At 41.2% G+C, this 115343-nt stretch carries 121 protein-coding genes, 1 pseudogene and 2 CRISPR repeat arrays (2 of these 124 only partly in view); of the genes and pseudogenes, 64 read left to right on the top strand and 58 right to left on the bottom strand.

From position 1 onward, the window contains the following. Positions 1-1688, top strand: partial view of a hypothetical protein gene (locus NG792_RS08435; RefSeq protein ID WP_261235171.1) — the 3' portion only. The gene continues 139 nt to the left of window position 1, outside the view; only the last 1688 of its 1827 coding nucleotides appear in the window; its start codon lies off the left edge, out of view; it ends in the stop codon at positions 1686-1688. Between the two features lie 225 nt (positions 1689-1913). Here the strand turns inward: NG792_RS08435 and NG792_RS08430 are convergent, their stop codons facing one another. The 3 genes from NG792_RS08430 to NG792_RS08420 are packed head-to-tail and all read right to left on the bottom strand — an operon-like array spanning position 1914 to position 3253. Continuing rightward, positions 1914-2105, bottom strand: coding sequence for a hypothetical protein (locus NG792_RS08430; RefSeq protein ID WP_261235170.1), 192 nt, complete (start codon positions 2103-2105; stop codon positions 1914-1916). After that, the gene (locus NG792_RS08425) at positions 2092-2733 is read right to left on the bottom strand and encodes a hypothetical protein (RefSeq protein WP_261235169.1); all 642 of its coding nucleotides are present in this window, start codon (positions 2731-2733) and stop codon (positions 2092-2094) included. Before NG792_RS08425 ends, NG792_RS08430 begins: the two co-directional genes overlap by 14 nt. Further along, entirely contained in the window at positions 2714-3253 is a 540-nt protein-coding gene (locus tag NG792_RS08420) for a hypothetical protein (RefSeq protein WP_261235168.1), read from the bottom strand. Before NG792_RS08420 ends, NG792_RS08425 begins: the two co-directional genes overlap by 20 nt. A gap of 564 nt (positions 3254-3817) precedes the next feature. On the opposite strand from NG792_RS08420, the gene NG792_RS08415 reads away from it, so the two are divergent. The 14 genes from NG792_RS08415 (at position 3818) to NG792_RS08350 (ending at position 13656) form a co-directional block, all read left to right on the top strand. Further along, entirely contained in the window at positions 3818-4396 is a 579-nt protein-coding gene (locus tag NG792_RS08415) for a hypothetical protein (protein WP_261235166.1), read from the top strand. A 400-nt stretch (positions 4397-4796) separates the two neighbouring features. Continuing rightward, on the top strand, positions 4797-5399 hold the full coding sequence (locus NG792_RS08410; protein ID WP_261235165.1) for a hypothetical protein: 603 nt from the start codon (positions 4797-4799) through the stop codon (positions 5397-5399). A gap of 6 nt (positions 5400-5405) precedes the next feature. After that, positions 5406-6167 (top strand): hypothetical protein, encoded by a 762-nt coding sequence (locus NG792_RS08405; protein WP_261235164.1) that lies wholly within the window; start codon positions 5406-5408, stop codon positions 6165-6167. A gap of 8 nt (positions 6168-6175) precedes the next feature. Next, positions 6176-6451 carry a hypothetical protein gene (locus NG792_RS08400; RefSeq protein ID WP_261235163.1) on the top strand — a complete coding sequence of 92 codons (276 nt, stop codon included), beginning with the start codon at positions 6176-6178 and terminating at the stop codon, positions 6449-6451. Then, positions 6448-6699 (top strand): hypothetical protein, encoded by a 252-nt coding sequence (locus NG792_RS08395; RefSeq protein ID WP_261235162.1) that lies wholly within the window; start codon positions 6448-6450, stop codon positions 6697-6699. The genes NG792_RS08400 and NG792_RS08395 overlap by 4 nt, the downstream gene beginning before the upstream one ends. Before the next feature lie 26 nt (positions 6700-6725). Further along, entirely contained in the window at positions 6726-7685 is a 960-nt protein-coding gene (locus NG792_RS08390) for a hypothetical protein (RefSeq protein ID WP_261235161.1), read from the top strand. Further along, positions 7682-9352, top strand: coding sequence for a type IV secretory system conjugative DNA transfer family protein (locus NG792_RS08385; RefSeq protein ID WP_261235160.1), 1671 nt, complete (start codon positions 7682-7684; stop codon positions 9350-9352). The genes NG792_RS08390 and NG792_RS08385 overlap by 4 nt, the downstream gene beginning before the upstream one ends. Positions 9353-9474: 122 nt before the next feature. Further along, entirely contained in the window at positions 9475-10050 is a 576-nt protein-coding gene (locus tag NG792_RS08380; RefSeq protein ID WP_261235159.1) for a hypothetical protein, read from the top strand. 68 nt (positions 10051-10118) lie between these two features. Continuing rightward, the gene (locus NG792_RS08375) at positions 10119-10577 is read left to right on the top strand and encodes a hypothetical protein (protein WP_261235158.1); all 459 of its coding nucleotides are present in this window, start codon (positions 10119-10121) and stop codon (positions 10575-10577) included. Continuing rightward, a complete protein-coding gene (locus NG792_RS08370; RefSeq protein WP_261235157.1) occupies positions 10574-10876 on the top strand; it encodes a hypothetical protein in 303 nt (100 codons plus the stop codon). The genes NG792_RS08375 and NG792_RS08370 overlap by 4 nt, the downstream gene beginning before the upstream one ends. Further along, positions 10873-11757 (top strand): M23 family metallopeptidase, encoded by an 885-nt coding sequence (locus tag NG792_RS08365; RefSeq protein WP_261235156.1) that lies wholly within the window; start codon positions 10873-10875, stop codon positions 11755-11757. The genes NG792_RS08370 and NG792_RS08365 overlap by 4 nt, the downstream gene beginning before the upstream one ends. Then, positions 11754-12893: a hypothetical protein gene (locus NG792_RS08360; RefSeq protein ID WP_261235155.1), complete on the top strand. Its 1140-nt coding sequence runs from the start codon at positions 11754-11756 to the stop codon at positions 12891-12893. The genes NG792_RS08365 and NG792_RS08360 overlap by 4 nt, the downstream gene beginning before the upstream one ends. Continuing rightward, on the top strand, positions 12890-13198 hold the full coding sequence (locus NG792_RS08355; RefSeq protein ID WP_261235154.1) for a M48 family metalloprotease: 309 nt from the start codon (positions 12890-12892) through the stop codon (positions 13196-13198). Before NG792_RS08360 ends, NG792_RS08355 begins: the two co-directional genes overlap by 4 nt. Then, a complete protein-coding gene (locus NG792_RS08350) occupies positions 13195-13656 on the top strand; it encodes a RuvC family protein (protein WP_261235153.1) in 462 nt (153 codons plus the stop codon). Before NG792_RS08355 ends, NG792_RS08350 begins: the two co-directional genes overlap by 4 nt. Before the next feature lie 15 nt (positions 13657-13671). On the opposite strand, the gene NG792_RS08345 is transcribed toward NG792_RS08350, so the two are convergent. Genes NG792_RS08345 through NG792_RS08335 form a run of 3 tightly spaced genes read right to left on the bottom strand, consistent with a single transcriptional unit; the run spans position 13672 to position 18414 of the window. Next, on the bottom strand, positions 13672-15195 hold the full coding sequence (locus NG792_RS08345) for a hypothetical protein (protein ID WP_261235152.1): 1524 nt from the start codon (positions 15193-15195) through the stop codon (positions 13672-13674). A gap of 33 nt (positions 15196-15228) precedes the next feature. Further along, positions 15229-16542, bottom strand: a complete 1314-nt coding sequence (locus tag NG792_RS08340) for a hypothetical protein (protein WP_261235151.1) — start codon at positions 16540-16542, stop codon at positions 15229-15231. A 51-nt stretch (positions 16543-16593) separates the two neighbouring features. Further along, a complete protein-coding gene (locus NG792_RS08335; protein WP_261235150.1) occupies positions 16594-18414 on the bottom strand; it encodes a CHAT domain-containing protein in 1821 nt (606 codons plus the stop codon). Between NG792_RS08335 and NG792_RS08330 the strand changes: the two genes are divergently transcribed. After that, positions 18392-19615, top strand: coding sequence for a tetratricopeptide repeat protein (locus NG792_RS08330; RefSeq protein ID WP_261235149.1), 1224 nt, complete (start codon positions 18392-18394; stop codon positions 19613-19615). The genes NG792_RS08335 and NG792_RS08330 overlap by 23 nt on opposite strands. Next, positions 19587-20378: a hypothetical protein gene (locus tag NG792_RS08325; RefSeq protein ID WP_261235148.1), complete on the top strand. Its 792-nt coding sequence runs from the start codon at positions 19587-19589 to the stop codon at positions 20376-20378. The genes NG792_RS08330 and NG792_RS08325 overlap by 29 nt, the downstream gene beginning before the upstream one ends. A 624-nt stretch (positions 20379-21002) precedes the next feature. Here the strand turns inward: NG792_RS08325 and NG792_RS08320 are convergent. The 15 genes from NG792_RS08320 to NG792_RS08250 all read right to left on the bottom strand — a co-directional run bounded on the left by NG792_RS08320 (position 21003) and on the right by NG792_RS08250 (position 32759). Next, the gene (locus tag NG792_RS08320; protein ID WP_261235147.1) at positions 21003-23189 is read right to left on the bottom strand and encodes a two-partner secretion domain-containing protein; all 2187 of its coding nucleotides are present in this window, start codon (positions 23187-23189) and stop codon (positions 21003-21005) included. Continuing rightward, positions 23186-23692, bottom strand: coding sequence for a thermonuclease family protein (locus NG792_RS08315; protein ID WP_261235146.1), 507 nt, complete (start codon positions 23690-23692; stop codon positions 23186-23188). The genes NG792_RS08320 and NG792_RS08315 overlap by 4 nt, the downstream gene beginning before the upstream one ends. Positions 23693-23743: 51 nt before the next feature. Continuing rightward, a complete protein-coding gene (locus NG792_RS08310; protein ID WP_261235145.1) occupies positions 23744-24697 on the bottom strand; it encodes a phage Gp37/Gp68 family protein in 954 nt (317 codons plus the stop codon). 440 nt (positions 24698-25137) lie between these two features. Beyond that, complete coding sequence (locus NG792_RS08305; protein ID WP_261235144.1) at positions 25138-25407, bottom strand: hypothetical protein; 270 nt, start codon at positions 25405-25407, stop codon at positions 25138-25140. Between the two features lie 369 nt (positions 25408-25776). Continuing rightward, positions 25777-26517: a hypothetical protein gene (locus tag NG792_RS08300; RefSeq protein ID WP_261235143.1), complete on the bottom strand. Its 741-nt coding sequence runs from the start codon at positions 26515-26517 to the stop codon at positions 25777-25779. 116 nt (positions 26518-26633) lie between these two features. Further along, the gene (locus NG792_RS08295) at positions 26634-27131 is read right to left on the bottom strand and encodes a hypothetical protein (RefSeq protein ID WP_261235142.1); all 498 of its coding nucleotides are present in this window, start codon (positions 27129-27131) and stop codon (positions 26634-26636) included. A gap of 79 nt (positions 27132-27210) precedes the next feature. Next, on the bottom strand, positions 27211-27516 hold the full coding sequence (locus NG792_RS08290; RefSeq protein ID WP_261235141.1) for a hypothetical protein: 306 nt from the start codon (positions 27514-27516) through the stop codon (positions 27211-27213). A gap of 167 nt (positions 27517-27683) precedes the next feature. Further along, on the bottom strand, positions 27684-28067 hold the full coding sequence (locus tag NG792_RS08285) for a hypothetical protein (RefSeq protein WP_261235140.1): 384 nt from the start codon (positions 28065-28067) through the stop codon (positions 27684-27686). 58 nt (positions 28068-28125) lie between these two features. Continuing rightward, on the bottom strand, positions 28126-28611 hold the full coding sequence (locus NG792_RS08280) for an SLOG family protein (protein ID WP_261235139.1): 486 nt from the start codon (positions 28609-28611) through the stop codon (positions 28126-28128). Between the two features lie 9 nt (positions 28612-28620). Then, complete coding sequence (locus NG792_RS08275; protein WP_261235138.1) at positions 28621-28821, bottom strand: hypothetical protein; 201 nt, start codon at positions 28819-28821, stop codon at positions 28621-28623. A gap of 216 nt (positions 28822-29037) precedes the next feature. Next, positions 29038-29343 carry a hypothetical protein gene (locus NG792_RS08270; RefSeq protein ID WP_261235137.1) on the bottom strand — a complete coding sequence of 102 codons (306 nt, stop codon included), beginning with the start codon at positions 29341-29343 and terminating at the stop codon, positions 29038-29040. A 387-nt stretch (positions 29344-29730) separates the two neighbouring features. Beyond that, complete coding sequence (locus NG792_RS08265) at positions 29731-31107, bottom strand: phospholipase D-like domain-containing protein (protein WP_261235136.1); 1377 nt, start codon at positions 31105-31107, stop codon at positions 29731-29733. A gap of 71 nt (positions 31108-31178) precedes the next feature. Beyond that, the gene (locus tag NG792_RS08260) at positions 31179-31892 is read right to left on the bottom strand and encodes a ComF family protein (protein WP_261235135.1); all 714 of its coding nucleotides are present in this window, start codon (positions 31890-31892) and stop codon (positions 31179-31181) included. 87 nt (positions 31893-31979) lie between these two features. Further along, a complete protein-coding gene (locus NG792_RS08255) occupies positions 31980-32564 on the bottom strand; it encodes a pilus assembly FimT family protein (RefSeq protein ID WP_261235134.1) in 585 nt (194 codons plus the stop codon). A 51-nt stretch (positions 32565-32615) separates the two neighbouring features. Further along, a complete protein-coding gene (locus tag NG792_RS08250) occupies positions 32616-32759 on the bottom strand; it encodes a hypothetical protein (protein WP_261235133.1) in 144 nt (47 codons plus the stop codon). Between the two features lie 288 nt (positions 32760-33047). Between NG792_RS08250 and NG792_RS08245 the strand changes: the two genes are divergently transcribed. Further along, the gene (locus tag NG792_RS08245) at positions 33048-33353 is read left to right on the top strand and encodes a hypothetical protein (RefSeq protein WP_261235132.1); all 306 of its coding nucleotides are present in this window, start codon (positions 33048-33050) and stop codon (positions 33351-33353) included. Positions 33354-33604: 251 nt separating this feature from the next. Here the strand turns inward: NG792_RS08245 and NG792_RS08240 are convergent, their stop codons facing one another. The 11 genes from NG792_RS08240 to NG792_RS08190 all read right to left on the bottom strand — a co-directional run bounded on the left by NG792_RS08240 (position 33605) and on the right by NG792_RS08190 (position 42054). Beyond that, the gene (locus NG792_RS08240; RefSeq protein ID WP_261235131.1) at positions 33605-33976 is read right to left on the bottom strand and encodes a hypothetical protein; all 372 of its coding nucleotides are present in this window, start codon (positions 33974-33976) and stop codon (positions 33605-33607) included. 732 nt (positions 33977-34708) lie between these two features. Then, positions 34709-35383, bottom strand: a complete 675-nt coding sequence (locus NG792_RS08235) for a Rha family transcriptional regulator (protein ID WP_261235130.1) — start codon at positions 35381-35383, stop codon at positions 34709-34711. Positions 35384-36036: 653 nt separating this feature from the next. Continuing rightward, positions 36037-36333, bottom strand: coding sequence for a hypothetical protein (locus NG792_RS08230; protein ID WP_261235129.1), 297 nt, complete (start codon positions 36331-36333; stop codon positions 36037-36039). A 406-nt stretch (positions 36334-36739) separates the two neighbouring features. Then, positions 36740-37204 (bottom strand): RNase H family protein, encoded by a 465-nt coding sequence (locus tag NG792_RS08225; protein WP_261235128.1) that lies wholly within the window; start codon positions 37202-37204, stop codon positions 36740-36742. Positions 37205-37306: 102 nt separating this feature from the next. After that, positions 37307-37714 carry a hypothetical protein gene (locus NG792_RS08220; protein ID WP_261235127.1) on the bottom strand — a complete coding sequence of 136 codons (408 nt, stop codon included), beginning with the start codon at positions 37712-37714 and terminating at the stop codon, positions 37307-37309. 98 nt (positions 37715-37812) lie between these two features. Then, positions 37813-38181, bottom strand: coding sequence for a hypothetical protein (locus NG792_RS08215; protein ID WP_261235126.1), 369 nt, complete (start codon positions 38179-38181; stop codon positions 37813-37815). Positions 38182-38262: 81 nt separating this feature from the next. After that, positions 38263-38508 carry a hypothetical protein gene (locus NG792_RS08210; RefSeq protein WP_261235125.1) on the bottom strand — a complete coding sequence of 82 codons (246 nt, stop codon included), beginning with the start codon at positions 38506-38508 and terminating at the stop codon, positions 38263-38265. A gap of 422 nt (positions 38509-38930) precedes the next feature. Beyond that, complete coding sequence (locus NG792_RS08205; RefSeq protein WP_261235124.1) at positions 38931-39488, bottom strand: hypothetical protein; 558 nt, start codon at positions 39486-39488, stop codon at positions 38931-38933. Then, complete coding sequence (locus tag NG792_RS08200; RefSeq protein WP_261235123.1) at positions 39489-40031, bottom strand: hypothetical protein; 543 nt, start codon at positions 40029-40031, stop codon at positions 39489-39491. It lies immediately after the preceding gene. A 504-nt stretch (positions 40032-40535) separates the two neighbouring features. Continuing rightward, positions 40536-41339: a BRO-N domain-containing protein gene (locus NG792_RS08195; protein ID WP_261235122.1), complete on the bottom strand. Its 804-nt coding sequence runs from the start codon at positions 41337-41339 to the stop codon at positions 40536-40538. A 64-nt stretch (positions 41340-41403) separates the two neighbouring features. Beyond that, on the bottom strand, positions 41404-42054 hold the full coding sequence (locus tag NG792_RS08190) for a BRO family protein (protein ID WP_261235121.1): 651 nt from the start codon (positions 42052-42054) through the stop codon (positions 41404-41406). Between the two features lie 339 nt (positions 42055-42393). Here NG792_RS08190 and NG792_RS08185 point away from each other — a divergent pair, with 339 nt between their 5' ends. Both NG792_RS08185 and NG792_RS08180 read left to right on the top strand, forming a co-directional pair. Further along, positions 42394-43251, top strand: coding sequence for a caspase family protein (locus tag NG792_RS08185; protein WP_261235120.1), 858 nt, complete (start codon positions 42394-42396; stop codon positions 43249-43251). Further along, positions 43248-43571 carry a hypothetical protein gene (locus NG792_RS08180; protein ID WP_261235119.1) on the top strand — a complete coding sequence of 108 codons (324 nt, stop codon included), beginning with the start codon at positions 43248-43250 and terminating at the stop codon, positions 43569-43571. Before NG792_RS08185 ends, NG792_RS08180 begins: the two co-directional genes overlap by 4 nt. 101 nt (positions 43572-43672) lie before the next feature. Here NG792_RS08180 and NG792_RS08175 read toward each other — a convergent pair whose 3' ends face one another. The 4 genes from NG792_RS08175 to NG792_RS08160 are packed head-to-tail and all read right to left on the bottom strand — an operon-like array spanning position 43673 to position 51423. Further along, the gene (locus NG792_RS08175; RefSeq protein ID WP_261235118.1) at positions 43673-43804 is read right to left on the bottom strand and encodes a hypothetical protein; all 132 of its coding nucleotides are present in this window, start codon (positions 43802-43804) and stop codon (positions 43673-43675) included. A gap of 44 nt (positions 43805-43848) precedes the next feature. Further along, positions 43849-47397, bottom strand: coding sequence for an RNA dependent RNA polymerase (locus NG792_RS08170; RefSeq protein WP_261235117.1), 3549 nt, complete (start codon positions 47395-47397; stop codon positions 43849-43851). Positions 47398-47449: 52 nt separating this feature from the next. Beyond that, entirely contained in the window at positions 47450-50017 is a 2568-nt protein-coding gene (locus tag NG792_RS08165) for an alpha-ketoglutarate-dependent dioxygenase AlkB (protein ID WP_261235116.1), read from the bottom strand. A gap of 35 nt (positions 50018-50052) precedes the next feature. Then, a complete protein-coding gene (locus NG792_RS08160) occupies positions 50053-51423 on the bottom strand; it encodes a hypothetical protein (protein WP_261235115.1) in 1371 nt (456 codons plus the stop codon). 221 nt (positions 51424-51644) lie between these two features. On the opposite strand from NG792_RS08160, the gene NG792_RS08155 reads away from it, so the two are divergent. From NG792_RS08155 to NG792_RS08085, 15 genes and pseudogenes are all read left to right on the top strand, one after another. Then, the gene (locus tag NG792_RS08155; RefSeq protein ID WP_261235114.1) at positions 51645-51929 is read left to right on the top strand and encodes a hypothetical protein; all 285 of its coding nucleotides are present in this window, start codon (positions 51645-51647) and stop codon (positions 51927-51929) included. A gap of 103 nt (positions 51930-52032) precedes the next feature. Next, entirely contained in the window at positions 52033-52719 is a 687-nt protein-coding gene (locus NG792_RS08150) for a phosphoadenosine phosphosulfate reductase domain-containing protein (RefSeq protein ID WP_261235113.1), read from the top strand. A 15-nt stretch (positions 52720-52734) separates the two neighbouring features. Then, on the top strand, positions 52735-52965 hold the full coding sequence (locus tag NG792_RS08145) for a hypothetical protein (RefSeq protein ID WP_261235112.1): 231 nt from the start codon (positions 52735-52737) through the stop codon (positions 52963-52965). Positions 52966-53527: 562 nt separating this feature from the next. Then, positions 53528-53875 carry an ASCH domain-containing protein gene (locus tag NG792_RS08140; RefSeq protein ID WP_261235111.1) on the top strand — a complete coding sequence of 116 codons (348 nt, stop codon included), beginning with the start codon at positions 53528-53530 and terminating at the stop codon, positions 53873-53875. 1 nt (position 53876) lies between these two features. Next, positions 53877-54353: a hypothetical protein gene (locus NG792_RS08135; RefSeq protein ID WP_261235110.1), complete on the top strand. Its 477-nt coding sequence runs from the start codon at positions 53877-53879 to the stop codon at positions 54351-54353. A gap of 1339 nt (positions 54354-55692) precedes the next feature. Next, positions 55693-56415 (top strand): hypothetical protein, encoded by a 723-nt coding sequence (locus tag NG792_RS08130; protein ID WP_261235109.1) that lies wholly within the window; start codon positions 55693-55695, stop codon positions 56413-56415. Positions 56416-56514: 99 nt separating this feature from the next. Next, entirely contained in the window at positions 56515-57441 is a 927-nt protein-coding gene (locus tag NG792_RS08125; RefSeq protein ID WP_261235108.1) for a macro domain-containing protein, read from the top strand. A gap of 306 nt (positions 57442-57747) precedes the next feature. Next, positions 57748-59229, top strand: a complete 1482-nt coding sequence (gene iscB, locus NG792_RS08120; protein ID WP_261235107.1) for an RNA-guided endonuclease IscB — start codon at positions 57748-57750, stop codon at positions 59227-59229. Between the two features lie 92 nt (positions 59230-59321). Continuing rightward, positions 59322-59507 carry a hypothetical protein gene (locus NG792_RS08115; RefSeq protein WP_261235106.1) on the top strand — a complete coding sequence of 62 codons (186 nt, stop codon included), beginning with the start codon at positions 59322-59324 and terminating at the stop codon, positions 59505-59507. A 736-nt stretch (positions 59508-60243) separates the two neighbouring features. After that, the gene (locus NG792_RS08110; RefSeq protein WP_261235105.1) at positions 60244-60702 is read left to right on the top strand and encodes a hypothetical protein; all 459 of its coding nucleotides are present in this window, start codon (positions 60244-60246) and stop codon (positions 60700-60702) included. Between the two features lie 81 nt (positions 60703-60783). Continuing rightward, on the top strand, positions 60784-61458 hold the full coding sequence (locus NG792_RS08105; protein ID WP_261235104.1) for a hypothetical protein: 675 nt from the start codon (positions 60784-60786) through the stop codon (positions 61456-61458). Positions 61459-61527: 69 nt separating this feature from the next. Continuing rightward, the gene (locus tag NG792_RS08100) at positions 61528-62046 is read left to right on the top strand and encodes a phage N-6-adenine-methyltransferase (protein WP_261235103.1); all 519 of its coding nucleotides are present in this window, start codon (positions 61528-61530) and stop codon (positions 62044-62046) included. After that, the gene (locus tag NG792_RS08095) at positions 62046-62375 is read left to right on the top strand and encodes a hypothetical protein (protein ID WP_261235102.1); all 330 of its coding nucleotides are present in this window, start codon (positions 62046-62048) and stop codon (positions 62373-62375) included. The genes NG792_RS08100 and NG792_RS08095 overlap by 1 nt, the downstream gene beginning before the upstream one ends. 74 nt (positions 62376-62449) lie before the next feature. Continuing rightward, positions 62450-62629: pseudogene (locus NG792_RS08090) on the top strand (hypothetical protein); the annotation flags it as partial. After that, positions 62614-63507: a DNA cytosine methyltransferase gene (locus tag NG792_RS08085; protein WP_261235101.1), complete on the top strand. Its 894-nt coding sequence runs from the start codon at positions 62614-62616 to the stop codon at positions 63505-63507. The pseudogene NG792_RS08090 and the gene NG792_RS08085, both read left to right, overlap by 16 nt. Here the strand turns inward: NG792_RS08085 and NG792_RS08080 are convergent. Continuing rightward, positions 63479-63988 (bottom strand): HNH endonuclease signature motif containing protein, encoded by a 510-nt coding sequence (locus NG792_RS08080; RefSeq protein WP_261235100.1) that lies wholly within the window; start codon positions 63986-63988, stop codon positions 63479-63481. The genes NG792_RS08085 and NG792_RS08080 overlap by 29 nt on opposite strands. Before the next feature lie 541 nt (positions 63989-64529). On the opposite strand from NG792_RS08080, the gene NG792_RS08075 reads away from it, so the two are divergent. After that, positions 64530-64685 carry a hypothetical protein gene (locus NG792_RS08075; RefSeq protein ID WP_261235099.1) on the top strand — a complete coding sequence of 52 codons (156 nt, stop codon included), beginning with the start codon at positions 64530-64532 and terminating at the stop codon, positions 64683-64685. Between the two features lie 3 nt (positions 64686-64688). Continuing rightward, the gene (locus NG792_RS08070) at positions 64689-65039 is read left to right on the top strand and encodes a hypothetical protein (protein ID WP_261235098.1); all 351 of its coding nucleotides are present in this window, start codon (positions 64689-64691) and stop codon (positions 65037-65039) included. Between the two features lie 69 nt (positions 65040-65108). Here NG792_RS08070 and NG792_RS08065 read toward each other — a convergent pair whose 3' ends face one another. After that, complete coding sequence (locus NG792_RS08065; RefSeq protein WP_261235097.1) at positions 65109-65423, bottom strand: hypothetical protein; 315 nt, start codon at positions 65421-65423, stop codon at positions 65109-65111. A 66-nt stretch (positions 65424-65489) separates the two neighbouring features. On the opposite strand from NG792_RS08065, the gene NG792_RS08060 reads away from it, so the two are divergent. From NG792_RS08060 to nrdJ, 6 genes are all read left to right on the top strand, one after another. Then, entirely contained in the window at positions 65490-66257 is a 768-nt protein-coding gene (locus tag NG792_RS08060) for a C39 family peptidase (protein ID WP_261235096.1), read from the top strand. 97 nt (positions 66258-66354) lie between these two features. After that, on the top strand, positions 66355-66903 hold the full coding sequence (locus NG792_RS08055) for an HU family DNA-binding protein (RefSeq protein ID WP_261235095.1): 549 nt from the start codon (positions 66355-66357) through the stop codon (positions 66901-66903). An 84-nt stretch (positions 66904-66987) separates the two neighbouring features. Further along, entirely contained in the window at positions 66988-68613 is a 1626-nt protein-coding gene (locus tag NG792_RS08050; RefSeq protein WP_261235094.1) for a hypothetical protein, read from the top strand. A gap of 110 nt (positions 68614-68723) precedes the next feature. Then, positions 68724-68981, top strand: a complete 258-nt coding sequence (locus NG792_RS08045) for a hypothetical protein (RefSeq protein ID WP_261235093.1) — start codon at positions 68724-68726, stop codon at positions 68979-68981. An 11-nt stretch (positions 68982-68992) separates the two neighbouring features. Then, complete coding sequence (locus NG792_RS08040) at positions 68993-70240, top strand: glycyl radical enzyme family protein (protein WP_261235092.1); 1248 nt, start codon at positions 68993-68995, stop codon at positions 70238-70240. A gap of 235 nt (positions 70241-70475) precedes the next feature. Then, positions 70476-71588 carry a ribonucleoside-triphosphate reductase, adenosylcobalamin-dependent gene (nrdJ, locus tag NG792_RS08035; RefSeq protein ID WP_261235091.1) on the top strand — a complete coding sequence of 371 codons (1113 nt, stop codon included), beginning with the start codon at positions 70476-70478 and terminating at the stop codon, positions 71586-71588. Between the two features lie 79 nt (positions 71589-71667). On the opposite strand, the gene NG792_RS08030 is transcribed toward nrdJ, so the two are convergent. The 8 genes from NG792_RS08030 to NG792_RS07995 all read right to left on the bottom strand — a co-directional run bounded on the left by NG792_RS08030 (position 71668) and on the right by NG792_RS07995 (position 75868). Continuing rightward, on the bottom strand, positions 71668-71883 hold the full coding sequence (locus NG792_RS08030; RefSeq protein ID WP_261235090.1) for a hypothetical protein: 216 nt from the start codon (positions 71881-71883) through the stop codon (positions 71668-71670). A gap of 280 nt (positions 71884-72163) precedes the next feature. After that, positions 72164-72724 (bottom strand): hypothetical protein, encoded by a 561-nt coding sequence (locus tag NG792_RS08025; RefSeq protein WP_261235089.1) that lies wholly within the window; start codon positions 72722-72724, stop codon positions 72164-72166. Positions 72725-72843: 119 nt separating this feature from the next. Then, on the bottom strand, positions 72844-73431 hold the full coding sequence (locus tag NG792_RS08020) for a hypothetical protein (protein ID WP_261235088.1): 588 nt from the start codon (positions 73429-73431) through the stop codon (positions 72844-72846). Positions 73432-73439: 8 nt separating this feature from the next. After that, positions 73440-73637 carry a hypothetical protein gene (locus NG792_RS08015; RefSeq protein ID WP_261235086.1) on the bottom strand — a complete coding sequence of 66 codons (198 nt, stop codon included), beginning with the start codon at positions 73635-73637 and terminating at the stop codon, positions 73440-73442. A 66-nt stretch (positions 73638-73703) separates the two neighbouring features. Next, the gene (locus NG792_RS08010) at positions 73704-73889 is read right to left on the bottom strand and encodes a hypothetical protein (protein WP_261235085.1); all 186 of its coding nucleotides are present in this window, start codon (positions 73887-73889) and stop codon (positions 73704-73706) included. A gap of 30 nt (positions 73890-73919) precedes the next feature. Continuing rightward, positions 73920-74261 carry a hypothetical protein gene (locus NG792_RS08005; protein WP_261235084.1) on the bottom strand — a complete coding sequence of 114 codons (342 nt, stop codon included), beginning with the start codon at positions 74259-74261 and terminating at the stop codon, positions 73920-73922. Positions 74262-74743: 482 nt separating this feature from the next. Beyond that, on the bottom strand, positions 74744-75205 hold the full coding sequence (locus NG792_RS08000) for a hypothetical protein (RefSeq protein ID WP_261235083.1): 462 nt from the start codon (positions 75203-75205) through the stop codon (positions 74744-74746). A gap of 159 nt (positions 75206-75364) precedes the next feature. Next, positions 75365-75868, bottom strand: coding sequence for a hypothetical protein (locus NG792_RS07995; RefSeq protein ID WP_261235082.1), 504 nt, complete (start codon positions 75866-75868; stop codon positions 75365-75367). A gap of 430 nt (positions 75869-76298) precedes the next feature. Between NG792_RS07995 and NG792_RS07990 the strand changes: the two genes are divergently transcribed. Next, positions 76299-76475 carry a hypothetical protein gene (locus NG792_RS07990; RefSeq protein ID WP_261235081.1) on the top strand — a complete coding sequence of 59 codons (177 nt, stop codon included), beginning with the start codon at positions 76299-76301 and terminating at the stop codon, positions 76473-76475. 190 nt (positions 76476-76665) lie between these two features. Here the strand turns inward: NG792_RS07990 and NG792_RS07985 are convergent, their stop codons facing one another. Then, positions 76666-77949 (bottom strand): transposase, encoded by a 1284-nt coding sequence (locus tag NG792_RS07985; RefSeq protein ID WP_435387569.1) that lies wholly within the window; start codon positions 77947-77949, stop codon positions 76666-76668. A 23-nt stretch (positions 77950-77972) separates the two neighbouring features. Between NG792_RS07985 and NG792_RS07980 the strand changes: the two genes are divergently transcribed. Next, the gene (locus tag NG792_RS07980; RefSeq protein ID WP_261235080.1) at positions 77973-78110 is read left to right on the top strand and encodes a hypothetical protein; all 138 of its coding nucleotides are present in this window, start codon (positions 77973-77975) and stop codon (positions 78108-78110) included. Positions 78111-78122: 12 nt separating this feature from the next. Here the strand turns inward: NG792_RS07980 and NG792_RS07975 are convergent, their stop codons facing one another. Then, positions 78123-80516: a CHAT domain-containing protein gene (locus NG792_RS07975; RefSeq protein WP_261235079.1), complete on the bottom strand. Its 2394-nt coding sequence runs from the start codon at positions 80514-80516 to the stop codon at positions 78123-78125. A gap of 1808 nt (positions 80517-82324) precedes the next feature. On the opposite strand from NG792_RS07975, the gene NG792_RS07970 reads away from it, so the two are divergent. Continuing rightward, positions 82325-83608, top strand: coding sequence for a hypothetical protein (locus NG792_RS07970; RefSeq protein WP_261235078.1), 1284 nt, complete (start codon positions 82325-82327; stop codon positions 83606-83608). A gap of 242 nt (positions 83609-83850) precedes the next feature. Here NG792_RS07970 and NG792_RS07965 read toward each other — a convergent pair whose 3' ends face one another. After that, positions 83851-84534, bottom strand: a complete 684-nt coding sequence (locus NG792_RS07965) for a glutathione S-transferase family protein (protein ID WP_261235077.1) — start codon at positions 84532-84534, stop codon at positions 83851-83853. A 465-nt stretch (positions 84535-84999) separates the two neighbouring features. Between NG792_RS07965 and NG792_RS07960 the strand changes: the two genes are divergently transcribed. The 8 genes from NG792_RS07960 to NG792_RS07925 all read left to right on the top strand — a co-directional run bounded on the left by NG792_RS07960 (position 85000) and on the right by NG792_RS07925 (position 90885). Then, positions 85000-86055, top strand: coding sequence for a hypothetical protein (locus NG792_RS07960; RefSeq protein WP_261235076.1), 1056 nt, complete (start codon positions 85000-85002; stop codon positions 86053-86055). 259 nt (positions 86056-86314) lie between these two features. Further along, positions 86315-86545 carry a helix-turn-helix domain-containing protein gene (locus NG792_RS07955; protein WP_261235075.1) on the top strand — a complete coding sequence of 77 codons (231 nt, stop codon included), beginning with the start codon at positions 86315-86317 and terminating at the stop codon, positions 86543-86545. A 136-nt stretch (positions 86546-86681) separates the two neighbouring features. Beyond that, complete coding sequence (locus NG792_RS07950) at positions 86682-87983, top strand: YopA family protein (protein WP_261235074.1); 1302 nt, start codon at positions 86682-86684, stop codon at positions 87981-87983. Positions 87984-88100: 117 nt separating this feature from the next. Beyond that, positions 88101-88745, top strand: a complete 645-nt coding sequence (locus NG792_RS07945) for a hypothetical protein (protein ID WP_261235073.1) — start codon at positions 88101-88103, stop codon at positions 88743-88745. Between the two features lie 14 nt (positions 88746-88759). Further along, the gene (locus NG792_RS07940; RefSeq protein WP_261235072.1) at positions 88760-89218 is read left to right on the top strand and encodes a hypothetical protein; all 459 of its coding nucleotides are present in this window, start codon (positions 88760-88762) and stop codon (positions 89216-89218) included. Positions 89219-89376: 158 nt separating this feature from the next. After that, a complete protein-coding gene (locus NG792_RS07935) occupies positions 89377-90009 on the top strand; it encodes a pentapeptide repeat-containing protein (protein WP_261235071.1) in 633 nt (210 codons plus the stop codon). A gap of 150 nt (positions 90010-90159) precedes the next feature. Next, positions 90160-90315 carry a hypothetical protein gene (locus NG792_RS07930; RefSeq protein WP_261235070.1) on the top strand — a complete coding sequence of 52 codons (156 nt, stop codon included), beginning with the start codon at positions 90160-90162 and terminating at the stop codon, positions 90313-90315. 120 nt (positions 90316-90435) lie between these two features. Beyond that, entirely contained in the window at positions 90436-90885 is a 450-nt protein-coding gene (locus NG792_RS07925) for a GNAT family N-acetyltransferase (RefSeq protein WP_261235069.1), read from the top strand. Between the two features lie 103 nt (positions 90886-90988). On the opposite strand, the gene NG792_RS07920 is transcribed toward NG792_RS07925, so the two are convergent. After that, the gene (locus tag NG792_RS07920; protein WP_261235068.1) at positions 90989-91354 is read right to left on the bottom strand and encodes a hypothetical protein; all 366 of its coding nucleotides are present in this window, start codon (positions 91352-91354) and stop codon (positions 90989-90991) included. 45 nt (positions 91355-91399) lie between these two features. Between NG792_RS07920 and NG792_RS07915 the strand changes: the two genes are divergently transcribed. After that, positions 91400-91789: a hypothetical protein gene (locus NG792_RS07915; RefSeq protein ID WP_261235067.1), complete on the top strand. Its 390-nt coding sequence runs from the start codon at positions 91400-91402 to the stop codon at positions 91787-91789. Positions 91790-92258: 469 nt separating this feature from the next. After that, on the top strand, positions 92259-92732 hold the full coding sequence (locus tag NG792_RS07910) for a hypothetical protein (RefSeq protein WP_261235066.1): 474 nt from the start codon (positions 92259-92261) through the stop codon (positions 92730-92732). Between the two features lie 446 nt (positions 92733-93178). Here the strand turns inward: NG792_RS07910 and NG792_RS07905 are convergent, their stop codons facing one another. After that, a complete protein-coding gene (locus tag NG792_RS07905) occupies positions 93179-94525 on the bottom strand; it encodes a serine/threonine-protein kinase (RefSeq protein ID WP_261235065.1) in 1347 nt (448 codons plus the stop codon). Positions 94526-94829: 304 nt separating this feature from the next. Here NG792_RS07905 and NG792_RS07900 point away from each other — a divergent pair, with 304 nt between their 5' ends. From NG792_RS07900 to NG792_RS07870, 7 genes are all read left to right on the top strand, one after another. Further along, a complete protein-coding gene (locus NG792_RS07900) occupies positions 94830-95123 on the top strand; it encodes a hypothetical protein (RefSeq protein WP_261235064.1) in 294 nt (97 codons plus the stop codon). 412 nt (positions 95124-95535) lie between these two features. Continuing rightward, positions 95536-98118, top strand: a complete 2583-nt coding sequence (locus NG792_RS07895; RefSeq protein WP_261235063.1) for an AAA family ATPase — start codon at positions 95536-95538, stop codon at positions 98116-98118. 72 nt (positions 98119-98190) lie between these two features. Further along, a complete protein-coding gene (locus NG792_RS07890) occupies positions 98191-99729 on the top strand; it encodes a hypothetical protein (RefSeq protein WP_261235062.1) in 1539 nt (512 codons plus the stop codon). Further along, complete coding sequence (locus NG792_RS07885) at positions 99730-101994, top strand: Cas10/Cmr2 second palm domain-containing protein (RefSeq protein WP_261235061.1); 2265 nt, start codon at positions 99730-99732, stop codon at positions 101992-101994. Next, positions 101991-102998, top strand: coding sequence for a hypothetical protein (locus tag NG792_RS07880; RefSeq protein ID WP_261235060.1), 1008 nt, complete (start codon positions 101991-101993; stop codon positions 102996-102998). Before NG792_RS07885 ends, NG792_RS07880 begins: the two co-directional genes overlap by 4 nt. Then, the gene (locus NG792_RS07875; RefSeq protein WP_261235059.1) at positions 102988-103770 is read left to right on the top strand and encodes an RAMP superfamily CRISPR-associated protein; all 783 of its coding nucleotides are present in this window, start codon (positions 102988-102990) and stop codon (positions 103768-103770) included. The genes NG792_RS07880 and NG792_RS07875 overlap by 11 nt, the downstream gene beginning before the upstream one ends. Before the next feature lie 9 nt (positions 103771-103779). After that, on the top strand, positions 103780-104214 hold the full coding sequence (locus NG792_RS07870) for a hypothetical protein (protein ID WP_261235058.1): 435 nt from the start codon (positions 103780-103782) through the stop codon (positions 104212-104214). A 313-nt stretch (positions 104215-104527) separates the two neighbouring features. Here NG792_RS07870 and NG792_RS07865 read toward each other — a convergent pair whose 3' ends face one another. The 7 genes from NG792_RS07865 to cas1 (NG792_RS07835) all read right to left on the bottom strand — a co-directional run bounded on the left by NG792_RS07865 (position 104528) and on the right by cas1 (NG792_RS07835) (position 114849). After that, entirely contained in the window at positions 104528-104863 is a 336-nt protein-coding gene (locus NG792_RS07865; RefSeq protein WP_261235057.1) for a HepT-like ribonuclease domain-containing protein, read from the bottom strand. Then, a complete protein-coding gene (locus NG792_RS07860) occupies positions 104863-105177 on the bottom strand; it encodes a nucleotidyltransferase family protein (protein ID WP_261235056.1) in 315 nt (104 codons plus the stop codon). The genes NG792_RS07865 and NG792_RS07860 overlap by 1 nt, the downstream gene beginning before the upstream one ends. Positions 105178-105248: 71 nt before the next feature. Next, a CRISPR array of direct repeats spans positions 105249-107354; the repeat unit is 36 nt; unit sequence GTTTCAGCACCTTTTCCTTCTAATGAAGGTCGCTAC. A 231-nt stretch (positions 107355-107585) separates the two neighbouring features. Further along, on the bottom strand, positions 107586-109103 hold the full coding sequence (locus NG792_RS07855; RefSeq protein ID WP_261235055.1) for an RAMP superfamily CRISPR-associated protein: 1518 nt from the start codon (positions 109101-109103) through the stop codon (positions 107586-107588). 191 nt (positions 109104-109294) lie between these two features. Then, entirely contained in the window at positions 109295-109573 is a 279-nt protein-coding gene (gene cas2, locus NG792_RS07850) for a CRISPR-associated endonuclease Cas2 (protein WP_261235054.1), read from the bottom strand. A gap of 115 nt (positions 109574-109688) precedes the next feature. Further along, positions 109689-110753 carry a CRISPR-associated endonuclease Cas1 gene (gene cas1 / locus NG792_RS07845; protein ID WP_261235053.1) on the bottom strand — a complete coding sequence of 355 codons (1065 nt, stop codon included), beginning with the start codon at positions 110751-110753 and terminating at the stop codon, positions 109689-109691. 200 nt (positions 110754-110953) lie between these two features. Next, a CRISPR array of direct repeats spans positions 110954-112214; the repeat unit is 35 nt; unit sequence GTTTCAGCACCTTTTCCCTTTAGTAAGGGTCGAAC. Positions 112215-112509: 295 nt separating this feature from the next. After that, positions 112510-112785 carry a hypothetical protein gene (locus NG792_RS07840; RefSeq protein WP_261235052.1) on the bottom strand — a complete coding sequence of 92 codons (276 nt, stop codon included), beginning with the start codon at positions 112783-112785 and terminating at the stop codon, positions 112510-112512. 63 nt (positions 112786-112848) lie between these two features. Beyond that, on the bottom strand, positions 112849-114849 hold the full coding sequence (gene cas1 / locus NG792_RS07835) for a CRISPR-associated endonuclease Cas1 (protein ID WP_261235051.1): 2001 nt from the start codon (positions 114847-114849) through the stop codon (positions 112849-112851). A gap of 260 nt (positions 114850-115109) precedes the next feature. Here cas1 (NG792_RS07835) and NG792_RS07830 point away from each other — a divergent pair, with 260 nt between their 5' ends. After that, a protein-coding gene (locus NG792_RS07830) for a hypothetical protein (RefSeq protein WP_261235050.1) crosses the window boundary here: on the top strand, positions 115110-115343 show its 5' portion. Its footprint extends 87 nt past the window's final position; only the first 234 of its 321 coding nucleotides appear in the window; its start codon is at positions 115110-115112; the stop codon falls past the right edge of the window.

The raw sequence follows: 115343 nt of genomic DNA, 5'->3' as shown, positions 1-115343 counted from the left end.
TTGTTCAACACACATTCGTTACCGGCCTTGAGATTGGGCGCAGTTTCCGTCAAATCCTCCAAGAACTTTGCGAAGAGAATGGTTCGACCGAAGGGGCTCAACTGTTTGACGAGTGGCTAGAATCCTCCGACTTCGGGGGTTCGACTTGGATGGCCCGGTCGCTCATCCAGATTTCAGAATGGTTTGACGGCCAACGTCAGCGCATCCAGAAGCTCATCCTCAACTCGGTCCAATCCTGGTCCATCAGCGCTGTCAAAGAACTCACCAAAATCAGCGATGAGCACCTGCTCGTAAAATTGCTCAAATCGGGCAAACAAACCGTCGCCAGCATCCGTCAGACCCGGAAAACGATTACTTTAGGGCAGCCCGCCACCCTTGCCGATTGGCGTTTAATCTCCTATGCCTCCTGCGAGATGGATGAGGAAAGTCTCGCGACCCTGCAAGCGGAGGCATTACGTCTAGCTCAAATGTCCCAACCGAATGCCGCCGAGCCGGTGGTCCTCACCGACCATTTGGTTGAAGCGGTCCAAACCCTGACCGACTGGAACATCTCCAAACTCATCAAATCCCAACACAAACGCAAAACTAACCCGGCGATTAGCGCCTTCCTTGCCAACTGCGCTTCCTCTGATGAAGTGGTTCCGGAAGCGCAACTCAAATGGATAGAGCGCGGGTTGGGACTCGACCCCACAGCTTCCCAAGAATTTCGCGCCTGTGTCCAGAATTTGGCCCAAGCTGAAGCAGGAAACTCTGGCAAGGCCGTAGCCAAGCATCATCATCTCCAACAAGCCTTAGCCCAACAAAAACTCGCTCCAGCCGTCCCCAAATCTCCAGACCGAGTGGCGCAACTGGAACGGCAAGTCCGGGACCTGTCGGCGCAACTTAAAGAAGCGGACAAAGCAACTGCCCTGATTCATGCACTCCAAGCCCAGCGCGATCGCCTCGAACAAGAAAACCAAGAACTCCAAGGACTTATCCAGGAAAATGCCCAGAAAGATTTAGAGATTCACCTACTCCAACAACAATTAGCTCAAGTCGAAGCCACCCGGTCTGATGCAGTCCTGGAGCAGTTAAGACAGCAGAATCAACAACTGCTAAGTCAACTTGACCAAACCCAGCAACGTTACGACGCCTTAGCTTCAGAGATGGCGGCATCCAAACAAAATATGAAGTACAGCGATAATTCAACTTTGGTCGCCAAAGTCATGGCCTTAGAAGCCGAATTAGCCGAACAAACACAAAACTCCCAACAACCAACCACCCCCGCACAAAATCCCCAGGTTGAAACTTATAAATCGCTCCTGGCGCAAATGGCTCACCCCATCCCCGCTTCTCCCGTCAACGAAGGCGATCGGGTCTTGGTCGTCAAACCGGAACATCCAGCCACCGGGGAATTTGTCACCGTAACAACTGAACCCGATTCCGTAAATTTTGTGAACATTCAAACCGATGCCGGTGCCACCTGGCATATCTGCGCGGAAGATTTGCGTTTGGAGGGTATGTTGGGCGATAGGGGCCTAGATTCTATTTCCGAAACTTTTGCCGCTGCTGCCTCGAAACAGTGCCTTCCCGGTTGGACAGAGAAGGGTTATCGCAGCCCTTATGGGTTGTTCTATCGCGGTTGGGCTGCGATCGCCCAGTTTGCTGAGTCGGTCTTGCAATCGGAGTCAGCGGTGTTCATGGGGTAGCTCACAATAGAGTTGGGCCGAATCAGGAACGAGTGGGGAGTTTACGCTCCAATCGGATGGCCTATTTTGGTCTAATCTTGATGAGTTCATTGGTTCTAGCAACGGGGTCCCTCTTCGCTTTTTCTTGAGTCTTTTCATGTGGGCAATCTGCAATCTTTTATTTATTAAGAATAAAGACAAGCAAAAAATTGTTAATATGAAATATATTATAGGCAGTATCTAAGATTAGTTTGGATTGTTAAAGCAATCCGAACCATAAAGTAATTGCCTAGAACCATCAGGTTTATATTGAACACAATAACCATCTCTGGCTCTCCACCAATCAATTGCTAAAGCAATCACGACTATTAAAACTAAAGTGATGGTTACAGTAATCATTAATAATTTTCTGACCTTCAACCAATTAACTTGTTGCATAAGGATGAGATTTAGTGACCGTATCAAGATTAGTAGCCAGTCGATAAAATTTATCACCAGCTTCTATTAATTCAAATTCAGTAGTCAACTCAGCCCAAACTGTAGGATTCAATCCCCCCTCATAATTATGAACAAATTGACTTTCTTGATGACAACGTTGTTTCAAAATATCCAAATCACCCGGTAACCAGAAATCTTTCATACAACGTTGTGTAGCTTCGGAAGCAGGAGTTTGGAGAAGTTGTTGCATCGGGTCATTAATCCAAAGTTGTCGGTCAGTCATCATCTCCACCAAAGCCATAGGTCTTTCAGATTCGACCATCCGATTAAGAATTTGAATCAATGTTTTGTTTAAACAAATTTCCCCATTAAATATCCAATTTTCATCTCGGGTAACTGGTTTAGATTCAGGTTGTTCTTCAGCTAAACTTACGGGAACTCGAAAAACACGAAAACCTTGGCTGACCGGGCATTTGATGAAGGCTTCTTTGGAACGAAGTCTTACAGCCCAAGTGGCGATCGCTGCTGGTTGTTTCAATAAATTCCTGGCTACTTCTACTGAATCACATAATAAAGTTAATCCTTGTTCGTTTAATATCACATCGCAATCATTTGGGAAGTTGTTCATAATCTTTAACTTGTTGATAACCGTTAAGCAATTTAGCTAAATCTTCATAATTCATATCCAAAGCCGAAGCAAGTTGAATAATCTCGCCTTGGGTAGGGGGACGGTCACCTTGAATTAATTGCTGTAAATCATCAAGAGGAATCAGAGAATTGTCGGATAATTCGGACAAATCCAGCCCACTGAGTAAATCTGGGAGTGTTGGTGAATCGTAGTCTAGCCGATTTTTAGCCAAATTCAGAGCTTTAGAGGCAATGAGGACTAGGACCTTGGGACTGAACTGGGGAAGACTACGGAGGATTTCACCATATTCTATTTTTTTTTGAGGGACTGTCGGCAATTGTAACTCTTGTCTGCCCAGGCGTTCGATTATTTCACTAATGGATAGACTCAGACGTTTACCCAAAGCTTTAAGGCCCTTATATCCTGTTGGAGTTAAGGATGCGTTCAGTCTGGCTGTTTTCGGTTCATCCCAAATACTGCCCTCATCCTTCATTGATTTTTTGCCTTTGCGCCTCGACATAATTGCCTCTGAATCCTTTCTACGTCTTTATCCTATCCTTTTTTCCTCCTTACTTCTTTTAGGTCTTATGTAAAGATTTTTTTCGGGAATAGACAAAAAAGAGGAGAGGTGCTAAGGTAATACACAAGACCAAGACGAAAAAGACCAGGCGTAATACATAAAAGCTGGAGAGGAAAGGTCAATAACCCGTCAGCAAGTCTTTGACTCTGCTGAGGGCTTGAAAAACAGCCCACGTTGACCAGCCTGAGTGTCTAGCACACTACGTTAGCGGCAAGCGTTAAAGTTCCTACCCTAGAATGCGTGCCAGTTCTAGGCTGTAGAAGTTGGTAGTTAAACCGGGAGCCTCGGGTGAGTAGCCGTGCTACCAGCAAAGTACCGACCGTTAACATTGGCGAGGCAAACGTTTACCCCAGAAATGGGAGTTGGGGACAACCTTATCCCCTCATGAGGGGCAACCATACCCCTCCACCAACATTATTCGAGGAAAATGGTTTATATGCTGTCTGTTTTCCTCTCACCGTTATAAATAACGGGAGTCCCCAACAGCTAATTAACTAATTGACGATGGAGCCACCAGAAAAAGCCAAAGCAATATCTGTATATGAGTTCTGCCGGAAATGGATGCCGGTACTATACAAAAAAAAGCTGTATCAACCTAGTTGTGGCCTAAAATACCCAGGGGATATAGGTTTTGTTCAACAAGCGGCTGTGTTTTTAGCTGAACTCCTACCAGAAACCGGGTCAGTATCTTCATATAAAAATTATTTGAGTGGAAGACAAGAAGATACACCGACCCAAAAAATGTTGGAAGTATTATTAGGACAATTGGACTATATGTGGTCCAGCACAAATAGAATCAACTTGATAAGCCCCTTGTCAGATTCATTAGAAATGTTCTGCAAAAAATGGAGTAAAATATGGTGGCTAAAACCAAGTTACTCTAAAAGTGATATGGCAAGATTCATTTCATGGATATTGGCAATGTCACCTAAAGATTGTTTGAATTTGATAGATAGCTATAATTTCCGAAACGCTACTAGAATCAGACTTTTGCTCTTTTATCTGGCTGCTCTTGAAGAATCTTGGCACTTGTATTTATATCATTTACATCTCTCCACAAACACTTTTCGTAAAAGAGCTTAAATTAAAGAGCTTAAATTTTCAACTCCTTTTATGGCTCCTCTCATGGAGCCATTTTTTTGTCCATTTTTTCTATCCCTTTTCTCCAATAAATTTTTGACCTATATAATTTCCTTTGTCATTTTTCTAATTTTTACCTTATCCTAGACTTGTTTTTTCCCTGCTACAGCATTTATTTCTTTAATTATCACTGATTTTTAACCAAACTTGTTTACCTTTTTATGACTTGTTCATAACATTGACACAGTTAGACATCATATTTACTCAACCTACTCCATCGCATGAGGTCACACCTATGACATAGTTTATCCTCAACTTAGTCTCATAACACCAGTAACAACAACAAAAATATCTTGATGTTTCTAAGAAACAAAAACAAAAATCTGATGATGTTATTAGCCAAATGTATGCAATCAAAGTAGCACCCACAGAAGCCTTGATTCTTAATCAAGACAAATCAGTAATCAATACTCAACCAATTTATCCCCAAACATCAACCTCGGAAACGACCTCAGAAACGACCTCGGGAACAACACAGGTAAAAAATGAGGAAGAAAAAGAGTGGATATTATGGGGAAAAAAGATAAATCCGCAAGCATATAACTCAAATATTTTATGGGGAGTACAGGCTTGCAAAAGTAGATACAGAGCCACCTACAATTCATTGGTGGATTTCAGACGAGCGATGGGTGTACCGGCATCAGGACGAGGGGCATTCACAGCTAACCAAATAATCAAAATGGACTGTGGATGGGTAGCTTCAAGAATGCAAAATCCCCGTATCACTAGGAGAGAATTCCTAAAACTTTGGGAGGATTATCTTTCTTTTCCACCAGAAGGCAGATTAATTGAATATTTTCAAGATGTCTACAGAGTCTCATTTCCTGAATATCTGGTCGAAACTCAAAATTCGGATTTCCTGGAATCTCTACCAGTTTCTGCTGTGCTCGTTTATTGCTCTGCTTATCTCAATCAAAAAACCTCAACTCAACAATCAGGAGATTAATCAATCATGGATAAAGTAATCTTGCTCTCAGAATTAGCCGAATCAGTTAAGGTGATTGAAGGTGACCTCATTGAATTTTTCACAATCTTAGGCTTCTCTCTTTCCAAAAATAAAGGCAAAACTACGGTGACCGGCAGTCTTCAAACTGAAGAAGGTGAACTAGATGCAGTTCAGACAGCTAGACAATTTGTGGATTTGGCTGGAAAACTTAGTCAGGAAACCAATACATTAGTCTCAATTATTGACTTAGCCAATCAAATTAAATCAAATCAAGAAGCTCAATCTACTCAATCCAATTCTTTGCCTCCAGCTAATTCTGAACCATTAAACAATTCTGATTCTGAAGCAATGGACGATGAATTAGGAAATTCTGTAGAAAATGATGATGTAGACGATAAAAAGGAGGATGTTTACAACCAATTACAATCCGCTTCAAAATTATCAGTCAAAAGTTCTCCTTCACAAGCCTTAGATACTTATGGGTCATTACTTGAACATTTGGCTCAACAAAATGAAGCAATGGCTCCAATCATAGCTCTGGTAGCTGCTCAGGATTTAATGCAAAAGACTCGAAAAATTAATCCATTTACTGACCCTCGAACTAAACAAGTCTTTGAAGAGTTAAAAAAAAGGGAAGCGGAGGACTTCATGAACGCATTACAAGCCAATCCAGATGGTCAAGAAGTCGAAGTCATGGAATTGTCGGCATTTATGAGGGGTCGGCTTTGTCAAAAATCAACGAATGCCTTACCAGAGAGTTCCAATTAAATTCTGAAGTGGCTGATTGGATTGAAACTTATATTCATCAATCCGCTATCCAATCAGAAGTCAAAACACAAACAAAATTAGAATTATCTGGTTGGTGTGCAATCGCCTCTATCGGAATTAATAGCTTGTCGGTGGCAACCACAACCACAATTGCTGTAGCTATTAAACCAACTCAATTACCTAATCAATTAATCCAAGGGGGAATCTTAGGTCTTTGTTTAGGGGCGATCGCCTCAATCAGTTTCATCAAATACTCAATTACACAAATCAGAAAAATTCGATGAAATCATTGCTGAAAACTCTCAAAAATCGTGCCAGACATCTAGCAATTGGAGTAACTTGGTCAAGTCTAGTTGGAGCTATTACAGGATGTATTGCTTATGGAACGATGGCAGTAGCATTTAGTCCAGCAATGGTAGTAGGAGGTTTAGTAGTTGGGGCTTTTGTTGTTCCTTTGATTGAATATTTGTTTCAGTCCGATACTTTGAATCCTCAATGGTACGAAGAAGCCTCCAATATTGTTCACTATTAATCCCACTCATTCAACCAGAGGTAATTATGACAGTCGCCGGAATTGAAACTTATTTTGATGATTCCCTAACTCCGGAATCTAATTGGAAAAATTGGATAGTTACTGACCTAAAACCCAGTTTCTTGAATATTTTGCTTAATAAATATGTCATGACAACATTGGCAATAGCACTATCTAGTTTGTTTTTGGGAGCAATTGCTGTTGTTCAATCTCAAGCTCAGTTAGTACCATCTCCTACTAATGTTGCTGAAATTGATGCAAGAAATTGTGATGCAACATCCATTGCTTGTCTCAATGCCATCCGTACCCAAGCTCAAAACCAACTACAAAATAAACAACTGACCGAAGCCTCGAAAATAACTCAATTCGACCTAAATCCAAACAATCCCACAGAAATGGGGTTGATGCAAATGGTTATGAATAACGAGGCAATAGCATTCAATGCAAGAGTCCAACAAGTTCGGGGCGATCGCAATGACCCAAACTATGGTCTGCATCCAGAAACGATTCGGAATAATAGCATAACTACTGCTGTTAAAAAAATTGCTCTGGCTGCTGGTGGTGAATCTTCAACCTTAGTCTGGAAAGACTCAGGGGCTGTCAAAACTGATTCATCAGGGAAACCAATTTTAGATGAAAATGGGGAAACTCAACAAAAAGTTTTCTATGAAAAACTTTCTCCCCACATGACCCAAGTAATTGGAATTGTTCAATTACTGGTAATCAACAGTTCGAGAAATTCTAATATTCCTCAGTCTGATTCAATAGCAGTCGCCCTTGACCTGATAAACGGACAACAAGACATTAAAAACTCGGTTATTTCCTTACTCAGACTGCAAGGTTTAGACCAAGTAGCCAATCAACTTGAACAACAAGATATGTATGGTCGTGAGGTGGTTCCAAGTCTTACTGAACAATTGCAAGAAAATTCTCAAGAAAATTCTCAAGAAACAGACTACTACAATCCATTTCCGGGAGGATTATGATGAATTTGAAATGGTTGGCAATGGCTCCGGTTAGTTTGATTATAGGCAGTTGGATGTTTGCAACGAGCTTTGAATCGACTGGGCCAGTCCCAGTTTTGACCAACGCCTACAATAATCAAACCCAGGAAGTCTCATTTGGGGTTCCTGATACTGCACGAAGGATTTTGCAATGGGGTGGAATGGCGATCGCTCTCGGTGGAACTGCTGCTGCTACCTTCCTTTCTTTAGGTGATAAGCAAAAAATATCTGATAAGCAAAAAACATTTGATAAGCAAAAAACATCATCTTCCTCTCAATCACATCGTACTCAACCCTCTACTCAACCCCAAACTCAACCCTCTACTCGTCCCTCTACTCAACCCTTTACTCGTCCCCTTACTCGTCCCCCTGTTCATCTTCCTACTCATTCAAAAGAGGATATTGAATTTGATATATGGAGGTCTGGTGCTGATGTTTCTTCTGATGTTTCTGAAATTGATTTGACTGAATCAACTGATTATCTGACTGAAACATCTCATATTTCTAAACCTGATTACTATTCATTTGATGAAAATAACGATGATGTACCTGATGAAGTTGATGTATCTGATGAAGTTGATGAAATCTCACCCATTGTTTTATCAGGATATGCCCCAAGCAAACCAACCAAAAAACCCTCCAAAGAACCTAATCTGCTGAAAGAAGCAGCACTTTATGGTTCAGGACTAAACCTGAACAAAATCAAAGGACATCTATTAATTCCCGCCACAACCCAGTCGGGCAAAACAAGTACACTGTGCGGAATGATTCGAGAAGTCGTTCAAGTTTGTCCTGATGTGATTTGGAACGGAGTTGACCCAAAAGGTAGTGTGTTTTTAGGGTTGGAAAGATTATCTCATCCAGATGGGTTTCCAGTGATTGTTAGTGTTGAACTCGATAACCCTTACCAGGGAATTATGAATACTATCACTCTCCTCAGACGAGCCATGTCTGAACAAACTAACAGGAAACGAATCAGACAAAAAGCTCGGCAAACTCGTCAACCTTATAATCCAACCCCTTACGTCGTCATTTTAGACGAATGGCCGACATTATTGAAGGCTGCCAAAGATTGTGACCCGAAAGCCCAAAGAACAATTATCCAACTTGCTGAAAGTTTGGCTTTTGTTGGGTTAGAAGATAATATCTTTCTTTGGATTATTGCTCAATCTCCATTTGTCAAACAGTTGGGTTTTGATGTCTCAGTTTCAGCCCAACTGACAACTTTTGCAATTGGTCGAGCATTTAATCCAAAATCCATTGAACTTTGTCGCCAATCAATCAATCGGTCACTTTCCGATAAAAATCAACGACTCAAGCTCTTTCACCAACTAAATACTATGGGTGAAGCTCATCCCTATCATCCCATATTTTTCTTTAGTTCCCGAAATCAAATGTCCTATGCTCCAGATTTATCCAACATTCAAGAACAATTGATTTTCCATCCTGATGATTCACAACCAATCAATGATTCACTAGATGATTCACCCTGTAAACCCCTGAATATAACACCTGAACATCTCGAAATAATGCAACGAGCTAGTTCAACTCCAGTAGATTCACCCGGAGATTTACCAGTAGATTCCCCAATAGATTTATCTATTGAATTTAATCAATTTGTTGAAAGATTCCGGACTAATGAAGAATAAATAATGAAGACAATGAAAACTCAACAATTTATTCAATTTAGTAGACCTCCTCCTATCAGACAATTCTGAGTATCCTTCTCATATAATCTATCCTTCTCATAATCCTCTACAGGGAGAAAGTCATGAATTCTTATCCAGAAGCAGAATCACAAGGTTTACAAGATGCTCAAAATCAATTGAAAAAAGCTAGAAAAATAACTGAAGATGCTCTTGAAGCTCTTGACCGTGCAGGTCATAGTGCCTCATCCCGTTTGAAAGGTGCACCTGATGCTATAACAAATGGTGCTACTCAAGCCGTACAAACTATTACTGATACGGTAGGAACTACTCTAAAATACTCAAATCCTAAACACCCTTTCAAAACTATTGGGTATTGGGCAATGGGTATTGGTCTCTATGTTATTGCACTTGCTGTTTTCAATGCTTGTCAAGGTGTTGTTTCAGGAGTGGCTAGTGATAAACCTTTACCACATAATGCCCCAGCATCTGCCAAAGCATCTAATGCAACAGTACGAGGACTCAAATTGGTTACTAACTTAGGTAGTCCTTTGGTTGAAGAATTTGATGGGGCTTACCGAACCCAGCTTGTTAATCAATCTCAACAACAATTTGCTGGTCAAAATGCTCAACCAATTCCTTTAGACCGTAGTCGTAACATCGTTGTTCAAACCAATTTACAACGCTATCAAGGTCAATAATTCTAACTACAACAAGCGACGGTTATCTCAAATTGTTCGCTTGTTGTTCCTTACTAGGAGAAATTATCATGAACTCAAATCCAATTCAAAACTTAACTGATAAAAATGGCAATCCTTTGAAAGGTGCAGCTTTACAAGCTAGACTGACTGCCCTTCAAAAAAAAGAAATCGAAATTAAAGCTCGTGAATATTTACAAACAAATCCCATTTCTTGTTGGAATGAAATAGATACAGAAGATAAAATTCAAATTCTCGTATCTCTCAATAATTTAATTGAGGATTCTTCGCCTTCAGATATTAACATTCAAACTATTGACCAGCAAACTCAAATAAAATGGGCAGAACTTCCAATTTTTCAATTAATTAAAGCATCAGGATATTTATTAGCCATCGCCGGAGGAACCATTTTATTATTTCTGACAATCAAAGGAGGTGAAATATCAGATGTTAAAGAGGCAGGAACAACATTGGGCGCAGGAATCGCTCTTATCAAATTTTGTTACGACCAAGAAGATACAGAAAAATGAAGCAATTCATAATCATTCCTAGAATACAAGGTTTGCTTGTTTTGCTCATGCTGATTCTGTTCGGGCTAGACCTGGCTAAACCAGGAATTGGTCAATTTGCACTCATCCCAAGTTGGAAACAATCCGCCCAAACCAGTATTCCGAAAATTCCAAACTCACTCCCAATTCCTTCTATTCCCGCCATTCGGACTCAAACTGCCACCCCTTCAGCCGCACCGAACAAACCCACTCAACCCCCACCACAACGAGCCAACTGCACAGTGGTCGAAACCTATGCCGGTCAATGTCAACCAATATGAACCAAACCTCACTTGATATACTGCAACGTCTCCCAGATGAGTTTCAATATCGCGAACTCAAAGGGATTGAACTGCGAACCCAGCGCCAAAGCCAAGAACAACGCGAACGCACTGAAGCCGAAAACCAACAATGGATTGCTCATTGGGAATCCCAGGCAACGGACAAGGAACGAGCAAGGGCACAATATCAAGCAGCAGTGAATCGGGGTCAGGCTGTCTGTGCGATCGCCAGTTTGATTTTGCTCTCGTTCATGCTGATTCCGGGACTCAACCGAATGGCAGAACGCACCCTCAAACTTTACGAGTGGACTCATTCACCGGCAACCACGACGGCAACCACGGTAACCAATGCTCACCCCTACTCCAACAAGACAACGGCTCCGGTTGCTCAAGCAAAAGTTGTCCCGTTCCGGCCACTGAAACAACATCGCGGTCCTCATTTTTACGATGATACCCCAACAGGTTCTTATGATTATGTCCTCGAACGCGATGGGTCAACAGCCGTCCCTATTCCTTCCCCTTGTAATGGAATTATTGGCCGAGTATGGTTCCAAGGTCGGACAGGAAACCTCTCAACAGGTTTTGGTGCAGGTCAGATTGTTGAGGTGGCCTGTGACGGTGGCAAACTTTGGCTGTTTGGACATTTGGTAAAAGGGTCGCCAACAAAACAACCGGGCGATCGCATTACCAAAGGAGAGGATATCGGCATCCAGGGTAAAACTGGGCGGACAAGTGGCGTTCACATCCACAACCAAATTCATGAATATTCCATTGGAATTGACGGGGTTCCCGTGCGCGGCGCTCGCATTACAGACCGAAAACTCACCCAGCCCCTCATTGATGAATATCGCGATTTCTTAGCAACAGGAGGCGATAAGTGAAACTTCACCACAAGATTTTGATAGGAGCCAGCGTAGGTGCGATCGCCATTGGAGGAATCAACCACCACATCAACGTAATGCCGTGCCAATTGCTGTCACCTGGAGCCAAGCAGATGTGCGAATTCGCAACCATTCCGGACACCGCCGCTGCTACTCAAAGTGGGTTTGTTTTAGGTGGAACTCTGACGGCCATCGGTCTGGGATTGTCCGTCTTGTCACATTCAGGCAGCCTCCGCAATGGAGGCAATCGCTCCGACAACATAGCCCCTGACTCGTTCAGTTCAGCCACCAGTGTCGGCGAGTTGTACGCCCAGCAGTTGATGCAACGTCTCCAGCAACCGTTACCGCAGCAGGCTGAGTTTAACTGGAATTGGTTGCTTTATGGTGCGGTTGGGATTGCTGGTGCGATCGCCATCATCAATCCCACCACTCGCCAAACAATTGCTGAAACGGGGCTGGTTCGTCCTCTTGCTACTGCCGTTGAAACCATCACCTACCGGACTCCCCCAGCGATTGCCGATGTTGCAAAAGATATGAATTCCATTGCTGTTTATGCTATTGGTCACGCTGAAGGAAACTTGACTGTCTCCGGACAAGAAACATCCTTGATTAAAGGTCATGTTGACCCTAGTTTGATTGGTGGTAGAAGAGTGTGGAATAAAGGTTGGTGCAGTAATTATGGAAAAGGCGGTAATTTAGACCAAGCCAATCAAGGTTGTCTGGAACGAACACAATCTCGCATTCCATTAATTTCTTCCCGAATGGAAAAACACGGTCTACCACCTGAACAAAATTTTGAACTTTTCCTTAATATTTTAGACCTTTGGAATCAAGCTAGTCCCCGAGTTAGTGATGTGGCTCCTAAAGTTGCTGGTGATTTATATAAGAAAGGATTACGAGGTGATGAATTGATTCAACAAACTCGTATTGAATCTTTTCGTGATGAATCAACTGGTCTATTAAGCGCTGGTGGTTTGTTCAATATTTGCGCTAACCCTCGCAATCAAGCTCATGATTTCGTCAAGATGCACCCTTACCGTTCTGAAAATTGGAGAAATGGCTGTATCGGCTGGGACCAAAATCGACGACGTAAAGCAATCAGTAATGTCTTAAAACACCGAGGTTATAAAAGATGAAAGACTTTGTTTCTGGAATATTTGTTGGTGGTTTCATCGTGGCTGCTGTTTATTTGGGTTGGGTTCACTTTGAGTTTGAATTGTTTGGTATAATTATCAATAGCACTCAATTTGAATCCGAAAATAATGCTCGATGTCGTGAGGAACTTAAACGGGCTAATCAACGCGCTTTTGCTTCAGATAAAATTGCTCAACAAATGCGAAATCGTGCCTTAATTGCTGAACAACAACTTCATCAAATTCATCAACAAAATTTACAATCACACCCAACTCACCCTCAACGTAATCAACAACTAGAACCATGAAATTTATTGGAATAGACCCAGGAATCACAGGAGCGGTTGCTATAATCAACTCCTCAAAAATTCAATTAATTGATTCACCAATTTTTCAAATAAAAACCAAGAAAAAACCTGATATTGCTGGATATTATCAAATTCTTAAACAATATACGGAGGATTCTACAGCAATTATAGAAGAAGTCCATGCAATGCCAGGACAAGGGGGTGTAAGTGGATTCAATTTTGGGACAGCATTCGGTATATGGATTGGAATATTGGCGGGTTTAGAAATTCCTTATGAATTTGTTTCACCCCAAAAATGGAAACGCCAGATGGGAGTAAAAGGAGAAAAAGATGAATCAAGAACTGTAGCTCTCCAATTATTTCCTCATCTGGCTCCCCAATTAAATCTCAAAAAACATCATAACCGCGCTGATGCTTTATTGATGGCTGAATATTGTAAGAGGCGATCGCTCTTTTGATGGCTAAACGTCAAGTTAGGTAATAAAGAAACTGATACCAGCCATTGAAATTGTGTTATTTGTTGGAGACGCAGGAATACCCGCAATTATTTGTCCTGCTGTGTTAACATCTACTCTGACAAGAGTACCTCCATTCACAAAGCCTACTTGCCAACTGATTTGATTAACATTCGGTCTATATCCCACCGGCAACGTTCCAAATATTGTTCTATCACCACTCACTCGTTCTGCTATTCCTTGCAATAGGACAAGTTTACCCATTCTCCGGCAAGTAACAGGATGCCCACTCAACGACTGCCATCCTGCCGCGAATGTTATCCCTACAGGTGCTTCAGCAGTAGCAATTGGTCCTTGTGGTCCTTGTGGTCCTTGTGGTCCTTGTGGTCCTTGTGGTCCGGTTGCACCTGTTGCACCTGTTGCACCTGTTAAACCTCGTAAACCTTGTGGACCTTGTGGACCTTGTGGACCAGTTAAACCTTGAATTCCTTGTGGGCCAGTTGCACCAACATCACCCTTATCTCCTTTTGGACCAACAGGACCAACGGGACCGGGTTCACCTTGTGGACCTTGTGGACCTTCTGGACCACCAGCGGGACCAGGTTCACCTTGAATTCCTTGTGGACCAACAGGACCAACAGGACCTTCTGGACCAATATCACCTTTAGGACCAGGTTGACCTTGTGGACCAATTGGACCGGGTTCACCAGTATCACCTTTTAAACCTTGAATTCCTTGTGGACCGGGTTCACCAATATCACCTTTGGGACCAATAGGACCAATATCACCAACCGGACCGGCTTGACCTTGTGGACCAACCGGACCAACTGGACCAACTGGACCGGGTTGACCAACTTCTCCTTTATCTCCTTTTGGACCAATGGGACCTTGTGGACCAATAGGACCGGCTTCACCAACTGGACCGGGTTCACCTTGTGGACCTGGGTCACCTTTATCACCTTTGGGACCAATTGGACCTGGGTCACCTTGTGGACCAACGGGACCAACTATCCCGGGTTCACCTATATCACCTTTATCACCTTTTGGACCTGGGTCGCCTTGTGGACCTGGGTCACCTTGTGGGCCTTTTAAATCAACAAGTTCACCAAAAGTCCCGTTTGTATTTTGGAGTTGAAGTTGAGTACCAATCCATTGATGAGTTGGAAGTACCACATCATCATCAATAATCCAAAGACTTGCTCTAGTAATCTCGCCTAGTTCTGTTCCAAATACATTGATTAAATCCAGAGGAATAAATTCATCTGGTTCAACCATTAAATCTTCAATGATTTCAAAATCACAGAATTTTACACCTCCTTCCCCATCGGCCCACAACAAATCTTGACCTGTTCCCGTGCCATGAGGAACATCATAATCTGATTTTCTAGTTGCTCTACCTTCAATAGTAGTTGACGAAATATTGCGTACTCTTACCCCACATTGACCTGTTAAATCTCCTTCTCTGATTACTCCTACTTTTGGAGTCAACCAATTTCCATCTTCCCTTACACGATATTCTGCTTGAGTGAATTGTAATGTCATAATTTCTAAACCCTCAACTTATTCAAAATTATATCATGGAGTCAAATACAGGGTCGAATTAAATTCTTCTGGCATAGAAGATTCGGTACTGTATTGAAGATAATATGTTCCGGGGTTTAGTCGAATTGTCCCTTCACTTTGATAAGCATCATTAGAATCCCAGATAACTGAATTAGCTTGTTCATTAAGTAAAGCAGCGATGGCATTATTAGTGGTTAATCGTAAAGTCGCTGGCATAGCCAGATGGAAGGTAAAAAAGTCAACGACATCATCACCCCCAATAGTTTCTATAATTTCGCTATAACCTGAGTGGTCTGAACCTGAGATTTCTCCATTATTCCAAATAATCCCTTCTGGTTCAAATCCTTCTGGATAAAGAGTTCCTAAGAACCACGCAGTATCCGCAGAATTATTGCCATTACCTTCAATTTCCTCAAATATTTCGGCAATTCTTTCTATTTGATGGATGTGTAATTCTGTAGTTCCTGTTGTATCAACTGTATCTAATGCTAGAAATCCAAGGGTTCCATTAGCCACTCTAATTTGAATGGTGATTAAATTACTAATTTTTCGAGTTGAGCTAAGTGGATTAGTCGCTTGACTTGGAATTCCCCACAGAGTTAAAGTCTCATCCGCCCAAACATAAATAGCATCTTTCTCTGTTTCCGAGGTTGAGATTTGCCATTTAACTTCATAAATTCCGGGTAACAGATTGTTCCATATAGCCAAACTGCCTTCTACTCCGTAGCCATTTAATATTGAGCGATCGCCTGTCAATTCTTGAGAAAGAGTTGAAATAGCTCTTGCACCTGTTGCTGTTGATATTTGACAAGTTGTGTCTGTTTGTACATTGCCTATTGTTTTTGTTGGTATCAGAGATATTGGTTCTGGAACCAAATATGGTAACGGTGACAAATATTGTAAATTGCGTATTTTGAATTCAGTGTTGCCTATTTTGGAAAATACATCCAAGGCAACAAAGGTGATGTAATCATAAACAACTTCAATAGTGGTAGTAAACCAATTTCTTACCCACACTGTAGAAGATTGTTGAGTAGCTCCTTCTCGTCCTGTTACTTTGACGAATCTTTTTCCATTCCAGGCATAGAGTGAATCATTGTACTCTAATTCTCTTGAGTATAAACTTACCTCTATTTGATAAACTCCCGGAGCCAAGCCAGTTAATTTAGCTGCACTTCCTTCTGTTCCTTTCTCTGATAGGAAGTTTTCTGTTCCTGTTACTATTTCCCACAACCTCGACATTTGTAAACTTGTGTTTCCTGTCGATAAAGTAATTTCCGACTGGTCTATCTGTACTGTGCCTCTTGTCAGTATTGAATTCTGCATAATTGAAAATAGAAAGACTCTTATCTGATTCTAACATGAGTTTAAAAGAAGTTATTGACCAATTAAAACGAACCCTGCCCAAAAGAAGGGATGGGAAAATCGGGGGGTGTTAATTAAATTTAATTGAGCTTTAGATAAAGATTCAGATGGAGATAAACCGTGTTGAAAAAGATATTTGTAAAATTCATTCATAAACAGGGCAGTAGCTTCATCATCAACAGCCCAGAGAGTTGCTAAAGTAAATCGCGCACCGGCACGAGCCGCCAATCCTGCTAATCCCAATGTAGCTTTCTCGTCTCCTACAGCCGTTTCACAAGCCGATAATACTAAAAGTTCAATTGGCTTAGAATTTAGGGTTAATAACTTTTCTAATTCTCTAATATTTAACTTACCATTCCAAGTCAATAAAAATGTTTCTTCAAAACTTGAGCTAAATTTCCCATGTGTTGCCAGATGTACAATTGGATAATAATTTTTCTCTAGTCTTTTCCTCAGATTTTCCAGAGTAAAATCTTGATTCAGTAAACTCAAACTATGAGGAGCCAATTGCTGAATTGTCTCGATTTCAACTTCTACTTTAGGCAATTCATTAAATGCTTGATGAGATTCAGTGATTCCACCGGCTAAAATCTCATTCTTTATTGTTTTGGGTTTAGACAATAATCCTTGGGAGATAAGTATCTCATATCGAGTAATAGCATAAGATTCTCCATCGTGCATTGTTGCCAAAGGCAATCTCCTAAATTGATTATCTAATCTAAAAATTAAAGTTTTGACTTCTCCTGATAAATTTAAAGGTTTTATCAACCAATCATAAAGCTTTTCAGAAAACTCTTTTGAGTCAATATCTTGAATATTTTCATAAAAGTTATCAGTAAATTGTTGAAATTCTGCTTCCGTGATAGAAACTTGATGAATTTGATAACTATTCTCTCTCACGGAAAGAACCATTAACCGATTGGGCAGCAGAATCGGATAAATCACAATGCTGTCAGGTTCAGATATAGATATTAAGTCAGATTCTAAGCAAATTTCATCAAAAAAGATGCTAACTTCAGTTGATTGTTTTTGTTCAATGACAGATTGAGCCAATTGTAATTGTTCAGTGCTGGCATCTGGTTTAAGTAATATATCCAAAAATTCTTGATAAATCGGTTCAATCTCTTCAAAGTCTAAGGATGAAAATTTAATATGAGATAAAGCATCAGAATACATAAGGATAGCCGATTCAGTATTATCCATCTGGGAATATGTTCGAGCCAGACCCCATGCCCAACGAAATAGGGCTTCAGAATCTTGTTGAGATTCGGCAATTGCATAAGCCTGATAAAATTTATCTTTAGCTGATTCAATATTTCCTTGCAATTCATTTGTTCTGGCTCTCAAACCTAATGAATAACTTAGGAATTTTGATTCAGAAACTTGGTTTAAAATATTTAAGGCTTCTTGATATAGTTCAATTTGGATTAAACTATAACTAAAATGTATTCTTTCTGAATCGGTAGATATTCCATGTTTAAGTTCATCAATAATTTCTAAAATTTGTTCGGTTACTGGTTGTTGTTTGATAAGCAGAGAGAGCAGATTGAGTTGAGCCATGATATAGGTATCATTCTCGTCTGTCTGGTTTATAATGGATTGATATAATCTAATCGCTCGATTTGGGTCATTAGTTTGAACTAAGTTAGCTAAAATTATTACAGCTTTTGAGCGGTAGCTATTTGATGGAGCTATTTGTACTGCCCTTTCGGCTGCTGTGATATCTCCCTTAATTGCTTTATCAATTAATTCTGAATACACCTCTGTAGATAAAGTCTCTGTAGAGATTGACAATGTTGTTAACAAACCCATGACTATGGAAGATAATCTCATTAATTTAATCGATATTTATGATAAAAGTATCTCTAATTATAATCCAGATAATTTACTTTCACTCTTAATCAATCGGTCTAATATTCAGAATCAATTAAATAGTTCTCCAGAAAGTTGTCTAAGAATTTTGGAATTAGACCAAAACTTCAAACGACTTAATTTAGAAATTCCTGAAGAATATCGTCAACTTTTTAATCCTGAGCAATCACATTGGTGGTGGTTTTGTAAGACCCGACATAAACTAGATAAATTAGATTGGTTATGGAACGATATTTCTTTAGGTGTGTTTGCTGCTGCTGCTTCTGTTTTAATAGATACTTGCAGCAAGTTTTTATTAATTGGTCCTGACATTATTAGTTCTCTGATTCTAGGTAGTCATTCTATCTTAGCTGTTCTTGCTGTCCAGGGTTCTCTTACTAAAAAAGGTCAATTTATCCTGGAAACTCTTTTTAAAAACCTTGGTCTTCCTCGCTATTTATGGAAAGAATCACAGCTATTTTTTAGTATAATTTGTTTAGTGATTGTTTTGCTGTTCCATAATTATGTACTTCCTGCTTTATCATCTTACTACACAACCAGAGGAATTGTTTATTATGAACAGGGAGAACTATTTGAGGCCAATCAAAGATTTAAGAGAGCTTTTAAAGTAGATGAAACCAATGCTAAAGCTGCTTATCAACTAGGCTTAATTCAAGAATCATTAGATTTAGATGAGGCGATAAAATATTACAAAATAGCTTTAAATAGTGGATATGTTCCAGCCTATAACAATCTAGGAAGAATTTTGCTAAAATCAGGAGAACTAGAATTAGCTACAGTATTCTTATTACAAGGAATGAGAGAATTAGAGAATACCAATTATGAAGAATTAGAATACTATTTATTAAAAAATTTAGGATGGGTACGCTTAAAACAAGGAAGATATGAAGAAGCTAAAACAGTCCTAGAATTAGCGGCTAAGGTTGGATTACCATATAGAAAAGGAGTAGCAAGTCAATGTTTATTGGCACAAGTCAAAGAAAATTTACGTCTGGACCCACAAAGTGAATGGCAAAATTGTCTGGCCTATGCTTCATCAAATAATCCAGATGAGGATGAATGGATACATCAAGCTAGAGAATTTTACAAGGAAAATGAGGAAAAAATTTGGACTGATTACAACAATTCTTTGGATGAGTTTAACAACAACAGTAAACGCTAATACAATAGTAGAGTTAAATGGTCGAGCTTATCTGAATCGTCAGGGAACAGTAATTGAAGCCAGTCAGGGACAACGATTACAGTTTGGGGATATTATCAGAACTAGAACCGGAACATCTATGAAAATTTTGTGTTCCACAGGTCAACTATGGAATGTCCCGGAAAACGTATTCTCAGGTGTCGCAGGAGGGTGTCGTAGTCGCTTAAGCCGTTTTCGTAGTGGCGAGGGCCTCAATATCCATCCTCTGACTCGAATTCAACCAAATCAAACGTTCAACATTAGTTGGTCATCTAATTTAGAATCGGTTGAAGCAACAATAACTCTATCCTCCGATTTAGGACAAATTTGGTCAGGCACAGGAATAGATACGGTTGAAATCCCTGCTCTTGACCCAGGATTTTACACGGTCACTGTAAAAATTGGTTCGGCAGCTTCGGCTATTGGGCGATTTGAAGTGGTCAAACTGGATGAACTCAATCTCATTCAAAATCAGATAAGGCTTCTTGACACGCTCTCTTTATCTGATGAGCAGAAACAGATTGCTGTTGCCAATATCTATCTGAATGAGGGACTTCACTATGATGCCCTGGAATTGCTTAAAAATTTGAACACTGCTGAATCATTTCTGATTAGCGGAGACCTATTCAATCAATTGGGTCTGACTGAACAAGCTGCTTTTCACTACTCTCAAGCTCTCATCATAGCCATTCAGAATAATCAGTCAGACTTAATCACCCACATCTTCTACTCTCTTCTTAATTGATGAAAGACACATCAGTTTTTTGGCCCTTTTCTATGTCACTGACATTGCTTGACATTGCCTGACATTGACTGACATTGCCTGAGTAAGACTCACCATACCCTCTGCTCATCTTGACCCCTACAAACCTGCTGGGGTCTTTTTTTATTCCTTGCACTTCTATTGCAATACTCTATGAAAATGTGATTGATGTACATCCCTCGAACAGACCAGGTTCTAGTCACCTCTAGGTCTTCAGTCAGTCAATGAGGGGTCTGACCCCCTATTTGATGAATTAATGAGGTGAAGGGGATGTTTAATCATCTGGATTGCATAAACTGAACACCTCTGAAGACCTAACTGAAGACCTAACTGAAGACCTTAAATCCATGTCCGATATAGATTCTGAAGACTCTGAAGACTAATTACTCTAAAACTTTCATCAGAAATTAAATGTATGTTAATTTAATGACCCGGACGGATATAGCAATCAAGTCAAAGTTTAAGGGTCTGTGGGGTTCAGAATCACTGAAAGCCATACCAGACAATGATTAAGGGTGTTCAGACAGGTGTTCAGACAGGTGTTCAGTGCAGTTTTGCCAGTTTTGAGGGGTCAATGGTAGCGATCGCCATTTGGTTCCACTGGCTTTAGATTAAACTTTGTATTGAGATTGCAAGATTACAAAGAGGAGTAAAGTGCTGTTCACCAAGTAGGACAACCTGACCATTCGCATTGAGAGACCAACCAACAGCTTCATCAAGTTGGGGAGTAAGTGGGGCAAGAGGACTGCGATGGTGAGGATTCAGAAATCGGAGAATAGCAACGGAACAACCCAAATTAAATTGAAGGGGTTGATAAGTTTCAAGAGAAGGAAAAATTGGCTGAGTCAATCCCGAAAATTCATTGAGAATAATGGACCCGGCAAACTGAGAACCTAATTCACTCGAAGCAATAATATCATTTTGAGGTGAGGGAATTGAACGAGGTTTAAATCCTAAAATAGCTTGAGAATTAATTGAAATTGTCCCTCCAAAACTCTGCTCAGAATTAGCGGTAATATTGCTGTTTTCAAGTCCGGTTAGAAGTTGAGAATTGATAAAAATATTTCCACCATTCCCAGCAGCCGATGCCGAAATATTAGATTGATTTAGAAAATTTAGATTGATTCCCGATAAATGAATATTCCCTCCATCTCCTTCTAAAGTTGAAGCTGAAATAATTCCTCGATTACTTTGAAGAGTTTGAGTATTAATCAAAATATTACCAGCATCTCCAATTCCATCACTACGAACAGTTATCTGACCCAAATCCAAATTTAAGGAGTGGGTTTGGAGAAAAATATTACCAGCATTACCAGTGGGTACAGATAAGTTAAGAAAAGAGGTGATAGGACTGGCAAAAATATCGGCAGTAGCACTGCTAATTTGTGCAGGAGGAAAACCCGATTCTTGTCCAGAAATAGAAAGATGATTGGCAAAAATGGAAATATCACCAGCATTACCACTTCCAAATGTTCCTGAATCAATTTGTCCAGAATTTAAAATCTTGACTGAATTGGCAATGATAGAAACTTGACCGGCATCTCCAGAGGAAAAACTACTCGTATTAATTAACGAATTAGTTAATCTTAAAGGACTAACTCCATTGACTTGGACAGAATCAGCATTTATATCAATTCGTCCACTATCCCCTGAACCAAAATTGACACTGGTGATAATTGCCCCATCAACTACATTTACTTGTTCAGCCCTGATATTGATATTGCCACTTGGTCCCTCAAAAGCTAATGCACTCAGATTTGAAACTGCCCGAATCCCCGTATCCGATTGTCCTGAGAGATAGATGCTGTCCCCATTGACATTGATATCAGCCCTCGACTCCAATCCATAATTGTTTGTTACAATCCCACCTGCTTGTTCCAGAATCAGATTTCCATTAATCTTGAGCAAATTTTGTTTCTTATAGGCATTGATTCCTATTCGGCTTCCCAGAAAATCCCTAATTCCTGTCATTCTTACATCGCCATTGACTGATATATTTGCATCCACACCTAAAATTAAGGAGCCATTGCTTCCATTAACATTTCCGTCTATCCTTATCGTTCCATTACTCTGTATCAATGATTGATTTTCCAGGAAAATACTACCAATAGCGGTTTGACTGGATTCTGCCGATAAATCCATACTATATTTAGTGTTTGCAATCAGATTTAAGTCACCGGCACTGAGAAGCCCTCCGTTAAAAAAGAAGTGGGGGGCAACCAATTTGATGCTCGTGCCAGTAAAATCAACTTCAGGCTGTACAGGTTGAAAGACTGGGTTGGTGATAACGATGCCATGCCCCGGACCGACAAACTGAATGGGTTGAGTGGCTCCAGATAAACCAATTGGTGCAGTGATAGTCAGCAATGGCGCTTCACTGGTATCGGTGCTGAAACTGCTGCCATCACTAAAATGGATACGATCGCCAGTGGTTCCATAGAAAGTACCACCGATATTGAGTTGGGCATTTTGACCGAAGATGATGCCGTTGGGGTTGAGCATCCATAGATTAGCTATGCCGTTTGTGCTAATGATGCCGTCTATCAGTGAGCGATCGCTGCCGGTTATTCGACTAAAAATATTCTGAATCTCTAACCCATTCTCAAATCTGACTGTTTTACCCTCTGTTACTGAGAATTGCTCAAAACTATGAAATAGGTTAGTTCCTGCTGTTATTCCTCCTGTAATTGTTGTTATATTTTCTTGATTTGTAACTGTGGTATTTAGTGTTGTATCTGATACTGGAATTTGAGCTAAATTCCCGATTAATAGGATTGACCATAAATTTCTCATCGTTTTAATCTTCTCCATTCCCAGGGCATGATAAAGTTTGGGTCTGCCCAAATTCCTTTTTTCTTTATTCTAGCTAAATATTGTCGTCTAATGATATGACAATATATGGTGATTTCATCTCGGGGAGATAAGTTTATATTTTGAGGAAATGGTAAATAGGCGGCTGATAATCCTGCTGCCGATATTAATCTTTGATAATTAGTTACTATTGCTTTTCTATTCCGATATAAATCTATTAAAGTTCTTCCATATATATCAAAACCCTTTTCAACATAAATCACACAATTTGAATTCTTTACATAATCAATTAAATAGGATTTTGCCAATTCTCCCCATTTCCATTGAGATTCATCATAAGGAGTTTTTACGAAATCATCAGCCCTTTTAGTTTCTGGGGTATCAATCCACCGAATTCTATAATAAATTGGTTGTTCATTTTCCCAGGAAACTAGAGTATCCCCATCTATCACAAAAGGTTTAGCTTTGAATACTTTAATAGCCATCACTCAGTTAAAAAAAATAGCCAAGACTGTAGAAGTCTTGACTAAATTATATCAAAATCTTGGGAATTGTTGAACTTTTAAATCATCAGGCCATTCATCAGGATTGCCACCTTTACGGTCATGAAGATTGACAGTATTGATACCAGGTAAATAATCTTCAGAACCTAAATAGGGTTTAGCTCCTAATTGTTTGACAAAACAAGCAATTTTAGCATCACTACATTGTCGAACAATAAACTGAATCCATTCAACTCGACATGGACGAGCATTAAAACCTGATTCGCCCCCGCAGATTATCCACCGAATTTTATCATTCCAGAGATTGTTCCCACATTCAGGGCAATCTACAAATTTGGCTGTACCACATTTGTAACCATGTTTTACTTGAAGTTTTCTCCCGTTTCCATGACAGTAGTTGCAGACCAAATGATTACCTAAATCAAGTTTGCCCAACAACGGTTCACAACTAAGAAACCGAATTTTGGCAGGAACCTGAATCAGATATGGAATCCGTTTATCAGCCATCTCCTGATTCTCAACACTGGTTCCCACCCAGACATTGTTTAAAGGCCAGTCAAAGTCCATGTTGTGAGACCATTCATAACCGGCTTCTTCGATTCGGTTTGGGGTTGATGAATCAGATAAATATTCCAGCATCCTTTCCGGTCGTTTGGTCAGAACTTGGAAAGTATGTTGATTGGCGATCGCCATGATAGCAAAGATTTTATCTATCCATTCTACTTTGACATTTTTGTGAAATATGTCAGACATTGAACAGACAAATATTCTCTTTGATTTTCTCCACTTCAATGGCTTAATTAATTGAGATTCAACAAATTCTACTGTTCCATCCCATGCTCCTACTTTCTGATATTGTTCAAACTGCTGCAACCTTGCCGATTTCGCTGCTTCAGAAGCATAGCAAAAACGGCATCCGGGGGAGACCCTTGAGCATCCGACCAGTGGATTTATTGTCTCGTCAGCCCAGCTTATCTTTGTACTCATGATAGTTCTCCTTAAATGATAGTAGAGCCACATATATTAATATATATATATATGGCTCTGAAGTTGAATTGAGGAAAGTTATTTTGACAGTTGATGAAGTTTGATACGATTAGATTTCAACAATTCGATTGACTGAGACTCCATCTGTTCCATCATCTTAATTTTGGAGGCTTTTTCCTCTCTACTCAACGAGTCATCTTTTATCATGTTTCGTTTGACTTTTTCAATATCTTCTATGACCTCTAGGAGGTATTTGATATTGATTTCGTGGCTTAGTTTTCTGCAAAAGAGCCATGATTTCCTAGAGTGAACGCCAATTAGAGACCAGAAGATTTCGTGACCTACTAAGTTATCGAGCTTAATTGAGACCCTGACAACGAATGCAAATGTCTCTCTAAGGAAGAGACAGAATTCCATCAATAGAAAGTGTTCTAATCTTCTCATGATACCGAATTTGATACAGAATTTGCTAGGGTTTCTTTTGCTAACTCAATTGGCATTTTGTACAAGTCAAAATATTGAGTGACTTGTCCTGTTGTCTGATTAATAAGTGGATTATAGCTCTTAACAATTAGAGCTAATTCGGGGGTTGAAGCTACCCATTCTCCAAGATGAACAAATTTCCTGAACGGTTTGTTTAGAGGTACAAAGTCAGGAATCTTACCCAATCGTTTTTGGCTTTCGAGAAATATTATTGCATTATCAAACATTATCAATTATCAGAATGAAACTGATTAAAAGACATCAAAAGACAAAGCGAAAGCAGAGAGTATTTTGACCCAAACTCAGAGATTGGCATGGACTATTTTCATGTTTTTGAACCAAATCTGTGATAAAGATTGGGAGGAATTCACTGATGAGATATGAATATTTTAACTCATAAACCTATCCCAAATCATTAAATTATTCATAAATTTGTTGAAAGATTTCGCACAAGTTATTGAAAAAACTGATGTGGTAGTAAAGAAAAAAAATAATCATCAGGAAAAGTTTCAGCAGTGATGTAAGAAAAAAATAAGACAGTGATGTAAGAAAAAAAAGACCCCAGTATTGCTACTGGAGTCTCAAATCAATCAGGATTATTTGGCTTTACCGGCCTTGAGTTTCTTGTCGTTTACCGGAGGTAATTCGGCAATTTCCCCAGAAGCAGACAAAAGATTAACATTAGCAGCATGATTCGCTTCCAATATGGGGTCAGAGCAAAACCCCATCCCCTGACATTGGGCATCATAAATCTCAGACGCGGCTTTCAGTGCTGCCTTCTCGAAATCATTCTCCGGTTCCCGGTAGGTCGTTTCTATGTAAAAGTATGGACCCCAGTCACCTACGGCTTGGACCATCTCGAAGATAAAGATTTTCCCGAAGAACAATCGTTTGATTTCTTCTGTTGCATATTCCTCAATGGGTTTCTCCATCCCAGAAGAAACCCAGGAATTGAATGCTTGTTGGGAGAATTCCTCAAAGATTCGGGCAATCTTATCTTTACTTTGGCGATGTAATAAGAAAGTGATTAGCTGAGAGCAGTTCTCCACTAACTCTGCTTTCACCTCGCCTTTGACTGGGAAGCCCCAGATTTCTTTGAACTCTTCTGATGTATAATGTGGCTCGAATGTCAGAATCTTGTCTGTGACATGACACAGAGCTAGTTCAATTACTTTGCCCCGAGTCAACCCTGACTCTTTTGCTTCTAAATGGCTCATGCCCTTTAATTGCGAATTAGAACAGAGAAATACTCCCCATTCTTTATGACAATTCCCCCTGTACCTTAATGGGACTTCAGGAATGCGAAATGCGAAATTATCTACTTTTATTACGTTCATGTTTCTGTTCCTGTTTCTGTTTCTGTTTCTGTTTTGGTTTTTGTTTCTGATAGCTTTTTTGTCATGGGAAAGCTAGAAAACCCCAGAGAATAAGCGAGAGCCAGAGGCGATTCCCCTTAAGATTGATAAACAATCAAATAAGGTTCTTGGTACATACCCTTATCCCGGCGATCGTTATACTTACTCTTGAGAGAAATGATGTAAGCGGTCTGTTTTAATTCTTCTTGTTTAGCTTGAAGAACTTCTATTTGAGACCTTAAAAATTCAATTTGCTCGGTAATCTGATTCAGTTCTTCTGAATTTTTCCGAATTTCTGCCAATTCAAATAATTGAATCTGTTGAGATAGTCTTTCTAGTTCTGGGTCATCTTTGTCGGTTGGGTATTTTTTCCGTGCACCCAGAACCAATTTTAACCCATTCCCTCTATACACCATTTTTCCTTTATTATTGAGACTGTTTCCAGTTTCTAAAATGGTTAGAGCTTCATTGATTGCTTTTGGCTCAATTTCCTTGAGCCAGTCCTGGGAATTTTGAATAGTTTTCTTGAGTTTAGCATATTCCTCAAGTGCTGACTCAATTTCCGGTAATTCATCTTTTCTGGGAATAATAATCATGGTAAACTCCTGTAAATGTGATGATGATGTGTTCGAGGCATCGTTTATTGGATGCCTCATTTCTTTTGATGAAAGATTATTAGACAGTTAAAGGTATTTCCATATCATCCACCTCTGGAATCTCCAACTCATCGGGATAAGGAATATGCTTCCGAAACTTTTCTTGATTGAACTTATTAATGAACCATTCTGGGTCTGACTCAATAGAGTCAACTATTGCTTTGAACCACTCAGATACAGCATATTCGACTGTTTCTGTTGGAACACACTGACATTCCATAATTCCCACTGCTTGTAATCTGGTGGCGATCGCCTTAATATCGATTGCTTGGTCTACCCACTTAGGAATTGATACAACCTTGACTTTCTCTACTATTCGTTGCATAATATGTTTTACGAAACATCCACACAACAAAGCGTAAGCAACCACTACAAAACAAGTCTGATTATGTTTAACTGCGTCTGTGTCTAACTGCGTCTAAATGCGTAATTTCCAGCTTATTATCTGAATCTCCTGATATATCACTCCTCCCATGCCCGGGAAGAGTTTTTTTATTTCTCTTTTTCTACATCACCAGCACCAGAATCTAATCCAGCACCAGAATCTAATCCAGAATCAATTTCAGAAGCAGAAGCAGAAGCAGAAGCAGAAGCAGAAGCAGAAGCAGAAGCAGAAGCAGAAACATTATTTGTTTCTGAGAAAGACAAAGTATTATCAGATAAGAGTTGAGAGAGAAAGTGAGTGGATTGAAGTTTGAGAAATTGGAGAAGGATAACACCAGTAGAAATATCCTTCAACTTATAAACTAGACCATCAACACTAAGAAGATAATGGTCAGATTCATTATCGGGAACACAACAATCAATTAAATTTTGTTGTTCGGCTTCTAAAGCAAGTTTGAGAATTCGGGTTTTCAGATGAGATTTGATAGGCATAGAACGTTCCTCCTTTGAGAAAGAGGGAAATAGTTGGATTGATTTCCCTCTGAAAAACTTAAAAGAGACTTAATTGGATTAAAACTGGCTCAATCAAATGTTTTTGTGGGTGAAAATTGATAATGGTTAAGTTTTTGCGTCGAGCCTGATTGACAGCATGAAATGTTCCTCCATGTTGTCTTCCATCCCAAACAGACAAACAAAGCTGGGAATTGTTTATCATCCATAAATTACGCTGGTTCAAACATCCAGTATAATATTTGTCCGCTAAGTAGATTTTATCAGGTGCTAAAGACAGGATATGATGATATTTCTGCTTTTGAGATTGAGACCAAAACTTGTCTTGGTCTCTACAAGGAACCACAGCAGTCCAGGGCAACTGCATCTTGCTCAGAATCTGAGCCGTTAACTGGTCAGTTCCTAATGCCATTCCAATATAAAAATGTTCTACTCCTTGTTTATTGGCGATCGCCACCAACTGTTCAATTCCCGGAGTTACTGATAAAGGAATCGTCCTATGTCCTGTGAAAAATGCTGATTTCATAATTGGCTCCTAAAATTCATCGGGAAATTGATTAGGAAATTGTGCGCTATCAGCATCAATTAATTCGGGTTCATCAGATTCTTTAATTAATTCAGCTTCATCTATTTCATCATCGGGGATATCTGGTTCGTATCCATATTCAGGATATGGAATTCCACAAAATTCTACCCATTGTCTTAAATAGAGCATAATCATAGGAATGAATAACATCAATAACAAGAAGCGACAGCCAAGGAAACAATTATTTTTGAAGATAATCAGTCAAACAGTCAGTCAAATTATCAGTCTTCGGAGTTCGGATGCAGTTCAGCACCTTGAACAGTTTCTCGTCATAATGCAGCCTAAAATCTGCGAATTTTTAGGTTAAGTATTTAAGACTTGTGGGCGGGTTTAGTCAAAAACTCGTTTGACGCGATTGCATTTCGATTAATCCCACGGTAAACCCAGAACTTTATCTAAGTCTTCATCTGTTAATGATTTGTCCTCAAATGACTCAATAGCTTCCAGTGGGTAATCATCAGGGTTAATATGTATGTGTAAAGCTAGTAAAATATTAAACCATTCGTCGTTCGCGCTTAAGGTCATGGGGGCAAAGTTCTCATGATTGTACAAACCGCTATCGAATACCTCTCGCGGAGTCATAACAAAAAGAGTAGTTTCTAATACTATATAGTCTTTTTCTTTTAGTGCAGATTGGAGTTGATTGGTTTCTAAGTGTGTGACAATATTCATCTGCTAGTTTCCTCCAAAGTAAAAAAAACACGAAAACTATGCGACCTTAAAGCACCCAATTACCGCTCTGGACATTGGCCGAAATCGCCCCATCATCTTGAACAGTTTCTCGCACTGTATTCCGGAGCAATTTTCACTTGTTGACCATGTTTCAGTTGACTGTTGTTTCCATCGCAATTTTCCCTTGACACTTGCTTTAGTTTTAGCAAAAGTCCAGAAAAACTCAAAGCTATTTAGATAAAATTAAGTAAAAAATATAAGGAATTACACAAGAATCCCGAACTAGACTACTTCATCAGAAAAAGCCAAAGTTAAAACTGAAGAAATTGGAAAAAAAGAGAGCCAAGGAAAAAAAGGAAGCCGGAATAATCCGACTTCCCAAATCAATTATTGACAACGTTTCAGTTTCTTATTGAGAGACGATTGCAGAGAATCGCTAATTCCATAAGAAGCATAATCAGAAAGTTGTTGCATTTCCCGGTCAAAATGTGCAGCAACTATGGGTGAATGAATAACTAATAAAGTTTCATCATTGCTCGAATTAGCAGCAGCAGACCAATTATGTGAACCAGTAATCACAGTTTGACCATCAACAACAGCAAATTTATGATGAAGGCGATCGCCATGTGGTAAATTCGCAACTCCAACTTGTGCAAGATTCGGTGCCCACAATTGATTATCATCAAATTTACACTTTTGATTGGGCAACTGCACACCCATCAGGTCCAAACCCTCACTATAATATCGATGAGCAAAACTTCGCTCAATCAAGGCTTGAACATTAACCCCAACTTTGGCACGTTCATGGAGAACATTGCTAATCTTCTGTTCACTGAATACAAACAATGCCATATCAACCGAAGTTTTGGCTCGACTTAAGATTTGACCAATACTTCCATTGACACTATGTTCATAAGGAACTCGCGCACCAGTTCCACCAAACTGAACTGCGACCGAACTGGTTCCTAAATTAATCCATTGTTTTGGACGAAATGTTTTCTTGACACCAAACACACTATCCGTTTTTCCTCCCGGACCATCACCCCACATCAGATTAAATTCTTGTTGAAACAACTTAGCCAATTGTTGATTCTGAACTTTGACTAAATTATTCGGATTTCCACGACTGTTTTCATAACGAAAATCTCCATGAATATCACTGGTCGTAAAATTGGCTGAAGTCACAACTACTTCCCGACCATCAACTACAACAAATTTATGGTGCATCAATCCGCTGCCTTTAGAACCATCTGCCGTATCGTCAATTACAGGCACTCCAGCATTTCTCACAATCACCAACGCATCATTTTCCGTAGGCTTTCCATCAATTAGATGAGCCAATTCTTCATAACGTTCTTTGCTGCGTTGATCGGAACCAGAGTTTAATTCACTAAAACTTTGATTGTAACTGTTTTCCAAAATGACTCGAACCCGAACACCCGCCTGATGTTTCTGAACTAAGGCTTTAGCAATCTTCGGTAATCGAAACTCTTGAACAGCAACATCAACTGAAACGGTGGCTGAATCAATACTATCCACAATCAACTGTTCCAAATCATCCCCAAGTCGAGTGATTTCACGATACGGTTCAGTATATTCTGCTGCACGATTTTGATTGAAATATACTTGAACATATTTGTCCTGCGGCAATGGTTCGTGCAATTGTACTTGACGTGATTTCTTCTCTGAACCAGAGCAACTGTTATAAACTAATGCCAAAACTGCAACAATCCCCACAACTGCAACTTTCTGAATAGATTTCATGACTGATTCTCCTGATAGATTGGTAAAAAAACTCAGGAAAACAATACGGTCTCCTGAGTCATCAACATCAACTATTTGTCCTTGACTTTGAATGCTTTATTTGTCGTTGCAACTGCTAAAACTCCATACACCGGAATTCCAGCCGATTCAAATACTCGAATTGCTTCACGAACTGTTGCCCCAGTCGTGAATACATCATCGACCAGCACAACTCCTGCTGTGGAATGATGACTAAATTTGCCGATTTTCATGCAACCGGCTATCTCCTTTTCTCGGTCTGCTGCACCGAATTGGTACAAAGGTTGAGTTGCTTTGACCCGAACTAATGCGTGACTTTCAAGCCGAGTTCCTCGGAATCCACCACAAATATCGTGGATTCCCCGAGTAATTAACTCGGCCTGGTTATAGCCGCGCTTCAGTTCCTTTTCCCGATTCATGGGAATTGGGACCAGAGTTAGATTTTGTTTGTAAATTGGTGAGGCTTCAAACGCCTCTCCCAGTTCATGACCAAGTGCGAGCGCGAGTTCTGGTTGATTCTTGTATTTCAGTGCTGCCACTGCACTTTTCATTGTGTCAGCATATTTGCCCAGAACGAAGATACGCTTACGAGACTTTTTATCAATCATGTAATGCTTGACAAATCGCAGACTATTGAGTTTTTGTTCACAATCTGAACAAATGATTTTGAAACCCTCACAACGACGACCACACACTGCACAACGTTGCGGCAAAGGAATTCCCTTCAAACCACGAACAAACATTGCAAGCTGAGTTTTGAACAACATGATGAATTTCTCCTGATAAATACACAACAAAAAAGTGCGATAAGATTTGACTCTTACCGCACTGATGAATGAAATGAATGAAATGAATTATTTACGACGACGAACATTACATTCTTTATTTCGGCGAATGTTGCTGCTTCCATCTACGTTGAATTGGAAGTAGCAACGACGTTCTGGTGTCCAACTGTGTTTAACGGTCACACGTCCGAGCGAACCATACGATGCTCCTAACCCGGCCCGAGTATCGGCAAATGATACCCGAAATATTGGATTTGACCCCGAACCTTTACCCATGATTCCAGCACGAGTTCGGAACGTTGAATTATCTTCATCAACTTGAACTCCACCACCGACATGAATCCAACTAGATTCTGATAAGGCTTCACAATTAGTTCCAGCAATCTGCTGAAACTTAATACCTTTGTCAGTATTGGCTATACAAACAGTTCGAGAAGTCTCTTCCCGAACATTATGACCATCGAACGCACTCCCAATCGCTCCCATGCGGGCTGCACCTGCGTGTAAGTGGATTTGAAGTATTGCGGTATTTACTCGGAATGTTCCGATAACCCGCATTAACGTCGGCAATAATACGGCACACAATATGCCAATGATGATTACTACACAGAGCAGTTCTGTCAATGTGTATCCAGATTCAGATTTCTTAGACATGATTATGATTCTCCAAAAAAAAACAACTTAATCAACAAAAACAACGAAAACTTAAACTAAATGCTGATGAAGACGGCGGAATTCCTCATAAGCTCTCAAATACTCAGTCTGAGCTTCCACCAGTGATTCATAACTGTGGGAATTTAACCATTCAGAGAATGTTGGAAATCGGGAGATTAATAAAATCAGGCTCATAATCAAATGAGTGTAAAATGGCGTGAGATTAATTCGGTTTGAGCTTGTTTCAAAGCGCATTAACCTCACCCATCCAAGCGATAGCCATGATGAATTTAGGATGAATTTGATTGCTAAAACTGATAAATGAATAGTTTGAGATGAAGTTCAGACAAACATATTCAAATCATGATAAAAAAGCTAATGCCGCCGTAGCACCATTGAGAAATAATTGACAACGTACTGGAAAGTTACGGCCATATTAATTACCTCGATATCAGCAATTACTCAAAATTTATTCAAAAACTTGTGACAAAAACTTGTGACAAAAACTTGTGCCGCCGTAGCGCCATGAACAAAAAACTCTCAATTAGATTCCCAATTCCTCCAACCACTCGGTTCTCCCCAGTCACCGGCGCTCGGTTCAATCCAATGGCGCTCGGTTCGGTTCAATCCAATGGCGCTCGGTTCAATCAACCAATTCATCATCCAGTCACAGCACGGCTTCCCCCTTCAACCAATGAATCCATCTGTTCAGTCACCGGCGATCGCTTCAACCAGTCGTGCAACCGCTTCATCAGTCACCGTGTGGTGAAATCGTCAAAAAATCGGTAATCCACAGTTAGGTCGTAGGCGATCGCCAAAATTCTTCACTCATACTTGGAGTATGGTCCGCTCAGGGCGCAAGGAAAAAAAAGAGCCGTTCCAAGTATGGTGCGCTCTCCTGTGCTGGGGAAAAAAAAGAGCCGTTCTCCAGAAGGACTGATAAAACAACTGATGAAATAACTGATAGCGCTACCTGCGCCCAGAAAAAAAAAGAGCCTAATCCCGAAGGACTAGACTCTATTTCAAGTTAAGACAATGGTTTAGTATGGAGGTTCAGGATATTCAAACTCGTCAGCAACTTCAGTATCGAATGGATTTGGAGCTTCCGTTTGAGCCGTTTCTTGAGAAGTCTGGGAGTTGTTGTACCCACGTTTGCGCTCATAATACTTTGAACGGTCCTCCAATAATTCTTCTTCAGAATATCCGAGTGATTTGATGAACTTTTGGACTCCTTTCAAGTCCATTTTGTGGATTTCGTGAGCCAACCATTCAGTCTCGAACGCTGGATAACCGGCAAATGCTTGTTGACCCTGCAACTTGTGCTGCGATTTGTACATCGTCCAGGCTAATAAGCGAATGGAATCAACAAGAGTGGAACGGACTTTATCGGCTTTAGAAGGAATGCAAATCATGATAGTTACCAAAAAACTAAATAAATTTCACACATCCCAAGCGATAGCGCTCTTTGTCCTGGGCTTCAGTTATCCAGACGTACACTGCATTCATCGGTAAGTCCAGCCCGGGCGTAGGCAAGAACGTAATGATGTGGCAATCGTAAATAATTATGGCACTCGTAAATCATCTGCCATCGTAATCATCTGTGGCGCTCGTAAATCATCTGTTGTGGCGAATGTACAATATTTATAGAAAACTGATGCAAAAACTTATAATGCCGTAGCATCCTCAAACTATGCGCCTGATAAACTCACATCCCGATTCAATTCATTTACTGGCGATCGTAATATCTCTCACAAATATCTACCACAAATCTACAATATTATCCACAATATTTGACATAAGCGGATTCGTCACCACGGCGCTCGTAACGGAACAAGGTGCTCGTAATATCATCCACACTGCGCTCGTAATATCTACAACATCAGCAGCGCTCATCACATCCAACAGTGCTCGGTCATAAAACGCTATCCAATCATTGACCGATGTTTGTAATATCCACAAGGCACTTGTAATATCATCCACACTGCGCTCGTAACATCATCCACATCAGAACATCCACATCAGGCGCTCGTACATATAGACGTACATAGATATGCGCTCGTATCGTAAACTGGCGCTCGTAACATTTACCACATCAGCAAAAAAAATCTAATCCCAAAGGATTAGATTAAGCCAAAAGTATTGGTTTATTCAATCAATGCTTTTTGTTCGATATCAAAATCAACTTTGTTGGCTGTGTCAACAAATTGTTTGATTTCGTTGTCAGGCAAATCGAACCATTCTCCTCTTATCCAATGATTCGAGTAATAATTCTGTATAACCGCCGCCAACTTAAATGGGTCTAGTGAAAACAATCGGTCTATAACCACTAATTCTACTGGACTATCTATTAGTAACGTAGTTAGTCGTTTAAATGGCTTATTACAAACTGCGATTTGACAACAATTAGTTTTTCGGGCTTGAATCAAATACACAAACCCGCCCAGTTTTTTAATTGTATTATCATCTCTCATCGCATCTATAAATTCTTTCAATGATTTGGATGCTTCACGAAGTTGATTTGCTTTAGCAAATTCTGATGAAATGAATGAATTTATCTCTACAAATCGACCATTTTTGTGACATTTGATAACAAATTTTGCTTCTCCTTCATCTAACAAAGCAAACTCTTCACATTGATTTCCTTTCTTCATCTCTTGCACTTCAAATTTTACTCGCCCAAATACTTGCTCTAATTGGTTTTTCTGCTTCTTTATGCCCTCTAACAGCTTCTTGTGTTTGATACCCAACTTTTCTGCAATGATTCTCGAATCTACGACCAATTTCCCTGTTTTGCTTGACCCTATTGTGTTATCTGACATACTTTTGTTCAGATTCTATTTGATAATTACCACTTCTCTAATATATGAAGCGTTCTTATATCTTACCTGATTTTCCTTAACCTTATCATAATCTTTCATTAAAATATTTTCTCGAACAATAAAAAATAATAGAAAAAACACAATAACCAAACAGGAACAAAAAATAATTAAAATGCTTCACTAATATGATTTATAAAAAACTGATACAATAACATAGGAAGAATGCACCTTTCAAAATTAAATTCATTGGTGTTCGTAACATTATCCGTAACAGCAATCGTAATATTTACCATAATTAACATTCATTATCCACCTCATTTACAGAAGCGGATACACTCATTTATCTGTGCTTGCAACATAATCTATATCATCCACATAAGTGGATACTCTTGTACATCCACATAAGCAACGTCCATACACTCGTACATATAGACGTACATAAACGTAATTGAGGTCGTAACATCATCCACACATGGATAATTTTAACTATCACTTCATCATTCTCTGTAACAATAACAAAATCAGAAACGTTTCCAGAAACAGAAACATCGGGAATCAGAAAAGAGAAAGTGTAGCGCCGTAGCGCGGAAAAAAAAAGAAGTTTGGGAAAAAAAGAGCCTAATCCCGGAGGACTAGACTCTATGTGAAGTTATTTAGTTAAGGTCAGATTGGTGGGAATTGTGTTCATATTTACGCTGATAATGTTGGGAACGTTGCTCCAACAATTCCTCTTCAGTGTAACCTAAGTCTTTGATGAATTTCTTCAGCGCTTTCAAATCCATCAGGTGAATCTCATGAGCTTTCCACTCACTTTCAAAGGCCGGGTAACCTTCGTAGGCTTGTTGACCTTGGAGTTTATTTGCGGACTTGTGCTGAGTCCAGGCAATTAGACGGATTGCATCAACTAGAGTGGAGCGAGTTTTGTCAGATTTAGATGGAATGACAATCATGAAATTAACCTCAAAATAAAATAAAAATCACACATTGTAAGCGATAGCGTTCTTTGATATCAGCCAATACTTCAACTGCATCCATCATTAACGATCGTAAATCATAGGGCATCAATCCATTCCTTAATCATCTGGTGCGGAATCATCACTCGCAAGCGTAAAATCTGCAATTCCCCCGTAGCATTATGATAAAAAAACTGTGTGCGCCGTAGCGTTATGATGAAAAAACTGTGTGCGCCGTAGCGTCAGGAAATTAAAAGTTTTACCCCAGTTGAAAAATCAAGAGGACCACAATGATATTCTGAGGCTATCGACAATCAATAACTTTGAGGCGATCGCCAATGAATGTATTCTATGCCGGTCGAAAAAAAAGAGCCTAATCCAGAAAGATTAGACTCAAATGAGTTTAGTGAATATATAAATCAACCCCAACTTTAAGCATTGCAGCTTGTTGAGCTAATTTATGTGCTGAAACGTTTTCTGGATGTCCTGAATGACCTTTAACCCATTTAATTTTGACTGACCGGGAATTGAGATAAACTTTATCAAACTCTACCCACAAATGTTGATATTTTTCTGGAGTTTGTCTGTACGGATTCTTAATGGTTTTCACAAAGTTGCGACAATCGGAATAAATAGTCACTTGATATCCCATTTTTACCGCTTGATGAACCCTCCGGTAACTCTCGATTATTGCTTTTAATTCAACATGATATGAATTTAAAAAGCAATGGGGATTGTTAGCAATGTGTCCACTTATCATTTTCGTGGGAAAACCCTCACTTTTTATGAGAACTCCCCAACCACCAAATGCTTTTTCAGTATCTGCGTGATAGCAACTGCCATCACAATAGACCTCGATTTGTTTCATGAGTAAAATCAGGTAAGGATGAAGTGATTGATGATGATTTATTTATGATGAAGTGATTTATGATGCAGTACCGTAGAGATAAATACTGCATCATACTTCCAACTAAAATTTAATTTGTTGGGCTAACCATTCAAGGCATCTTTTAGTCAATTCGGCGTGTTCTAAATCATCCAAATAAACTAAATCAATTTTTTCTCCATCCGCCACCTTAAGAGCGATAAACATTAGGTCACGGAATTCCCATTGTTGAGTTCGCATTAAGTCAATTTTGCCATTCAAATACTTTGGGAGATTAACTTTGATAGTTTCCCAAAGGTATAGTCTCCATTCTTGATTAGTTCGTTTCCCTCGCCAAAGAGGACTTCGGCTAAGGTAATCGTCGCCATGAGTCTTGTACAGACCCTGAGAAATATTATATCCACAGGCTCCATTACAGCCTCCAATCTGAAAATACATTTTCTCGCCATTGGAATATTCGGAATCGAAGAACTTCACTAATTTGATAGGCATAATTTACCTCAAAATCAAAAATTCACTCATTTGAAGCGATAGCGTTTAATGAATTAGTTCCGGGAAACATTATCAAAATATTTCCCAGAACTAAATGATTAGTTTACGAAAGCATAAACATTTTGGGCAGATAAACCTCTGATTTTCAATTCAAGAGGATATTTGGCTGTATCGCGAATTCGTTTGCTTGGTCGGGGTTCATCCTCACATTTGGCCGTATCGAAATCTACACCTTGTTCAATTGCCCATTGTTTAATTAATTCAGCTTGGTCATGATTCTGACAACCAATGTAAGTAACAAAGGCTTTGAATGGTTTTGTATCTTCAGATTCTTCCCAATTGAACTGGTTGGATTTTGTAACGCACACAGAAACGTTATCAGTCAAGGCAACAACTAAATAATTTCCATGTGGGGAAGATTCTAATATTTCCCCACGGATTCCATTGAAATTGATTGTTCTGTTCATGATATAATGTGGTCAAAACGACAACAGTTTAGGTAAATACCGGGTAAGTATGTGGCAGATGTTGGGTCTGCCACATTTTCATTAGACCTGGACAAATTGCCGAACAAAGTCAGGAACTTGCGGAACTTCTTGCGGTTCTTCCTCGTAACTATCTAACCAAATCCATTCAGAATTAGAATAGGTGACTGAACGAAGAAGATTATCTTCACAAGCAACAATCAAGGAATTGCCACAAACCTTAAATACTCGTTTGATTCGATGGTCCCAATCGAACAATTCATTGAGTTTGATTAGAAATTCAGAAACGGATAAATGATGAAAGTTCATGAGAAAAAGACAATAAACTTCACCAATTCAGGCGATAGCCCAGATTGAATAAACTCAACAATCAACTCAGCAATTTCAAGGGTCAATAATGTTCAGTTTGTGATTAGAGGCGCTCGTATCGTAATCAGGTGTTGTGCTTGTGGTGGTAACATCCACAAGTGTATAATCTAAAATTGTTATAAACTCGTAATCTATGGCGCGGGCGTGATAATCCATTGAAACGTAACATCATCGCCATAATTGACACTGGATGATAAGTTAAGCGTTATGGCGATCGCTTCTACTAAAAAACCACCCAACCAATAAAGGGACAGACAACAAAATTAACGAAAAAAACCCAACCAATAAAGGCGCAGGCAACCAAATCAACGCACGTCCCCAATAAAAAACCCAACCAATAGTAGGTTGGGTGATAATTACTTCTATGTTTTGCGTGGAATTAATTGATTCTTAGCTAATTGATTCCGATGTGGAATAAGTGGAAGTTTTGTTGTCGTTTTGGTGTGGGTATTCTTTGACCGGGTAGAAGGTTTAGGGATATTGTTGCAGAATTTGATGAGAGCATCGTAATTCATTGATGCTAATAAATCGAACACTTTAAATGTCCATCCTAATGAGGCGATCGCCTCAACAATTAATTGAGTTTCTGGTAATTCATATTTTCCCAAATTCCAATCCTGAATATATTTGAGAAACAATGGCATTGACTGACCCGGGAACCATTTCTTCCAAGCCACTGTTGTTGCCGATTTTGATTCAGTTTTTAGTATCTGTTCCACTTCCATCTTCGATTTCCATTGATTAACTATGGATGTTGGAAATCTGAAATCTATGATTGTTAGGCGATCGCCACTTTGTAAGAATTGTGGAATTGGATAATCATATTGCCATCCAATCAGTTTTCGGTTTGGATATTTATGATATGCCACCCATGCTGAAATTAGTCCAAACCCCCGTTGATGATAGATAATGTATTCCATTTACATCCATCCTTGAACACTGCGATTATATTGATTAAATTCTGCTGATTGCATTTTCGATTGTAAGTCTGATAAAGTAATTCCCAATAATTCGGCTAAATCTTCTTGCATAATTAAGGATTCTCCATCAATGACTTGGAATCTTACAATTTGCCCATTGAATTCAAAATGATTGTTCCCGGCTTCTCTAGCTGATTGAATCCTAGTATTAATTCTTTCTATCACTGACCGATACATTATTTGTTCTGCATACGGATTATCATTTTCACATTCGGTTTGTACAAACTCCACATAATCTGATACCGAAATACATAAAATTGATAATTTTGAGCCTATTATTGTGCATCGTTTTAGTTCTTTTCCTGATTTATTTACCCAATCCACTAAATGTTGGGGGTCTTTTTGTATCAGTTTGGCTGCTGATTTTATTTCAATGTGGTATTTGTTTTGAATACTTGCTACTGATATTCCCTTTCCTATTCGGAACAAGTCTATTGTTTCTAAACTGATATGGTATGTCTTTCTTCCAAATCCGCTAGACATTTTTCTATTGAGGTGAAGTGCTGATTTTATTTTAACATATCCCCCAAAAAATACTTGGCAATTATTAGGGTATTTTGATAAAATAATTAAATTTTGAGATAAAGCAAATGTCTGTACTTCTTTGACATTTTTTGGTTGATACGTCGGTAGATAAGTGATAACCCTAAGTCTGTTATTTACAAAGTTTTTGAAGCAAATAATGTTTGACTATTCAGATTGAGTATGCTAGAATAATTAATGATTCTGGATAAAACCCTAAACAGGGGAGGAGGGGAAAACCCGAATCAAAACCCGTGGTAACATCAGTATCTCCAAAAGTCCGTAATCCTCCTATACCTCGATTAAATTTGGGGTATTTTTTTTGATGAATATTGTAAAATAATGTGCTAAAATATTGATTGATAGATGCATGATTGGTTGTTGACCCACAACCAGTTAAACCTCTGAGAGTGGTTCTCAGGGGTTTTTTCGTAAAAACCGTTAATCTGATTTGGGAGTGGATTATTATGCAGATTGAGATATGGGTGAAGAAGTAAGTAAACGATTGATAGTGCCAGGGGGAAGTTCTAACAATTTTTCTAATGCGGGCAGTGAGGATTTATCTTTTTTACCAAGATATTTAGGTAATTTGTCTGATAAATACATCCGATTGAACCAATCTCGGAATTCGGGTAAGTATAAATTTTCATACGCACTGGCAGTAACAATTCGACCATCAGGGTAATGATGTCGATAAGATTGCCGAATTGTATCCGGGTTGATTCCCAGGCCGTGAAGATGATTCGACCAACATAGTCCAACCGAAATATCAGGATAAGCATTATCCGGCAATACATACCCATTGGCTTCTAGGTCCCTCACCAAATCGATGACTTCCCGGAAGATTGTGAAATGTCCCAACGGAGCCTTGTTCTTCGTCCCATCCAGCAATAATCTCTGATACCAGAAAGGGGCCATCGGTTTACCCGAGACACTGTAAAATCCTTCTTGGCGGATAGCGGGGAGCACTTCGGTGTGAATCCAACGATTCATGGCTTTTCCCAACTCAGTCCGGGACCGCGACACAAACATAGTAAGGGCAGGCTCAGATAAAAGCATCATCTCTTGATTGCCGCCCTTGGTTTGAAGGTGTTGGCTAGTTACAAACTCCTCGCCCAAATCCTCTACCAGTAAGGATTTTAGCGCGGTGACAGTTGTCGATGACCTGATTGCTGTCAATACATCCTTGGCAACAAACCACGGTTTCCCATTGATAATGACAATGCGGACTTGATTGGTATTGAAGTTGAAAATTGATAGATTAGTCATCGTATTCTCCAAAATTAGCTAGGGATTTACAGTGGGACTGAGGACTCCCAGCCCCCCGTTATTTTTACTCGGGCAAGTAAATCTGTTCTAGTTTGGTATCCAGTTCATTGGCGACTGCTGGGAACTCATGGATACAGTCATCTGGCAATTCAAACCATTCACCACGCATCCAATAGGCTGAATAATACTCGTGCAAAGATGTCTCTAATGCCACCATATCGAAGGTAAACACCCGATGAACTAGAGTAACCTCTAAAGGTGTCCCGGTCTGTAAAGAAGACATTCGTTTATAAGGCTGCTTACTCATACCGATTTTGCACCAACCGTTAGGAGTTTTAGCTAGGTAAATAAACCCCGAATTGTCTGCGTACTGTGGATTATCGGCGGTAAAGTTTATTAAATCAGCAGATTGTCGCATAGAGGATAACTTACTCGTTAGCCATTTACGGAAGGGTTTAGTTTGAGGTTTGCGGGAAGAGAACACCAAAGTGTACATCCCAGACTCCGAAACAATTGTAGTATCTTGTTCCCGACCAATAGCGTCGGTTATACCTACGGTATCCTTCTCGTCGTCATCTAACCGAGTCAGTGCGTCACGGGAGTTTTTGATTTCCAGCACTTCACACAAATCCTTAGCGACGAACCAAGGTTTCCCATCAATGATAACGATGCGGACTTGGTTGTTGTGGAAGTTGAAAATTGATAAATTAGTCATGGTATTCTCTGAGATTAGTTAGGGGTTTACTTAGGGGCTGACCTTATCCGACGCCCCAAATTGGTCTACTTCATTGGCGATCGCTATCCACTCACGAACGCACTCTTCTGTTCACTCAAACCATTCCTGGCGGTAAGCGCAGCACGAAGCTTGCATAGCTAATACTTGCCTGTGTCCGGAGAGCTTGGTGCCTCTGATTGTTTTTCCGTTCCCTGATTTGATAAAATTAGACAATGACTTCTATTTGGGTTTGGGTTTTACACAGCCAGGATTACCTCCTGGCTTTTTCCCCAATTAATGCACACCTGAATATTCCCTGTTTCTATTCTATTAAATCTCTTGTTCTTTTATTACTCTTTTCGACAAATCTTATCCATCTTTTTTAACCCTGATTATCTCAATCACTCAATCACTATCACAAAAACAAAAACAAAAACAAAAACAGAATCAATAACAGAAACAGAAACAAGTGTAAGAAAGAGAGGAGAGGAAAAGATGAGAGGATGGAATGTAGGAAAGATAGGGAAATCAATACATATAGGAGTAAATGAATCATCCATAAATAGCAGACCATTGAAATATTGTGAAGACGATGCTTTGGCAATGGCAAGGATAGCTTATAGTCAAGGATGGTCACCAACACCATTATTTGGTCAAGAAGCTAAATATGAAACGGTTAAAAAGTTAATAAAATCAGCAGCAGAAGAATTGGAAGGCGGAGATATATTTTGGTTGAGTTTCAGTGGTCATGGATGTAAGGTGTTGGATAATTTAGGGAATGAATTTGATGGATATGATGAATCATTGGTGTTACAGGATAAACTACTCATCGATGATGAATTACATGAGTGGTGGTCATTATTCAAACCCGGAGTAAGAATTTTAGTAATCTTAGATTGTTGTCATAGTGGAGGATTCGATGTACCAGAACCTAAAACAAAATCATGTCCAGTGATAGAAGCATCAGGAATTTTATTAGCATCTTGTGCATATTCACAAGTTTCTCGCTTAGGTAATGGTTATGGAGCCTTCACTGAGAAATTATTACAAATATGGAATGGGGGTAAATTTCAAGGAAATTATTCATCGATGCTAGATGCGGCGGCAAAGAAACTTATCCCCCGACAAAGACCCCAATATGTTAAATTTGGAGTAAATGATGAACAATTCAATGACTTGGAGGTATTTAAAATATGAGTAAAACATTAAGTGATTACCGAAATGAATATGGAGAAGAATTTAGAGCAGGATATCAAACATTGGCAGGTGGAGGACCAAATAATACAACAGCCCGAGTATGGAGAATCTTAAGTAGAGAAGATATTAGGGACTCATCAGGGAAACGAATTCCTTGGGTAGTTGCTGAAGGAGCTTCAACGGAATTAGAAGCATGGGAATTATTTGAGAAAAATCTAGCGGCACTGAAAACTCCCTTTGAATTTGATAATCCAGGTGATGAATTGGACCCAAACTTTGTCTGGGAGTCCAATCCCTTAGAAGGTTTCCCTCCACAATAAACCAGCCGATGCAAGTCACCTACCCACAAAGCATTTCACAAACACACTGACCGCACCAGGTATTGCCCGAGTGCGGTCATAGTGATGCAAGTCAAGTTTGGTCATGCAAGTTTCATGATTTTTGCTCGTACTTGACAATAAATACTGTCATAGCCATCATCATCAATTTGGGGCATTTGTTTTAGCGCCCTTTTTATGGCATTAATCTCCAAAGCACTCAGTTCAATTTTCATTCACCTTTGATGTTTGCTCTAGTTTATAGGTTAGACGAGTTTTATTAGAGAGGAGAAAAGATAGTTTCGTGAAGTTTAGGGATTCGGCGAACATAAGCCTGAATTTGCCGACCTTCTGGAATAGCAACACAACCCAAAAATAAACTACCAATAGGAGTTGGAACATTGCCCGTTCTTCCACATTGAACAAAGACAATTTGACGAGTAGTTCCTGATGGAGTAACAAACTCCTCTGTCCACATAGTTACTTGTTCATCCCAATCAGCAAACATATAATTCTGGTCACCTAGTGCTGGATAAATCACATAAGATTTTCTAGGTTTTCCTTGAACAGTCACCTCAACCGAGTTTTCACTTAAAGTTCCATCCGACTTGCGATAAGATTCAATTTGGGCAAAAATGATTTGACCGACTTCAATACTGGTAATGTTTTTCGTCTCTACAACTCCCAAATTTAGATAAGATTTGGGGTCAGGGCCTTTAGTTACAATAACAATCGAGTCGGTTTTGTTTTCTTGTTTCTTTTGTCGGGGATGAGGACGTTCATCACTGATATAAATACTTTGGTCCTCAGCCGACACATAAAAATATTGAGATTCAGGTAAAGTTCCATTCAGAACAATATTTCCTTGTTTATCTTGATAAGAGGTAGTTTGTTGAGATTGAACTCGAACAAAAACCGGGGAATTATCAGGAGAATTACCCCCACTGATATCAACATAAACAATTGAACCATTAACTAAAAGATGTCTAAATAAACCTCTATTTCCTTCATTATCTTCATAAGGAGATTCAGTAGGAGGAGCTTGATTTTTTACCAGGATTTGTCCATTGGGAGATAAGTAAAAATGTCGATTCCCAATCGGTTCATCTAAAACAACTTGATTATTGTTGTTTAGATATTCAACATCAACTTGAGTATTTTCAAAAACATAGACAAAACCATCATTATTGGTATAACCAAATTGATTGGGACCAATACTACGACGGGATAAAGCGATATCACCAGCTTTATTAACGTAAACAGCGCGACCTTTAGCATCAGGCCAAAGAACCCAAGTAGAACGACTTAAAGACTTTTGAGTACCAATTAGGACAACATCCCGAGGTTGAGAAAAAGGAACATAACTCGCATAATTAGGTTGGTCTTGTTTCTGAATACCATAAATGACAAATTTGTATTGACCCGAAGCTAATTGTGCAGCAATAATATCAGGAAACAGTAAAAAGGGCAGTCCAGCTTTACCCATAGGATGGTCATCAGTATCACCAGCCCGTTCATTATGAGCTACCCACCAATAAGCGATGGCCCAACTTCTAAGTTTTTCAGCAGCAATTTGTTTATCATAAGCGGCGAATAAACGCCGTTGTAGTTCCATGCGCTGGTCCTTAGCATCTCGTAATAATTTACGAATGGCTGAATCATCGGTAGAAAGAATACGGACAGCATTGGTTAATCGGCGATTATATTCACGTTGACCTTCTCGGGCATGGTCAATTTGCTGTTGTGTAACTAGACCGGCAGAAATAGGATTAATACCGAATAAATATCGGAATTTATTGGAACCTAGTTTTTCAGGACTAGGAAACTCAGCTTCTTTCCAATATTGATTAACTTCCCGAATCATAAAGGAAATCGTATCATCATCAGTTCCTGGAGCGCCCACCTCCATTGGTCGAGAAAGATATGCGGCTCGACTTTTATAATCACTTTGCCAAACCGGACGTTTAGCACCTCTTGTTAGAATTTGAGAAACTAACTCTAAAGCCTTAGTATCTCTAGCTAAATCATTCTTGAATCTATCTACTTCATCTTGTAAGGCTTGAGAAAGGACTTCCAAGACAGTTCGTCCAGTTCCATCGGGAACGATTTCCTCTGTTAGACCTTTAGCTTGAGCATACATAATCATACTGGCAACTGCACCAGTTTGATTATCCATACTACGCAAAGCTACTTGTTTGAGAGTATTTTGGATAGGAGATTTGGGGGCTTTGATAACACTCGGACGACGACGATAATGAGGAGAACTTTCATCATCCCAATCCCGAATACGTTGAGCAATATTGGGTAATTTTTCGGCTTTGATGGCATTCCCATAATCTCCATCAAAATCCCCACCTTGACCATGAGGAGCTTTTCCATCGATTCCTGTTCCGCCAAAGGTGACATGACTTGTGAAAAACACTCCATTATATTCGTCATTGGGACTGGGAACACAATCCCATAATTGAATATCTCCCCAATGTCTTACTGGATATCGATAACTAATATGTTCTACTTTCTCCAGATGTTTACATGAAAATGTCATATCTCCTAAAGAATCATCAGGTTGAGCCATAAAAGAAGACATACGGACAGCACCATTGATTGCTAATCTCCGCCATTTTTTCTGAAGAGACCGAGAAACTGCATCAATAACATAAGGATGACGTTCAAGAATTCTATTCTGGTCATAATCCAGCACTAATGACAATGCTGGCATATAGACTTCAGCATTATCATCTATCTCATCTTCTGGGTTTCCTCCTGCCCAGATTGCCATCAGTTCATCAAACCATTTATTGGGTAATTCGGTATCTTTTTCATCAACGGTGATATTATTTCGTTTTGGGCTAAATAGTTGAGCTACTTTATAAACATCCCGAGATGCGATCGCCTCTACTATTTTTTCACATTCAGCCCTTGTTTCTGGCATAATATCTTGTTCAATGATATCGATTGGAAACCAAGACCAAATCTGAGTACCACCACGACTTTGACGTTCTTGAGCCTCACCTAATGCTGCAATATAAACCTTGTCATATATGATTGTAAAACCTGTAACTGAAGGTTTAAAAGTTTTGAAACAACTTTCAGGCAAGACTAAATCAGTTTCTAAATCATCAACTGGAGAAACTGTACCTTTGCCCCAAATTCCCTTTTCTCTTTCAATAGGGATTCCCAAGCGAAATTGTATCGGGGTTCTTTCCCGAATAAGTTGTTGGTCTACAATGCCTTCTAAAAGTAAATCCAATAGACTGGTTTTGATTTTACCATGAGCATCACCAACATTATAAGGATTTTCAGCACCGGGGACTGGTCTATTATTTTGTAATTCTGGGTCAGGAACAACTAATATTCTGGCATTCTTCAGGGCAAATAGAGCTTTGTTTTCGCTTAGGCAGATGGAGCCATAATTAATCCGACCCATGTTAGCTTTTTCTGGAGGAAAATAATATTGACCAACAGTTTCGGGAAAGGATAATTTTCGGGTAAATAGGAAATGTCCATGTTTTCTGGAACCCCCAGCTAAATCTAGAGAAAAGTTATCATAGTCATCTAATACCACTTCATCTTCTGGAGTGGAATTTGTTGGAATAGCACAAACTGAAAAATCATGGTCTGGATGTAATGCTGACAATATAATATTGTTGTAGACTGTTTCAGTTGCTAAAGCAATTGCTGTTGAGGTTTTATCTCCATCTTCTACCCATTTTTTATTTTTTCCATTCCAGACCCCCATTTCTGTCCTAGAAACAATTTTTTCTAAGTCTCCACTGGGAATAACTGAAACCAAATTGTAAGTTAAAACAAATCTATCAGTTGGACTCATGATTTTCTCCTGTATTGTGTATAATATTCAGTTCAGATTCAGTTCAGTCTTTTTAAACACCTTCTTCAAAGAAGAAGAGATTCATGGTACTGCGTCTTGAGTTAACTCTCTCAACTTCTTCGGCTCCTTCTTCAAATACCATTTCCAAGTTGTGTTTATCTTTAAGAGCGGCATATTGAGTTGCATCTTCACTACCACTGGAACCACCCCTAACGATGAAAGCATAAAGACAATTACAATCATCAACAATCACCTTATTCCGTTCTGTACCGGCATTGCTTCGTTCATTTGAATCTTCTATTCGTCGGTCAGAAGGAATTAATTTAGGTCTCCAATTAGGGTCAATTTGTCCAGTAGCATCACGTTTAGGAGTTTGAACCCAATTAGCTGGATGAACGATAATAGGTAATCCACGGGCAATGGCTGCATCTTCAGCATAAGAATCAGCCCCTTTAGCTCCACCACTGACAATTTTACAATCACCAGGTAAAGCATTAATAAATTGAGTGATAGCACCTTTTGCCCAGGCAGCCGAGCGAAATTTTCTTGACCCAATTACTGCAACATAAGAACCATTTGGAACAGCGGCACCATATTTAGCAAATCGTTGGGGGTCATCTAATTTAGGAATTGGGTCAGGTAAATTTATTTTTGGTTTTCTGACATAAGCAATCAATGTTTTATTTAGTTGATTAAATTGTTGCATTAATTGCTGAAGTTCGGTATCCTCAGCATCCCATTGAACAAAGAGATAGTTCAAGTTAGAAGTTAAAGGTTCAGAGGAAGTAGTCCAATTTAAGTCAGTGGGTAAATTAGAAGGTAATTGTCCATGAACTACTACATCTTGATATTTTTGACTAATCAAATATTGTTGAACAAATCTATCAAATCCTGGATTATCTCGGATATGAACCACAGGATTTCGAGTAGGAACATCATTCAGTTTAAGATACCATTTTCGATGTTTATTCTTTAATAATGTTTCAATCTCCAATTCCATTCTGGGAGTCAAGTTTCCAATAAGATTACTTAGCCCAGCCATGCCCAGATGAAGCCGAGTATCACTTTCAACTGGAGCATCAGGTTCATAAGGGACACGATTATTTTCAATCATCCACAAAGCAGCTTTGTGAATTATGTGTCCATGACAAGGTAATGGGTCACAGTGACAAACTAATTCTACAGGTTTTCCTTGAGCTAATAAAGAAGCTACATTATATATAGCTGGATAAAAAGGAGCCAATTCATCTCGAATTAGAGGCCAGGAATATTTACGGAATTTGTCTAAAACATCTTCGCGGGTTCCTTCTTTACCAATTGGATAGGGATTATTCATAGGACTACGGGCAATACCTTGACTACCACCTCGACCAATATAAACCCGGGAATAGTCTGGAGTATGCCAATTAGTTGAAGAAAAACCAAAAGAGCCGGTATCTCTAATATTGGTTACTCGACAATGACCTATTGAATTTGCTCTCCTATTTGGCGATAGTGTGGATGGTGGTTCTTCCTCTGGAACATCTGGAATATTTTCCGGTTCCCCTTCATCTGTTCTTTCATCCTCCACCAAAACTTCCCAAATTGGTTTATTTAATGTTTCAAAGTAATTTTTGGCGTATTGAGTTCTTTTTTCTGTGCCATTAGTTGCCAATAATAGATAATCTGCTTCTTCCAACATTTCCATTAATGGGGCTGGTTCATTTCCCACATTGCGTACTGGATATGTTTGTGGTACATTTTCATTCCCCATATTGTAAATAAATACACTGGGATATTTTTTACTTCTGAGATAAGTAATAGTAGGTCTATCAAATCCAGGTAAAGAACCTACTAAAATTTCAGATGGATTTTTCGGTTGAGGATTTAATGTTTTTCTAAAGGTCATTGCGTCCTCCATTTTTTCAATGATTGGAGGAGTTAAAGTTTCAATCGATTGATTTCCCACAAATGAGAAAATAATAGGTTTATCTTCTTGATTTAATGGGTCTACCATCCTTCCTGTGATACTGATACGTTTATTCCCTAATTCTGATGATTCAGAGACTTTACCGGCTCCATAGAAACATAAACGTTCATCACCATATAAAACAACTAAATCAGCATCTTTTAGTTCATAAGTAGTAGTCATGGTTCGGTTGATGCGACGAAGTTGAGCGGCAGGAATACGACCTTGACCATCAACTTGACCAGCAACAATGAAAGTACCACTACCAAAGGATATTGAAATAATGGGAGCTTGTTTATTACGTTCACTTGTATCTTGATGGAAATTCAGAATCGGTTTATCTGGCCGATTCATATCCATATCAAAAACATCGATTGCCACAGTTTGGAGTTGAAACCCCGGATATACTTTTTCTCCAATAGGTTGAATCAGATTTAAAATTGCCGGTGGAATATCCGGCCATCGTTGATTGGTCATTGGATTAATTTTCGTATATCCTTGAGTTGACCACCAGCCAAATGTTCCGCAATTGGTCATAGAATAGCGCATTTTACCGCCTCTATCACCTACTGCTGCTTGATATAATGGAGCTTTTTCTATTACTGTATCTACTGCTGATAGAATTTGAGTTCGTACAGATGAAGCAAATCCTGGTTTAATTATAATTGGCATGACTGAGTTCCATTTAATTTGATTAGACTGGTGTATTAAACAGGTTTCCATTGACCAGAGGGAGTGCCGATATTATGTTTGGCACTGAATTGGTCATAAAATTCTTGAGCTACTGAGTTAGGAATTTTTACAGGGGAAGGTCCTGATAAATCATAAGATTCTACGACTTTTGGTTCTTTACCATTGGCTCCTTCTACGAAATCGATACCTAATCCCATAATGGTTTGATATTGAACTGCGTTATCATTAATTTGGACTAAATCATTTTTAATCTTATGCAATTCATCACGAATCTGATTAGGATTTAAGATATTGGAATAAGCAAAGGCGGGTGCATTATCATTGTCGGCGAACACATAAAAATGTTCAGCAAATCCTTGTTCATCTTGAGATAAGCGAATTGCTGCAATGATGATAATAGAGGATAAGACAATGAAAGGAGCATAAGCCATTAAGAATCCCCAGGCGAATCCTTGCATAGCGGTATATCTCCAGATTTTGGGGAGAAGATGAACATTATTTCTTAAAGCATCAGCAGCGAGAAATCGTAAACCATTAGCGCCGGTTGCGGAGAAATATTTAAGAACAACACTAGCTGATACTTGAGCTAAAGCTGTGGCTACTGACGTAGCCATCGATTTCAACAGAATCCCAGTTAGGAAGAAATTAGCAATTTGAGTAACTAGAGTTGTGATTGTTACTACAGTGGGTACTGCTACTGCGGCTACTGGAGCTAAAATTATTGCTCCTTTTTCTGGTTCTTCTTCAATGGGTTCAGCAAATTTTTCCAATAATTTTATGACTTGATTTAATATTCTTCTGGCTTGGGTTCGGGCTGCACCTTCTGCTGTTTCTAATAGGGCTTCCATTTCGTTTTTAGTTTGATGAAGGAACGCATAAGCATCTCCTTCTTTTTGCCGCATGACATTTTGTGCATCTTCTGCCATTTCCGGAATTGAATCTACTAATTCTTCAATCTCCGCTAATTTTTGAGATAATTCTGGTAATTTTAAATTCACATTATGGGCATCGATTGCTCTGATATAGAGATTATATTCTGTTGTTCCGAAACTATTATTGTTTAACATAGTATTTCCCACTTGTGCTAAATCTTCATGGGTTTTACTATTAAAAGCTAAATTAACTCCGTAAATCGACTCTAGGGTTAACAAAACTGCTGCGGTAATGATATCTCGGGCTTCTTTTGCTATCTCAATGACTTTTTTAATAGGTTCAAATACTGGTTCACCCATTGATTCAACAAATTGAACCAATGGCAGATTCCTAAACCATTCTTGAGGAGTATTTAAGACGTTGTTAATATCCTCTGTGATAGTCAGGATTTCTTTGCCTAACCAAAAACTGTCTTTAATTCTCTCTCTTAAATATTCAAACGCTTCTGCCATCTTTCCCCTCTCTTTTTTCGTTTAATTCTCCTTCATAGATTATCATAATATCCTGACTTTGTAAACCTCCTATTAAACTGAATCGTTCTTGTTGTGTATTGATATTTAATCTCATTTTATTCAAGAATTTTATTAATAATTTGCTATCATATAAATAACTTTCGTTGAATTTACTGAGTTTTTCACTTCAGTTTGTCAAGCAATTAATCACCGGAGGGAATATGCAACACCAATTGTACGGATTGAGGGGTAAAGTCTACGTCAAAAAGTTAAAAGAACTTTATGCTGAGTTGGGGCCGTTGATTCAACAGGACTTTAACCAAATTATCGAATCAACGGGTAAGTTTACACCTTTAAATTTGGGTGAACTTTGCATAAAGCACAGAATTCCCGTTACAGTCATGGATGATTGGCTATCTACTTTGACCGCTTACCCGACCGGAACCTGGGAAAACCTGCGAAGCCGAGGGTGCAAAGCCAGAGATATCGGAGTGGTCTGGAAATAAACACTGGGGCCTAGTAGCAGGAATTATTACAGTCAAAACGGCATTGGCAATAAATTCAGAAAAGACTCCCAAGCTACTTGAGCATCCGCGTCAAAATTGCCTTATGAATCAAAAATTTACTCAACTTTCTTTTTTCTCAGAAACAGAAACAGAAACATTTTCGGAAACAATAACAGAAATATTAAAGAGAAAAGAAACAGCATTAGCAATAAATATCAGTGGGGGGAAAGATTCACAGGCAATGTTAAGGTATTTGAGCAAGAGAGCTAAAACAGAAAACTGGCAATGTCACATATTCGTTATCCATGCAGATTTGGGCAGAATTGAATGGCCGCAGACATCAGAATTTGTGGAGAAGTTGGCATCGGAGAGTAACTTACCCTTAGTGGTGGTTCGGCGTTGCCAGGGGGACATGATAGATAGATGGGAAGCCAGATATGAAACATTAAATAGTCAAGGGAACAGCAAACCATTCTGGAGCAGTGCCAATGCCAGATATTGCACCAGTGACTTGAAAATTCAACCAATAAACAAATACTTAAGACAGTTTAAATTGGTAGTCTCAGCTATGGGGATAAGAGCAGACGAATCTCGGAATAGAGCAAATAAACCAAATCTGTCAGTTAGAAAAAATATCACTACCACAAAATTGATTGAATTATCTCCAGATGAGGCATGGAAAAGATGGAAAGCTAACCCCTCTGGTAGATTGGCCTTTGACTGGCTTCCTATTCATGATTGGGATATTGAGCAAGTCTGGAATCAATGTGGAACCAGTGTAGAAGATTGACAACGCCGCCGACAATTGACTGATTCTAAAGCCGTTGATGGCTGGCTTTGTCATCCAGCTTATGTTTTAGGTCATGGCAATGAACGCTTGTCTTGTTCGTTTTGTGTTCTGGCATCGGTCAATGATTTGTCTAATGCCATAGCTTATAATCCCGACACTTATGCCCACCTCGTTGCCCTTGAACAACAAAGTGGTTGGTCCTTCCAGCATAATCGTTCTCTTCAATCTTTGTCAACTCTGTCCTAGTTCGTTTTATGCAAACTAAATGTTTTAAGACCCCTTGACGGATGATATGGATGAGCCAGAACTTGCTTCAGAATCCAGTCGATGGTGGGTTTTGGTCATCAATCCATAGATGAAACCCATACGAGCGTCTGTTTTGGCCTGAACACCTGTCCTGAAGACCTTGCTGAAGACCTTGTTGAAGACCTTGTTGAAGACCTCTATCATAGTCTGGGGCTAGGTTTCAGTTTTTTTGAAGACCGGCGATGCTTAAAACTTATCCTCAACTTAATTTAGGTGGCGATCGCCATTAAATCAATCCTCTAATTTTCTGATGCAACTTTTAGAAAAGTTAGTCTTCAAGTCTTCAGAATCTATATAGAGCAAAGGTTTCAGCCGTCAGTTAGGTCTTCAGTAGGTCTTCAGTTAGGTGTTCAGTGGTCAAATCATGCGCCAGTCGAACGCATCCTCATCCTATTCTGTCTCATGGTCCCAGTTTGATTAGAAATGGTCCCATTGTTATGAGATGATTCTGCCAATCGAATCCAAGCCAATACACTTAAATTGCTTTTCCCGGGAGAAAGTTATGCCAGCTATAAATTTTCAAAAAAGATTTGCAATGGCTGTCCAGTCGGGAACTAAACGACAAACAATTAGAGGATATCGAAAACGTCGCTTTGTTGTGGGAGATAAACTGATGTTGTACACCGGCATGAGAACAAAACTCTCTCATTTCTTAAGAGAATCCACCGCTATTGCAGTCCATGATATTAAAATAGAAGAAGACAAAGTTTATTTGGATGATTTAGAACTAAATGAGGAAAATTTGTTGAAATTAGCCAACGATGATGGTTTTGAATCTATCGATGAGTTTTTTGATTTCTTTTGTAGCACTCATGGTTTACCTTTCTCGGGTCAATTAATTAAGTGGTAAAATGATTGATAAACAATGGACTGGAATAGAAGAAAATTTGATTATTAAAGCAGGATTTGAGTCAGAATTTTATCCTTTTTTATACTCATTACCAAGGTTTAAAATAGAGAAAAAATGGACGGGATGGAAGACTTTAGATTATGTGGGATGTAGTCAAGCAAGAAAACATCAAGATACTATCTCAGCACCCCAAGAATATTATGCGTTTTTGGTACTGAGAAATGATGGATTAATCGCTAAAGGCATTAATCAACCTAGACTAAAACTGCCAATTCAAAAACCAGGAACTCTGATTATATTGAAACGGCATTCCTATCATCATGTGATTGTAGATAATCGTCTGGGAAATAATCAGGACTCAAAATTTTGGATTGCTTTAGGTCAAGTCTTTGATGTTAAACCGACAAGATTTGAAGTTTTTCAATTATTTCAACAGTTTTTGATTCAGAGGCTATCGCATAAATACAGTGATATTTAATGGAGATTGACCATGTTGAAATTATTTGACGAAGAATTCAAGCCTTGTGGATACTACACTAAGTCAATGCACGAAAATGGTGAATCATTAACTTAAACTCATATTGAACAATTATCCTCTACTAAAATTGGTGATGATAAATATAGAATCAATGAGTTTCGTCAACCATTTGATTTGACATTTATTTATCAAGACCAAGTGGTTTGGGCTAAAATATGCGCCAAACAAGATTCAATGTTTCAAATGATGTTTTCGGGGTTTGGCTCGGGTGAATGCAGTTTTGAAGAACTTTTAGCAATGGATGCTAGAATCCATCGATATTCTTGAGAAAATAGAGCAGTAAGTGTTGGCGGAGCCTTTGCGTCAGCACTTACATCATCGGGGCTTGGGGATGATTGCTTTATTTTTTTGAATGTTCGCTTAACTCCGAACATTAACTCCGAACATTAGACTCCGAACATTAGACTCCGAACATTAGACTCGCCAACAACTCCGAACATTAGACTCCGAACATTAGACAGACTCCTGAATGATTTGTTACCGAGTGCCTTTGAATGTTCGAGCGCCATTGAATGTTATGCCAAGCGCCGTTGTTGTTCCAACCAGTTTCCGAGCGCCATTGGTGTTTTCTTAGATTTTTTAGTAATCAACACAAAACACTTGACTTATACTTTAATGTTTTGTTAGAGTAAGTATAGACGCAGGATTGTCCAGCCTGGTGACTGGAGCCTTAAAACGGAGGGCTGACCGAAAAGGGATATTGAGCCGGTAGTCGGTAAGATTCAAGTTTGCGAATCCACCTAACTGCATTGATTTGTGGGTTAATCTCAAAAGGATTAACACGGGGAAGGGCGTTTTGTTGAAATCTGCATCAATATTTGAGGGGTTCGATTCCCCTATCCTGCATTTCTCTTAGAATCAGTTTCCTAAAAACGTTTTCTGTTTCTAATTTTGTTTCTGTTTTTAATTTTGTTTCTGATTTGGGGTTTGATTATGGGTTAGGGCAGAAGGGTCAGGGGCGAGTCTCCGCTATTCCTCCACTATTCCTCCACTATTCCTCCACTATTCCTCCACTATTCCTCCACTATTCCTCCACTATTCCTCCACTATTCCTTTGTTCTGATATTGTCAATGACCCAACAACTATCCCCAACAGCTAATCATTAATGGTGATTCGGAGATTCAGAGAGGGATTCAGAGAGGGAAATGGCGATCGCATAACGAAAGGAAGTTGAACTCAGGATTGAACTCAGGATTGAACTCAGGTTCAGGGTTGGATGTTGGTGTATTTTGCTGTATTTTGCTGTCGCTGAAGTGAGTGAGATTTATTGAGGTGCAAATGTCATTAACATCAGAGTTGGCGAAAAAAGGGGAGTTCTATCATGCAGTGTTGAACTTGATAGACCCTCAAAAAGCAGCAGTTTTAATCAAAGAACATCAGCAAAAGTTAAGCAAAATATACTTTCCACCAGTAAAAGGAACAGATTTTCCCTTGGTAGGAATGGCAATAATTTATGCAGTGAGGGAAAACCTGGCCAGGAAATTGCAAGTGAGTTGGTTCCATGAGACGGCGGCAGGTCGGATAATGGATAAACCAATGCTTGAGGGACCGGCCAGGTATATATTGATGGCTTTAGGCGATAAACAAGCTCGAACCAGTCGAAATCTATATGTTTATAGTCCCAAATCGTTGTTGCCAAGTTATCGAGAATCAATAGAAGATGTGGCTCAAATAATCTCATCATTTGATGTCATCCTCCCTGAACCAGAAATGCCATTTATCCCAAATCCAAGTTGGATACAGGCTGATGCCAATCTACTCATGAATGGGTGTTTATGGGATATCCGAACAACCAAAAGCAAATTCCCCTTAAGTATGGACAATATTGTTCAACAAGTTGCGTATTTAGTGGTAAACCGGGGAAAATACCTAATTAATTCAATGGGGATATACTATTCACGGCAAGAGTGCTTTTTTCGATATCCCATTAATAAAGTCTTGAAACCTGGATTTCATCAAGTTTCATCATCAGAACAACCAATTGTGGATTTGAAATTGTAAACTATTCAAATAACGGCAAGTTGGTTGATTTGTCGTTATTTGATAGTTATTTGAAATAGGGCTATCGCTGGAAAAAATTGATGTTAGAGGTTTTGAATAATGAAAACATTAGAATGTCATAGCAAGGGCGATACTAGATTTAGTCCATTTTTCTGCGATGTCAAAGTCTTTGGTATAAACAAATCCATTGAGAACCACTATCATTGCAGTAAGGTTTTTGAGATACCTACTGGCAAAATCGTATTTCCTAATGATTGGAGACAGTCGAAGAAATTAGCTAAGTCGGGAGCAAAACAAGTGGCTTGGCAAATCAGTGAAATAATGTTTCCAATCCGCAGTGATGCAACAGGACGTTATGCAATAGATGATTTCGGAGTACAATGGTATTGTTGTTTGTGGTATAAACACTTAAGGGAAAATCCCTGGAAAGTAGAATATGTCAAAGAATTTGATGAATTCAATGACCCATTTGCAGGGAAATTCCCGTTCTGCCAAGCCAAAGTAATGGAGAAAGTAAAGAATGAGGGATTGTACGGATTACGAGGAATGGCAACAGAACTTTGGCAGCTATTACACCAAGACCTAGCTGGAGGACTGAAAATCATTCGTGCCAATTTGTTGGACATTGAATATGGAATGATTTGCCATCAAGTGAATCTTAAGGGAGTGATGGGGGCAGGTTTAGCCAAACAAATACGCGATAAATATCCCCAAGTTTATCAACAATACAAAAATTGTCTTAAAAATAAGTCGTTGGGAGATATATTGGCAGTTTCTGTTGCAGATAATTTGATGGTGTTGAATTTATTTGCTCAAACCGATATTGGAACCGGACAACAACAGACCAATATGACAGCATTGAAAGAATGTTGTGCTGCTGTACGTCGATTTAATCGGGATTGGGATTATATGATGCCTATTTACCTGCCATACAATCTAGGATGTGGATTGGGTGGGGCAAATTGGTCTGAAGTATCTAAGTTGATTGAAGAAGAACTGCATACCTCTATTATTTGTCGAATTTAAACCTATTGGGATGATGCACCTTGCATTGTCCCTTTTTTTTCTTGGTAAAAATTTGTCAACGACCCAACACTAATTAAAATATAGTGTGGGCTTGTAATCAGTATTGCAAGTCTTGAGTTGACCAGACTAAGTGAAGAACTACGTTATTACTAAGAGTTAAAGACCTACCTACGGATGCTTGCAAGTCTGTAGCACTAGAACTGAACAGTTAAATATTCTATTTGGGTATTGAAAGTGCTGTTCGGATAGTTACCGGGTAATAACATTGTCGATGCAAACATTACTGAATAAAGGAGGGACGCAACAATGTCCAAAACCAATTACGTTTTAGTTGTAGATACCAACAAACACCCTTTATCTCCTTGTAAACCTGGAGTAGCCAGGTCATTACTTAAAGCAGGTAAAGCAGCAGTTTTCAGGAGATATACATTCACAATTATCTTGAAAAAAGAAGTTGAAGGCGATATCCTAAAGTCTCAGATTAAAATAGACCCGGGTAGTAAAACGACTGGATTGGCTTTAGTTCAAAATGGTGTAGTCATTTGGGCGGCTGAACTTCAGCATCGGGGTCAATTAATCAAGCAATCTTTAGATAATCGTCGTAGTCTAAGAAGAAATCGACGTAATCGTAAAACTCGTTATCGTCAACCTCGGTTCCTTAATAGAGTCAAATCAAAACCTAAAGGTTGGTTGGCTCCAAGTCTAATGCACAGAGTAGAGAATGTATCTACTTGGGTTAACAAACTAATTAAATTCTCGGCTGTTGATTCAGTTATGATGGAATTAGTTAGGTTTGATACTCAAAAGATGACGAACCCTGATGTCAGTGGGGTTCAGTATCAACAAGGGGAATTAACTGGATATGAAGTTAGAGAGTATTTGCTTGAGAAGTTTGATAGAACTTGTGTCTACTGTCAGGCTAAAAATGTCCCATTAGAAGTTGAACATATCCAACCAAAATCTAAGGGTGGCAGCAATCGAATATCTAATCTGACTTTAGCTTGTAGACCTTGTAATCAGTCCAAAGGAAATCAAGATATCCAAGACTTCCTTAGTGGTAAACCTAGTTTGCTAAAACGAATATTGAATCAAGCTAAACAACCACTGAAAGATGCTGCGGCTGTTAATTCTACTCGTTGGAAATTAAAGGAAAGTTTAGAATTGACTGGGCTTCCAGTATTTACAGGGAATGGAGCATTAACAAAATACAATCGTTGTAGATTAGGATTACCCAAGACTCATTGGTTAGATGCAGCAAGTGTTGGCGAAATTGATAATTTAGTTATCGCAACTCATCAACCATTACTGATTAAAAGTTTTGGGTTTGGTTCTAGGCAAATGTGTAGAACTGACAAATATGGGTTTCCAACTCGTCATTGTTCCAGACAAAAAGTCCACTTTGGATTTACTACCGGAGATATTGTTAAGGCAGATATTCCCAAGGGTAAATATGCTGGTAAATATACGGCACGGGTTACAGTTAGGTCTACAGGTTCATTTGCAATCAAATCCTTAACTCATGGTAAGCAAATTGATGTCAATCATAAATATTGCAAAGCTATTCACAAGCTAGATGGTTATGGTTATGGCTTTGGTGAGTTGATAAACATCAACCCAACTAAACTTAACCCAGTTGAAACCCAAATAGTTAAGGGCAGAACAGCAGCCAATCCAACTCAACTAAATTTGTTTGATAGTTCAATATTTGCCGTTGAGTCTAGTGAATCAAAAATCCATAAGAAACAGAAAGTCAAAGGTGATGATTATGAACAATTAAGTCTGTTTTAAGTCTTGGAGAGGAAAGTAGTTTATATGTTGGCTGTTTTCCTCTCACCGTTAAATCAAAGATTATAACGGGAGTCCCCAACAGCTAGAAATTTATGGAAGAACTACAAATTTTTGCTTGGGAAACTCGATTAAATGTTACAATTTTAGAAACCGCGACTTCTTGGCAAACCGAAATAATAAATTATTTTGCATCAAAAGGGGAATCAGAGTGTTATCCAGCCTTATCGACCAAATATAATAAAAGTCAAGAAGTAATTGTTCATTTTTTTTACAATTAATCATCGTGCAGAAACCCAAATCTGTGCTGAATTAATAATTCCTAATCAAACTCAGATAATTTTATCTCAAAAAGAAATCAATTACTTATCATCAAAACTTGGCCGCAATTATCTAAAAGGGTGCAATCAATGGCTAATATACCTCAATCAAAATCCCAGAAAATAATTCACAATAATACTCAAAGAATTTTAGGGATTATTGGTGCAAGACCTCTGTTGTGTCATTCATGGCAACGAGATAATTTACTCTGTCCCGGTTGCCCACCAGGTAATGTTTTCAAATGTTCACGCTGTCAATTGCTTCTTCCCTGGTGCTGTGGTAGTTTAGATGTCTTTCCAGATTGGTGCGATATTTGCGTTAATGACTACATTAAATTAGAAGGCTGGCCTGAATAATCACAATTATGCACAGAGTGCGGAGCGTGTATAGGCCAAAGCCTCGCTTGACTGATTATGCACAGAGCTTGGCTGATTATGCAATTGGCAGGGGGTTCTGTATGGAGGCGCGTATAGGTGATCGCCTCGCTTGCCTGATTGTCGGTCACCCTTGGCGCACAGAGCAATCTTTAACTGAATGCGATTATGCACATAGCTTTGAATCGCTCATCATTGATTATGCACAGAGCTTCGCGATTATGCACAGAGCTTCGCTTTCATGACCGGCTGACGGTTCTTCATCTCGTTGCTCTCGCTTAAATTATCGGTGTAACCCTAAACCTAGCTTTTTCAAAAACCAATGACATATTCAATAACAGCCCTTTGCGGAAATGGTATTACAGCAGTAAAAATGGCTCGTAAAATGCGCTTATCTTGCTATAAGGAAGAATTTAGCCCGTATGTAAAAGGAGTATTTAATCTATCTTTGGACTGGGACGATGATAAATATCATCATCTTTTGCAAGGAATACAAGTTTTTCCTGAGTCTTGTGGCAATTTTAATTATTGTCGAAAGATTACTTCTTTCTTGGACGATGAATATTATCTTTACTTTTGTGGGGAAGTTTCCAATCAGTTAGTCTGGGAATATATTGAGTTTGAAGAGGAGAAAACCCTGAATTTATTAGGTGAATGGGCTAAAACCAATGAAGAAACTGACAAAATTATTCATTGCATCAATTATTCTCGGGGTCAGAATCAGATTCTTAGAAATGTCCATTCATCATTAAATCCATTGGTTCCAATAAGATTGATATAAATTCCTTGGGGGTAACCATTCCCCTAAATTTTCCTTCCTTTGCTCTCGCTTCTTGTGGTTGATGTTTTTCAATTAGTTACCATGCCCGAAATTGCTGAATTAATTCAATCAGTTACCTCCTTTCAAACTGAAGGAGTTGTTTGTGAAATAACGGACGGTAAAAAGATTTATCGATGGTTTGCTGATTCAGAACGCTATTTTATTGATTTTGCAGATGACTACCATCAGCATGGGTTGATTCAATACGATACTGACCAGGATGCACCATATTTTGGGGTTTGGATTAGTCCAACCAAAATGCTTACATTAACTTATTGTGAAGGGGATTGGAGTCTTGTAATTTGTGACAACCCAATTACCTACAATTCTGAAGTTGATTTGATTGTTGAATTTTACGAAAAAGCTCCAGGATTTGTATCAATTGATATTGATGAGAAAACAATTACTAAATATTATCAATCTAAGTCGGACCTTTATCTTCAGACAATTCCTCATGAACAGTTGTCTAAAGATTATCAATCATCAAACCGAGTCTTTCATCAAATCTCAAAACATGATGCAATTCAGATGTTGGGTGAAGTTACTCCCCTCAAACAAGATGGATTCAGTTTTATTTGCTCTGAACCAAAATTTGCAATAAATGGACAAAACATTTATCTTGCTTGCCTGGAAAAACAGAATAAGTTCTGGGCAATCTTAGCAATTTTATCTGAATGGGATGAGTTGTTTGAATGGCTCGATAACCAACTCTCATAAATTGATAAATCCCCCTTAACTAAATCTGGGGGATTTACTGTCTCATTTTGGAATTTAGTGAGGTTTTCAATGACAGAAGAAATTGTTTGGAATAAAGATTGTTGGCAAACACCTAATACGGAAAAACAACCCATATTATCTTTGGTTCGAGATGTGTTTGATGGTCCAATCTGTCTTGACCCTTGTACAATGCCAAATAATCCAACAAAAGCTAAGTATTATTTCACTGAATCTGATGATTTTCTGAGTCAGACTCCTTCAATGATTTATGACAATTGTTGGATGAATCCACCTTTCAGTAAACCAGCACCATTTCTTGAGAAAATGTTTGATTGGTATAAAACTGGTCATATTGTCCAAGCAATTGCCTTACTCAAAAGCGGTACTATGCACAATCAAAGTACCAGTCACATTATCAATCAAAGCCGAAGTATTTGCTTCTGGAGAAGTCCCCGAATAGCTTTTTTGGATAATCTTGGTAATCCTAAGAAAAAAGCTGATTTTGACTGTATATTGGTCTATTTTGGACCCGACCATTGGGAATTCTACAAAACATTCAAATCAAGAGGAATTATCAGAAGTCACTGATGAGGAGAAACCAAATTAATTCAGAATCAGTTCAATTAAAACTAGATTTGTTTCCAAAAATTAAACCCGGTCAAGTCGTTAAAATTATTGGAAGAGACTTCACCGGCCATTTTGATTTGAAAGGATTTAAGGCAATTGTAGAATGTCCAGCTACTGGATATCATGGTGGAATCTGGTGTTGGATTCAGAGATTCAAACTGGGAACACTATATCCAGTTATCCTAGAGTACGATATTTATAGTTTAGAGATGATAGGTGAATTCAAAACACCTTGGTATAAACTATCGCCTCGTACTCAACAATCTAAAATCAAATCAAATACTCAATAATTACCCACAAGTCAAGTGGTTTAATTATCACTTGACTTAACTCACTAAACAAAGGAAAAACGCAACTAACACTACAACAACAACTCCTCTTGAGAAATTTCGAGATTCAGGTTGATAAGATGAATCTTGAACAAGCGAGGCTTTGGCCTCTTAAGCTCCGCGCTCAGTTTTTTCTTAAAGAATTGTATAAACAAATGATGGTTAAAGAGGCAATGTATCAACAGTTTCTTAGGGAAAAATGGAAAATCAAGTAAAAGCTATCAGTTTATTTAGTGGAATAGGAGCATTTGAATATGCGGCAACTGAATTTGTTTTCGGACCAAATTATCGAACAATCCAATTTGTCGAAATTGAACCCACAGCCCAAAAAGTCCTCCAGTCCCAGTTCCCAGGCATCCCCATCCACGGAGATATTAGAACATATCATCCCCCAATCATGCGATCGCCAAGCTCAGGAGGTGGAGAATCAGGTGGAGAATCAGGTGAAGAATCAGGTGGAGAATCAGTCCAAGATTACGCCTCAGTCATTATTGGAGGATTTCCTTGCACGAACACAAGCTGCGCCGGTTCAAGAGAAGGACTGGCTGGTGATGAATCAGGACTCTGGTACTCAATGCTCAGAGTCATCCGTGAGGCCCAACCAGATTTCGTCATCATTGAGAATCCCGAGGGCCTTGTCCACAGAGGACTTAGAGAAGTTCTTGCCTCTCTCAGAATGGCAGGATATCAAACAGAAGTTGAAATGTTCTCGGCGCAGGAGTTTGGTGCTCCCCACCGAAGACTCAGACTCTTTATTCTTGCCTACGCCGACCGGCTTGCCATCCAGCAAAGGAAAGGGTGGACCGGCTGGGATGAACAAATTGGAAGTGATATTGAAAAAACAAGGGAGATTGGAGCGCTCCCGCAAACTGAATCCACAGTTTTGCCTATGGATGCAAGGATTTTCCCCTACTTGGCTGGATTGTCTTATTCCGGCTGGTGGAAACACAACTCACCACCAGTTAATATTGGACTTCCCCTCAGAACACCAGGAAGGAGGGCAGCTATAAACTTGGTTGGACAATCTATAGCTATACCTCAAGCTGTTTGTGTTTTACTGCGCCTTAAGTTTCTTTGTTCTTTGTTAGATTAGTTGTAATGAACTCCGAATAGGCAACGTGCTTCCAAATTTTTCCATTTTTAATTCCTGAAATTACTTTTCTATCAACACCATACAAGTTTGAAATTTCTTGACAGTTTAGCTTACCTTCAGATAGTAAGCATTTAATTTCGACAACATCGTCTTCACTAAGTTTCGCTCTTGGATTCCTAGAACCTATGGTTGAGCGCCCTTTGTTTGCCATGTCAGTCATGTTTTCTTTTTGAGTGCCAAGAAACAAATGCTCTGGATTGACACAAGCTCGGTTATCACATTTGTGGCAAACGTAAAGGTGCGAGGGAATTTCACCGTAGTTTAGCCTAAACATTACGCGAGAAGCCTTTTCAGTTTTGCCATTAACACGGATTCTGGGATAGCCATAGCGACAGCAGCATAAATCTGTTAACCAGCAGTCGTCTTTAGAAACAATGTGGCTTTCAATGCGTTGTTGGAGAGATAGCTTGAGGCGAGGCATGGTATTTAAAAGTAAACGTCAAACCCAAAAAGCGAAAGCATTTACTTAAAGTTGGTTAAGATTGGTTAAGATTTATATTACTTAAGCAATGCCGAATTTAATGGGTTTCCCGATTGGGTACACGGATTGCATCTATCCGGCTGGTGGGCAACGAACCCCCCGCCAATTGATGTTGGAGTTGAACCCCGAACCCCCGGACGACGCGATGCCATAAAACTCTATAGCAAATCTATCTGTATCCCACAGGCGATCGCCGTTCTGCTTCGTTTACAATCTTTGCTCCAATTGCTCTAATCGAAGATAGCTAAATTCTCTGACCTCTCGGAGATTTAGCTGATTTTTTCCATATTGCTTTCGCTTTAAATGATGATGTTGTTTTTGATGTCTAATGGATAATTTAACTACTGCTCTTGAGATAATGATGAATCTTAAAACTCATTATCTTGAACAAAAACTGTTCGATAAAGCAGTTGACGTGAATCGAATAATTAATTCCTGAGCTTGTCATACCACAGATATTATTTTTCATGCTGAAGATTTAATGAGTCAACAAATTGTGAAAGTCAATCAAATTAATTCTGACCATGCTGAAGTAATTTATCGGGGTCCACAACGCGGATTACGGTCGATTCCTATCAAAATCTCCCGGGACCGATTTGATAAAGAGTTTGAATTGTTGTTTGATGATGAGGATTAATCAATGACTACTACAGGAAAAACACCCGAACAATATTGGATAACTGTCAATCAATATGCTGCTGAGATGATTGCTGAATATGGCAGTAATTATCCTGATGATTTGGAACAATCCAACTTCTTGTATGACCGAATAAAGAATTTTATTGGGAATTTTTCAATGATTACGGAAGAACAAAACTGTTTGATGATTTTAAGAGAATCCAAACATCCTAATTCTCTGGATGAAAAATATGGTGCAGGACATGGGGTTAAGTTGATAATTGAGGATGGAATCTCTTATCATCTGAAAGCCTTAGCTCGTTCGGCTATGTTTGCCGATATTATTGACCGTTTTAATCACTTGCACCAATAAATTACACAGCCTACTCTTTTGAGTAGGCTATTTTTTTACCGAAGTAAGTTATTTTTTTACTCAGGTAAGTTAGAGTTCAATGGAGAGACAGAGTTTAAATTTTTTGAACCCTAAACAGAGTTTGATAACCAGTTTAGCGATTGCAGTATTTTCAAAAGCCTTGATAGAAAAATCTCCTGTTTCTCCAGCCATTAAATCTCGGGATGAAGATACAGCACCATCAATCAACTGACTTCGTTGAAGTTGTTCTACAAACTCAATTCTGCATTTAGTAGCTCCCGTTTTACTAAGTCTTTCTAAAGCCGGTAGTAATTCAACCTCTTTCTCTCCTCCTTTTTCTACATATTCCATTAATTCTATTTCGCTTGGGGTCAGAGTTTCCATATTTCAAGTGAGCTAATTTTCTTTTTTATGATATAGTATTAAGTCAGTTGAGTCAAGGATAGAAAAATGCAATTACGAATCTTAAAACCAACCCTATTAAAGACCAGACCGTTACAATCAAACCATCTAACCGCACTGGAAAAGATTAATGTAAAAGTTCAAGAAAGAATTGAAGTAGTTGAATATGCAGTGGAGAGAGGGCATTTCCGGATAAGATTAAAAGAAGCAATAAGAAGAAATCCAATATGGTACGTTTATCAAGGACATAGTGAAATCCGAATAAATGGAGTAGTTTCTACAGCATTAATAAAAGAAAAAGACCAAGTAAAACTGAATGTACCATTCAAATCCCAATTAGATAATTTCTATAATCCAACAGGGTCGTGCAATGTGACAAGCATCGCGATGTGTTTGCAGTATTTGAAAGCATCGCGGAAAATGATAGGTCGTTATCACCAGTTTGAGGATGAATTATATCGGTGGTGTCTATCCAAGGGATATTCACGTCATAGTCCTCAAGATTTAGCTAAAGTGGTCCGGGATTATGACCGCAAAGATGATTTTACGGTGTGGGGAACCATCGAACGTTGTCAAAATCACCTACGCGGCGGCAATCCCTGTGTAGTCCACGGTTATTTCACCAGCTTCGGGCATATTATCGTTTTAGTCGGCTTTGACCCCCGAGGATTTCTTGTTCATGACCCTTATGGTGAATGGTTTTGGGATGGTTACCGTACCGACTTAAGTGGGGCTTTCCTCCACTATTCCTATAATTTAATCCGTCGTACCTGTATTCCTGATGGACAGTTTTGGGTTCATTACATCAGTTCTTGAACATTTTCTTAATCCTAAACATTAATGTTTTTCTATCATCAACTTTTCTATCCCTTAATTAGAAAAGATAAAAAAGAAGGGATAAAAAAGTTGTGATATGATGAGAAAAAAGACAAAAACCGGAGCAGATATGACGAAAACAGCAGAAATAATGTCCTATATTACCGAACAAACAGGATATGCAGAAGCAGTATCAAAATCGGTAATGGATGCGTTTGTCGGGTTCTTAGCATTGTCATTACGCCAAGGGGAAAATGTCACGGTTAAGGGATTGGGAACATTCTCAGTGAAAAATGTACCAGCCAGAAAAAGCAGAAACCCCAGGACAGGAGAAGCAGTCGATGTCCCGGCGAAAAAAAGACCGGGATTCAAATACTCGGTGACATTCAAAGAGTCGATTCAAGAAATGGCTCCATTAGCTGAAGAAGAAGTTCCACCGCCTCCGGTAGAAGAAGAAATTCCACCTCTTCCGGTAGAAAAGGGTCAACCAGAACGAGTATGGCATATCAGCGAAAAAGGCAAAGCGGTTAAGAAAACTGAAGGAAAAATCAAATCCTTGACTCCCTCTACGATGGTTTATGGCAATGGTTATAAAACCTGGACCAAAGCCTCTGACGTTCCTGAACTCTCCTATTTAGTCGCTTAAGCAACGGTATCGGTGTAGTGTAAGTCCTGGTCATAGACTGGGACTTCTGATGTTTAACTCAACAAGTATTCAATCAAAAGAACAATGGCATCCAATATTATAGCAAAGGCTGATTTCACATTTGGAGCAGCTTTGGCAGTTCATGAACTAAATCTCAGTACAGGCAGTGGTGCAAGAGCAATCAGCGGAATTCATCGACATTTCGGAATTAGTTCATCTGAATTACCTGGAACTGAAGGCTCTTTTGCTGAATATTCAGATTTACAACCTGGAATTTATCAGGTAAATGTTTGGTTAGAAAGTCAAGAACGTTCTGCCGGGTCTCGTGATGTTCTCTATGCTTTTAATCAGGCGGATGTGGTAGAGATAACTGATACTACCCCCTTGATTGGACAAAATACAGGTGGGTTATATGAAACTGCACCAGCAATTACTGAAGTGGTAGAAGTTCCTTATGGGGAATTATCTATTATTTTAGTTAATGATTCCACAACCACTGGAACTACTATTGCTCATGTAACCGAATTACAGCGGATTGGGGATTTACCATACCCAGTGCCGATTGTATATAGCAATCAACCAGATAATTTCATCGGGTCAGCCGGATATAACGAACCTTATGGTTGGGCCAATACCGGGACTGGTGATAGAGCCGCTTCAACTTTGAACTCATTTCTCGGATTCTCTGACCCAGTAATTCAACAAGGCGCACAAGATGCTGAAGGTTGGTTAATTCCCACCAATGGCAGTCTCATCCAATATAATGTGGTCCCTGGGGTTTATCGAATCATTTGGGAATTAATCAGTTCTGAATCTGAACCAACTCGTGACGGATTCTTTATCTGGAATGGTAGTGAATTATCTGTAGGGGGAAGGCGATCGCTATGTACCAATCAAGTAACAACCACGCGATTCAGCAGTGGAAGAATTACTACTGAACTCTCTGTATTTGGTCCTTTGGCCTTTATTGCCGTCGATACTGAGACGACAAGTGGAACAACTGAGATTCGGATTCACAGACTTGAAAAGATTGGTGAGATTACGGGAATGATTATTTTCCCTGCACATTATCAGCTACTCTCTCATCCACTGAATTTAGCTACCACTGCACTCAATAGTTATCGGCACTCGGAATTAAATTTGACTAATACTCAAACTCTTCCACAGCCTGAACCTTATCTGCTTGAAAGTTGGGAACAATGGTGGTGGCCTGGGTATAATTGGCGTTGGCATCACATGAATCCTGATGGTCAAGATGATTCTACTTTGAATCAAGAAATGCAGGATTTTTCTTTTCCAACAGCTTGGAATAATTCAGAGTTTAAAACTGAATTCCTTACCCTAGCTTCTGATGCGGGTTTGAAAACTTTAGCCATTTTCAATTACACTCCTACTCCAGCATTATCTAGCAATTCAACTGATGAATTTCTGGCTTTCCAAGTGATTCGAGGACTCTATCGATTAGCTGGAGTCATTGGTGAACAAAATAACATTAATCCTTCACCAATTTTGGATCAATTAATTCCCACGGCCAATGCTGGTTTAACTCAATTCTTCAGTGAGATTGTGGCTAATAATCCAGCCAGTATTGCTGCTATTGCTCATGTCTTTACTCGAATGAGTCAGGGTTATCTTCCTCCTGTCTTCTTAGATTCAGTTAATTACACTGAACTCTATCAACGTTGGACTCAAAGTTGGGGTCTTGATTAACTTTGAGTTATAATCAATTTTGAGTTTTGATTTTGGATTGTTTGCTGTAACATAATCCTCACTTCTTGAGGGGTTCATTCCCCTCAAGTTTTTTCATTTTGGAGTGAATCATGAAAATTAAACCCTTGGTCAATTCATTAACTGTGCAAATTGCTTTAGCTGATTTTTTGATTAATTGCACATATACCATTGAAGATGCTCTCAATAGTGGAGGAATGACGAGTAATCATGTTTTAACAATAGTGCGGCATTTATTATTTGCTTCAGGTCTTATTTATGGAAGAAGTCGAGCTTCTTCTGTTTTATATTCACCTAAACACATTCCTGGGTATAATAAAGAACAAGCTGAATCTCTTGCTCGTAATTAATCTTCTTCATTATGGTCTCAATACACAACTCAAATTCAATAACAGAAACAGAAAGAAAACCAGAAACATTTCCAGAAACAGCACCTTGTGCAAATTCAGTATTTTTCAGAACATACAGCAGAAGAAAGAAAGAAGGGCGGGAAACATGGGAGGAAGTATGCGAACGCACCATTGCAGGATTAGAGAAACTCGGCAATCTAAACTCAGACGAGGTGGCACTCCTCACCCAGATGCAGAAACAACTCAAAACCCTATCTTCGGGCAGATGGTTGTGGGTGGGCGGAACTGACTGGATGGAACGCCCGGAAAACTATTCAGGAGGCTATAACTGTACCTCAACGAATATCACTGATTGGCGGTCTTTTGGATTATTAATGAACCTTGCCATGATGGGATGTGGAACCGGCGCGGTCCTCGAACCGCAATATATCAATCAGTTGCCGCCAATTCGGAACCGACTGGAAGTAAGTATAATTGGTGAAATTGGAGAAACTCATCCATCTCAACGTCGAGAACATACTCAAGTAATTGTAGAAGGCAATCGGGTAATTATTAATGTAGGAGACTCACGAGAAGGTTGGGTGCATTCTTACCAAACTCTAATCGAATTATCTTCTGATTTACGGTTTAATTCACCTATTGAGGTGTTAGTTAATTTAGCAGATATTCGACCGGCAGGAGAACGACTTAATGGGTTTGGAGGAATAGCTAATCCTATTAAGTTGACGGAACTTTATCAACGAATTGCTTCAATTCTAAATAAGGCGCATGGACGACAATTAAATTCGGTTGAATGCTCTTTACTTATTGATGAAGCGGCTTCTACAATAGTTGCCGGAAATGTGAGAAGAAGTGCGGGAATCAGACAAGGAGCCAGTTTTGATGAATTGTTTGCCAATGCCAAAATGAATTTATGGCAACAAGATGAGGCAGGTAATTGGCGAATTGACCCTTCAAGAGATGCACTCAGAATGGCAAATCACTCAAGAGTATTTCATCATAAACCAACTCTGACTGAATGTATTGATGCAGTACGTCAACAATACTATTCTGGAGAAGGAGCAATTCAATGGGCTGGTGAAGCCGTTGCCCGAGCTAGTTGTGATTTAATGCCAGACAAAGAAACTAAACTAGAGTTTCTAAAAGCATATAATCAGGGTCACGCATTGCAATGGATAAGCGCTCGCCATCCATCCATGTCTCAACAAGAGTTGAAACATCGGTTGCAGCGTTACGGCCTAAACCCGTGTGGTAAGTAATTTTGCCTCACGTTAAAAATCGGGCAAAATCGGTGAACCCTGAGATGGGAATATCGAGGTAAGCAGATTGTTTAAAAGCATCTGCCACCGTAGAGCGTAGGATGTGAAACTCATTATTTGAGAATATAATCATTCCATGAGTGTCCGACAGTTAATTTCAATTGAAAATGTACGCCGAACTTATCCGAATTAAAGGATAAGAACTAGAGGATAAAAAGCCTTTAGGATAACATAATTGGAAATTATTGGTGCAGGATTTCACTGTAATCTTTCAGAGGTCCATCTCAATCAAATAGACCCGAATAATTGGGAGGAACAAGAAAAAGCATTTAAGGCCGGGGCTTTAGCAGTAGCAGTTTTACTCCATCACAAATTCGATGAACCTCGTTATCAATACAGTCGCGAAATTGACCCCATTGTTGGTGTCTCCTTTACCGGATTATTTGATTTCTTCGTCAATGCTTTTGGAATAGATTGGTTAAAGTGGTGGGAGGCAGGACGACCAGCCCAGTGGGGAATCACCGGAAAAACAACTCAATATTATTTATCTGATTACTTCAAACAGAAAGAAGCAGATTATCTGAATCGGTGGCGGGACATTGTTCATACTCAAGTCTGGGATTATTGCGATCGCCACGGATTACGTCGTCCAAATCGGTGTACTACAGTGCAACCTGCAGGGACCAAAAGTCTGTTAACAGGTGCTTCACCAGGATGGCATCCACCCAAAGCCCAGCGGTTTATTCGACGAATAACTTTCGGGAAAAATGACCCAGTTGCACTGGCTTGTATCGACTATGGTTACAATGTCATCCCTTCCCAATCTGATAAAGATGAAAAGGGTAATCTTCTAACTGACCCATTTGACCCGCGTTGTTCTGAATGGTTGGTGGAAATTCCCATCGCCGTCAGTTGGGCTGATTTACCTGGTGCCGATGCCATTGACATCAGTCTATTTTCCGCTTTGGCTCAAATGGACTTCTACCTTAATGTCCAAGGCAACTATGCCTGCCATAATACCTCCGCCACTATTGAATTTCGTGAATCCGAGATTGAGCAATTAGGTACAAGAATTTATGAAGCCATTCAAAATGATGAAGGTTATGTTTCGGCTGCCTTACTTGCTCGTTTTGATGACCGTCAATCCTTTCCTCGTCTTCCCTTTGAACCCATTGATAAAGCCGAATATGACCGTCTCAGTGCCGAGGTCTTAGTTCGTCGCAAAACCCATGATTTTAAGAAGGCACTTCACCGCTATGACCTTGGTGACTTAGCCGAAGCTGGACCTGCCGGTTGCGATTCCGATAAATGTTTTTTGCCTGATAAGCAACCTGAATCTTCCAACTAATCTCTGAAAAAAAACCTCCTATTTAATTAGGAGGTTTTCTAATTTTAACGAGAAATAAACCCTATCACCAACTTAAACTTTAACTTAAATTGCTGTTAGTTTCAATCAATTTCACATTGACTGTAGCATGAGAAAAGTCTAATTCTTCTCCTTCATCCAATGCCCATTGTTTGAGCAACTTATCTTTCTCTGGTTGAGAAAGTTTTGACCATTCTTCCTCGGTCATATCGAAATCTTCTAAATCCAAGATTTTATCTCGAAATTTTGCTGAAACTTTTAACACCAACTTAGTCATTATCAACTTCCTCCAAGTTTTTCTTCGATGTAATAGTGAAAGTTTAACCATTCAGAATCAGTTAAGGAAACTGACAAAAATTGGTTAATTATTTCAGTATCCAAGTGGTAAAAAATCCGGGTATGTAGTCCATAAACTGGAACCGAGGTTATAGCCGATTGCATAGTCCATTCGTGTCCAACTTCGACAGCCTTCAAACAGACCTGTCTCAATTCTTCCAGAACAGGTATATCTAAGTGCTCAAATCGGTCTGTGAATTGAATCAATTGGTTAGGTAAATTCATCTTTGCCATGCGTTGTAAATTTCATTCAATGCTGAAGCTAAATCCAGCAAATAATGAGAAGATTTTCCGGTAGATTTTAATGCTTCGAGATAATTAGATTCTTTTCTCCAGAATTTGATTAATTCACCTCGCTCTGATTGTGTTCGCCATTGTTCAAAAGAATCCCTTAAAGTTTGGGGAATTTGTTGTGTCAAGAAATATGCAACAATAGAAATCCTCATTTGCATTTGTTGTTTAATCAATTGTTGTTGACACCATACTGAGAACTCTAACCATTCATGGGAATTCAAATCAGAAGCCCACCAAGCATCATAAAAAATGTCAGTTTGATTATCTGGATTAAATTCTGAATAATCAAAACCAGAGATTTTCAATTGAGATGCAGCTTCAAAAAAGGCAACCGTATCATGGGTTTTATCTGCCTTAAATGCTGCATAACTTGCAATGGCATTAAGTTTGATTAAATCCGAATCAGTTAATTTTCTGTTAGACAAGATGGGACCGAAAAAATTTTCTACATTCAATGAACAATCGGATAAGGATGGGGTTTTTCTCATTTTGATTAATGATGTAATTGTTTAGGGCGATAAGTTGGCATGGGCAAGCGTTCCTGGCTTTGCGCTGCTCTTACTTGGATGGCGATCGCAGTACAGAACCAGGAACAGTAGAGTTTGGATTATGGAGAAGCCGACCGATTCCAAGCAACTCGATAGGGTGTAACGTGGGGGAATTGGGGACTGGTGTAACCTAACTCCCGGTCTAAGATTGCCAGTCTTGACCATTCTTCAGGAGTTCCACCTTTAGTTTTGAGTTGATTGAATAGTTGTTGTCGGCTGACCGTAAGACTATTTCCCAATACTGCATCGGTTGCATTAGGTTGAGTGCCACGACCACCCAAGACTGCATCAGTGGGTTTTGGCTGGTCCTTGGGTCTTAGTTTAGGTTTTGGTTTTGGTGTTCCTGTTGGTTTGGCTATTCCTGTTGGTTTTGCACAAAATGCTTGATTTTGGTTAGCAAACTCTTTAGCTTGGTCATAATCCAGAAACAGAGCTAAACTGCCATCTGGTTTGTTCAAAATTGATGTAGCATATCCCAAGGTTGCATCCGTTTCCGGACAACAGATTTCTTGGCTATCATAAACCACATAATAACCTTGTTTTTGATACTGTTCAATATCTGTTGAATCAAATAAACCTTGACGAGTATATTCTGATTTCCAGTAATTTGATACTCCTGTAGCCCATTCTGCAAATCCTAGACTCATAATTTTCCTCAATCTTCATCAATAAATTGACAATAGGCTACTACATCTGATTCTTCTACCTCAAATGACTTGATAATATACTTAGATTCGCCGTCAGTAATTACCTCGTTTATTGTGAAAGTTTCATCATCGTCATATCCCAATTCGTTTGAATATTCATTTAACGAATCTCCTTGAAATAGTACAATTCCTTGATATTGGCGCATTTTTAATCTCCGAATAAACCTTCACTGAATTGATATTTGATTTTTTCTGTTCGCATTTTAGTAAGGTTATCCGTCCAAATATCCAGGTTCTTCATCTGATAAGGCTTCTCCTAGCATTGCCCAATATTGACTGCACTCTCTTCTCCTTTTTGCTTTTGTTTCTGTTTTTGATTCTGCTTCTGTTTCTGATTCTGTTATTGTTGCTAATTTTGGTTTTGATTCTGAGTTTGATTCTGAGTTTGAAGAAGCCATAGGTGGTTGAGAGGAGTGAGTTAGGGTAAATTAAGTAACATTCCATTCAGTTTGAATTTGACCTTGAACAAAATGAAAATTTTGCCACCAATAATTAGTATCAGTGTCACCATCAGTAACGAGTAAATATTGATTATCGGGTTTTGAACCTTTATAGATAAAAACACAACACAAAATAATTTGGTTATTGTGTCTAGGGATTGGTTTATTTTTGAAAACTGAGTAAGCAATTACTGATTCACCCCATTCAGTAGCAAATTGTTCAGCAAAGGATTGAATTTCTGTCAAAGTTCTTGGTGAATCTGATTCTGATGTTTTGTAAGCATCAATAAATGGAGGGAACAGAAAATAGTTGTACTTTTTGTTGTCCATGTTTAAGAGAAAGCCTTCCTGAGATAAAGTAAATTTCACCGAACCGAGCGAGAGCAATATTAGGAATATGCTGATATTTGGATTTATTTTTCTTTTGTAGGAACCTAATATATTTTAGTTGATTGCTCTTTTTCTGAAAACCGATAACTTTTTTTAATCAACCGACGTAAATAAATATGGAAATATTCACGGGCCTTTCACAGTGACTATTTCCATTTGTTCTCAACAAAGTTTAACAATATCTTTGAGTCTTGAGGTAATAGCTACATTTTTGAAAAGCATTATGTATATCATCTACAAAACATAACTGCCTATGGATAAGCAATTATTGAGAGCTAAAATTATTATAACTAAACCTTAATAAATTCCAGCAAAATTTAGATAAAATTTAGTAAAAAAGTGAAGAAAAAGAGTATAAAAAAGAAGAAGTGAAAAGTCTAAGGAGGCGGGCAAGTGTTGCCAAGGATGTTCAATCTTTGAGTTCAGTCGTTCAAATCAGAACGAGTCAATTCCAAAGCAGCCTGCAAAGCTCGTTGGTTAGCACAACTCATCCACTCACTCTCATCGACCACTGCCGCCCCTTCCAGAATCAGCAGACCATTCAATAGGTCCTCTTGTTCGGTGGCAGCGTTCACCCAAATCTCAGCGACCCAGATTTCAGCTTGTTGGCCCAAGAACGCGATTTCGACGCGGTTGCTGCTATTGGCAATCAGTCGTTCCATTATCTCGGTGGATTCTGTTGCGGGTTGGATGCCACACAGTTTCACGCGCCGCTGCTCACGACCTCGTTCGACCACAAGGGTATCAATACTGGTGATATCCTTGACCACCCATTCGTCTGTGTTCCAGTCCATCTCTCCCGGAGCCTGGATGATGCCGGTGTCGTTCGAGCGGAATCTGAAGAATCCGACTATTGCCATCGCCAGCAGTGGCAACAGAATCACAGCTAGTTTTTGCTTCATCGCACCCCTTATAAAATCAACAAGCGTGAATTAAAGCCGAGTCAGAGCGCACTGTCATAGGCTAGACTGTTGCCAGTCAAAAATAGGCTAGACTGTTGCGGGTTTGGGGTTAACCGTTTGGAGTATGAAGGCGAGCGCATTTCATGGACGAGAAATCGAGTAAATTAACTGGTTCTGCGGTGGCTCCACCCAGACACACCAACAGCGAATGGTGGGGTCGAGGGAGTCGAAAATATCGCCCTTCCACCGTTCCCGCCGCAGTTGGATATCGAGATAGTCGTCGTGTTCCTCCAGGGGAAACAGCTTGAACGTGAGTCGCTTGAGATAGACAAGTCCCCCTCGACTTCTGCCTTTTTCTGGCAACGGGACGAGTTTCCATGTTTGACCCCAAGGAGAATCAACTGGCGATTTCAGTCGAATTTTGTCGCTGGCCTTATCGGCGAACTGTCCCGCCTGAATCAGCATAAAATCGTTGGGGTCGAGGGTCAGACAAACTCGAAAATTGTCCATGAAGTTTCTAGGATGAATTCGCAAGCTGGCACTGGCAAAATTATTGTACGGGTTTATCGGCGTTTGGCTGATTCCAAAGCGATCGCCGAGGCTTGGACGCAATTGCCCGTAGTCGGCGGGGGAAACTGGAGGCATCGTCACCTAGGAAAAAGCTTGGATTGAGGTTGGTGTAGCGATATAGTTGCCAGGGTTCCAAACAAGCGCCGGTCATCAGCCATGATTTGGGTTGATTTCCTTGGACCCCAGTTTTATCACGATAACTGAAAAAGTTTGCAGGTTTCGTACCCGAGACATTTATTCGCCAACGATTCGCTGTGGAATAATCACGCTCCTTGGGTTGCTTCATTCGGCAAGACAGCAGAATCAGCCGAATTTATCCGGCAGTGGCGATTGCCAACGGCATAGCTCCGCTTACCGCTTACGGTATAGCCATGATTACCACACACAGGCTCCGCCAACGCTTTAGGCACTCAATCGAGTTTCCAGATTACGATTCGGCACCATCAAAGCCAGTTCAACCCCGGAGCGTTGCTGTGAATGAACCCGAGCCAATGGAGCAACGGTGGTGGCGATCGCCAGAAAGGTACAAACAAATCCAGCCCAGGGGACTCAAGAGACGGACCAGGCAACTCTAACAGTGGCGATCTCCCACGGCATAGCTGCGCTGTGCGGCATCGCTGGTATAGAACGAATTGAAGAGACTGGCTTTGTTTATGGCGATCGCACCGCTGGCCCAGACTGACTCCGTTCGTAACAGGCTCCGCCAACGATTATCGCACCGCTGGCCCAGAATGAATTGAATAGACTGATTCCGACAGTGGCGATCGCATCGCAAGAGTCAAACCGACTGAATCCATTCAGGGCGATCGCATTGGAAAACCTGAACAGGTCAACTCCAGTGGTGGCGATCCAGCAATTCTCATTTTGGAAATTTAACTGCTATTGGGAGGAATCTCTAGCTCAAGACCCTGAAGCATGAACGTAAGCAGGTGATCCCAATTATCGAAATAGAGATAGCGGGTTAAAGCCCGTAAATCATCAAAAAAGGTCTGGCGAGTCGGCAGATGGGCTCGCAGCCGTTTATATTTCTCGTCGAGCCGCTCCAACAGCGTATGAAAGAGTAGGGACAAGATATTCAAAGTCGCCAACAAGGCAGCGAGATGCTGTTTGCCATGCCCAAAGTTGTGTTCAAGATGGTAGCCTTTGTTCTTGAGCGTATTGTTATTCTCGTTCTCAACCTTCCAACGAGTGCGCCCAGCTTGAACAATCTCGGCCAGGTTGTCATCGGTAAGGTTGTAGCGGGTGACAAAGGCGTTGTGGTAAATCACCTTTTCGTCAGGACGGCTGACAGTTACCTCACACCAGTTAACCATCAGCGCATCCGCCCCGTCTTTGAGGGGCACCTCATTGAGATATCGGTAAGTCCAGGTTTCCTCAATTTTTCCTGTCCACCGTTTGTGGATGAGCGTCGGGAGGTCAATCCCCTCTATATGGTCATAAAGAGTGGTGTGGGAGTCCGGGCGACAGACCAAGATAAAGTCCAACTGGTGGTCTAACAGGAGCTGACACAGGGGTTGGTGGCAGTACAAGTCATCCCCTAACACGGTTACCTTCAAGCGGCTCAAGCGCAGACCATGCTGGTTCAACCACCGTTTCGCCGCTGCGTTCTCACAGTCTTGTTTTTGATGACCGTCTTGGGGGCGGACAAACTCAGGGACTAACGGAATCACCTGATTCTGCCCCGGACAGACGATGACCGGAGTAACCACGCTATGGAAGTAGTGAATCTCTCCTGACTTCAAGGTGCGTGTCGAGCAGGCAGGACAGTGGATTTGAGTTGAACTGAAGTATTCCGTCCCATCCATAGCAACCAACAGGGTGTCGGCCACAGACCGCAAGTCCGCCAACTGACCCTGTTGGTCCAATATCTGTAGGATTTCCTCGAATACGGGAAACACATTAGAGGGCGCGACCCCATCAAGCAAGTCCCGAATGTGGTTATCGGTGGGAATTTTATGGACTCCAAACAGACTTTGAGCATTGCTTCGACCCTTATTGTCTGCCATCTTGCGCTGATAGGCCAGGAAGGACGGGGTTTGGGTGAAGAACACGCCAAAGGCACTCAAAGCGGCATCTTCCATTCCATAGCGGGTATTTTTACCTCGACGCTTGTCTGGTAGCGATGACAAGCGCTCGCGAAAAGAACTCACTACAATATCAAACCAACCTGGCTTGTTCAATGGCTCTGGCTCTCTTGGGTTTTGCAGATATCATTACCATCCACGGCTCAAGGGGATTTGAACAGTTTTTTGCCATAATGAGAATTGCTGGTGGCGATCGCATCGGGGCTAAGTCTTATCCCGCACAAAAACTGTAAACCTTTTCAGTTTCACTCGGCTTCCCCAATTAAGGTAAACGCTGCCCAGTTTTCAGGAGCGGGATACTGTTGCATGGTGTTGAGCATGGCTTGACGGAGTGCTATCGCCTTGTCGCTCCCATCCAGCCAGTTTTCGTAGAACTCACGCATCAGATAAGCAGTGGCCGCATCATCGACTTTCCACAGGGACACTAAAACGCTTGGCACTCCAGCGGAAATGAACGAGCGGGATAAGCCAATTACGCCATCGCCGGTGATTCGGCCTCGTCCCGTATCGCAAGCGGAAAGCACCACTAACTCTGCATTGAGTTCCAGTTCAAAGATTTCCTCAGCCGTCAAAAAGCCGTTATCTGAATCAGTCGGGGTCAAGGCCAACCAACTGCCGATACCGCGATTGGGGTCAAAGCTGCCGTGAGTAGCCAAGTGGATGATGCGTGAGGAGGGCATTTTCTCGACCACCGCCGCTTTTGTTGCTTGTGAACCAATCAGGGGTGTGACGTTAAGCAATTGAGCAATATCCTGGGCTTCTTTTTCTGCACCGGGAAGAGGGCTAAGTTTCTGCGGTGGTTCTCCCATAGATGGCATGGTAGGATTGCCCACAATCAATAAGTGTCCGTCGCGTTCAGTTTGACTGAGTTTCTGCTGCCGGGTCAAGTCTAATACTTGAATCGAAGGGGCAGTGAGGACGGTATGCTTTTCAATCAGATAGGTCCCATTCGCATCAGGCAGTGCTGGAAACGGCACCAAAAACAGGGAAGCGTGGGGGACGAAAATTACCCGTTCTTTCGGGTCGGTTGGCAGCAAATCGGCGATGGGTTCGATGAGCAACTGGTGGAGTTGCTGCCATTCACGTTGCTGTGGTTGAGGAATCCGGATGGCTTGCTGTTGCGCGGCTTCCCGATTGAATTCAACATGGCCATCACTTGTCACCTCCGTTGCTCCATTGCGAGTTTGGGCGATGGTTAGATGGCGACGACAGAGGTAGTTATCGAAACATCGTGCTTCTGCAATGATTTTTGATACAGAAGTATTTTCAGTTTGCCATAGATGTTTTAAGTCACTCTGCCGAAATGTTATTTCTCCGGTTGGTTTGATGACCCATATATAAATATCTGATTCATTTAATCTTTGAACGTCATCCACTGGGAATTCTTGACGAATACAAGAATATTGAACAATAGTTGCGTTTTTAGTCGCGGCAATTTGTTTTATTTCAGCTAGATTCAAAGGAGCATAATTGGAAATATTTGATTCATGATTTGCTAGACGTTTACCTAGCAACTCCACAAAAGCTCGGACACGCCCTCTTTCCGAAACTTCTAAAGCAGTCTCTATTTTATTTTGACTAATTAAAACTTGCTGTAGGAATTCATAAGTCTTGGCTTGTTGTTCAAATAAAGATATTTTTTGTAAATCATTCAAGCCCGGACGCAGTTGTTCATACAGTTCAATCGCTTTAAAGAAAAACTCTTCGGCTTCATTATATCTTTTTTGAGCTTGGTAAAGTAATCCCAAGTTATTCAAAATATTTGATTGCCCACTCTCATGTCCAATTTCTTGAAAAATCTCTAAAGATTGTTTATAGAATTCCTCCGCTAAGACATAGTTTTCTAAATATCCATAAAGTATGCCAAGATTGTTGAGGATGGTTGCTTCTCCCTCTTGAGAGTCAATTTGTCCAAAAATTATTAAAGATTCTTCATAATATGCGGTAGCTTGGTTGTACTGTCCTTGACTTTGATGAACTAATCCAATATTATGGAGTATATTACCTTCTAAAGCTCTATTATTAGTTTCCTGAGCAATGGCTAAAGATTCTAGAAAATACTGTTTGGCTTCAGCATATTTTCCCAAATCCCGAAAAATTAAACCGAGGGAATTTAAGGCATTGATTTCTTGTTCTTTATCGTTAAGGTCCCGAGCAATCATCAAAAATTCTTGGTAATATTCTTCAGCTTGCACAAATTCACCTAACGTATAATAAATTTCTCCGAGCTTATTTAAGTTAATACCTTGTCTAATTTTATTATCAACTTGCCGACTAATTTCTAAAGATTGGAGAAAATATTGCTCGGCTTGAGCATATTCTTTTAAATTTAAGTAAACATCAGCAAGACCCATAAGAACATAGCCTTCCCTACTTTTATCACCGATTTGCCGACTAATTTCTAAAGATTCTAGAAAATATTGCTCGGCTTGGATATATTCTCCTAAATGTATATAAAGATTTCCAAGATATAAACTTGTATTGCCTTCTCCTGTCTTATCACCAATTCGCTGATAAATTTTCAACGCTTGCTCCCAAGACTGTAATGCTTCTAAGAATTGACGTTGTTCATATTGCCCAAGCCCTAAATCAAGCAATTGCTTGGCTTCTTGTTGCTGCTCCTCGAAAGTTTGAGCCATTGCAACTGGAACCAAAATCCTATGCGCTATGGGCTGAGTACCCACAATCACGGTCAAGCTCAGAATCAGTAGACTAAGCGTTCTGAACCATTTCAGCATGATAGAGACTCCCTGATGCAAGACAGTAGATTCGGGTTATAACCTGGATTATTTGCCCATTTTTAACATAAATCGAAGTAATCCCCTCATCTTGCGGCATGGTCCTGTCCCAAAACCCCCAGTCTCTAAGCCGTGAGTCATGGAGCTTGAGTCGAATCCGATAGGGGTGAGGCGTGTTGCAAGGCTTGAGGAAATCTGTTGCCATAAGTGGCGTAGCTTCCAAGCCAGTCACTTGTTTCAAGCACCAGAGTCAAGTCGGAGCAAAGTGTAATCGTTTTCAGTTGTTGTGGCGATCGCCTATGGTCTAGTTGTTCTTGGGTGGCATTCGAGTCAGTTCAACTAGAGCACATCCGATTGGTGGCGATCGCATCTTTGATTGTTGGAGCCGATTGCAGAGTGGTCCAATGGGAGCCAATATCTCGCGGCTGCCCAGATGTTGGCACATTTTCGTTGTGAATTGATGGTGATAAGCCTATGCAGTCATAGTTGTCCTGTGCAGCACTAAGACGACTCCAACAGAGTGCCACTCCTGAGAGTTGGGCGACACCATCATAATCTCTCAATTCAGTAGCCTGCTGATTGCGGGAACTGGCTGGTTTTTGTGTAATTCAGCCAACCCTCAAACCTAGCCCCTCTAAGAATTTAGCGAAGCTTTTCGAGCAATGGAGAAGTAGTGCCGGGTGAGGCTGCGGGGAAACGATTGCCACTGACCAACCCAATCCCTGGAATCCTTTTGGTCAAATGCTCTGGCTGAGTTGTGCCAGCACAGCGCAGTAATTGTCTAGTTGATGACTGAGGAACCTAGTTCAAGCTACCGAGCGCTCTTGTCGAATTACTAAGGGGCCGGGTCGAGTTGATGTTCGCTCTTGAATTGATTCATTGAGTGCAAGCTGAACCCTTGGTCAAGTTGACTGATTTGATGGAGTTGGTGATCGCTTGCTTGAGGCCGATGGCTCTGGTTAAGGTGATGCCCGGGTGACTTCGTTATTGCGCGAGGTTTGTTGCCAACTGTCTGGTTTCGGTGACGTTCTTGTTCATCGTTGGCCGGTTAGTATTCGCCTGGACTGCTTGACCAGCATTAGGTTGATGGTCGGCGGGTGACTATCGAAGGCGATCACTCCGGAAGGTTCGGACTAAATTATCGCGGGAATGAGCGCTGGTGCAGTTCGAGTTCGATGTTTTGCGGCTAGTGGCTCCGAATTGTCTTGGGTTGGTCAGTGGCGATCGGTCTAATTCGGTCGGTGGCGATTGCTTTAAATTATCTCGGGGACTCGACTCCCAGAATGCGGCATTCAGTCGTTACTACCCGCTTCATTAGGTTGAGCTAATTTTCACTAAAATAATGCCTGATTTTTCTCCTAATTTAGGCTGGCACTAGAGTCTTGCAAAAGAAATGCTAATTGAGCAAACTATTCTAGGAATCCTAGCCTTTACGGACAGCGTTGTCCGTAAAAAATAATCCACTCCTCGACTTGTCAGGGTCAAGAGTTTTTTCTCGGGTTTCTCTGTGGTTCTAAACTGTTCATAGCGAACTTATTGCGGATTATCTTAGTTTGTTGAGAACTGCGATGATTTGTAAAGATTCTGCAATATATGGTTAGAGATATAAAAATTTCGATATAGTTGTAAATGTACTTAGTTCACCTCTTCCCACCTCAGCACTTATCCGCCAACTGCACAAATAGCGTAAAAATCAAAAATAATACTTTATGTTAGATTTTAATCCACCCAATAAACCTTGGAAAATCCCTACATTAATTGCTAATTTTACCAATCGTCTTGAAGCTATCAAATTTAGCTTTGAAACAATTCTTGAATTTATTGAATTAAATCAAAATAAACTTGATGAAGAACGGATAGATTTTATTAAGCCATTTTTGACTAAAGAAGAAACCGATACTGAACTAAAATTAAAAATTGAATTACCTTTAGCTCAATTGCCCAATCTTAGCAAAATAAGTAAATCTGGGTTGAATTATCGGTTATCTTCACCACTGGTCAAAAGAACTTTTATCATTTCACTGGTTAGTGAATTTGATATTTTTTTGAGTCAGTTAATTAGAGCTATTTTTTATATTAAACCTGAAATTTTAAACGCCTTAGATAAACAAATAAGTTTTAAACAAATTTTGGAATTTGATAATTTAAATAGTGTTAAAGAACATATTCTTGAAAAAGAAATCGAAACTGTTTTAAGAGAAAGCCACACAGAACATTTTAAATGGCTAGAAACAAAACTCGGTTTCAATACTCTCAGAAAATTTGATACGAAGGTCTGGGAAGATTTTATTGAACTAACGGAAAGGAGGAATTTGTTTGTTCATTGTGATGGGATAGTTTCAAGCCAGTATGTCAAAGTTTGTAAAGAAAATTCTGTTGACAATATCAAGTCTATAGAGGTTGGTAAAACACTAGATGTAAATAAAAAATATTTTCATAAGGCTTACAGTTCTATTTACGAAATATCAATTAAATTAGTTCATACAATATGGAGAAAATTAAGACCAGAAGAACGAGAAGAAGCTGATAATGAACTTAATAACTTATGTGTCAAGTTAATTGCTGAAGAAGAGTATAATTTAGCTATTATTTTGCTTGATTTTGCTTTCACTGAACCCATTATAAAACCAGCAAACTTGCAAGCTAAATTTTTATTTACTTTAAATAAAGCACAAACGTTAAAATGGAGCGGTCAATCCAGCAAAGTGTCAGAATTACTTAATAAGCAAGATTGGTCTGTTTGTTCTGATGAAATAAATCTTGCTAAAGCGGTTTTATTAGATGAATTTGATAAAGCTGCTAAATTTATGGAATTAATTGGAAATAATCCAGAAAAAATTTCAATTATTCATTATAGACAATGGCCTATTTTCAAAGAATTTAGAGGAACACAACAATTTAAAGAAACATATCAAAAAATTTTTAATGAGCCATTTGAAATGCTAACAGAAATCTCTCCATTTATAGTAGAAGCAGATAAAGAGGAAGAATAATCATGTCATTTTCCCTAAGTAATACTTTCAATTTTTACAGCATGATTGCAGGGCAAGACCCCAGATGCGATAGATCGCCCCCGAGATAACTGTCACCTCCGACCCTTATCCCCCGGCAACCAACCCGACAGGCGATCGCCCTTCCCCAACTGCCAGCCTTAACAGTTATTTGCGATCGCCCCCAACTTCACTTGGTCCCGTTCGACTCATCCGTAGCTTGCAAGACTTCTGATTCGGCCAATTCATGCAGAGGAATCCAACCCAATCACGCGGCTTGTGTTCCCCTCCCCAACTGGGTCTTGCTCATGTCCGGCTGCTTTCATTCCTCGCTGATATCCCGGGCGATCGCTAATCCGAGCCAACCACGCTTTGATGTTTGGCCGGTTGTCAAAACCCAAGTCATAAAACGCCTTCATCGTGCCGAAGGGGAAATGCATCATGATATCGGCGGCAGTAAACTCAGGACCCGCGAAGTAGTCTACTTGCGACAGGCGATTTTCGACCATTTCCACATGGCGATCAAGCCGTTGCCGTAGGACAGGAAGCATCGGAGAATTGTTATCCGCTCCCACAGCCATCCCCGCCATCCAGTTGACCATACTCCAACTCACCAAACTAGCATTGGCGTAGTGGAACCAGTACAGATAATCGGGATACTCAGGTGATGCGACGGGTACAGCCAGCCGCCCTTCTCCGTACCGAGCGAGGATATATTCAATGATGGCTCCCGATTCACCCAACACCACCTTGCCATCGACCAGCACCGGCGCAGTTCCCACGGGATGAACCTCCCGCAGTTCTGGGGGAGCGAACTGGGTCACCGGGTCACGTTGGTACAGAACCAATTCGTAAGGCAATTCCAATTCTTCTAACAGCCAGATTATCCGCTCGGACTGGGAAACGTTGAGATGGTGAACGGTTAGCATTGTTTTGTTACAGCTTTTGATTCTGAAAATACCACGCTTAGGGACTTGAGTAAAACTCTTATACAATGGCAATCATGGGAATTCTGTGGTTTGGGGTGAGCCACTGGTTTGCACGTTTCGAGGTTGGATGAGATCGCCTCCCGAGATAACTGTCAGCCCCGCGACTTATCCGACGGAGACCTGCACCGAATTTCAGGCTGCCAACCGATGATTGTTAGTCCTGGAGGTTATTGGGGCAAAATGATATCGGACTGCTCATGCGTCGTCTCGCGGGATAACTGTCGGTTCCGGCACTTATCGCCGGAAAGCGCTCAGGGGAACCTATGAAGAATCTGTCTGGGACCATTTAGGTGAAACGACTAGCACCCCGTTTGAGCTAGGGAAACATAAGCAGATTGCTGTCAAGGCGATCGATGACCGGGGTAATGAATTGTTAGTAGTTAAGAATCTGGAGAGTTTAAACCGATGCCCGAAAAAGAAGTGGTGGTAAATTACAAACGTATTATTTATTTGACAGCAGATGATAATGCAGAAAATTTTTCAGAACTGGTTAATATTTTTTCCCAACAAGTAAAATTAGCAGATATTTCTCCAGAGGATATTTCTTTTAAGGAAAAAAATTTAATCAAGCCTTCTAAAAGAGTTTTATCGAAGAGATTGTTATTATTTTTTATATATAATCTTCCTTTCTTTGGGATGTCATTTGCTCTTGCAGAACTTGCAGGAATTATTAGTTTGTCAGACGAACTGGATATTACTTTCTTTAAATCTTCAGAAACAGAGGAAGAAAAGCTGACATCAACTAAAGATAGTCAAGGGTCTAATATAAATTCTATAAGTTTAAAATATTGGCTAGAAGAATCGGTTCAAATATTGCCTTATTCATCTGTACCAAAAACATTAATATTTCCCCTAGGCCCCCCTATACCCAATAAAATTTATTACCAGCATCCGTTAACCGACAAAAAAAATCATTACATACCTGCTGAAAGTTACTACAGCACTTTACAAGAAGAAAAAGAATTAGAACTGATTAGCATCTTATGTGATTTGGGTGCCACAAAAATAGAAATATACGAAGAAGAAAATCAATCAAAGGATGTAACCCTTAAAGCACAAGGAAAAATCAAAAGTATTGGAGGAATTGAGGGAAATATATCTAAAGAAACTGAAAAATCTCAATCAAAGAAAGGAGAATTTACTTATGAAGGGAAGCCGTGGCATCCTAACCTTAAAGATGAATTTGACTCCTCTAAGTATAGTTGGTATGCTCAGGAACGAATTTGGAGATTAATTGTTTATGGGCGACTAACAAACGGTCAATTGAGCGCCAATATAGAATTAACAACAAATCTTTCTAGTGAAGAAAAGATAGGAATAAGTTTAGTCGAGGGCCTATTAAAAGAAATAGGGGGTGTTGACGCATCAGCTTTAGTTTCTAATTTAATGACAAAAAAACGTAGATTTTTTGTCGAGTTTGCAGGCAAAGAAGAATCTAAATCAGCTAAAGGCAAAAAATAAATAAATTCTAAATAATTACCAACAGATGGATTATGACTTATGACCTAAGAAGTTGGCGAACCGATTCAAAATTCACCTCCCAAACTGCCACCGCCGACACTTATCCGACAAATCCGACAACCAGCCCAACCGCCCGCCGTCGAACCAACTGCCACGAAACACTGGACTGAATCGGCTGAAACCCTGCCAAACCGGGAAGCCCTAAAATTTAACAAAATATCCAGGATGTTATAACGCCTGTTCAGGTTATAGTGACAGAATGACTCCATCCACCTTGCAGATTCCTGAACTCATCCAAGCCTTACGCAAGCGACTCAACCTCTCCCAGGAGAAGTTCGCCGCTCGGTTGAAAGTGTCGTTCCAAACCGTCAACCGTTGGGAGCGTGGTCATGCCAAGCCCTCACCGATGGCGATGACCTTGATTGAGTTGCAGTTGCGGCAGATGGGGGAGCGGGGGGCTGATTTGTTGGAGGCTTATTTTAACGAGTAGGTGCTTCTTTAAAGGGGGTCATGATTGGTTATTTAGGGAGTCGGGCAGAAGAATGAAAAATAGATGATAAAGTAGCTCATCTGTATGGCTGACGGCTGAGAAAGTGAAGACAATTTGAGGAAAAGAATTAAGAATTATGTCTCAATGGCTACCAAAACCAAAAATTATTAAGCAAAATTTACCTAACCAGTCTATTACGCTCTATAACGGAACTGCCGAATTAATTGACAATCAAAATACTATTGAGGGGAGAGGAATAATTCAAATTTCTTGGTATCCCTTTCCCACAATTAAGGTGCAGTTTATTTATCGCGGTAACAAAACCATAGAATTAAAAGATGTTGATTTAAAATTAAATGAACTTCTCCCTCAATCTCGAATAAAAATTCATCTATCAGGTAGCACATATTCTGCAAACAAAAGAAACGAAATTTTTGGTAGCCTGTTAGAGCCTTTTAGACAAGGATCTAGGGAGAATTTATCATCATTAGTTTTTCATATTAACAATTTTTGGTGGTTTAATATATCTAATCGCTGGGATTTAGATATAAATGAGGGAGGGAAGGAAACGGAGTGTTTTAAAGAAACATGGTTAGATTTTGATGGCCAATTTATATTTGATTATGATGGCTGGCATATTGTTCTAGTTAGTTTAGATAATGGGTATTTAGAAGATAAATTAGAGGCCCAAGGGGGTTACGGAGTTACTCACCTTTGTAAAATAGAACGTTTAGATGGTAAAGCGTTTGATTTAGAGGAAGGTTATGAAATAGTTGATGCTTTTGTTTATTATCTATCCTTCGTCAGAGGTATTTGGGTAGCACCTCTCCTGGTGTCAGGTTTTGATTCAAAAGGTAATCAAATACTAGAAGAATGGGCAACTCCAAAAATTAAAGCTGATTCATGGCAGAGCGTAGATTACTCTTGGACCACTAATGACTGTACAGAGATTGTTATTGTCTTTCCTGGGTTTATGAAAAAGTGGCAAGATTCTACTTGGAAAGAAGTAATTCAAAATGCCATTCAGTGGTATATAGAAAGTTTTAAAGCAAGCAATAGCTATAATACTTCTATTGTTTTAATACAAGCTGCCTTGGAAAAATTAGCTTGGACTTATTTAAAATCTAACAAATGTGTAACTTCTGAGGGATTTAATGGGCTTAAATCTTCAGGACAAATTAGATTATTATTAAAATTCTTAGACATTAAATTAATTTCTAGCGACAATAACTATCCTGCCCTACAAGCTAAAGAAAAAGAACTACATTGGATTGATACTATTCAAGCTATTACAGAGGTTAGAAATGCTATTGTTCATCCATCTATTAAAGCAAATAAATCTCAAATTTTATCTGAAGAAATTATGGCAGAATCATTTAATATTGGCCATCACTACTTATTGAATTGTTTGATTAAACTTTTTGAAAATAATGAATGATAAGTAGAATTCAGTATAACTTTTCTAATAAATGTTTTAACCTTAAAATATTTACAAATTAATTAAGTGCCAATACCCAAGTACATCCTTAATAGTCAACAATATAGGAGTTTGATAATGGAAACACAATGGTATTTATGTAAAATTGATGCTTATCCAGAGCCTGAAGGTAACAGACTAAGGAAAACCGATAATTTATCGGTTGAACATCCAGACATATTCTTTTCAGAAATTTCTGCTTTGCTTAGTAATAATCTAATTGAAGCCAATCAGAAAGGAGAAGGAGAGTGGTACGTTTGGCTTCCAATTATTCCTCGGCCTGGAGACACTTTGCAGTTCGCTAGTTGGCAAGTAGAAGTCTCTAAAGTCATTTTGTTAACCGATTGGCATAGTAAAACAGGCATACAAAAAGGAACTTTTGTATCAGCTGAAATAAAAATTCGGGATGATGTGGTTACAGGTTTATTAGACTCCCAGTTTTCTATTGAAACTAAGGGCAGTACATCTCATTACAAATGGGAAAATTATACAAGACGCGGTAATGATTTGCAATATTATGCATGGGAATTAAGACATCCCGAGTATTGTCTGGAAAATCGTCAACTTGACCAAAAAACTTACTATTGTTGGCATACTCGAATTCGTCCTGTAACTGGAGATTTTATTAATGTTCACAACAAGCGATGGCAAGTTAAATCAGTGGAACTTGCAAGTTCTAACGCTTCAGTTGATGGTTATTTAGAGCTTTTAAGTTGTAATTAAGCCTGAATTACTTTATGAAACCTATAACTTTGATTCATTCAGGTGTAGCGATATTGATTGGTGCAACTATCGGAATCGTGAACATTCCCAGCATTGTGAACTCGGGAAAACTTGCTCAGGTTGCGGTGGCCGCCGAACCCTATCCCCAAGCGGATGAAAACGGAGATTACTACATTGTCAACGGTCAGGGTAGCGCATATATGCCCTATGAGTGGGAAGTGGTAGACCCTGACCCAAACGGGTTGAATTGTCGGGATATGGACCATTCGTCGCCTAGAATCAACGACATTTACAACTTTCCTATCCGGACCGCATTTCCAACAGGAGAGCGGATTCTCAGTTCAGGGATTAATCCAGATGACCGGGGATTGCCTTGGCTGCGGGTCGGCAGTTCATTCACTCGTCACCCCTGCTTTGTCCGGGCTAATAGCCGCTTTGTCCGACCGATTCGGCCTTTGCCTAAGCCTTTTTAGCCCGGTCTGAGGATGCGATCGCAAAGCGTCTCCTCAAGGAGAATCGCCCGCTCAGAAAAACCGCCAACCCGTTTAGGACCGACCGACTGAGGCAGTTGAATTAAGTCGCCATCTTGGGGGCGATCGAGTTTTTCCCTTAAACCAGTAGAGGTAATGCCATGACAGAATCAAACCAAACACCAGAAGAAGAAGCGAAAAATTTTCTGATTGAACAGATTAAAAGAGGCGAATTCAATCAAAGACATTTCAATCTAAAACAGTTGCATTCGAGATCGGATGCTCTCAAGAGAGCTGATCTAGAGGAGGCTAACTTGAATAGCGTGGAGCTGAGAGGGGCTGACCTATTTAGGGCTAACCTGATTAAGGCTAAACTGATAGATGCTAAATTAACAGGAACTAACCTCATTTTGGCTAAACTGACAGAGGCTGACCTGACAAAGGCTGACCTGACAGGTGCTAACCTAAGTGCTGCTAATTTGACTAAGGCTAATCTGACTAAGGCTAATCTGACAGCAGCTGACCTGACAGGGGCTATACTAAAAGGGGCTAATCTGACTAAGGCTGACGTAAGTGGGGTTATCCAGTATGATGATGAGGTTAAACCAGATGGGACTACTAAAACTAATACTATTAAGGCTAACCTTGCAGGAGCTGACCTTACAGGAGCTAACCTTACAAATGCTAACCTTAAAAATGCCATAGTTACCGACGCCAAATTTGGACAAAATGAAGGCATTGGTGAAGCTCAAAAAGCGGATCTCATCCAGAGAGGTGCAATCTTTGAAGATTAAACTAATGATTAATTCTCCGTCCTAACCCCCGTCTAACCCAGCACCTTCCCACGGTTAGAGCAATTCGCCTCCCCGATAACTGTCAGACCCGGTACTTATCGGAGCAATCGGATAGCGGACTGTCGATGCGCCTCCCGATAACTGTCAGAGTTGACACTTATCCCGCCAACCTGGACTAGATGCGATCGCCAACTGTTAGCCGTAGCAGTTATTGGGGCAAGCTGGTATTGGACGTGGGAGGCGATCGGCCAGATAGCCGGAACCGCAGAGTCACTGCCGCCCAGTGACAGCGGGTTTATGAGTTGAAGGAGTAGGGGAGAGTGTCAGGAAAGTGTGCTCGCATTCCAGAAATACTCTACAAATCTGAAATAATCACTCAACTCAAAAATTTAGCTGGTTAGCGTTAGACAATACTACTTAATAGTTATGGATGACCTTGCAATTAGAAAAGGTAAGTTGCCTGATATAGAAGGTGTGGTTTATTTGGATCGACAAATCTTTGGTGACGATTGCTATTCTCATTTGGTGATGAGGCAGTTTTATGAAGTCTGCAATGAGCTTTTCTATGTTGCCGTCATAGATAAAGAAATTGTCGGATACACAATAGGTTGCCCTCAGTTTAATACCAACCATGCTTGGCTACTGAGTTTATGCATTCATCCTGATTGGCAACGCAAAGGAATTGGAAAAAAATTAATTAAGCAGTTCTTAAGCCAGGTTTCCTCTTTTGGTTTAAAAAATATTTATCTGACAGCCAAACCAGAAGATAAAATTGTCATAAAAATATACGAAAATTTTGGCTTTGAAAAAACTTCATGCGAGGAAAATTATTTTGGCTTAGGACACTCACGTATTGTTATGAGAAAGCAGATGTAAAAGCCGAAGTTTATTACAGATTATCAATCTATTTCAGCAAACTGTATTTCCATCCTAAATCACTGCAAAGGTTTACAATTTTGACAGGCGATCGCCCCCAACTTCACTCCAACCCCGCCAGTTCCTCCGCAGCCTGCAACGATCGCTGATTCGGGCAACTCACCCACTCGCTCTCATCCACCACCACCGCCCCCACCCAAATCAGTAACCCGTTAAGCAGTTCCTCGCCCTCCATTGCCGGATTGACCCAGACCTCACCGACCCAGGTTTTATCTTGTTTCCCCAGGGAGGCAGTAAGCCCTACTATGTCAGATGCGATCGCCTTCCGATAACTGTCAGACTCGACACTTATCCCGCGAACCTGGACTAGATGCGATCGCTCTGCCGATGGGACCAACTGGCTAGTTTTGCAGTTGAGAGAGCCGAATCTCAACCGGGGCGATCGGTCAGTGCTTAGGCTTAAACTCAATCAATCTGGAAGTTGAGTAGTTTAAATAAATCTTCAGAATCTTTTATGACATCAGAGATGCGTAAGTATTGGCTATCGATAGTTTTGCCCTGTGTTTTAGGAATGTGGGTGGCTATCAGCCTTCATGCAATAATTTTTTTGAGGGAACTTATCAATTCTTATAATGGATTTTATTATATTTTAATTTTATTCTTTTCGTTAACAGGTCCTTTTATAGCCTTTATTACAACCCCCGGCCAATACGCATTTGTAGAGGCACTTTTTATTTCAATAGTTCTATTACCTGCTGTATGCGCTTATATCATAAAACCAGGATACTGGACGGCAATTATTAGCAGAGTTGGGATTTGTATTTGGATAGGAATCGGTTATGCTGTGTTAGCAATTCTGCTGTTAATAGGATTTGGAGAATGTATTTATAAAAGTTCATGCTAAGTTTCAATTTCATCCAGTAGCTATCATGCCGATCGCCTCCCGATAACTGCCGGATCCGACAGTTAGTCAGTGAACCTAGACTTTCAGGCGATCACCTCTCTCCAACTGTTAGCCGTGGCAGTTAGGAGGGCAAAATGATATCGGACCGGCGCGGCAATGCGACACCCAGGATAACTCTCGGTTCCGAGTTATTTGACGGATATGGCCCCGGATGTCAGATGCGATAAGCCTACGGCATAGCTGCGCTTACCGCCCTGCCGGTTGGACCAAGCGGCTAGTTTTGCAGGTGAGAGAGCCGAATCCCAACGGAGCGATCGGCGAGGGCTTAGGCTCACTCAATCTGGAAGTTTGGTAGTTTAAGGAAATCTCCAGAATCTTTTACGTCCTCTTTTGAATAGACTTAGAGTATCGCCTAATTTAGCGATTTCTCTGATAGGTTAAAATACTGGTCATTAATAATTTAAAAGATATGCGTAAGTATTGGCTATCTATAGTTTTGCCCTGTGTTTTAGGAATGTGGGTGGCTATTAGTTCTCATGCAATAGTTGTTCTAAAGGAGTTTCTGACTTTATTTCATTACTTTTTCATATTATTTGCATCATTAACAGGTCCTTTAGTAACCTTTGCTGTATTACCGATTCCAGAAGGATTTTTATTCGCATCTTTTCTTGCAATCATTTTACTCCCCATTACTGGCGCTTATATTATTAAGCCAGGATTTCGGACTGCTATTGTTAGTAGAGTAGGAATTTGTATTTGGATAACAACAGGTTATTTTTGGCTGGCACTAATGACTTACGGAGGATTTGGAGACTGTATTTATAAAGGTTCATGCTTAGTTCCTCTTCTATCGATTGCAAATCCAGCCCCCGAGGAATCGCACCCACTACAGTTGAGCGACAACCTATACTTACTCGAATTTGTCAGGGTGCCAAAGGCCTAAATAAATTTCATGGGCTACAGTAGTGCCGATCGCCTGCCGATAACTATCAGAGTTGACACTTATCCGGCGAACCCAAACTTTTAGGCGATCGCATCTCCCCCGCTTGTTCTCCACCAACTCGCCAGCCCCCGGGTGCCGTCGTTTCCCACCGGCACAATTCCGGCCAACTTCTCCCGCCGCCAATCCGTTGGGAGTAGAGACTATCCCCCCAAGTTACCTCCCCGGATGGATTCCCAGACCGGAGGACTCGGGTAGATTAGGAGCATAAGAAAAACAAAAACCCGTTAAGACAGACCGCGCAGGTCTTTTTAAAAATCCATATAACAGACAATCCCGCTAGACTATCTCTGGCGGGATTGTTGCGTTGCATTAGGGAGGAATTCTTAAAATTTTAGTGCCACCAATTAAATAACTGAATAACCTATAACTGTAGTGTTGGTTGCTAATTATTTCCCTGCTTCCTCTTCTACAATACTCAGTACGCCTTTTATGTAAAAATCTTTGAGGCGTTCGCTAAATTCTGTTGAATCCAATTCGCCATTTAAAGAAGCTCTTAAGAATTCAATTTCTTGGCCTTTAACTTCGGCTAACAAAACTACTTCATTTCCTGTAGCAATACCTTTAAATTTTGGAAAAAATCTCTCTTCAATAAACTGAATAGTGATGCCATATTGGTGAAAAAAAGTTAATTCAGACCAATTTATATTAACTTTTTTATTCTTCTTAAAACCACTCATACTAGAACCATCTTGAATAGTTCCAAATTCAGAGCCAAGCTCACCTGCTACACTGCGTCCTACTTTATGAATTTCTTGAACAATTTGGTTAGCAAGAGATTGGAAGGACTGGCGCATAGCATAATCAGGAGAGGTTGATAACTTTTCACGAATTTGAGCTATATCGCTGTCAGTGTCATTAGTGCTTTCACTCTGAACTGGCTGTAGCAACTGCATTAATGCTTCCTTTAATGGAGGAATAGATTGCCAACGAGAATCTATTCTTGGGTCAAATGCTTTATCAAAAATTTTATTTAGTTTAGCTATAGAGTCTGAAGAAAATCGAGACAAAGATTTTTTAGATTCAAGTCTTTGATGGGGCTTTTTTGCTTCGTGGTCAAATAAATTAGTAGGTTTTAATTTGGTTAAAGCAAAAAATAAAATGCCACAGCACTGTGTAATATCTGACCGGTGGTCTCGTTTAAGGTTACTTTTAGCCTGTTGCTCGGGGAGAGTAAAAAATCTATTTCCTACTTGTTCCCCAGATTGAGTTAAATCAGTATTCTCCAAATCTGAATTGTTAAAGGATAAACCAAAATCAATCAACACCGGGTCTTTAATATCGTTATCCCGAATAATGATATTATTCGGTTTAATATCTCGATGAACAATATCATTTTCATGACATTTTTCTAAAGTCTCTAAAAGAGTTTTTATAGAACCCACTATTTCTTCTAAACTTAAATTTTGATTTTTAAGGAATTTGTCAAGTGTTTTTCCTTCAATAAATTCAGTGACTAAGTAGAGAGGAATATTTGATTCATATTCCTCAACATTAGAATCAATAAATTTAGAAATTCCTGAATGATTGAGCGTTTTTAGAGCGGCTACCTCTCTGTACATCCGGGAACGACTCTTACGGTCACTTTGATACTTCAATTCTTTAAGAACATATAGTTTATTTGACTGCAAAGGACCCCTAGATTTAACAAGAGAAGTTTTTCCTTGTCCTCCTTGACTCAGGAATTTAATAATTTCCCAGTTTTCATCCCAGGCTTGGTTATTTTTTAGGTTCATACTCTTTTAAAATTCAACAAACTTTGGTATTAAGTGTTACACCAGAATTTAGGAAACTTTATTTTATCAAAATTAGCCTTTTTTTCTGAAAATAGGGGAAGGCTCTTCCCTTTGCTCATCGGTTGCCGCTTTTTCCCCCGCTCCTACTGTAGCAAATAGCGAGGACGCTCTTAAGCTCCGCGCTTGGCTTACCGCATCCATAGCCACAAATCTCCCAGTGCAACACCTGCCCATTACTCCCTCCATTACGCTCTCCCCTGTGCCCTGCATCCCACTGGCATTGAGTGTGAGAATTGCCAGGACTATGACCCGGGCCCAGACTTACAGGGTCATCAGTTTAGAGACTTCCTACAATTGGGTGAATCTGTTGAGATTGATGGCATCCTTGAGAATCCGTACACCGATCGCCCCGGGGAAAAACCCACCCCCCGGATGGGTGGCAGTTTGTCAGCGGGGGACTGCGGCGGGTGGAATCAACCAAACGCGGTATGAGCAGATGCGATCGCAAAGTATCTGCGACGGCGAATTGCTCTCAAACTGGTCCATTTCCCCCTGCCATTGGCATAAACGCCACACCCATAAGCTGTTGCTAGATTGAAATTAGACCATGACCGTGACAGCAACTAGAAACTGAAAGCGATTACAGGTTATCCGTGGCGATCGCCCAAGTGCAAAACTCCCGAGATTTCTGGGTCCTCCTGTACCTGTTCTGCTAAATCCGTTGGTGATAAGGGCTATAATCGTTGCCCTAAAAGGGTTTAAAGGTTATCGCACCCCCCCATCAAGAAACCTACGGGGAGAACCAACGGTAGACCCTCATAGCAGATTGTCCAGAAATAAAGCAAATCCTCCAATTTTTCATCCAAATCTTAAATGATTCTGAACATTGAGAAAAGAGGTGCAAGTATCGGATAGGATAAAGAGCGGATTTGCAGAGCTAATTTTAGTAAACTTTAACTCTCATTCCCAGGTTGATTGGATAAGCAACAACTGAAGGGGAGGTAGGGACGATGCAATTTAATGAGGCAACGATTGATACAAAAGCATCGTCAATTTATTTTGTGTATCCGTTCACCTTTGATATTGCAAGATTTGACTCGCTCAATCAGGCTATCCCCGAGGCCAAGTTGTCTCAGAAGCAGACTACCGTTTGGGAACCTCAGCCTTTTCCTACAGAAGATTTGTTGTTTCACGTTGCCAACTATCTCAAGCCGACAGAAAATCAAACCTCTACTGCTCAACGCTGGACACTCTCAGGTGCAGTGCGCGATGTGTTTGGATTTCAGGACCAGTGGGAGTTAGAGTTAACTTCTCCCCAGGGTTCCGTGCCGTTTGCTTTTGGTAAGGATGGAAAAGCTGGCGATGTGGTACAACTGGTGCTCTTTCGGGTTGGAGTAGGATTTTTAATTTTGCAGGTGCAACCCAAGGGCAATACTCTTGAGGATTGGCTAAACTTTTTGCATTATTTTCGGTTTTTGAAAGGGCAGCAAGGGTCGAAGGTGAAGGTGCAAAAGAGACAGTGGGATGCTCAAAACCGAGAGGCCTTTTGGGAAGATTATTTTCCAGAAATTGCTCAGTGTCCTCCCCAGAACAAACCTAAATTCGGCCAAATCGTCAAAGCATTACTACACACGGTGAGTTCAGAACCCTGGTGGAGTGAGATTTTTGTCCCGGGTCAAATGCTGCCGTTTGTATCTCTGTATGTGGATAATTTGCCTGAAGCAAAAACTCCTCACTTGCTCTACAAATTACAAAACTTTTTTCACGAGAAACAGGGGAACGACCCATCGCCGGAAGATTTGGACCCGCAGATTCAGCCTTGGTTGCCTTATGCGCGGGGACAGTGGTTTGTCTGTACCTTAGAAGGCAGCAGTTTCCTAGCGGTGAACGCCTCCACTGAGCAATTTTTTCGGGAAACCCTTCCCTATCACCTGCGCCAACAGTATTTTCTGTTGTTTTTGCTAGCATTGCATCAGCGGTTTGCTTTGATGTCGCTTTCGGGACAGGTGGCAGAAAGTTGGGTAAAGGATGAGGCGACTCGATTGCAGCAGTTTGAAAAGATTCGCGATCGCCTGTTGTTGTTTACCGCCCGGGGTTATTTTGCCCAGGTGATGCAACGAGAACATCATCATCGTTGTTATTGTAAGTGGCAAGAGGTGTTTCAGTTAGACCGACTTTATCGGGAAGTTCACGATGAAGTGCGGGAAATGCAGGAATATTCGACCTTGCAATATTTACGACGTTTGGAGGCAGCGGAAAAAGAACGCGATCGCTTCCGGCAAGAAGAACGGGAACAACAGGCACAAGCTGAGAAAAAACGTGAACAAGAACGGTTAGAAGAAAAAGAGCGGCAGGAAAAAGCTGAGAAAAAACTTGAACAAGAGCGGTTAGAAGAAAAAGAGCGGCAGGAAAAAGCTGAGAAAAAACGTGAACAAGAACGGTTAGAAGAAAAAGAACGCCTAGCAGAAGCCGAAAAAAAACGCGATCGCCTACAGTTGGAAGAACGGGAACGATTGGCAGCAGCGGAGAAAAAACGCGAACAAGAGATCCGGGAAGAAAAAGAGCGACAAGAGGAACGGGAACGGGAACGCGATCGCTTCTATATGTTGGCGTTGCGGGAAAAAGAGGAGGCGGATAAACAGCGCGAACGCCTATATTTGCAACAATTACGGGAAAAAGATGAGGCCCAGGCGAAGCGCGATCGCGAGTTGCAAGATTTAGCCTATATTGTGAGTGCCGGATTGGGGGGTGCAGCAATTTTGGCCTCTAGTGCCGGGTTACTGACTGCCGGTAGCGATCAAGGTCAAGTCACGGTGGTATGGATTTCTAAAGTATTGAATACCTGGCATCCCGTGGCGGTTGCCATATCTCTGAGTCTTTTGGGGGCTTTTTTATTTGCGGGCGCAGCTTGGGGATTTCGGGAGGGGCGACGTTGGATTCTCGATCACCGTGCTCAACGGAAGTTAGAAGCATTTCTGATGGTATTAAAACGAAAACCGGAGTGGTTTTCCTGGTGCGATCGCCAACAGTTGGGGGAACTGGTGGATTGTCACCCTAATGAACCCAGGGAATTATTCGAGGCGATCGCCGATTGGTGTGAACGCGAAGGGAAGTCTGGGATAGTTCGTGAACTGGCAATTTCAGAAAAGCGGATTAAGCCGGATTCTCGGGCTAAGAAACACTATAAAACCAGATTGCGAGCAGCGATTTCTCCACCCACTGCTGCCCAGAAAAAAATTGAAGGATTTTTGCAACTGTTGCAGAAACAGTCCGATTTATTCGACAGGGAAGCGCGTCATCATCTGGCGCAACAACAATGGGCACCCGAACCCGACAAACTGGCGGAACAGATTAGCAAGTGGTGTCAAGGGGAAAGGCGATCGGCAATCTATGCTCAACTCCTCGATGAGCAAAATAATTTGCCCTCCCTTCTGCTGATTTCTAGGTTGGAGCCGTATGCCAAACGCTTGCAGAAGGCGATCGGTGGATTACAGCCACGGAAGCCCCCTTCTCTGTTTTCAAGGGTGGTCGATGAGACTTGGCGAGATATCGAGCGAGGGTGGCAGCGCATAAAGCGATCGCCTCCTCCCTAGTAAAGGAGTAGAGGTTCCGACCCTTTGATGGCCCTTGACCCTACCGGGTTCTGTTAAAAACAGGAGTGTAATATGGTTTCATTGATTTTACAAGTATTAGGGAATAGTGACATCTATGTTGATAACAATTGGGGGATTCATACCCTGAGTCCTAGCTATACTTTAGAAGATATTTTAGATAAAGCAGAATGCAACAAAGACTTACTTTTAGAGATTAATCGCGTTGATTTCCCCATTATCAGAAGAATCTTAGAAAGCCCCCTCGTCACGGAAGCATCGGAAGACTCTAGCGGACCCTTGTGGTGTTTTGTACTAACAGACCAGCGTCAATGGCAATCCCAGCGGAACGATAGCGAAGGATGGAATGTCGTCGCTGCTGATGGGATTTGGTGGCAAGACATTTTGGGTAAATGGTGTGAAGATCATAACATTCCCTGCTATTTCCTGCCTCTGGAAATCGACGCTGCTGTTGCCAATGGTGCAGCAGACTGGGAAGGTATGGCGCAAAAGATAGAACAAGTTTTTACCAAACTGATTACCGTGGATGAAAAAAATCAGCTCTATTTTCATCCTCAAGAGGGAGAGCCTAGCCCCATTGATAAAATTACCGTCCAGCATAGCAGTGGTACCCCAGCCCTCAGTGGGGCATTATATTTATGGGGAATTGAGGGCAAGCTGGCGGGACTTCCCATTGATTTTGTTTATGTTTCTGAGCAAGAATTAGAATGTGAGCCCCATTCTGGAATCCATTGGCAATGGCATTTGAAAGTGCCACAAATCCGGGAATTATTAAAGATTCAGGATTTTAGTGGGGCTTTGCAAATCTTAAAAAGTCATCATCACGCTACAACTACAGCTTTAACTCCATCCGCTGCTGCTATTCCATTAAAAAATTATGCAAAGTTAGTCGATGATTTAGAACAATTGGACCGGGCGGTTTCTTTAAATTTAACCGGACGAACTGGTTTGACGGGACGAGAGGGAATTATCGAACGGGTGGCGATCGCCCTCTGGAGTGAGCAAGCCTTTCGTGAGCGCAGTCAGTGGATGCACTGGTATTTGCGTGTTGCTGGAGCGTTTGAATTAGTGATTTTTCTGTTGGTGGAAAAGCAGGGAAAGGGCAAGTATGAATGGAGAGGGATTAAATTTATGGACCCTTCTCAAAGACTGGAGATTAACCGCGCCCCAATTTCTCAAATTATGCAGTGTTTAAACGGAACAAAATCAGAACTTGAATTGTTTGGTAATAGTTATCCTTTTCCATTAGATTCTATGGCGTTACAACCAAATTGGAGTCAGTTTGAACAGTTCTATGTTCGGACCAATGCTCAACAAGACGGATGGACCTTAACTGCAGTCCCCCAAGGAAATTGTCTAGGATTTACTCAAATCCGGAATAAGCTTTACCATAGTTTATTAGGAGATATTATTGATAAGGAATTAAACCAACGAACCCTAGATTTGGGAAAATTTGACCGCCCCGAACATCCCGCGCAAGTTGCCGTTAATTGGCTTAACTATATTATCAGCCTTGCTGGATTAACTGAGGAGGTACAAAACCGCGCCGATACCTATCGTCAACTGGTTGGAGAAATTGAGGAAAATTTATAGATGAATATCGAAGATTGGCTGATTCGACAACGGGAACTTTATCAAAATTTGCCTGATGCTTCCCCGGAAATTTCTATACATCCGGTGAGTGGAGAATGGCAACCCTCCACCGTGATGCGATCGCAATTTTGGTGGGGAGGCGGTGCATCTCGCGAAGCTTGTGAGCAAGTTGCAGCAGCAGCTAGTCCTAACTTAACTCACCTCGGCGTCCTCTCCTTTGGACCCGTTCAAGACTTTCTCGGGGGTGGCGAACGATTGCGCGATTGGGCGGTTGCGTCTTGGTTATGCCATTATCTCACCGGTGTGGCAATTTATCGGTGGGAAGAACGTGAGGGTCGAGTCTTGCTACCCTTGCATCAGTCTTGTCCGTTGCTGAATTGGTTGCGCGGTGAACCCTTTGAAGGCGATCGCTTTTGGCAGGCAGAACTCCCGAATGTGATTACTGGGTTACATCCCGGAGATGCCACCTGGTTGGAGAACTTTCAAACCATTATCACCGAAGAATGGAGCCGATTTTTATATGAATTAGAAGAAGAAGTTTCCCAGAATTATAGTCCGCGTTTACTCAATGGTCCCGGATGGCAAGTAATTCATCGAGATAATCGCTATTTGTGGTCCGTTTATGCCGAAAGTACACCCCGCGTCCCAGAGACGGTAAATGATGATATTAAAGAATTGCATCAACGCATCGAATCGCGTAAAATAGGACGCAATTGGCAGGGGACTTGGTGGGGTGGTCGGACGAGCCCTAGCGCTGGATATTTGTCCATCTGGCATCCGGGTCTGAAACCCGTGCATCAAGGGGGAACTTGGGGATTGCCCGATACTCAAATAGCGGAATGGTGGGCCCGGGCCTCTACTGAAAGTCGTCACCGCCTCTCAGGATTGATAGATAGTGACGATCGCCTCAATAGTATCGAATTCGTGCGCCGGTTAGCGTCCATTCCAGATATTATCCAACCCACTTTAGAACGATTATGGAACAAAACTCCCCCCGCTTGCCCTTGGGGTAAATTCCCCGATCGCGCGACGGTTGCTGCCGCTTGGGTGGTTGATACCATCGATGCTGACTTGTGGAATGCAAATGTGGCATTTTGGCATGAATATTATCTCAATCGTGACCCCAGTTATGAATGGGGAATGCCCAAAGTTGATCGCCCAAACTCACCCAATTTTGCCGAACCCCGAATCCTAGAACGACGGTATCTGAAAGATTTTCTCTCTCCTGAAGACCCCACAAACCTCACCCAGAAGAAGGAACAAGAATCCCAACTCCAGGAGTGGGAACAGCAGGTTAAAGGGTGGGAAAGTGCGATTGAATGGACCGTGGGATGGCGTGGCGATGGGGACAATATGGGCAAATGGCTCTCTGGGGACCAGTATAAAACCTTAAAGTTGCCTTGGTCCCGGTGGCATCCCACTCCAGAGGCGATCGCCCAGTTGGGTATCGACCCGCCGACAATCCCCGCCAATGCGACTCGGCAACTGGATTTGCCCCATATTCTGGACTTGTCTTTGTTATTTGGATGCTGGAATCAACTGCTGTATCCCTTAACCGAACAACATCACAACGGCAAAGTGATTTTTGCCGGGGGGGATGATTTTCTGTTGTTGGGACCCCTGACTGAAGCGGTGTCCCTGACGACGGATTTATATCGTCTCTGGCGGGGGGAAGTTTCTCCCCTGACTCAACCCTTAAATTCGGCGGTAGATGGGTGGGTAAAACGAACAGGAACAGAGGAGATTTATCCGGTGCCGGGACAGCGGATGAATTTTAGCTTGGGGGTGGTAATTGCCCAACGGCGGATTCCTCAGTCCTTATGGCATCGCGGGTTAAATGATGCCTATAAACAAGCGAAAAATCAAGGGCGCGATCGCGTCTGTGTGAAAGTGATTTTCAATAGTGGTCAATCCTTAGACTGGGTTTGTCCTTGGCGGTTGTGGGAATTATTGATTCAAGTTCCCCTCCAGCATCAGGGAAAAACCGACTTAAATCGCTGGGAAAAGCTGTTGTCATACATGGAAAGCACTCGATTACAGCAATCTTCTCTTCGCACCGTCCAGGATTTAATCCAAACCCTCTGGGCGAGTGTCGGCATTGAGTTGACTTGGGAAATGATTCGCCATATCGCAGGAAATGATTATCGAGAAGAACTGGAAAATTGGTCTTGGTGGATTGGGTGGATTAGCATCATGGGATTTCTGGCGCGACAACAACGGGAACGGGAAAAATGGGTCGAACGAGTTGGGGGGACTAACCGATGAGTGAATTAGCGGAATCTTGGTATTCTATTTCCCCAGCAGGAACCGTGGCGATCGGCAACTTGACCCCAGTCGGACAAAATAGCGGTCAAGTAGACTGCCGGTGGCCCCCTAATGGTCATCAATTGGCCGCCTGTTTGAACTTGCCCACGGATTGCACCCTTTGGGGGCCCTTTTGGTTTGCGGGCGGAAAGGTTTATGTCACCTTGCCTTTGCCCGTCTATCGGTTAGAGTCACCCCAGCAGATGCCATCGGAGATATTTCGGATGGTTTGGTCCGGCGATCGCTGGCAAAGGCAACCCCAACATGAAAATGCCTCCATTGAAATCATCGGGGGTCGTTATCTGATTCTCGGAGAGAGTCTCAAGCAACTCTGGAAAGTAGGAAAGTTAAGCAATCCAGCACAGAACCCCTCCTTGTGCGAGTTGCCTTGGCAAAAACTCACCCTCAGTCACAACAGTCGCCAAGACTTCCAAGTAAAAGAGGAAGGCGGGTTTTTTGCGGAAAAGACCACCTTAATGGACCCGGGTTGGTCGATTTTGGTGAAAATTATCGGTAACTATGACCTACAGGAACGACTCCCGGAAGCGCCTTGGAGTTTTCTGGGGGCCGGGGGCACCCCGGTTAGCATCAAACCCCAGAAAATTAACGCCCCTTGGTTAGACGGAAAATCCGAGAGTTTCCAAGGAACTGGGGCGGTGTTATTGACCGGGGCCCTATGGGTGCAGTCGGGGGATTGTCTCTCGATTCCTTACCCGGACAATGTTGCGATTAAAGGGTATGCCGCCGAAGTCGGGATTCCTTGGCAGTCTTGGAAAAAGGTCAAAAACCGTCCCACTGCCTCCCTGACCCCTGGGGAATGGATGACTCCCGCCGGTGCCGTTTACCTGTGGGAGGGACAAGCGCCGTTAGAAACATCCGCGCCCTTGCCGGATCAGTATAAGCGCCACTGCATCGGTTACGGACATTTATGGTTATTTGAGGAGAAGCAAAACAATGGCAACTGAATGGTTGATTTGTCGTGAACCCGTGCATATTGGTGGCGCGGATAGCAGTTCTCGCGGGAACAACAATCCGATTTTTCGATTGAGCGATCGCACTCCCGCTATCCCCGGCAGTTCCCTACGCGGTGCCTTACGCGAACACGCCGAACATAGTCCCGAGTATCAACAGTATGTGAGCAATTGGTTTGGCGGTCAAGATGAAAATATGTCCCCGGGTTATATTGCCCTCGGGTGGGGGTGGCCCGTTTGGTGGCCGGTTCATGTTTTGGGATATGGCAGTTGGTGGGTCAGTTGTCCCGCCTGGTTGAATCGCTATCAGCAATTATTAGGAGCAAATCCTTTACTGTTGCAAGATAAAACCATTTATGCAACCGATGCGGCGTTGAACAACAAAACCGTTTTTCTGCGTTGGTTGAAGTTAACCCAAATCAATCACTATCAACAGCCTTTACCCGCCCCATTAGAAATTCCCGAAAACCGCCGTCTGATTGTTCCCAACGATAGCATCAATTTAATCGTGGATATGGGATTAGTCCGGCAACCGCGAGTCAGTTTGAAGGATGAACCGGATGACGATGGCAGTTTGGTCAAAAATCTGTTTTCCGTGGAAGGTTTACCCCCTGGGGCAGTGTTTATGACCAGTTGGACCATTCGCGACTCTAACAAAGTGGAAGAGTTAGGGAAATGGGCGGAATTTTTACACTCAGAGCATTTCCTCGGGGGATTGTGGAGTGTGGGATATGGGCGAATTCTGATTAGTCAGACTGGAGAATAGGAGGATAAAATGCCTGTACAGCCTTATGAATTAGACCGGGAAGTTTTTAATTTACTCAATCCCGGAGTTGAGCAATTGAAGGATTGGCAAGGTGCTGCCAGTGGCATTGCCGACTATGTTGCCAGTTGGGGAGTTGAGCGGTTTTGGGCGATGTCGCGATCGCAGCGTTTACTCGGGGGACAGTTGCCCAATGCTGCGGTGGGTTCTGAACAGGAACGTCGTTATTTTGCCTGGAGTGTCGCCCGAGTCGCCCTCTGCAAAATTGCCGGGACTGAATTGGCGATTAATCCAGAGATGAATACAGACCAATTTCAGACCAGATTCCGTCAGCTAAATTTCAATCAGCAGGTGTTGTTGACTGATTTATTAATGGAAATTTCTGAAACCATTCAGTTTTGGACCATGCGGTTGAAGGATGCTAAGGAGAGCAATACGGTCCCATAATCGTCACCCCCTGACTCATCCCACAACAAACGCTGGGGGTTAAAAACCCCAGCTAATCGCTAAAGTCGGTTAAAACCGACTAAAAAAATATTGTAATTGATGTATTTTAAACCCACAAAAATACACCGATGGGGGTTAAAACCTTGGCGGTATAATAGAATCAAGTCAGTTAAAACCGACTAAAAAAATTATTGTAATTGATGTATTTTAAACCCCCAAAAACACACCTCGTATCATGGCTCTGCCATGATATGCTCTCCTGCGGCTCTGCCGCCTCTTAAAAGCCTCAAATCAACAGGATAAAAACTCCCGGCTATTCAGTTTCGGTTTGGTCCAGCAAAGTTTCGAGTTTGGGAATCAGAGATGGAAGTTCGTTCGTAATGATGTTCCAAATGATATCGAGGGTGACTTCAAAGTAAGCATGAGTCAATCGATCGCACGTTCCGGTCATTTGTCCCCAAGGGATATCTGGAGATCGCACTTTGGTCGAGTCGGAAACATTTTTAGCGGCTTCTCCCAAAATTTCCACTAACCGAACCACAGCCAGAGACAGCATTTCGTCGCGATCGAGATCTGCTCTGGTTCGCTGATGGGTGAAAGCAATTGTTTTTTGGGCAGCATCCATCATTATGTTGTAGTCGTACTGCATCACGGTTCACCATAAATCACCTCAGCTTCAGAAACCACGCGATCGCGAAAATAGCGACTGAGGTCTTGGGGAGTATTCCAATCCACAGTCCGTCCGAGTAAATTGCTGAGACGGTCTTGGATGTCAATGAAACCAAAACCCGGCGTTTTTCCCGGTTGGAATTCAACCAGAATATCGATATCGCTATCCGGACGAAAGTCATCCCGCAGAATCGAACCGAAAAGGGCGAGTCTGCGGATATGGTAATCCTGACAAATCTGAGCGATCGGCTTTTGGGGAATTTTAATTTTAGACGGCCTGGAGGTGATAGTCATATTGTTTTGTCTGGAAAATAAGGTCGCTACAAGTCTTATGTTAATCAGCAAGATTGGGGCAAATCTGTCCTGTTTCAGCACCTTTTTTTTCTAATGAAGGTCGCTACAAGGATTTTGGCGAGTTCTACATGAACAAGCTTGATCGGTTTCAGCACCTTTTCCTTCTAATGAAGGTCGCTACTAAGGCAGATGCTCAATTAGAGTGCCAGCAACTTTGCGAGTTGTTTCAGCACCTTTTCCTTCTAATGAAGGTCGCTACTCATCCCAATTAGTTATTTCTATCGCCCCGATTTCGAGGTTACAAAGTTTCAGCACCTTTTCCTTCTAATGAAAGTCGCTATGTTAGCTGAGAAAAACATGGCTATTGTCCCTTTAAATGTTTCAGCACTTTTTCCTTCTAATGAAGGTCGCTACGGGGGTTACTACATCGTGGTAACTTACGCCCCCCAAGAGATGTTTCAGCACCTTTTCCTTCTAATGAAGGTCGCTACCAAAGAGTGCGGTATATTCAACTAGCTATACTCCTGGCATTGTTTCAGCACCTTTTCCTTCTAATGAAGGTCGCTCCTTTAGGAGGTATTTATGGCACTAATGCAACAAGGCGGCCAGGTTACTAAGTTTCAGCACCTTTTCCTTCTAATGAAGGTCGCTCCTCAGTGGGTTGACGGGTGTGTTCAGGTTCAAATATTCGGGTTTCAGCACCTTTTCCTTCTAATGAAGGTCGCTACGATTTTGCCCGTGAACTTTCCCAGACAGTAGCGTTGTCCCCTATGTTTCAGCACCTTTTCCTTCTAATGAAGGTCGCTACTTTAAAGGAAGGCGCAAGGTTGCACAAAATGCCGTATTGTTTCAGCACCTTTTCCTTCTAATGAAGGTCGCTACTCTAGCCTATAGCGAAGAGTTGGGATTAGACCCATTGTTTCAGCACCTTTTCCTTCTAATGAAGGTCGCTACAGTTGGGGTTAGACCCATTCCTCTGTGCTTCTATAGCACTTCTGGTTTCAGCACCTTTTCCTTCTAATGAAGGTCGCTACACGAAATCAATATCTTCTCCGTAGAAGATACCAAGTTTCAGCACCTTTTCCTTCTAATGAAGGTCGCTACCAGCCGGAGGGGTAAAGCTGTTTGGGGGCATCAAGTTTCAGCACCTTTTCCTTCTAATGAAGGTCGCTACGGTAAAGTTTATTTTAAACTGCGGTTACTTTACCCCGGTGAGTTTCAGCACCTTTTCCTTCTAATGAAGGTCGCTACGGGATATTCGTAACCCTAGAAGAAGTTAAGAAAGATAGATAGTTTCAGCACCTTTTCCTTCTAATGAAGGTCGCTACTTACATCTTCAAGCAAGAGAAGGTTAGACAGATTGAATGCAACAGTTTCAGCACCTTTTCCTTCTAATGAAGGTCGCTACTTATTAAACTTAGGTAAAACAAACTTTTTGAGCCGTTTCAGCACCTTTTCCTTCTAATGAAGGTCGCTACGAGTACTGTGGATGCTGCTGTGAATGTCATATTTCTTCTAGTTTCAGCACCTTTTCCTTCTAATGAAGGTCGCTACTTCAAGTTTGGGTAGATAGTTTACCTCCACTCCTAAAAAGTTTCAGCACCTTTTCCTTCTAATGAAGGTCGCTACTAAACGGGAAACATTCCGTATGGTCAAGATGTTGACCGCTATCGATGAAGAGTATTATGGAGTTTCAGCACCTTTTCCTTCTAATGAAGGTCGCTACATGGTAGCTGGTCTATCAAACATCTGAGCTCTTGTTTCAGCACCTTTTCCTTCTAATGAAGGTCGCTACATATAGCTCCCCCATGGATTGGATGGAAACAGCTATTCTTGTTTCAGCACCTTTTCCTTCTAATGAAGGTCGCTACTATGTGGAGATTATCTCTGAAGGAGGAGGTTTCAAGTTATTAGGTTTCAGCACCTTTTCCTTCTAATGAAGGTCGCTACAATTAAATAGTAAGAGCTTACAAATAATCTTTAAAGCGTTTCAGCACCTTTTCCTTCTAATGAAGGTCGCTACAAGGGGTTTTAATTTCGTTTGAGGGTTCAAAGGTTCTGGCTAGTTTCAGCACCTTTTCCTTCTAATGAAGGTCGCTACCTACTACCCTTAGGGAAATCTTAGGGCTACTCTTCCACCTGTTTCAGCACCTTTTCCTTCTAATGAAGGTCGCTACCCCTGCCTTCCAACGCCTTGCCTGGTGGGGGTTCCAGGGGGGGTTTGCGAGGCTCGGGAAAATTGTTGCTACAGTGGACGATAAGCGGGAGAAATTGGAGTCGTGAAACCCTTGCTGGATAAGGCGGCGAGGCTCCGAACGCATTTAGGTCGTTTCGGCGATTTTGGATGAGCTTCGCAAGAGTCGGCATAGCAGGGCCCTCCGGGGAATGAGTTGAGGGGACAGATGCAGTTAAGTCGGCCAGATTTGGGTAAATCCCTTGTCCGGTAGGGCCTCTTCTACTTGCGGGTCGAACACCGTAATCCAGGAATATTCTGCATACTCGCGCACCGCATAACCCGAGGGGCGCGTGCTAGAACTGCCGCACCAGGAGGGTTTACCCGAATTGCCCGTGCTACAGACACCATGTACAATCTCCTCCCATGCCTCCCGTCCTCCCTGCCATATACTGACAATCCCACTGGAGACCGTTTTGGGTTGGGCAAAAGTTCTCAGTTGATACTCCTGGGCGAGGTGACGAATCTTTTCTCGCGCCGTCTGGATTAAGGTGCCGATCGCTTCTGGGGAGGAAGGCGTCAGGCTAAATTCATTCCCGCGATACCCATTAAACCGGCTCAAAACATGGGGGGGACGACGCCATCCCGGTCCTAACCCGCCGATGCGACTGGCAATATTTAATAAATTGTCGATTAAATCCTCAAATTCTGGAGTACAATCCGCTCGAATGATCCAAGTGCTATGGGCATCTTGGGCGGGAATATTTGTATAACCTTTTCCCGCATTGCCCGATCGCTGTTTCTGGGTCAAATAACTGGTTAAGGTCAATCGCGCTGGAGAACTAAACCCCCCAAATAGCTTAGAGGTGAGGGTCTCGGTGTCATTTGGAGACAGTAAGGACAAGGCAATTCGGGTAAAATAACCTCGTAAAGTGGCGCGCAGCACTTGCGGCGTCCAGCGATAGATGCCATGTTGGACCGTTTTCCCCTCTTTAACCACTTGCTGTTGTGCCGTCGGTTTGGTCCCGGTGAGAGTAATTTCCCACCGACTGGTGAAAGGATACGATCGCCCAATCCGTCCAAACCCAGAAGCCTTGCCCCGTCCCACCCCCTGCTCTTTTAACATCTCTTCTAAGCGCTGAGTCAGCCATTGTTTCTCCGTCTGACTCGGTGGAGTCGAGAGTAACACTTGCACCGCAAATGTGGACGGATTCGTAGGCGGAGTAGTGGGAGAAACCTGCCACTGAATCCCCAGTTTATTGCTGGGTTGATTATAAATCTGCCAGCATTGTTGAGAATAGAGGGGAAACGGTTCTAACTCTTTTTTGAGAAACACACTTTCAAACCGGATTTTTCGAGGTGCCCATCCACCTTTATCTCCCTCAACTAAAGTTTCCCAAAATCTTTGTTCCTCAGCAGGTAACTCACTCCACCGACTGACTAACCACTGCAGCAACGCCCCGCGAATACTGGAACCCGGTATCCAAGGCACTCCCCCCACCTGCGCCGGTAAAATCCCACCTTCGGGGAAACTGCCTCCCCCCACTTGCAAGGGGCTAAGGATTTGCAATTTTGACAAAGAAACGCTATATTCCTTAGCTTCCGGTGGATAAAAAGTACCGTTCCAGGCTTGTCTAATTTCCTTATTTTCTGGCTTATCGACGATATCAGAAGTTTGCGGAGTCCAACCTCGGTCCTCGGTTTCTATAACCTCGTACCAATTGGGTAATGCTTCGGGTAATGGAGTCATCATTCAAATTCAGTATTCTAAACGTTCCCTTGATTTTACTCAAATTTTTGCCAATTTATTCAATAACTTATGCAAATTTTTGTTGATTTTTATTGCAGTCATAGATAAAACTATTGATATTAATTGATTGACCTAGCATTCGGTAAAAATCATCACAAATTGAGAGAATCAGTCCGTTTCAACCGCCTCAGTCCTTAAACAATAAACGTTAAAGCATCCACCGTAAACTCCGGTTGTCTCCCTAAAATTACAATGCGATCGCGATTGGCGGGAGACAGGGGATAAAACCGCAATTGGTCTTGTCGTTTGTTGAGGAGCTTGAGTAAGCGGGCTTGTAGTTGATGATATTCAGTTTCATTTAAAACCGCCTCAAATACCGACTGTTGTACCCGCATTCCGTAGGTTTCCAACACCTTGGCGACTCGGTTGCGGCGATTGTCTTCTGTAATGTCGTAACAAATCAAATAAAACATCGCTCACCTTAGAGGTTGATGTTAGATTTCAGTTAATTTGTAGGGTGGTCTCCTCTATAAAATTAGAGGTTAGGGGACGCAATATGAACATCCCTGACCACCCTAGGAATCAGATTTAGCTCATGGGGATAGACTCAAGTTTCCAAGGCTGCGGGTTATCATACTCAGAGACCTGAGTCCCTCGCCAAGACGGTTGAGGCGCACTCATCTCCCGGGGAGTCCACTTCAGCAATGCCGGACGGTATGGGGTATCACTGCACAAACAGCGCCGGTAATGTCGGATTTGATGCCACAGACATTGACGATAGGTTTTTTTGTTCGTCGCAACTGTCGCTAGTTGTTGCTCCCAGGCCGTTATCAAATCAGTCAGGGGATGACCGTGATGATGACCGTTGCCATTGCCGTTGCCGTGACCATTGCCATTGCTGTTGCCCAAAAAATTGGAATGAGACAAGGCAAACCGCATTGCCACCCGGTCCACTAACACCACCGACCACTCCAGCATCAAATCCCGCACCAGAGGCAGATTTTCTCCATCGCTCAGGTGCAATCCGCCCAGTTCGGGGTCGAGTCCCATTTCCAGGACCAACCCTAACCCCACCTGTTCTAACAGCGCCTGACTCAGGTGGAAAAACTGATTCACGGCGGCGGGTTCTACGGCGGCATTTAGCCACAGCCACTCGCGCAAAGCTGGATAGTACACTTGATTGATGGTGGCGAAATACCGGCGCAGTTGTTCGATATTGGCATTGGGAATCTCATCCAGGAAGAAGGCGATCGCTTCCAGGGCGATTTCGACCGTGGGACAACAGCCAGAAGCTAAAGACAGCAACAAGGCTTGACGGTTGTGCAGAGTTGCACTCACGATTCGTTCTGCGGTGGATTGGCAAAACTCCGCATCTGATGCTCGTTGCAGTTGTTGAGATAGATATTGAGCCGGGGATTCCAGATGAAGCCGTCCCAAATACCGATAATCAGCATCGAGAAACAACACCGGCAACTGATAAGACAATGCCAATGCCGTCGCCTCACCGGAGAGTTCGCAACCGTGGCAAACCACAATATGACTCGTCAGTTTGGCCTGAATCCGATACTCCAATCGCTCCTGATACCACAGTTCAAAGACTTGCCGTTTAGCTTTCAGAATCGTAGGCGATCGCATCAAATAAATAGCAGTCATAGGCTTATTTGAGTTAAAGGCTATAGCGCATTAATCCGCTATGTTTCTATGCTGCCAATGGGCTATTGGAGTTTAGATATGAGTTTGGGTTGGTTCTATATGATTTTTTATATGACTTAGTTAAATCGATTAAATTTCCTCAGTTTTTTTGTCAAAGCCCACTAAAAAAGCAGCCGAAATACAATCGACTGCTTTTATGCGTTTCAGCACCTTTTCCCTTTAGTAAGGGTCGAACTTTTTGTCCAGAACCCTTCGATCCATCTCTCTGTCGGTTTCAGCACCTTTTCCCTTTAGTAAGGGTCGAACTTTTTTGGGCGGACTATTAAGCAGTATTTCCGAAAGTTTCAGCACCTTTTCCCTTTAGTAAGGGTCGAACCTCTATGTACTAATGGTGATGGTAATTACTATAAACCTTATGTTTCAGCACCTTTTCCCTTTAGTAAGGGTCGAACTTGTTTTAGATGTTCAAATTAGCCGGGACAACCGGACTAAGTTTCAGCACCTTTTCCCTTTAGTAAGGGTCGAACAGCAAAAATCGTGTCCTTACTGGGAGGACACATATTATTGTTTCAGCACCTTTTCCCTTTAGTAAGGGTCGAACTCGGCATTTTTCATGTTGGTTGCCCACCATGCGGCATTGTTTCAGCACCTTTTCCCTTTAGTAAGGGTCGAACATTGAAGGATCTGCTGGCTACGACCATTTTCGGGTTTCAGCACCTTTTCCCTTTAGTAAGGGTCGAACGTCTTAAGTATCACTGTGTTAGAAGAGGAGGAAGGTTTCAGCACCTTTTCCCTTTAGTAAGGGTCGAACTAATGATTTCCCCCAAATACCTGTAGGAAAATTTCAGTGTTTCAGCACCTTTTCCCTTTAGTAAGGGTCGAACCGAATGTTTTCGATGGCACTGCCTACGGAGACATTCCCGGTTTCAGCACCTTTTCCCTTTAGTAAGGGTCGAACCGGAATTTGTTGGTCGAAACTCAGTTGTTAATGATTGAAGTTTCAGCACCTTTTCCCTTTAGTAAGGGTCGAACAGTTCGACCCGAATGCAGCAAGTTTTTCTTCTGCCTGTTTCAGCACCTTTTCCCTTTAGTAAGGGTCGAACTTTTGGTACCACATGCCAGGGGCGATTAATTCCGCTGTTTCAGCACCTTTTCCCTTTAGTAAGGGTCGAACTCTGCGAGGGAATGGGGGAAGATAAGGATGAAAATCCTGTTTCAGCACCTTTTCCCTTTAGTAAGGGTCGAACCGATGTTTCCACTCAGTTCGACCCTGCTCGTAATTCGGTTTCAGCACCTTTTCCCTTTAGTAAGGGTCGAACACAGTATTGTAGGACCGCTTCCACGGGTGTTTTGGGAGTTTCAGCACCTTTTCCCTTTAGTAAGGGTCGAACGTCCGTTCGCTGCCCTGTGGGCATGCGAAGCAACTGTTTCAGCACCTTTTCCCTTTAGTAAGGGTCGAACCCTTGAGTTTTGAAGCTCAAGCGTTGAGCCAATTGTACACCCCTACATCTGAGGGGGTCAAGGTTTTGTAGCAACATCCGCTTCATTTTCGCCTCAAATCACGGAAAATCGTGCCTTCAAACGCTCTGATAGAGACCAATCTGAGGGGGGTAACGGCAGAATAAGGCTTTCAGGATTACCCTACCCCCCTCAGATGCTTATCAGTCAGACTCTAGTGATAAGTTGAGTTAATCATTGCTCACCCAGTGGGGTGATGGAGGTACGCTGTGTGGGAAGTGAGTATCCCCAAAAACGTTTAACACTCGCCATCAACTTGAGCCATCTGTAAAAATTGTAGCATTCGTTTTCCCTTAGTTGAGGTAATTTGGTAATGAGATTTGCCCCGTTTGTTGCGAGAGGAAGTGCAAATAAATCCTTCATCAATCAACCCAGCTAGATGGTGATTGATTCGGGACAAGTTTCCTCCTCTAGCGCAACTGTTGGAGCAGAGTTGGGCGGAGGTAATTCCCGGTTGTTGAGCAATTTGAAGAAACAGCAATTTTCGGGTCCCGGTCAGCAGTTTGTTCTGCACTAGGAAACAAGGGATGGATTACTGCTGTGGCTAGACTGAATTTGTGGAGGTGACGAAAACTTGCTACAACTTCCACAACATGGGACGATACACCTCAACCTCCCCGACTAAACAGGCGATATATTCTCGCACCTGCAACTCAATACACCGCTTTAAACTAACTTTGTAGTTCGTATGGGGATGAGTGATTTCCGAGAGCAACTTATCCTCCCAGTGCTTGAGATATTTCTTCAAAGCATGAGGTTGTAGATAGACTCCATTGCGCTCATCGGGCAAGGTAAAATCATCTGGGGTCAAAATCTGAGAATTGACTAGATAAGCCACCAAGGAATCCACAATTTGGGCGCGAAATTCCTCCATCAAATCAGACACCAATGCGGGATGATTGTCCCGGGGGACGTGCAGATTGCCAAAGTGCGGATGCAGTCCCGCTAAGTTGACAAAGGAATGGACATTTTGACTGAGCAAGGTGTAACCTAAACTCATCATGCTATTCACCGGGTCAGTTGGGGGACGTTTGGTCCGTTTCTCGAAGGCAAAGGGTCCAGAGAATAACGAACCCAAGGCTTGAAAATAGGCGGATGCTGCTTTACCTTCGTAGCCGCGCAAGGCATCCATTGATTCGGCTAAGGACAATTTGTCCCGGCAACTGATAAGCATTTCCAAGGCAATCAAAGCGGCATCGGTTTGACGACGGCGGTTGAGTTTGAGCAACAAAGCCCGAGAATTGTGCAGTTTTGCCAGAACAATCGCCTCGGCTTGGCGGCGGGTAAATTCTGGGTCGAGGGACCGTTGCACTTGCTGAATCAAATACTCAACTTTGGCATGACTTTCCGAGTACAACCGGCCAAAATACCGCCCTTTTTGCGACAAATACATCACCGGAATCCGACGACGTAAGGCCAAAGAAACTGCTCCGTGGGACATATTGCAGCAGCCAAATAACACAATATGACTGACCCGGTTGGCAGGAACTTTCACGCGCAATTCGTGGTTAGAAAACACTTGAAATTGCTGATTTTTGACACTCAAATAAGCGCCTTGGTCGGTGATGTACAAAGTGGTCATCGCATCACTCCATAAATGTTCAGGATTGGCAATGGGAAAGTGAACGGGTTTCAGGCTACAGGCAAGGGGTGGACGAGAAACCCGCGATCGTTGTCGTTGCCGTTGTCGCCGATAAGGAACGCCCGAGGCAGAGAGCAGCCAATCCCCGCGAGGTTCGGGCGGTGGCGGTGCATAGACTTGACCTTTGACAAACCGATATCCCAGAAAGGTCAACTCTTCATCGGGTCCATAAATCTGAGTTTTCTCGGGCTGCAAAGTGAGATATAATTCTCCTAGCCAGCCTCGCACTTGCTCTAAGTTACGCTGGGCTTGGGTGGCATCGGCAGTAGCAATCACAAAATCATCCCCGTAGCGGACCAGATTGAGTCCGGCAGCCAAACAGCGGCGGTCAAATTCGGTCAGGTACAGGTTAGCTAAAGCGCCCGAAAGTATAGCTCCTTGTAAGACGCCTTTGCCAAAGTTTTGATATTGTCCGCGAATCACAATCCCGGCAGCAATTTGTTGTTCCAGCAACTGTCCGATAATCGGGTCGAGTTGCAATTGCTCCAATTGAGTGAGCAACAGCGCCCAACAGAGGTTGTCGAAGAATTGGGCAATATCCGCTTTCAGGACCCAACAAGGCTGAAATTGGTAATAGGCATAAAGATGATGCACCGCTTGCTGGATGCTGCGCCCCGGTCGATAGGCATAGCTACAATCGAGAAAGGTATCCTCAAGGGGCCAGTAAAGTTCCTCCAGCAATAACCGTTGAATAATGCGGTCAGATACGGTAGGAATCCCCACCAACCGTTTCCCCCCGGATGCCTTGGGCAAATAGAAGCCCAATGCGGGTTTAGCCTGATAAGTTTCCTGGGTGAGATGATGCTGGAGTTGCTCCAACTGCATCTGGAGATTGTCGGCAAACCAATCTACCGTGATGCCATCCACTCCCGCCATTCGCGAACCCCGGCGCACCTGTTGCCAAGCGGCCCTGAGTAAGGTCTCCGTAAATTCCATAAACTCGTTAGAAATGGCTTACTGTTTCATCGTGGCAAGGCGGTATTTGCGTTGGTATATGCTTTTACCGGGGGAGTATATGACTTTTTGTATGACTTTCCCGAGTCTCATGACAGGTCCTAGTCGTGACTTGGCTCTGCCACCTGTAGCACCTCCGATAACCCTTGTCCCTCACAACCTGAGTGGTCCCTCGTGACACGGCTTCAGCCCTGTCACGAGTAATTGTTATAATCGTCCCATCATTCTGCTGAACACAACCCATGATCAACCCCCGCTCAGAAGAGAACAACCCGAGACCACACCTGTTATTTCCTAAACATCCTATCAACACACAAGACCCATCTAAACTTGCAGAAGAGAGGACCCAATTTGATGCCAAATGCCAAGCCATTTTTGAAAAACTGAAACCCGCTTTGATTCAGGATTATTACAATTGGTTTATGGTCATTGAGCCAGAAAGTGAGGACTATTTCATTGATGCTGATGAAATAGAG

It is taken from the genome of Laspinema olomoucense D3b (genome assembly GCF_025370785.1).
Taxonomy (GTDB): Bacteria; Cyanobacteriota; Cyanobacteriia; order Cyanobacteriales; family Laspinemataceae; genus Laspinema; species Laspinema olomoucense.
Note: the sequence above shows the minus strand (reverse complement) of the source record. Positions and strands in the feature narration are given on the sequence as shown.

Bases quoted from the DNA above. Each gene is read 5' to 3' on its own strand.
- NG792_RS08430 (WP_261235170.1), bottom strand. From the start codon at position 2,105: ATGCAACAAGTTAATTGGTTGAAGGTCAGAAAATTATTAATGATTACT.
- NG792_RS08425 (WP_261235169.1), bottom strand. From the start codon at position 2,733: ATGAACAACTTCCCAAATGATTGCGATGTGATATTAAACGAACAAGGA.
- NG792_RS08420 (WP_261235168.1), bottom strand. From the start codon at position 3,253: ATGTCGAGGCGCAAAGGCAAAAAATCAATGAAGGATGAGGGCAGTATT.
- NG792_RS08415 (WP_261235166.1), top strand. From the start codon at position 3,818: ATGGAGCCACCAGAAAAAGCCAAAGCAATATCTGTATATGAGTTCTGC.
- NG792_RS08410 (WP_261235165.1), top strand. From the start codon at position 4,797: ATGTATGCAATCAAAGTAGCACCCACAGAAGCCTTGATTCTTAATCAA.
- NG792_RS08405 (WP_261235164.1), top strand. From the start codon at position 5,406: ATGGATAAAGTAATCTTGCTCTCAGAATTAGCCGAATCAGTTAAGGTG.
- NG792_RS08395 (WP_261235162.1), top strand. From the start codon at position 6,448: ATGAAATCATTGCTGAAAACTCTCAAAAATCGTGCCAGACATCTAGCA.
- NG792_RS08390 (WP_261235161.1), top strand. From the start codon at position 6,726: ATGACAGTCGCCGGAATTGAAACTTATTTTGATGATTCCCTAACTCCG.
- NG792_RS08385 (WP_261235160.1), top strand. From the start codon at position 7,682: ATGATGAATTTGAAATGGTTGGCAATGGCTCCGGTTAGTTTGATTATA.
- NG792_RS08380 (WP_261235159.1), top strand. From the start codon at position 9,475: ATGAATTCTTATCCAGAAGCAGAATCACAAGGTTTACAAGATGCTCAA.
- NG792_RS08375 (WP_261235158.1), top strand. From the start codon at position 10,119: ATGAACTCAAATCCAATTCAAAACTTAACTGATAAAAATGGCAATCCT.
- NG792_RS08370 (WP_261235157.1), top strand. From the start codon at position 10,574: ATGAAGCAATTCATAATCATTCCTAGAATACAAGGTTTGCTTGTTTTG.
- NG792_RS08365 (WP_261235156.1), top strand. From the start codon at position 10,873: ATGAACCAAACCTCACTTGATATACTGCAACGTCTCCCAGATGAGTTT.
- NG792_RS08355 (WP_261235154.1), top strand. From the start codon at position 12,890: ATGAAAGACTTTGTTTCTGGAATATTTGTTGGTGGTTTCATCGTGGCT.
- NG792_RS08350 (WP_261235153.1), top strand. From the start codon at position 13,195: ATGAAATTTATTGGAATAGACCCAGGAATCACAGGAGCGGTTGCTATA.
- NG792_RS08345 (WP_261235152.1), bottom strand. From the start codon at position 15,195: ATGACATTACAATTCACTCAAGCAGAATATCGTGTAAGGGAAGATGGA.
- NG792_RS08340 (WP_261235151.1), bottom strand. From the start codon at position 16,542: ATGCAGAATTCAATACTGACAAGAGGCACAGTACAGATAGACCAGTCG.
- NG792_RS08330 (WP_261235149.1), top strand. From the start codon at position 18,392: ATGACTATGGAAGATAATCTCATTAATTTAATCGATATTTATGATAAA.
- NG792_RS08335 (WP_261235150.1), bottom strand. From the start codon at position 18,414: ATGAGATTATCTTCCATAGTCATGGGTTTGTTAACAACATTGTCAATC.
- NG792_RS08325 (WP_261235148.1), top strand. From the start codon at position 19,587: ATGAGTTTAACAACAACAGTAAACGCTAATACAATAGTAGAGTTAAAT.
- NG792_RS08320 (WP_261235147.1), bottom strand. From the start codon at position 23,189: ATGAGAAATTTATGGTCAATCCTATTAATCGGGAATTTAGCTCAAATT.
- NG792_RS08315 (WP_261235146.1), bottom strand. From the start codon at position 23,692: ATGGCTATTAAAGTATTCAAAGCTAAACCTTTTGTGATAGATGGGGAT.
- NG792_RS08310 (WP_261235145.1), bottom strand. From the start codon at position 24,697: ATGAGTACAAAGATAAGCTGGGCTGACGAGACAATAAATCCACTGGTC.
- NG792_RS08305 (WP_261235144.1), bottom strand. From the start codon at position 25,407: ATGTTTGATAATGCAATAATATTTCTCGAAAGCCAAAAACGATTGGGT.
- NG792_RS08300 (WP_261235143.1), bottom strand. From the start codon at position 26,517: ATGAACGTAATAAAAGTAGATAATTTCGCATTTCGCATTCCTGAAGTC.
- NG792_RS08295 (WP_261235142.1), bottom strand. From the start codon at position 27,131: ATGATTATTATTCCCAGAAAAGATGAATTACCGGAAATTGAGTCAGCA.
- NG792_RS08290 (WP_261235141.1), bottom strand. From the start codon at position 27,516: ATGCAACGAATAGTAGAGAAAGTCAAGGTTGTATCAATTCCTAAGTGG.
- NG792_RS08285 (WP_261235140.1), bottom strand. From the start codon at position 28,067: ATGCCTATCAAATCTCATCTGAAAACCCGAATTCTCAAACTTGCTTTA.
- NG792_RS08280 (WP_261235139.1), bottom strand. From the start codon at position 28,611: ATGAAATCAGCATTTTTCACAGGACATAGGACGATTCCTTTATCAGTA.
- NG792_RS08275 (WP_261235138.1), bottom strand. From the start codon at position 28,821: ATGTTATTCATTCCTATGATTATGCTCTATTTAAGACAATGGGTAGAA.
- NG792_RS08270 (WP_261235137.1), bottom strand. From the start codon at position 29,343: ATGAATATTGTCACACACTTAGAAACCAATCAACTCCAATCTGCACTA.
- NG792_RS08265 (WP_261235136.1), bottom strand. From the start codon at position 31,107: ATGAAATCTATTCAGAAAGTTGCAGTTGTGGGGATTGTTGCAGTTTTG.
- NG792_RS08260 (WP_261235135.1), bottom strand. From the start codon at position 31,892: ATGTTGTTCAAAACTCAGCTTGCAATGTTTGTTCGTGGTTTGAAGGGA.
- NG792_RS08255 (WP_261235134.1), bottom strand. From the start codon at position 32,564: ATGTCTAAGAAATCTGAATCTGGATACACATTGACAGAACTGCTCTGT.
- NG792_RS08250 (WP_261235133.1), bottom strand. From the start codon at position 32,759: ATGAGCCTGATTTTATTAATCTCCCGATTTCCAACATTCTCTGAATGG.
- NG792_RS08240 (WP_261235131.1), bottom strand. From the start codon at position 33,976: ATGATTTGCATTCCTTCTAAAGCCGATAAAGTCCGTTCCACTCTTGTT.
- NG792_RS08235 (WP_261235130.1), bottom strand. From the start codon at position 35,383: ATGTCAGATAACACAATAGGGTCAAGCAAAACAGGGAAATTGGTCGTA.
- NG792_RS08230 (WP_261235129.1), bottom strand. From the start codon at position 36,333: ATGATTGTCATTCCATCTAAATCTGACAAAACTCGCTCCACTCTAGTT.
- NG792_RS08225 (WP_261235128.1), bottom strand. From the start codon at position 37,204: ATGAAACAAATCGAGGTCTATTGTGATGGCAGTTGCTATCACGCAGAT.
- NG792_RS08220 (WP_261235127.1), bottom strand. From the start codon at position 37,714: ATGCCTATCAAATTAGTGAAGTTCTTCGATTCCGAATATTCCAATGGC.
- NG792_RS08215 (WP_261235126.1), bottom strand. From the start codon at position 38,181: ATGAACAGAACAATCAATTTCAATGGAATCCGTGGGGAAATATTAGAA.
- NG792_RS08210 (WP_261235125.1), bottom strand. From the start codon at position 38,508: ATGAACTTTCATCATTTATCCGTTTCTGAATTTCTAATCAAACTCAAT.
- NG792_RS08205 (WP_261235124.1), bottom strand. From the start codon at position 39,488: ATGGAATACATTATCTATCATCAACGGGGGTTTGGACTAATTTCAGCA.
- NG792_RS08200 (WP_261235123.1), bottom strand. From the start codon at position 40,031: ATGTCTAGCGGATTTGGAAGAAAGACATACCATATCAGTTTAGAAACA.
- NG792_RS08195 (WP_261235122.1), bottom strand. From the start codon at position 41,339: ATGACTAATCTATCAATTTTCAACTTCAATACCAATCAAGTCCGCATT.
- NG792_RS08190 (WP_261235121.1), bottom strand. From the start codon at position 42,054: ATGACTAATTTATCAATTTTCAACTTCCACAACAACCAAGTCCGCATC.
- NG792_RS08180 (WP_261235119.1), top strand. From the start codon at position 43,248: ATGAGTAAAACATTAAGTGATTACCGAAATGAATATGGAGAAGAATTT.
- NG792_RS08175 (WP_261235118.1), bottom strand. From the start codon at position 43,804: ATGAAAATTGAACTGAGTGCTTTGGAGATTAATGCCATAAAAAGGGCG.
- NG792_RS08170 (WP_261235117.1), bottom strand. From the start codon at position 47,397: ATGAGTCCAACTGATAGATTTGTTTTAACTTACAATTTGGTTTCAGTT.
- NG792_RS08165 (WP_261235116.1), bottom strand. From the start codon at position 50,017: ATGCCAATTATAATTAAACCAGGATTTGCTTCATCTGTACGAACTCAA.
- NG792_RS08160 (WP_261235115.1), bottom strand. From the start codon at position 51,423: ATGGCAGAAGCGTTTGAATATTTAAGAGAGAGAATTAAAGACAGTTTT.
- NG792_RS08155 (WP_261235114.1), top strand. From the start codon at position 51,645: ATGCAACACCAATTGTACGGATTGAGGGGTAAAGTCTACGTCAAAAAG.
- NG792_RS08150 (WP_261235113.1), top strand. From the start codon at position 52,033: ATGAATCAAAAATTTACTCAACTTTCTTTTTTCTCAGAAACAGAAACA.
- NG792_RS08140 (WP_261235111.1), top strand. From the start codon at position 53,528: ATGCCAGCTATAAATTTTCAAAAAAGATTTGCAATGGCTGTCCAGTCG.
- NG792_RS08135 (WP_261235110.1), top strand. From the start codon at position 53,877: ATGATTGATAAACAATGGACTGGAATAGAAGAAAATTTGATTATTAAA.
- NG792_RS08130 (WP_261235109.1), top strand. From the start codon at position 55,693: ATGTCATTAACATCAGAGTTGGCGAAAAAAGGGGAGTTCTATCATGCA.
- NG792_RS08125 (WP_261235108.1), top strand. From the start codon at position 56,515: ATGAAAACATTAGAATGTCATAGCAAGGGCGATACTAGATTTAGTCCA.
- iscB (WP_261235107.1), top strand. From the start codon at position 57,748: ATGTCCAAAACCAATTACGTTTTAGTTGTAGATACCAACAAACACCCT.
- NG792_RS08115 (WP_261235106.1), top strand. From the start codon at position 59,322: ATGGAAGAACTACAAATTTTTGCTTGGGAAACTCGATTAAATGTTACA.
- NG792_RS08110 (WP_261235105.1), top strand. From the start codon at position 60,244: ATGACATATTCAATAACAGCCCTTTGCGGAAATGGTATTACAGCAGTA.
- NG792_RS08105 (WP_261235104.1), top strand. From the start codon at position 60,784: ATGCCCGAAATTGCTGAATTAATTCAATCAGTTACCTCCTTTCAAACT.
- NG792_RS08100 (WP_261235103.1), top strand. From the start codon at position 61,528: ATGACAGAAGAAATTGTTTGGAATAAAGATTGTTGGCAAACACCTAAT.
- NG792_RS08095 (WP_261235102.1), top strand. From the start codon at position 62,046: ATGAGGAGAAACCAAATTAATTCAGAATCAGTTCAATTAAAACTAGAT.
- NG792_RS08085 (WP_261235101.1), top strand. From the start codon at position 62,614: ATGGAAAATCAAGTAAAAGCTATCAGTTTATTTAGTGGAATAGGAGCA.
- NG792_RS08080 (WP_261235100.1), bottom strand. From the start codon at position 63,988: ATGCCTCGCCTCAAGCTATCTCTCCAACAACGCATTGAAAGCCACATT.
- NG792_RS08075 (WP_261235099.1), top strand. From the start codon at position 64,530: ATGAGTCAACAAATTGTGAAAGTCAATCAAATTAATTCTGACCATGCT.
- NG792_RS08070 (WP_261235098.1), top strand. From the start codon at position 64,689: ATGACTACTACAGGAAAAACACCCGAACAATATTGGATAACTGTCAAT.
- NG792_RS08065 (WP_261235097.1), bottom strand. From the start codon at position 65,423: ATGGAAACTCTGACCCCAAGCGAAATAGAATTAATGGAATATGTAGAA.
- NG792_RS08060 (WP_261235096.1), top strand. From the start codon at position 65,490: ATGCAATTACGAATCTTAAAACCAACCCTATTAAAGACCAGACCGTTA.
- NG792_RS08055 (WP_261235095.1), top strand. From the start codon at position 66,355: ATGATGAGAAAAAAGACAAAAACCGGAGCAGATATGACGAAAACAGCA.
- NG792_RS08050 (WP_261235094.1), top strand. From the start codon at position 66,988: ATGGCATCCAATATTATAGCAAAGGCTGATTTCACATTTGGAGCAGCT.
- NG792_RS08045 (WP_261235093.1), top strand. From the start codon at position 68,724: ATGAAAATTAAACCCTTGGTCAATTCATTAACTGTGCAAATTGCTTTA.
- NG792_RS08040 (WP_261235092.1), top strand. From the start codon at position 68,993: ATGGTCTCAATACACAACTCAAATTCAATAACAGAAACAGAAAGAAAA.
- NG792_RS08030 (WP_261235090.1), bottom strand. From the start codon at position 71,883: ATGACTAAGTTGGTGTTAAAAGTTTCAGCAAAATTTCGAGATAAAATC.
- NG792_RS08025 (WP_261235089.1), bottom strand. From the start codon at position 72,724: ATGAGAAAAACCCCATCCTTATCCGATTGTTCATTGAATGTAGAAAAT.
- NG792_RS08020 (WP_261235088.1), bottom strand. From the start codon at position 73,431: ATGAGTCTAGGATTTGCAGAATGGGCTACAGGAGTATCAAATTACTGG.
- NG792_RS08015 (WP_261235086.1), bottom strand. From the start codon at position 73,637: ATGCGCCAATATCAAGGAATTGTACTATTTCAAGGAGATTCGTTAAAT.
- NG792_RS08010 (WP_261235085.1), bottom strand. From the start codon at position 73,889: ATGGCTTCTTCAAACTCAGAATCAAACTCAGAATCAAAACCAAAATTA.
- NG792_RS08005 (WP_261235084.1), bottom strand. From the start codon at position 74,261: ATGGACAACAAAAAGTACAACTATTTTCTGTTCCCTCCATTTATTGAT.
- NG792_RS07995 (WP_261235082.1), bottom strand. From the start codon at position 75,868: ATGCCTCCAGTTTCCCCCGCCGACTACGGGCAATTGCGTCCAAGCCTC.
- NG792_RS07980 (WP_261235080.1), top strand. From the start codon at position 77,973: ATGGCTCTGGCTCTCTTGGGTTTTGCAGATATCATTACCATCCACGGC.
- NG792_RS07975 (WP_261235079.1), bottom strand. From the start codon at position 80,516: ATGGCTCAAACTTTCGAGGAGCAGCAACAAGAAGCCAAGCAATTGCTT.
- NG792_RS07970 (WP_261235078.1), top strand. From the start codon at position 82,325: ATGTTAGATTTTAATCCACCCAATAAACCTTGGAAAATCCCTACATTA.
- NG792_RS07965 (WP_261235077.1), bottom strand. From the start codon at position 84,534: ATGCTAACCGTTCACCATCTCAACGTTTCCCAGTCCGAGCGGATAATC.
- NG792_RS07960 (WP_261235076.1), top strand. From the start codon at position 85,000: ATGCCCGAAAAAGAAGTGGTGGTAAATTACAAACGTATTATTTATTTG.
- NG792_RS07955 (WP_261235075.1), top strand. From the start codon at position 86,315: ATGACTCCATCCACCTTGCAGATTCCTGAACTCATCCAAGCCTTACGC.
- NG792_RS07950 (WP_261235074.1), top strand. From the start codon at position 86,682: ATGTCTCAATGGCTACCAAAACCAAAAATTATTAAGCAAAATTTACCT.
- NG792_RS07945 (WP_261235073.1), top strand. From the start codon at position 88,101: ATGGAAACACAATGGTATTTATGTAAAATTGATGCTTATCCAGAGCCT.
- NG792_RS07940 (WP_261235072.1), top strand. From the start codon at position 88,760: ATGAAACCTATAACTTTGATTCATTCAGGTGTAGCGATATTGATTGGT.
- NG792_RS07935 (WP_261235071.1), top strand. From the start codon at position 89,377: ATGACAGAATCAAACCAAACACCAGAAGAAGAAGCGAAAAATTTTCTG.
- NG792_RS07925 (WP_261235069.1), top strand. From the start codon at position 90,436: ATGGATGACCTTGCAATTAGAAAAGGTAAGTTGCCTGATATAGAAGGT.
- NG792_RS07915 (WP_261235067.1), top strand. From the start codon at position 91,400: ATGACATCAGAGATGCGTAAGTATTGGCTATCGATAGTTTTGCCCTGT.
- NG792_RS07910 (WP_261235066.1), top strand. From the start codon at position 92,259: ATGCGTAAGTATTGGCTATCTATAGTTTTGCCCTGTGTTTTAGGAATG.
- NG792_RS07905 (WP_261235065.1), bottom strand. From the start codon at position 94,525: ATGAACCTAAAAAATAACCAAGCCTGGGATGAAAACTGGGAAATTATT.
- NG792_RS07900 (WP_261235064.1), top strand. From the start codon at position 94,830: ATGACCCGGGCCCAGACTTACAGGGTCATCAGTTTAGAGACTTCCTAC.
- NG792_RS07895 (WP_261235063.1), top strand. From the start codon at position 95,536: ATGCAATTTAATGAGGCAACGATTGATACAAAAGCATCGTCAATTTAT.
- NG792_RS07890 (WP_261235062.1), top strand. From the start codon at position 98,191: ATGGTTTCATTGATTTTACAAGTATTAGGGAATAGTGACATCTATGTT.
- NG792_RS07885 (WP_261235061.1), top strand. From the start codon at position 99,730: ATGAATATCGAAGATTGGCTGATTCGACAACGGGAACTTTATCAAAAT.
- NG792_RS07880 (WP_261235060.1), top strand. From the start codon at position 101,991: ATGAGTGAATTAGCGGAATCTTGGTATTCTATTTCCCCAGCAGGAACC.
- NG792_RS07875 (WP_261235059.1), top strand. From the start codon at position 102,988: ATGGCAACTGAATGGTTGATTTGTCGTGAACCCGTGCATATTGGTGGC.
- NG792_RS07870 (WP_261235058.1), top strand. From the start codon at position 103,780: ATGCCTGTACAGCCTTATGAATTAGACCGGGAAGTTTTTAATTTACTC.
- NG792_RS07865 (WP_261235057.1), bottom strand. From the start codon at position 104,863: ATGCAGTACGACTACAACATAATGATGGATGCTGCCCAAAAAACAATT.
- NG792_RS07860 (WP_261235056.1), bottom strand. From the start codon at position 105,177: ATGACTATCACCTCCAGGCCGTCTAAAATTAAAATTCCCCAAAAGCCG.
- NG792_RS07855 (WP_261235055.1), bottom strand. From the start codon at position 109,103: ATGATGACTCCATTACCCGAAGCATTACCCAATTGGTACGAGGTTATA.
- cas2 (WP_261235054.1), bottom strand. From the start codon at position 109,573: ATGTTTTATTTGATTTGTTACGACATTACAGAAGACAATCGCCGCAAC.
- cas1 (WP_261235053.1), bottom strand. From the start codon at position 110,753: ATGACTGCTATTTATTTGATGCGATCGCCTACGATTCTGAAAGCTAAA.
- cas1 (WP_261235051.1), bottom strand. From the start codon at position 114,849: ATGGAATTTACGGAGACCTTACTCAGGGCCGCTTGGCAACAGGTGCGC.